General features: G+C 59.6%; 109 protein-coding genes and 10 pseudogenes (1 of these 119 cut by a window edge). 63 read left to right on the top strand and 56 right to left on the bottom strand.

What is annotated here, in order from left to right; genetic code table 11:
* The first annotated feature begins 184 nt into the window (after positions 1-184).
* Positions 185-442 (top strand): hypothetical protein, encoded by a 258-nt coding sequence (locus ACJJVH_RS19080; RefSeq protein WP_412065760.1) that lies wholly within the window; start codon positions 185-187, stop codon positions 440-442.
* 143 nt (positions 443-585) lie between these two features.
* Complete coding sequence (locus tag ACJJVH_RS19075; protein WP_412065759.1) at positions 586-1,014, top strand: hypothetical protein; 429 nt, start codon at positions 586-588, stop codon at positions 1,012-1,014.
* Between the two features lie 662 nt (positions 1,015-1,676).
* Here the strand turns inward: ACJJVH_RS19075 and ACJJVH_RS19070 are convergent.
* The 6 genes from ACJJVH_RS19070 to ACJJVH_RS19045 form a co-directional block, all read right to left on the bottom strand.
* The gene (locus ACJJVH_RS19070; RefSeq protein WP_412065758.1) at positions 1,677-2,981 is read right to left on the bottom strand and encodes an MFS transporter; all 1,305 of its coding nucleotides are present in this window, start codon (positions 2,979-2,981) and stop codon (positions 1,677-1,679) included.
* Between the two features lie 51 nt (positions 2,982-3,032).
* Complete coding sequence (locus ACJJVH_RS19065) at positions 3,033-4,082, bottom strand: tRNA-dihydrouridine synthase (RefSeq protein ID WP_412065757.1); 1,050 nt, start codon at positions 4,080-4,082, stop codon at positions 3,033-3,035.
* Positions 4,083-4,088: 6 nt separating this feature from the next.
* The gene (locus ACJJVH_RS19060; RefSeq protein WP_412065756.1) at positions 4,089-5,000 is read right to left on the bottom strand and encodes a hypothetical protein; all 912 of its coding nucleotides are present in this window, start codon (positions 4,998-5,000) and stop codon (positions 4,089-4,091) included.
* A gap of 12 nt (positions 5,001-5,012) precedes the next feature.
* Complete coding sequence (locus tag ACJJVH_RS19055) at positions 5,013-5,765, bottom strand: HpcH/HpaI aldolase family protein (RefSeq protein ID WP_412065755.1); 753 nt, start codon at positions 5,763-5,765, stop codon at positions 5,013-5,015.
* Positions 5,762-7,084, bottom strand: coding sequence for an MFS transporter (locus ACJJVH_RS19050; protein WP_412065754.1), 1,323 nt, complete (start codon positions 7,082-7,084; stop codon positions 5,762-5,764). The genes ACJJVH_RS19055 and ACJJVH_RS19050 overlap by 4 nt, the downstream gene beginning before the upstream one ends.
* A 97-nt stretch (positions 7,085-7,181) precedes the next feature.
* Positions 7,182-8,099 (bottom strand): DUF6282 family protein, encoded by a 918-nt coding sequence (locus tag ACJJVH_RS19045; protein WP_412065753.1) that lies wholly within the window; start codon positions 8,097-8,099, stop codon positions 7,182-7,184.
* A 220-nt stretch (positions 8,100-8,319) separates the two neighbouring features.
* Between ACJJVH_RS19045 and ACJJVH_RS19040 the strand changes: the two genes are divergently transcribed.
* Positions 8,320-9,099, top strand: a complete 780-nt coding sequence (locus tag ACJJVH_RS19040) for an IclR family transcriptional regulator (RefSeq protein ID WP_412065752.1) — start codon at positions 8,320-8,322, stop codon at positions 9,097-9,099.
* A 918-nt stretch (positions 9,100-10,017) separates the two neighbouring features.
* The gene (locus tag ACJJVH_RS19035; RefSeq protein ID WP_412065751.1) at positions 10,018-11,304 is read left to right on the top strand and encodes an acid phosphatase; all 1,287 of its coding nucleotides are present in this window, start codon (positions 10,018-10,020) and stop codon (positions 11,302-11,304) included.
* A 367-nt stretch (positions 11,305-11,671) separates the two neighbouring features.
* Here the strand turns inward: ACJJVH_RS19035 and ACJJVH_RS19030 are convergent.
* The 14 genes and pseudogenes from ACJJVH_RS19030 to ACJJVH_RS18965 form a co-directional block, all read right to left on the bottom strand.
* Positions 11,672-11,788, bottom strand: a pseudogene (locus ACJJVH_RS19030) (IS3 family transposase); the annotation flags it as partial.
* Complete coding sequence (locus ACJJVH_RS19025) at positions 11,779-12,585, bottom strand: urease accessory protein UreD (protein ID WP_412065750.1); 807 nt, start codon at positions 12,583-12,585, stop codon at positions 11,779-11,781. The pseudogene ACJJVH_RS19030 and the gene ACJJVH_RS19025, both read right to left, overlap by 10 nt.
* 35 nt (positions 12,586-12,620) lie before the next feature.
* Positions 12,621-13,262 (bottom strand): urease accessory protein UreG, encoded by a 642-nt coding sequence (gene ureG / locus ACJJVH_RS19020; RefSeq protein WP_412065749.1) that lies wholly within the window; start codon positions 13,260-13,262, stop codon positions 12,621-12,623.
* Positions 13,259-14,965 carry an urease subunit alpha gene (gene ureC / locus ACJJVH_RS19015; protein ID WP_412065748.1) on the bottom strand — a complete coding sequence of 569 codons (1,707 nt, stop codon included), beginning with the start codon at positions 14,963-14,965 and terminating at the stop codon, positions 13,259-13,261. The genes ureG and ureC overlap by 4 nt, the downstream gene beginning before the upstream one ends.
* A gap of 3 nt (positions 14,966-14,968) precedes the next feature.
* Positions 14,969-15,667 carry an urease subunit beta gene (gene ureB / locus ACJJVH_RS19010; protein ID WP_412065747.1) on the bottom strand — a complete coding sequence of 233 codons (699 nt, stop codon included), beginning with the start codon at positions 15,665-15,667 and terminating at the stop codon, positions 14,969-14,971.
* Between the two features lie 16 nt (positions 15,668-15,683).
* Positions 15,684-16,361: an urease accessory protein UreF gene (locus ACJJVH_RS19005; RefSeq protein ID WP_412065746.1), complete on the bottom strand. Its 678-nt coding sequence runs from the start codon at positions 16,359-16,361 to the stop codon at positions 15,684-15,686.
* Positions 16,354-16,803: an urease accessory protein UreE gene (gene ureE, locus ACJJVH_RS19000; RefSeq protein WP_412065745.1), complete on the bottom strand. Its 450-nt coding sequence runs from the start codon at positions 16,801-16,803 to the stop codon at positions 16,354-16,356. The genes ACJJVH_RS19005 and ureE overlap by 8 nt, the downstream gene beginning before the upstream one ends.
* Positions 16,804-16,833: 30 nt before the next feature.
* Positions 16,834-18,522, bottom strand: coding sequence for an asparaginase domain-containing protein (locus ACJJVH_RS18995; protein WP_412065744.1), 1,689 nt, complete (start codon positions 18,520-18,522; stop codon positions 16,834-16,836).
* An 11-nt stretch (positions 18,523-18,533) separates the two neighbouring features.
* Entirely contained in the window at positions 18,534-19,475 is a 942-nt protein-coding gene (locus ACJJVH_RS18990; protein ID WP_412065743.1) for an acetamidase/formamidase family protein, read from the bottom strand.
* 269 nt (positions 19,476-19,744) lie between these two features.
* Positions 19,745-20,803, bottom strand: a complete 1,059-nt coding sequence (locus tag ACJJVH_RS18985; protein ID WP_412066232.1) for an ABC transporter ATP-binding protein — start codon at positions 20,801-20,803, stop codon at positions 19,745-19,747.
* A 1-nt stretch (position 20,804) separates the two neighbouring features.
* On the bottom strand, positions 20,805-21,938 hold the full coding sequence (locus tag ACJJVH_RS18980; RefSeq protein WP_412065742.1) for an ABC transporter ATP-binding protein: 1,134 nt from the start codon (positions 21,936-21,938) through the stop codon (positions 20,805-20,807).
* Between the two features lie 16 nt (positions 21,939-21,954).
* On the bottom strand, positions 21,955-22,857 hold the full coding sequence (locus ACJJVH_RS18975; RefSeq protein WP_412065741.1) for an ABC transporter permease: 903 nt from the start codon (positions 22,855-22,857) through the stop codon (positions 21,955-21,957).
* 12 nt (positions 22,858-22,869) lie between these two features.
* On the bottom strand, positions 22,870-23,826 hold the full coding sequence (locus ACJJVH_RS18970; RefSeq protein WP_412065740.1) for an ABC transporter permease: 957 nt from the start codon (positions 23,824-23,826) through the stop codon (positions 22,870-22,872).
* An 89-nt stretch (positions 23,827-23,915) separates the two neighbouring features.
* Positions 23,916-25,511, bottom strand: coding sequence for an ABC transporter substrate-binding protein (locus ACJJVH_RS18965; RefSeq protein ID WP_412065739.1), 1,596 nt, complete (start codon positions 25,509-25,511; stop codon positions 23,916-23,918).
* A 325-nt stretch (positions 25,512-25,836) separates the two neighbouring features.
* On the opposite strand from ACJJVH_RS18965, the gene ACJJVH_RS18960 reads away from it, so the two are divergent.
* The 4 genes from ACJJVH_RS18960 to ACJJVH_RS18945 are packed head-to-tail and all read left to right on the top strand — an operon-like array spanning position 25,837 to position 30,308.
* A complete protein-coding gene (locus tag ACJJVH_RS18960; protein WP_412065738.1) occupies positions 25,837-26,037 on the top strand; it encodes a hypothetical protein in 201 nt (66 codons plus the stop codon).
* 3 nt (positions 26,038-26,040) lie between these two features.
* Entirely contained in the window at positions 26,041-27,465 is a 1,425-nt protein-coding gene (locus ACJJVH_RS18955; protein WP_412065737.1) for an amidase, read from the top strand.
* Positions 27,466-27,480: 15 nt separating this feature from the next.
* Positions 27,481-28,881, top strand: a complete 1,401-nt coding sequence (locus ACJJVH_RS18950; protein ID WP_412065736.1) for an amidase — start codon at positions 27,481-27,483, stop codon at positions 28,879-28,881.
* A 23-nt stretch (positions 28,882-28,904) separates the two neighbouring features.
* Positions 28,905-30,308, top strand: a complete 1,404-nt coding sequence (locus ACJJVH_RS18945) for an amidase (protein WP_412065735.1) — start codon at positions 28,905-28,907, stop codon at positions 30,306-30,308.
* A 99-nt stretch (positions 30,309-30,407) separates the two neighbouring features.
* Here the strand turns inward: ACJJVH_RS18945 and ACJJVH_RS18940 are convergent, their stop codons facing one another.
* Positions 30,408-30,827 (bottom strand): MarR family winged helix-turn-helix transcriptional regulator, encoded by a 420-nt coding sequence (locus ACJJVH_RS18940; protein WP_412065734.1) that lies wholly within the window; start codon positions 30,825-30,827, stop codon positions 30,408-30,410.
* Positions 30,828-31,073: 246 nt separating this feature from the next.
* Positions 31,074-32,120 carry a substrate-binding domain-containing protein gene (locus ACJJVH_RS18935; RefSeq protein WP_412065733.1) on the bottom strand — a complete coding sequence of 349 codons (1,047 nt, stop codon included), beginning with the start codon at positions 32,118-32,120 and terminating at the stop codon, positions 31,074-31,076.
* Positions 32,121-32,218: 98 nt separating this feature from the next.
* Here ACJJVH_RS18935 and ACJJVH_RS18930 point away from each other — a divergent pair, with 98 nt between their 5' ends.
* Together ACJJVH_RS18930 and ACJJVH_RS18925 are read left to right on the top strand one after the other, a co-directional pair.
* Positions 32,219-33,079 carry a cysteine hydrolase family protein gene (locus ACJJVH_RS18930; protein ID WP_412065732.1) on the top strand — a complete coding sequence of 287 codons (861 nt, stop codon included), beginning with the start codon at positions 32,219-32,221 and terminating at the stop codon, positions 33,077-33,079.
* 77 nt (positions 33,080-33,156) lie between these two features.
* A complete protein-coding gene (locus ACJJVH_RS18925; protein ID WP_412065731.1) occupies positions 33,157-34,731 on the top strand; it encodes an amidase in 1,575 nt (524 codons plus the stop codon).
* A 1,267-nt stretch (positions 34,732-35,998) separates the two neighbouring features.
* Here ACJJVH_RS18925 and ACJJVH_RS18920 read toward each other — a convergent pair.
* Both ACJJVH_RS18920 and ACJJVH_RS18915 read right to left on the bottom strand, forming a co-directional pair.
* Positions 35,999-36,472 carry a hypothetical protein gene (locus tag ACJJVH_RS18920; RefSeq protein WP_412065730.1) on the bottom strand — a complete coding sequence of 158 codons (474 nt, stop codon included), beginning with the start codon at positions 36,470-36,472 and terminating at the stop codon, positions 35,999-36,001.
* Positions 36,473-36,525: 53 nt separating this feature from the next.
* Positions 36,526-38,682 (bottom strand): EAL domain-containing protein, encoded by a 2,157-nt coding sequence (locus tag ACJJVH_RS18915; protein WP_412065729.1) that lies wholly within the window; start codon positions 38,680-38,682, stop codon positions 36,526-36,528.
* A gap of 574 nt (positions 38,683-39,256) precedes the next feature.
* Here ACJJVH_RS18915 and ACJJVH_RS18910 point away from each other — a divergent pair.
* Both ACJJVH_RS18910 and ACJJVH_RS18905 read left to right on the top strand, forming a co-directional pair.
* Positions 39,257-40,003 carry a YoaK family protein gene (locus ACJJVH_RS18910; RefSeq protein WP_412065728.1) on the top strand — a complete coding sequence of 249 codons (747 nt, stop codon included), beginning with the start codon at positions 39,257-39,259 and terminating at the stop codon, positions 40,001-40,003.
* A 1,330-nt stretch (positions 40,004-41,333) separates the two neighbouring features.
* A pseudogene (locus ACJJVH_RS18905) lies at positions 41,334-41,468 on the top strand (ArsR/SmtB family transcription factor); the annotation flags it as partial.
* A gap of 228 nt (positions 41,469-41,696) precedes the next feature.
* On the opposite strand, the gene ACJJVH_RS18900 reads toward ACJJVH_RS18905, so the two are convergent.
* Both ACJJVH_RS18900 and ACJJVH_RS18895 read right to left on the bottom strand, forming a co-directional pair.
* Positions 41,697-42,842, bottom strand: a complete 1,146-nt coding sequence (locus ACJJVH_RS18900; protein ID WP_412065727.1) for a GGDEF domain-containing protein — start codon at positions 42,840-42,842, stop codon at positions 41,697-41,699.
* A 100-nt stretch (positions 42,843-42,942) separates the two neighbouring features.
* Positions 42,943-44,730, bottom strand: coding sequence for a methyl-accepting chemotaxis protein (locus ACJJVH_RS18895; protein ID WP_412065726.1), 1,788 nt, complete (start codon positions 44,728-44,730; stop codon positions 42,943-42,945).
* Positions 44,731-44,877: 147 nt separating this feature from the next.
* Here ACJJVH_RS18895 and ACJJVH_RS18890 point away from each other — a divergent pair, with 147 nt between their 5' ends.
* The gene (locus ACJJVH_RS18890) at positions 44,878-45,189 is read left to right on the top strand and encodes a hypothetical protein (protein WP_412065725.1); all 312 of its coding nucleotides are present in this window, start codon (positions 44,878-44,880) and stop codon (positions 45,187-45,189) included.
* On the opposite strand, the gene ACJJVH_RS18885 is transcribed toward ACJJVH_RS18890, so the two are convergent.
* Complete coding sequence (locus ACJJVH_RS18885; protein WP_412065724.1) at positions 45,142-45,759, bottom strand: BA14K family protein; 618 nt, start codon at positions 45,757-45,759, stop codon at positions 45,142-45,144. The two genes, ACJJVH_RS18890 and ACJJVH_RS18885, sit on opposite strands and share 48 nt — an antisense overlap.
* A gap of 229 nt (positions 45,760-45,988) precedes the next feature.
* On the opposite strand from ACJJVH_RS18885, the pseudogene ACJJVH_RS18880 reads away from it, so the two are divergent.
* The 5 genes and pseudogenes from ACJJVH_RS18880 to ACJJVH_RS18860 all read left to right on the top strand — a co-directional run.
* Positions 45,989-46,147: pseudogene (locus ACJJVH_RS18880) on the top strand (ABC transporter ATP-binding protein); the annotation flags it as partial.
* Positions 46,072-46,909 (top strand): annotated as a pseudogene (locus ACJJVH_RS18875) (ABC transporter permease). The pseudogenes ACJJVH_RS18880 and ACJJVH_RS18875, both read left to right, overlap by 76 nt.
* A 56-nt stretch (positions 46,910-46,965) precedes the next feature.
* Positions 46,966-47,349 (top strand): hydroxyacid dehydrogenase, encoded by a 384-nt coding sequence (locus tag ACJJVH_RS18870; RefSeq protein ID WP_412066231.1) that lies wholly within the window; start codon positions 46,966-46,968, stop codon positions 47,347-47,349.
* A gap of 152 nt (positions 47,350-47,501) precedes the next feature.
* Positions 47,502-47,837, top strand: a complete 336-nt coding sequence (locus ACJJVH_RS18865; RefSeq protein ID WP_412065723.1) for an NAD(P)-dependent oxidoreductase — start codon at positions 47,502-47,504, stop codon at positions 47,835-47,837.
* Between the two features lie 96 nt (positions 47,838-47,933).
* Positions 47,934-48,861 (top strand): annotated as a pseudogene (locus ACJJVH_RS18860) (LLM class flavin-dependent oxidoreductase).
* A 174-nt stretch (positions 48,862-49,035) separates the two neighbouring features.
* Here the strand turns inward: ACJJVH_RS18860 and ACJJVH_RS18855 are convergent.
* The gene (locus ACJJVH_RS18855) at positions 49,036-49,938 is read right to left on the bottom strand and encodes a GNAT family N-acetyltransferase (RefSeq protein ID WP_412065722.1); all 903 of its coding nucleotides are present in this window, start codon (positions 49,936-49,938) and stop codon (positions 49,036-49,038) included.
* A gap of 256 nt (positions 49,939-50,194) precedes the next feature.
* On the opposite strand from ACJJVH_RS18855, the gene argE reads away from it, so the two are divergent.
* From argE to ACJJVH_RS18825, 6 genes are all read left to right on the top strand, one after another.
* Positions 50,195-51,325 carry an acetylornithine deacetylase gene (gene argE / locus ACJJVH_RS18850; protein WP_412066230.1) on the top strand — a complete coding sequence of 377 codons (1,131 nt, stop codon included), beginning with the start codon at positions 50,195-50,197 and terminating at the stop codon, positions 51,323-51,325.
* A gap of 22 nt (positions 51,326-51,347) precedes the next feature.
* A complete protein-coding gene (locus tag ACJJVH_RS18845; protein WP_412065721.1) occupies positions 51,348-52,271 on the top strand; it encodes a 2-hydroxyacid dehydrogenase in 924 nt (307 codons plus the stop codon).
* A gap of 25 nt (positions 52,272-52,296) precedes the next feature.
* Complete coding sequence (locus tag ACJJVH_RS18840; protein WP_412065720.1) at positions 52,297-52,659, top strand: cupin domain-containing protein; 363 nt, start codon at positions 52,297-52,299, stop codon at positions 52,657-52,659.
* 133 nt (positions 52,660-52,792) lie between these two features.
* On the top strand, positions 52,793-54,256 hold the full coding sequence (locus ACJJVH_RS18835; RefSeq protein ID WP_412065719.1) for an aldehyde dehydrogenase family protein: 1,464 nt from the start codon (positions 52,793-52,795) through the stop codon (positions 54,254-54,256).
* A gap of 13 nt (positions 54,257-54,269) precedes the next feature.
* The gene (locus tag ACJJVH_RS18830; protein WP_412065718.1) at positions 54,270-55,310 is read left to right on the top strand and encodes a tartrate dehydrogenase; all 1,041 of its coding nucleotides are present in this window, start codon (positions 54,270-54,272) and stop codon (positions 55,308-55,310) included.
* Positions 55,311-55,327: 17 nt separating this feature from the next.
* Entirely contained in the window at positions 55,328-56,785 is a 1,458-nt protein-coding gene (locus ACJJVH_RS18825) for an NAD-dependent succinate-semialdehyde dehydrogenase (RefSeq protein ID WP_412065717.1), read from the top strand.
* A gap of 86 nt (positions 56,786-56,871) precedes the next feature.
* On the opposite strand, the gene ACJJVH_RS18820 is transcribed toward ACJJVH_RS18825, so the two are convergent.
* Positions 56,872-58,146, bottom strand: a complete 1,275-nt coding sequence (locus tag ACJJVH_RS18820; RefSeq protein ID WP_412065716.1) for an NAD(P)/FAD-dependent oxidoreductase — start codon at positions 58,144-58,146, stop codon at positions 56,872-56,874.
* A gap of 17 nt (positions 58,147-58,163) precedes the next feature.
* The gene (locus tag ACJJVH_RS18815) at positions 58,164-58,832 is read right to left on the bottom strand and encodes a haloacid dehalogenase type II (protein WP_412065715.1); all 669 of its coding nucleotides are present in this window, start codon (positions 58,830-58,832) and stop codon (positions 58,164-58,166) included.
* A gap of 325 nt (positions 58,833-59,157) precedes the next feature.
* On the opposite strand from ACJJVH_RS18815, the gene ACJJVH_RS18810 reads away from it, so the two are divergent.
* The 7 genes from ACJJVH_RS18810 (at position 59,158) to ACJJVH_RS18780 (ending at position 67,584) form a co-directional block, all read left to right on the top strand.
* Positions 59,158-59,994, top strand: a complete 837-nt coding sequence (locus ACJJVH_RS18810) for a GNAT family N-acetyltransferase (protein ID WP_412065714.1) — start codon at positions 59,158-59,160, stop codon at positions 59,992-59,994.
* A 13-nt stretch (positions 59,995-60,007) separates the two neighbouring features.
* Positions 60,008-61,384, top strand: coding sequence for an aspartate aminotransferase family protein (locus tag ACJJVH_RS18805; RefSeq protein ID WP_412065713.1), 1,377 nt, complete (start codon positions 60,008-60,010; stop codon positions 61,382-61,384).
* Between the two features lie 239 nt (positions 61,385-61,623).
* The gene (locus tag ACJJVH_RS18800) at positions 61,624-62,337 is read left to right on the top strand and encodes an HAD-IA family hydrolase (RefSeq protein ID WP_412065712.1); all 714 of its coding nucleotides are present in this window, start codon (positions 61,624-61,626) and stop codon (positions 62,335-62,337) included.
* An 80-nt stretch (positions 62,338-62,417) separates the two neighbouring features.
* The gene (locus ACJJVH_RS18795; protein WP_412065711.1) at positions 62,418-64,028 is read left to right on the top strand and encodes an ABC transporter substrate-binding protein; all 1,611 of its coding nucleotides are present in this window, start codon (positions 62,418-62,420) and stop codon (positions 64,026-64,028) included.
* A gap of 99 nt (positions 64,029-64,127) precedes the next feature.
* Positions 64,128-65,078: an ABC transporter permease gene (locus tag ACJJVH_RS18790; protein ID WP_412065710.1), complete on the top strand. Its 951-nt coding sequence runs from the start codon at positions 64,128-64,130 to the stop codon at positions 65,076-65,078.
* Complete coding sequence (locus ACJJVH_RS18785; RefSeq protein ID WP_412066229.1) at positions 65,075-65,926, top strand: ABC transporter permease; 852 nt, start codon at positions 65,075-65,077, stop codon at positions 65,924-65,926. Before ACJJVH_RS18790 ends, ACJJVH_RS18785 begins: the two co-directional genes overlap by 4 nt.
* Positions 65,927-65,928: 2 nt before the next feature.
* Positions 65,929-67,584: an ABC transporter ATP-binding protein gene (locus ACJJVH_RS18780; RefSeq protein WP_412065709.1), complete on the top strand. Its 1,656-nt coding sequence runs from the start codon at positions 65,929-65,931 to the stop codon at positions 67,582-67,584.
* Positions 67,585-67,629: 45 nt separating this feature from the next.
* Here the strand turns inward: ACJJVH_RS18780 and ACJJVH_RS18775 are convergent, their stop codons facing one another.
* Entirely contained in the window at positions 67,630-68,106 is a 477-nt protein-coding gene (locus tag ACJJVH_RS18775) for an Lrp/AsnC family transcriptional regulator (RefSeq protein WP_105372329.1), read from the bottom strand.
* Positions 68,107-68,367: 261 nt separating this feature from the next.
* Between ACJJVH_RS18775 and ACJJVH_RS18770 the strand changes: the two genes are divergently transcribed.
* On the top strand, positions 68,368-69,696 hold the full coding sequence (locus ACJJVH_RS18770) for an NAD(P)/FAD-dependent oxidoreductase (protein ID WP_412065708.1): 1,329 nt from the start codon (positions 68,368-68,370) through the stop codon (positions 69,694-69,696).
* 59 nt (positions 69,697-69,755) lie between these two features.
* A complete protein-coding gene (locus ACJJVH_RS18765) occupies positions 69,756-70,661 on the top strand; it encodes a LysR family transcriptional regulator (protein WP_412065707.1) in 906 nt (301 codons plus the stop codon).
* 9 nt (positions 70,662-70,670) lie between these two features.
* Here ACJJVH_RS18765 and ACJJVH_RS18760 read toward each other — a convergent pair whose 3' ends face one another.
* The 4 genes from ACJJVH_RS18760 to ACJJVH_RS18745 are packed head-to-tail and all read right to left on the bottom strand — an operon-like array spanning position 70,671 to position 76,434.
* On the bottom strand, positions 70,671-72,038 hold the full coding sequence (locus ACJJVH_RS18760) for an FAD-dependent oxidoreductase (RefSeq protein ID WP_412065706.1): 1,368 nt from the start codon (positions 72,036-72,038) through the stop codon (positions 70,671-70,673).
* On the bottom strand, positions 72,035-72,358 hold the full coding sequence (locus ACJJVH_RS18755; protein ID WP_412065705.1) for a (2Fe-2S)-binding protein: 324 nt from the start codon (positions 72,356-72,358) through the stop codon (positions 72,035-72,037). The genes ACJJVH_RS18760 and ACJJVH_RS18755 overlap by 4 nt, the downstream gene beginning before the upstream one ends.
* Positions 72,355-74,343, bottom strand: coding sequence for a hydantoinase B/oxoprolinase family protein (locus ACJJVH_RS18750; RefSeq protein ID WP_412065704.1), 1,989 nt, complete (start codon positions 74,341-74,343; stop codon positions 72,355-72,357). The genes ACJJVH_RS18755 and ACJJVH_RS18750 overlap by 4 nt, the downstream gene beginning before the upstream one ends.
* Before the next feature lie 6 nt (positions 74,344-74,349).
* On the bottom strand, positions 74,350-76,434 hold the full coding sequence (locus ACJJVH_RS18745) for a hydantoinase/oxoprolinase family protein (protein WP_412065703.1): 2,085 nt from the start codon (positions 76,432-76,434) through the stop codon (positions 74,350-74,352).
* Between the two features lie 214 nt (positions 76,435-76,648).
* On the opposite strand from ACJJVH_RS18745, the gene ACJJVH_RS18740 reads away from it, so the two are divergent.
* From ACJJVH_RS18740 to ACJJVH_RS18725, 4 genes and pseudogenes are all read left to right on the top strand, one after another.
* On the top strand, positions 76,649-77,761 hold the full coding sequence (locus ACJJVH_RS18740) for an NAD(P)/FAD-dependent oxidoreductase (RefSeq protein WP_412065702.1): 1,113 nt from the start codon (positions 76,649-76,651) through the stop codon (positions 77,759-77,761).
* A gap of 212 nt (positions 77,762-77,973) precedes the next feature.
* Positions 77,974-78,117: a hypothetical protein gene (locus tag ACJJVH_RS18735; RefSeq protein ID WP_412066251.1), complete on the top strand. Its 144-nt coding sequence runs from the start codon at positions 77,974-77,976 to the stop codon at positions 78,115-78,117.
* A pseudogene (locus ACJJVH_RS18730) lies at positions 78,110-78,469 on the top strand (ATP-dependent DNA ligase); the annotation flags it as partial. The gene ACJJVH_RS18735 and the pseudogene ACJJVH_RS18730, both read left to right, overlap by 8 nt.
* 2 nt (positions 78,470-78,471) lie before the next feature.
* Positions 78,472-78,873: a DUF4112 domain-containing protein gene (locus tag ACJJVH_RS18725; RefSeq protein WP_412065701.1), complete on the top strand. Its 402-nt coding sequence runs from the start codon at positions 78,472-78,474 to the stop codon at positions 78,871-78,873.
* A gap of 15 nt (positions 78,874-78,888) precedes the next feature.
* Here the strand turns inward: ACJJVH_RS18725 and ACJJVH_RS18720 are convergent, their stop codons facing one another.
* The 3 genes and pseudogenes from ACJJVH_RS18720 to ACJJVH_RS18710 form a co-directional block, all read right to left on the bottom strand.
* On the bottom strand, positions 78,889-79,167 hold the full coding sequence (locus tag ACJJVH_RS18720; RefSeq protein WP_412065700.1) for a hypothetical protein: 279 nt from the start codon (positions 79,165-79,167) through the stop codon (positions 78,889-78,891).
* A gap of 7 nt (positions 79,168-79,174) precedes the next feature.
* Positions 79,175-79,474 (bottom strand): DUF982 domain-containing protein, encoded by a 300-nt coding sequence (locus ACJJVH_RS18715; RefSeq protein WP_412065699.1) that lies wholly within the window; start codon positions 79,472-79,474, stop codon positions 79,175-79,177.
* Positions 79,475-79,544: 70 nt separating this feature from the next.
* Positions 79,545-80,017: pseudogene (locus ACJJVH_RS18710) on the bottom strand (Hsp20 family protein).
* A gap of 23 nt (positions 80,018-80,040) precedes the next feature.
* Here ACJJVH_RS18710 and ACJJVH_RS18705 point away from each other — a divergent pair.
* On the top strand, positions 80,041-80,262 hold the full coding sequence (locus ACJJVH_RS18705) for a hypothetical protein (RefSeq protein WP_412065698.1): 222 nt from the start codon (positions 80,041-80,043) through the stop codon (positions 80,260-80,262).
* 2 nt (positions 80,263-80,264) lie between these two features.
* Positions 80,265-80,468, top strand: a complete 204-nt coding sequence (locus tag ACJJVH_RS18700) for a hypothetical protein (RefSeq protein WP_412065697.1) — start codon at positions 80,265-80,267, stop codon at positions 80,466-80,468.
* A 13-nt stretch (positions 80,469-80,481) separates the two neighbouring features.
* Here ACJJVH_RS18700 and ACJJVH_RS18695 read toward each other — a convergent pair.
* A pseudogene (locus ACJJVH_RS18695) lies at positions 80,482-80,934 on the bottom strand (ATP-dependent DNA ligase); the annotation flags it as partial.
* 100 nt (positions 80,935-81,034) lie between these two features.
* Between ACJJVH_RS18695 and ACJJVH_RS18690 the strand changes: the two are divergent.
* From ACJJVH_RS18690 to ACJJVH_RS18645, 10 genes are all read left to right on the top strand, one after another.
* On the top strand, positions 81,035-81,868 hold the full coding sequence (locus ACJJVH_RS18690) for an IS110 family transposase (RefSeq protein ID WP_412065696.1): 834 nt from the start codon (positions 81,035-81,037) through the stop codon (positions 81,866-81,868).
* 370 nt (positions 81,869-82,238) lie between these two features.
* The gene (locus ACJJVH_RS18685; RefSeq protein WP_112804196.1) at positions 82,239-82,493 is read left to right on the top strand and encodes a CopG family transcriptional regulator; all 255 of its coding nucleotides are present in this window, start codon (positions 82,239-82,241) and stop codon (positions 82,491-82,493) included.
* Positions 82,494-82,495: 2 nt separating this feature from the next.
* Positions 82,496-82,867, top strand: a complete 372-nt coding sequence (locus tag ACJJVH_RS18680) for a type II toxin-antitoxin system RelE/ParE family toxin (RefSeq protein WP_112804197.1) — start codon at positions 82,496-82,498, stop codon at positions 82,865-82,867.
* A 121-nt stretch (positions 82,868-82,988) separates the two neighbouring features.
* Entirely contained in the window at positions 82,989-83,132 is a 144-nt protein-coding gene (locus ACJJVH_RS18675) for a hypothetical protein (protein ID WP_412065695.1), read from the top strand.
* Between the two features lie 55 nt (positions 83,133-83,187).
* Positions 83,188-84,063 carry an IS110 family transposase gene (locus ACJJVH_RS18670; protein WP_412065694.1) on the top strand — a complete coding sequence of 292 codons (876 nt, stop codon included), beginning with the start codon at positions 83,188-83,190 and terminating at the stop codon, positions 84,061-84,063.
* 502 nt (positions 84,064-84,565) lie between these two features.
* Positions 84,566-85,273 (top strand): GntR family transcriptional regulator, encoded by a 708-nt coding sequence (locus tag ACJJVH_RS18665; RefSeq protein ID WP_412065693.1) that lies wholly within the window; start codon positions 84,566-84,568, stop codon positions 85,271-85,273.
* 10 nt (positions 85,274-85,283) lie between these two features.
* Complete coding sequence (locus ACJJVH_RS18660) at positions 85,284-86,069, top strand: transporter substrate-binding domain-containing protein (RefSeq protein ID WP_412065692.1); 786 nt, start codon at positions 85,284-85,286, stop codon at positions 86,067-86,069.
* An 80-nt stretch (positions 86,070-86,149) separates the two neighbouring features.
* Complete coding sequence (locus ACJJVH_RS18655) at positions 86,150-86,821, top strand: amino acid ABC transporter permease (RefSeq protein WP_412065691.1); 672 nt, start codon at positions 86,150-86,152, stop codon at positions 86,819-86,821.
* A complete protein-coding gene (locus ACJJVH_RS18650; RefSeq protein ID WP_412065690.1) occupies positions 86,818-87,477 on the top strand; it encodes an amino acid ABC transporter permease in 660 nt (219 codons plus the stop codon). Before ACJJVH_RS18655 ends, ACJJVH_RS18650 begins: the two co-directional genes overlap by 4 nt.
* Positions 87,455-88,180 carry an amino acid ABC transporter ATP-binding protein gene (locus ACJJVH_RS18645; protein WP_412065689.1) on the top strand — a complete coding sequence of 242 codons (726 nt, stop codon included), beginning with the start codon at positions 87,455-87,457 and terminating at the stop codon, positions 88,178-88,180. Before ACJJVH_RS18650 ends, ACJJVH_RS18645 begins: the two co-directional genes overlap by 23 nt.
* A gap of 103 nt (positions 88,181-88,283) precedes the next feature.
* On the opposite strand, the pseudogene ACJJVH_RS18640 reads toward ACJJVH_RS18645, so the two are convergent.
* Positions 88,284-88,841: pseudogene (locus ACJJVH_RS18640) on the bottom strand (integrase); the annotation flags it as partial.
* Between the two features lie 19 nt (positions 88,842-88,860).
* A pseudogene (locus ACJJVH_RS18635) lies at positions 88,861-89,106 on the bottom strand (IS110 family transposase); the annotation flags it as partial.
* A gap of 460 nt (positions 89,107-89,566) precedes the next feature.
* On the opposite strand from ACJJVH_RS18635, the gene ACJJVH_RS18630 reads away from it, so the two are divergent.
* Positions 89,567-90,037, top strand: a complete 471-nt coding sequence (locus tag ACJJVH_RS18630; RefSeq protein WP_412065688.1) for a ferritin-like domain-containing protein — start codon at positions 89,567-89,569, stop codon at positions 90,035-90,037.
* A 60-nt stretch (positions 90,038-90,097) separates the two neighbouring features.
* Here ACJJVH_RS18630 and ACJJVH_RS18625 read toward each other — a convergent pair whose 3' ends face one another.
* Complete coding sequence (locus ACJJVH_RS18625) at positions 90,098-90,433, bottom strand: neutral zinc metallopeptidase (RefSeq protein WP_412065687.1); 336 nt, start codon at positions 90,431-90,433, stop codon at positions 90,098-90,100.
* A 222-nt stretch (positions 90,434-90,655) separates the two neighbouring features.
* Between ACJJVH_RS18625 and ACJJVH_RS18620 the strand changes: the two genes are divergently transcribed.
* The 6 genes from ACJJVH_RS18620 (at position 90,656) to ACJJVH_RS18595 (ending at position 93,982) form a co-directional block, all read left to right on the top strand.
* Complete coding sequence (locus ACJJVH_RS18620; RefSeq protein WP_412065686.1) at positions 90,656-91,033, top strand: response regulator; 378 nt, start codon at positions 90,656-90,658, stop codon at positions 91,031-91,033.
* Between the two features lie 178 nt (positions 91,034-91,211).
* Positions 91,212-91,511, top strand: a complete 300-nt coding sequence (locus ACJJVH_RS18615) for a hypothetical protein (RefSeq protein ID WP_412065685.1) — start codon at positions 91,212-91,214, stop codon at positions 91,509-91,511.
* A 334-nt stretch (positions 91,512-91,845) separates the two neighbouring features.
* Positions 91,846-92,304 carry a hypothetical protein gene (locus ACJJVH_RS18610; RefSeq protein WP_412065684.1) on the top strand — a complete coding sequence of 153 codons (459 nt, stop codon included), beginning with the start codon at positions 91,846-91,848 and terminating at the stop codon, positions 92,302-92,304.
* 8 nt (positions 92,305-92,312) lie between these two features.
* Complete coding sequence (locus tag ACJJVH_RS18605; protein WP_412065683.1) at positions 92,313-92,636, top strand: integration host factor subunit beta; 324 nt, start codon at positions 92,313-92,315, stop codon at positions 92,634-92,636.
* A gap of 49 nt (positions 92,637-92,685) precedes the next feature.
* Positions 92,686-92,970, top strand: coding sequence for a cold shock domain-containing protein (locus ACJJVH_RS18600; RefSeq protein ID WP_412065682.1), 285 nt, complete (start codon positions 92,686-92,688; stop codon positions 92,968-92,970).
* A complete protein-coding gene (locus tag ACJJVH_RS18595) occupies positions 92,927-93,982 on the top strand; it encodes an ABC transporter ATP-binding protein (protein ID WP_412065681.1) in 1,056 nt (351 codons plus the stop codon). Before ACJJVH_RS18600 ends, ACJJVH_RS18595 begins: the two co-directional genes overlap by 44 nt.
* 194 nt (positions 93,983-94,176) lie before the next feature.
* On the opposite strand, the gene speB is transcribed toward ACJJVH_RS18595, so the two are convergent.
* The 9 genes from speB to ACJJVH_RS18550 all read right to left on the bottom strand — a co-directional run bounded on the left by speB (position 94,177) and on the right by ACJJVH_RS18550 (position 102,940).
* A complete protein-coding gene (speB, locus tag ACJJVH_RS18590) occupies positions 94,177-95,223 on the bottom strand; it encodes an agmatinase (protein WP_412065680.1) in 1,047 nt (348 codons plus the stop codon).
* A gap of 20 nt (positions 95,224-95,243) precedes the next feature.
* Entirely contained in the window at positions 95,244-96,020 is a 777-nt protein-coding gene (locus tag ACJJVH_RS18585) for an enoyl-CoA hydratase/isomerase family protein (RefSeq protein ID WP_412065679.1), read from the bottom strand.
* 21 nt (positions 96,021-96,041) lie between these two features.
* Positions 96,042-96,818: an enoyl-CoA hydratase/isomerase family protein gene (locus tag ACJJVH_RS18580; RefSeq protein WP_412065678.1), complete on the bottom strand. Its 777-nt coding sequence runs from the start codon at positions 96,816-96,818 to the stop codon at positions 96,042-96,044.
* A gap of 5 nt (positions 96,819-96,823) precedes the next feature.
* Positions 96,824-97,726, bottom strand: a complete 903-nt coding sequence (locus ACJJVH_RS18575; RefSeq protein WP_412065677.1) for a dihydrodipicolinate synthase family protein — start codon at positions 97,724-97,726, stop codon at positions 96,824-96,826.
* Between the two features lie 84 nt (positions 97,727-97,810).
* Positions 97,811-98,998, bottom strand: coding sequence for a CaiB/BaiF CoA transferase family protein (locus ACJJVH_RS18570; RefSeq protein WP_412065676.1), 1,188 nt, complete (start codon positions 98,996-98,998; stop codon positions 97,811-97,813).
* Positions 98,999-99,054: 56 nt separating this feature from the next.
* Positions 99,055-100,125 (bottom strand): extracellular solute-binding protein, encoded by a 1,071-nt coding sequence (locus tag ACJJVH_RS18565; RefSeq protein WP_412065675.1) that lies wholly within the window; start codon positions 100,123-100,125, stop codon positions 99,055-99,057.
* A gap of 42 nt (positions 100,126-100,167) precedes the next feature.
* Complete coding sequence (locus ACJJVH_RS18560) at positions 100,168-101,274, bottom strand: ABC transporter ATP-binding protein (protein ID WP_412065674.1); 1,107 nt, start codon at positions 101,272-101,274, stop codon at positions 100,168-100,170.
* Positions 101,271-102,107, bottom strand: a complete 837-nt coding sequence (locus ACJJVH_RS18555) for an ABC transporter permease (RefSeq protein ID WP_412065673.1) — start codon at positions 102,105-102,107, stop codon at positions 101,271-101,273. Before ACJJVH_RS18555 ends, ACJJVH_RS18560 begins: the two co-directional genes overlap by 4 nt.
* Entirely contained in the window at positions 102,104-102,940 is an 837-nt protein-coding gene (locus ACJJVH_RS18550; protein WP_412065672.1) for an ABC transporter permease, read from the bottom strand. The genes ACJJVH_RS18555 and ACJJVH_RS18550 overlap by 4 nt, the downstream gene beginning before the upstream one ends.
* Before the next feature lie 179 nt (positions 102,941-103,119).
* Here ACJJVH_RS18550 and ACJJVH_RS18545 point away from each other — a divergent pair, with 179 nt between their 5' ends.
* Complete coding sequence (locus ACJJVH_RS18545; RefSeq protein ID WP_412065671.1) at positions 103,120-103,911, top strand: IclR family transcriptional regulator; 792 nt, start codon at positions 103,120-103,122, stop codon at positions 103,909-103,911.
* An 83-nt stretch (positions 103,912-103,994) separates the two neighbouring features.
* Here ACJJVH_RS18545 and ACJJVH_RS18540 read toward each other — a convergent pair whose 3' ends face one another.
* From ACJJVH_RS18540 to ACJJVH_RS18520, 5 genes are read right to left on the bottom strand one after another with little or no spacing between them, the layout of a single operon-like run.
* Positions 103,995-104,318 carry a 2Fe-2S iron-sulfur cluster-binding protein gene (locus ACJJVH_RS18540; protein WP_412065670.1) on the bottom strand — a complete coding sequence of 108 codons (324 nt, stop codon included), beginning with the start codon at positions 104,316-104,318 and terminating at the stop codon, positions 103,995-103,997.
* A complete protein-coding gene (locus tag ACJJVH_RS18535) occupies positions 104,315-105,703 on the bottom strand; it encodes a M20/M25/M40 family metallo-hydrolase (protein WP_412065669.1) in 1,389 nt (462 codons plus the stop codon). Before ACJJVH_RS18535 ends, ACJJVH_RS18540 begins: the two co-directional genes overlap by 4 nt.
* Entirely contained in the window at positions 105,700-106,635 is a 936-nt protein-coding gene (locus ACJJVH_RS18530) for a dihydrodipicolinate synthase family protein (RefSeq protein WP_412065668.1), read from the bottom strand. The genes ACJJVH_RS18535 and ACJJVH_RS18530 overlap by 4 nt, the downstream gene beginning before the upstream one ends.
* 10 nt (positions 106,636-106,645) lie before the next feature.
* Positions 106,646-108,115, bottom strand: coding sequence for a dihydropyrimidinase (gene hydA, locus ACJJVH_RS18525; protein ID WP_412065667.1), 1,470 nt, complete (start codon positions 108,113-108,115; stop codon positions 106,646-106,648).
* A 39-nt stretch (positions 108,116-108,154) separates the two neighbouring features.
* Positions 108,155-108,859 (bottom strand): GntR family transcriptional regulator, encoded by a 705-nt coding sequence (locus ACJJVH_RS18520; protein ID WP_412065666.1) that lies wholly within the window; start codon positions 108,857-108,859, stop codon positions 108,155-108,157.
* A gap of 190 nt (positions 108,860-109,049) precedes the next feature.
* Here ACJJVH_RS18520 and ACJJVH_RS18515 point away from each other — a divergent pair, with 190 nt between their 5' ends.
* The 6 genes in view from ACJJVH_RS18515 to ACJJVH_RS18490 are tightly spaced (at most 18 nt apart) and all read left to right on the top strand, a layout consistent with a single transcriptional unit that may run on beyond the window.
* Complete coding sequence (locus ACJJVH_RS18515; protein WP_412065665.1) at positions 109,050-110,714, top strand: ABC transporter substrate-binding protein; 1,665 nt, start codon at positions 109,050-109,052, stop codon at positions 110,712-110,714.
* Positions 110,715-110,732: 18 nt separating this feature from the next.
* On the top strand, positions 110,733-111,557 hold the full coding sequence (locus ACJJVH_RS18510) for a hypothetical protein (RefSeq protein ID WP_412065664.1): 825 nt from the start codon (positions 110,733-110,735) through the stop codon (positions 111,555-111,557).
* Positions 111,554-112,465, top strand: coding sequence for a hypothetical protein (locus ACJJVH_RS18505; protein WP_412065663.1), 912 nt, complete (start codon positions 111,554-111,556; stop codon positions 112,463-112,465). The genes ACJJVH_RS18510 and ACJJVH_RS18505 overlap by 4 nt, the downstream gene beginning before the upstream one ends.
* A 3-nt stretch (positions 112,466-112,468) precedes the next feature.
* Positions 112,469-113,470: an ABC transporter permease gene (locus ACJJVH_RS18500; protein WP_412065662.1), complete on the top strand. Its 1,002-nt coding sequence runs from the start codon at positions 112,469-112,471 to the stop codon at positions 113,468-113,470.
* On the top strand, positions 113,470-114,360 hold the full coding sequence (locus tag ACJJVH_RS18495; RefSeq protein WP_412065661.1) for an ABC transporter permease: 891 nt from the start codon (positions 113,470-113,472) through the stop codon (positions 114,358-114,360). The genes ACJJVH_RS18500 and ACJJVH_RS18495 overlap by 1 nt, the downstream gene beginning before the upstream one ends.
* 4 nt (positions 114,361-114,364) lie before the next feature.
* A protein-coding gene (locus ACJJVH_RS18490) for an ABC transporter ATP-binding protein (protein ID WP_412065660.1) crosses the window boundary here: on the top strand, positions 114,365-114,543 show its 5' end (the start). It continues 493 nt past the right edge of the window; only the first 179 of its 672 coding nucleotides appear in the window; the start codon lies at positions 114,365-114,367; the stop codon falls past the right edge of the window.

Genomic DNA, 114,543 nt, shown 5'->3' with positions numbered 1-114,543 from the left:
CAGTATTCTGGTCAACGCCGAAACAAGATCGTTGGAACATGATGGCCACCCCACCTATTGAGATTTCAAAGCTCCGTGAAATAGGCTGGTCGCTTTGGGATCCCATCGGTCTACTGCCTGTCGGGAAAAATTGGCGCGATGACGCCTGTCGAGCGTTCATCGACGAATATGATCAATACTCATAGTGGCCGCCGGCCTGTTGCGTAATGGAAGCGCTGAGGCCGAGGATGCCCACCTGTTGGAGATGAACTTTCCTGCAAAGGATTCAGGCATCATGCGCATCCATGCTTGGAATATGACCAACCAGTTGGACCCAAATGGCTACTTCATTCTCGACCAGCATGCGATCGTAACGCTTTTATTCGAGGGCGTAAGCGCGATCGAATGCGTGGATTACGACATGATACCCGGCATTATCCTTGATTTGACATCAGCAAAATAGACGATCGCTTTGTCATCGAGTGGGGCGCGGGCTACGGCGCGACGGGTTCCGTCACGACCAAAATGGTGAGGATCGCGCTTACACCGGGGAAGCCAGAGTAATCATGGCCGGAAGGCCAAAGGCGATGGAGGTCTTCTCTTTTTATGCACAGCCTCATCCTCAGATACAAAGCAGAAGACGATTGGCACGGCGAGCTTTCCGCGATAATTGCCTGCGGTGATTTCACGGGTCGTGGCGCGGCGTGGTTCAACATCTCGGATTTGATGGCGTTCGCCCGATCAATCGAAGCCTATCCGATTGACACCGGTAGCGCACCCGACCTCGTCGGCGGGACGTGGAAGGATAAGGGAACGCTGGACCGAGCGACGGTTCACATCCGGATAGAGCCGATCGGCCACCGCGGACTGCTGAGAGTGACTGTCGAAGTCGCAACCAACGACAATTCGCCAGATTTCAGTGGAGACCTCCGCGTCGAGCTTTCCGTCACATACAGGGACCTGGCAAATTTCCAATCGTCGCTCGCCCAGCATCTCAGCGGCCGCTCGGCAGAGGCAACGCTGGAGCGGTCGTGAAGTAGCTTCCGGGTTTGTCGCGCTTGAATAGCTAGGCCATGCAGCCGACTGGTGGAAGATTGCGTCGCCGGCGCAATCGCACATGAATTCGCACTGTCACCCAATCTACCCCTTTTACAATAGCAAGCCAAATTCTCCGATTTTCACTCTATTAACCATGAAACCGATGTCTCGGTCTTCCTGGATCAGTGGATTCTCCCGGAAATCCGGGCTTTTGGCCAGTTTTCATCCAGGCTCGGTGATCTCGTTTGCCTGATCGAGTGGAATAACGCCCATCGAACCGGCCGGCCCGCTGCCCTCCCCTCCTGCTTCCCTGCGTCGGAATCTGCTGTCGCTTTGTCCTTAATTTCGAGATTTTTCGCGTTGCGCATCAACAGACGCCACTTTTTGTCCTTAAATGCGAGACGCCGATTAGCTTCGTTCGATGGTATTTGATATTGAGGCGGGGCGTCGGTTCTCAATCTGGCAACCGATCCGGTTCCCTATCCATAGCAGCCAACCGCCCACCCCTGTGAGCCCTGTCTCAACTTTAGAGGCAAAATCTCGAATTTAAGGGCTAAATATTAGATTTAGGGACAAAGAAAGGCCTTTAATTTTGTTGAGGCTCTCATCTCGCCTTTAAGAGCAAAACAACACCGGTGTACGCAAGGCCTAGCCGCGCATCATCGGGTCGCCGTTTGCGGTCTGTTCGTCATCCCGCCCACACTCATCACGAAGGCAAGCACACCGATGGCTGCCAGGGCGGCGGCCGGCACCAGCATGGCGGAGACGGGACTTCCCGCCACGCCCGCGACCCACGGCATCAGGTTTTGCGCGAAGAAGCCGCCGAGATTACCAATGGTGCTGATCGCCGCGATCGCCAAGGCGACGTGCTTGCCCGAGAAGAACAGCGACGGCAGGAACCACAGGCAGGGGAACAGCAGCGATATGCATGGCGTGCCGATCGACATGGCGACCATGCGCATCCAGTTCTGCGGCAGCGTCGTGCTCAGATAGAAGCAGACGAGGCCGAGGCAGGAAATCGCGACCATGGCGAACAGGACCGTCCTTTCCTTGCGCAGGTGGCGCGGGATGATGACCAGTGCGGCAACGCCGACGACCCAGGGGATCGCACTCAGGAGACCGTTCTGCGTTCCTGACACGCCGAAGCCGCGTACGACCGTCGGCAACCAGTAGATGACGCCGTAGAGCGAGGTGAGGATCAGCATGTAGACGAGCGAGAGGAGCAGCACCCGTCCGTCCCAGATGACGGAGAGCGGGTTGCCGTGCTGTCCGGCGGGCTCCTCGGCGCCGAGGCGCTTTTTGAGCCAGTCGCATTCGCCGGCATCGAGGAACCTTGCCTTGGCCGGACCGTCGGGAAGCGACAAAAGCGCGAAGGGGAACAGCGCCAGTGCCGGTAGGCCGGTCATTATGAACACCCATTGCCAGCCCGCAAGGCCCAGCGTCCCGTCGAGATCGAGGAGAAAGCCGCTCACGAGCGAGCCGAACAGATTGCCGAAGGCGCTGCCGAGCGTCAGGAAACCCAGAACCTTGGCGCGATGGTTCTTCGGAAACCACAGCGTGAAATAGTAGATGATGCCGGGATAGGCGCCGGCCTCCGCGCAGCCGACGAGAAAGCGGAGAGCGGCGAACAGACTGCCCGATGTCACCCAGGCGGTAGCGATCGTGAGAATTCCCCAGGTCAGGAGGATGCGGGCAAGCCATAGGCGTGCGCCGAAGCGATTGACCGCATAGGCACTCGGAACCTCGAGCACCAGATAGCCTATGAAGAAGAGTGACGATGCCATGCCGTATAATTGCTCGGTCATCTGCAAAGCAGAGACCATCTGCAACTTCGCAAAGCCCACATTGGCGCGGTCGATGATGGCGATCAGATAGATCAGCACCGCCAGCGGCACGACGCGCCAAACGATCTTTTGAAACAGTTTTTCCTCGTCGATCGTCTCATGTCCTGTCGCAAGCGACATCGTCTTCCTCCTCCCGTGTTTCATGTCTGCGCGACAGGCTTCCGCCGTCGTCTATCGTGGAATGTGGTTGCGCCAGTTGTCCTGCCGGACCTCCATCTGCGCGAAAGACTTGCGCGTATCTGCAGCCCTGCCGACGATATCGCCGGCGTTTTCGCCGCGCCGGGCGAGATAGGCATCCAGCTCGTTGACGGCTTGGCGCAGAAGCTCGAATCCGCGCAGCATGACCTGCGACGACATCTCCACGGCTGCGGCGCCAGCCAGCATCATGCGCGCCACATCCAGGCCGGATTGCGCGCCATTGGTGCCGATCAGGGGGCGGCCGAGGCCGAGCTTGCTTCGGGTGAGTGCCAGCCACTGGCAGGTGAGCGGCAGATGCCAAATGCCGCCGACGCCGAGCGTCGTCCCCAGCAACGGTTCCTGCGTCTCCAGATCGGGAATCAACCCGAGCAAACGACCAGCCATCACCACAGCGTCTCCGCCGGCACCGAAAGCAGCCTCGGCAAGATCGGGCACGCGCTCGCTCTGCCCGGTGATCTTGACCCAGACCGGCAGGGAAATAGCAGCGCGCACCGCCGAGACAATCTCTGCGATCCGCTCTGGCTTCAACTCGGTGGAGACGGCTCCCTTTGCCGCCTGGCTGGCATAGGGGGTACCGATATTGAGTTCCAGCACGCGAAGCCCGGCTTGCTCGACCTGCCGCGCCATCGAAACCGCATGATTGAGCTCCGACAGAATGATGCTGGCCACTACGATGCAATCATCGTTGCGCGCCTCGCGGTCGAGAGTCGCCGTCTGTTCGAGCCAGGCATCGAAGGGCTGCGGCGTCAGGCCGGAGCGGCAGGCGACGACCGCCGATCGCGGCGCCGACGCATCCCAGGCAATGCGGTTCCAGTTCTCGTCCAGCACGGCATATTCTGCCTGCTGCAGCTGTTGACGTGCCGTTTGCGATTCATTGGTGGACTTGACCACGACCGCACCGGCACCGGCGCGGATCGCGCGCCGCACGCCTTCGGCATCGATCAGATGCTCCGCCGAGCCCGCAATCACCGGATTCTTCAGCCTGACGGGGCCGATATGCGTTTCAAGATGCGGTTTGCTCATGCCCGATCAACCCTCGGCTTTCGGCCTGGGATAGTCATCCGCATTGAGGACCCAGCCCGGCTTGAGGGAGAAATCCATCCGCGGCGGGCAGAAGACGTCGACCAGTTCGTTGGCGCCATTGCTGCTGGCGCGCGTCGTGTGAATGACGGGTGGCGGGATCACGAAGGCCGAGGGCGAGGCCACATCGACCGCCTTGTCGGCCTGCCAGTCCTGCATGTCCGTGGTCCACGGCCAGCGCAGATAATGCGTGAAGGTGCCGGCGAGCGCGAGCGAGCATTGTTCGAAGTCGTCATGATGATGCGGCGACATATTGGAGGGATCGCGCGGCCCGACATGCGTCGGCAGGGCGTTGACCATGAAGGTGGTACAGCGGAAGATGCGACCGAAGCGACCTGGTTCGTCCGGCACGTCAAGCGGATAGTGACGAACCTTCCATCCATCGACGGGTTCCGGCCAGGCCTTGAAGGGCGGAATATGGGTGCGCGGCGCGTCATAGGCGTCGGCGTTCCGGGACGCGGCGGCGAGATCCTTGGAGCGCACGGTGAAGAGGCGAACCGGTTTGCCGCCCTTCGGCAGGACGATGCGGCTATCACCCGGAGGGATGAAGGCGATAGATCCGCCCGGCACCCGGGTCTTCTCACCGTTCCACTCCACCACCACGTCGTCTGCTTTGCCGGAGAGGTAGAGAACGTATTCGTCCACCTGTCCCTTGCGCTCAAGACCTGCTCCCGGTGAAACTTCGGAATAGGCGACGACGAAATTGCAACCCCGCAGATACCAGTGCTTGCCGTCCGGCCCGCCTTGTTGCGGCTCGCTCTGGTAGAACAGGCCTGCCTGCTCGTTGGCGACGAGACCCGTCGCAGTCGGCTTTGAGGTGGCCGCGAACAGGTCCGCGCGGGGGTCCTTGCCCTGATACATACTGATATCCTCTTAGTGTTTGGCTGCGGTGATCATAGAGGCGGCCGATTTGCGCAGGAGCGCCTGATCCGAACCGCAAACGAAGACGGTGACCCCGCGCCGATGCCATGGTGGCACCTGTGCGGCATCGCCGACGAACAGGCCGACGGCAATCCCGGCCTTCTTTCCGGCGGCGATCACCTGTTCGATCGCGGCGTCGAGTTCAGCCGAGGGAAAGCCGACACCCATCGACTGAGACAGGTCGGCCGGTCCGATGAAGAGAAGATCGATATCCGGCTCCGCGGCGATCTCGTCCAGATGGTCGAGCGCGGAGCGATCCTCGATCTGCGCAATGACGACGTTGTGCACGTCGGAAAGGCTGCGATAGTCGGATAGGCCAAAGCCGCCGTAATCCCCTGCACGCGGTGATGGCGACAGGCCACGCTTGCCGCGCGAAAACCGCACCGCATCGCAGACGGACGCCGCATGCGCCCTGTCCATCACATGCGGAACCATGACGCCGGTCAGGCCAAGATCGAGCAGCGGCGCGATCCAGTCGGTCGACTGACCCCAGCGCCGCGAAATAAGCGGCAAGCCTGCCGCCTTGCCGGCCAGCGCCAGCATGTCCATCTCGGCAATGCCGATCGGAGCATGTTCCTGGTCAACGACGGCGAAATCCAGGCCGGCAAGGCCGAGGATTTCGACGGCATGCGGCGACGGTGACTTGATGAAAGTTCCGACCAGCAGTTCGCCGGCGCCTATGCGTGCTCTGAGGTTGGACGTCATGCCTCTTTCTCCTGTATGGCAGATGCCCGCCTGGCCTTGTTGACGCCTTGCGGTTCGGGCGCGACCATGTCGGCATCGACGTCGCTGAGGTCCCGGCCGTTGGTTTCCGGTAGAAGCGCCACGGCGATCACGACAAAGACGTAGGCCAGCATCGCGCAGGCGGCCATGGCTTCGCGCTGTTGGAGGAAGTTCGCGGTCGTCAGCATTCCGACGATGGCCGGGCAGAAAGCGCCGGCGGCGCGACCGAAATTATAGGCGAAGGCCTGTCCGCTGCCGCGGATGACGCTCGGAAACAGCTCGGTGAAGTAAGGCCCGAGCGCCGAATAGATTCCCAGCAGTGAAAATCCGAGCAAGAAGATCAGGAGGAGTGACACCAAGCCGAGCGATGGCGCATAGATGAAGGCCGGGATCATGATCCAGTTGAGGACTGTGAACAGGAAGAAGTTCCTGCGCCGACCGATCGTGTCGCACAAATGGGCAGCACAGATGTAGCCGACGAAAGAGCCGCAGGTCAGCACAAAGATGTAGTATCCGACCGATACCGCGGAGAGTTGGTAATGCGACTTGAGGAATGTCGGCAGCCATATCAGGATCGAGAAGCCTCCGCCCTGGATGCCGAGCGCCAGAAGCGAACATAGGATGGTGGTCGCCAGATAGCGGCGATTGAAGATCGCCAGCGGGCTAATCCTTTCGCCGCGCGTCTCAAGCGACTTCTTCATCGTCAGGAAAACTTCCGGCTCCCCAACGTCCCGCAGCGTCCAGAAGACCCCAAAAGCAGGTAGCGCACCGATCCAGAACATCCACCGCCAGGCGTTTTCCGGCGCCATGACGGCAAACAATACGGACGAGAGGAGCGCGGCAAAGCCGTAGCCCACGGCATAGGCGCTCTGGACATTGCCGACGGCTTTGCCGCGATAGGCGGGCCGGATGATTTCGCCCATCAGCACCGCGCCGGCAGCCCATTCGCCGCCGAAACCGATGCCCGAGAGAACTCGCGCAATCAGCAGTTGTTCATATGAATTGGCAAAGCCGCTCGCGATGGTGAAAACCGTGAACCAGGCGATGGCGATCTTCATCACCACGACGCGGCCAATCCGGTCGCACAGAATGCCGGCGACCCAGCCGCCTACCGATGACGACAGAAGCGCGGACGTGCCGAGCCATCCGGCCTCGCTGTTGGATATGGCCCACACTCCGACGAGCGTGGGAATGAGAAAGCTGAAGAGCTGCGTGTCGAGCGCGTCCGTAGCCCAGCCCAGGAAACAGGCCTGAAACGTCTTGCGTTCGCCGGCATCGAGCTCACGATACCACTGGAACATTTTTTTCTCCCAAAGCGTCTGCGGCGCCTGTCGCGACGCTCGTGACAAATGTGCGATCCGCCGTCCCAAGTCCCCGGCGCGATCACACGTGGTTTCATCAGCCGGCCAGGCCCAGCACATTTGCTGCGTTGGTGGCGACCATCCGATGGATTTCGGGAGCGCTGTAACCAAGCTCAAGGCAAGTGATCACGGCCCTCTGGAAGCCTTCGAGCGGGCTGAACGTGCCGACCTGCCCGAGATCCGAGCAGAGGATCGTGCGCTCAGTGCCGACCGCATCGATATGCGCCTTGAAGTCTTCCCGCGTCCGCGTCTGGAACTTCGATCCGTCGAGGAAGAAGGCGAGCGAATGTTCTACATAGGCGCCCATGTCGGCAATTTCGCGCGCGTCGTCGAGCGATGCGCCGACGATGTCTTCCGGGTGTGTTAGGATCAGGCGCTCGATGCCACGCCTGCGCGCTTCGGCAAACACCACCTTGGTCTCGGAAACGTGGATGTGGCCGCTCGCGAGCGCCATGCCGGTCGAGGCGATCACATCGAGAATATCGAGAAGCTCGCTGCGCAGCTTTCCGTTGGCGTCGAACAACGGCACGGCCGTGGCATGGCGCATCTTCTGGGTCGCGGCCGGATGCTGCCAGTCCGAGGTCTTTTCCCAGGTCAGATGGTTTTCCGCCGCGAGCGTCGGCAGCCAGACGATTTTGCCGCCCAACGCCGCCGTGTGCTCGACGGCATAAGGGTTCAGTCCGCCGACGACGTTATTGAGCACGATGCTGGAATAGACCTTGGTGGTCAATTCAGGATGATGCTTGCGGATCATCTCCGTCGCAACGACGCCGGAGTAGTCGTGGTCCTTGGTGACCGCGGCGACGAAGCCGGCTTCCGACAATTGCTGCGCAAGTTCAAGATGATTAATCGCGCGCGGCGCGATGGACGGTCCACTGTGCACATGTGGATCGACACCACCTCGCAAGATCTGGCTGACCTGCTGCGTCCGTTCCCCGGTCGACAACGCATCCATCGTATTTCCTCCTCATCTTGACCTATGTCGGTTCCGGGAGCGGAACCACACAGCCAGCTTTGTTCGTCATTTTCTTTTGTTCCGTTGACAGGAACATTGTTCTGATTATTTGATGATGTTGATGCCGCTGTCAAGCTGTGGCTCGATATTATGTCGAATGGCCTGCGCGGCGGACACGGTGTAGAACGTGAGCGTCGACACAAGAGGACGAGGAAGATGAATGACTCAAGACGACGATAAGGATGCAGCCGGCCTGCAATCCGTGACGCTGACCATGCAGGTTCTGGAGGAAATCGCCCGCACGCCGCGCGGTGTCGGGGTGACCAGCCTCGCCAAGGCGCTCGATACTGGCAAGAGCCGGATCCATCGCCATCTGCAGACGCTCGTGCAACAAGGTTACGTTGTCCGTCACGACGAGTCCGAACGTTACGAGATCGGCCACAGGCTCGTATCGTTCAGCCAGTCGATCTTCGACAATGCCGGGCTTGTCCGCGCTGCCTACGATCCGCTGCTGGAATTGCGCGATACGCTCGGTCATTCCGCCGTCGCGTCACAGATCACCCCGGAGGGGATGCTGGTCGTCTCGACAGTTCCCGGGCGTTCACCGATCGAGATCGGTGTGCGTGTCGGTTCGCTCCTGTCATTCCATGGTTCCGCTCAGGGGAAAGTCGCGACGGCTTTCTCGACGCCGGAGTTTCAGTCGCGGGTATTGCGAAGTCGCCTCGAACCTGCGACATCATTGACCATCGTCACGCCGAGTCTCCTGCAGCAGGAATTCGAGACGATCAGACAATGTGGCTGGGCCGTCGCGCCGAACCAAACGGCGATGGGGTTGAACACCCTTGCCAGTGCGATCTTCGATGCCTCCGGCATGATCTGCGGCGCAGCCGGTATCGTCGACATGATCCAGTTCATCGGCGAGGAGCCCTCGCCCGACCAAATCAGGTATACGGTTCACGCCGCCCGGCGGATCTCGGAGCGCCTGGGCTTCCGCGGCTGAGATGTGTTGCCGGGGGATATGCCACGCCTCAGTAGAAATATGGATGATCGTGGTGATGGCCGTGATCGTCGTCCTGCTCCTCTACCGGAGGTTCACGGTCGGGCTCCGGATAGCGGCGGAACACGTCCGATTCGTTGAAAGCCAACCACCTCTGGGATTTCAGATAGGCGGCGATCGTCGGGCGCCGCCTGACTCGGTCCCGCAATTCGGCCAACAGAATTTGCTGTTCGTTTGACCATTTCCAACTACACCAAGATAACAGCATCTCTCTATGATCACGGGCAGCTATTCTTGAGCCCAAAATTCTGACAATGATTAATCAAAAGCGATGCGTTGCCTGCAGCCACGGCTACTATTTTTGCTTATCAATTGGTTTGCGTGGTTAGTCATTGTGCGCGGTCGCGATGCGGGACTTGATGGGGTTTGAACTCATGACCGCCTCATAAAAATGGCTTACAAAACAATAGGGCTGGTCTCTCCCCACGAGATCGACGGCATGCGATGAACAGACCCACGGGTGGTATAGCTCGCTCTACAAATGCTTGTGCCAGAATGGGCAGCCTTTCGCCGGCGCTCATGCGATTTAAGATAAATTAGTTTCATGATGGAGGATTTGATTGCGGCGGCAAGATTAATCAGCGCACGGCCGGCTCTTGCCGCGACTTGCCAATGGAACGGTCACGCGACGCGCCCCTCCCCATGGCGAAGCGTTGCTTCCAGTTGTGCATCGAAGGCGGGAGAGATGAGGCCAAGCGCTCGGTCAGGGAAAAGAAGCTGAGCAGGTGTTGCGCATAATCGCGCGGCCACAGCGTTCCCTGTCGTTCTGAAATCAAACTATCAAAATCGTTTCTTACAATGGGATGCATTCATACCGCCGCATGACGTCGTGATGGATTATTCAAATCGATGGAGCCTCTTATGCAACCCGGTAAGATTTTGACCGCCGTTCTGTTCGTGACTTTTCTCTCCACGCCCCACGCCTTCGCTTTCGAGGCACTCGCACCCGCCCAAGCCGCGGCTATCGCCGACACGGTGACGACGGCTAACCCCGATGCCAATTACAAGACGTTGCTGGAGAACCGTCGTGAAGGGCTGGTGAGCAGCATCAAGAGCGACAGCGGCGGCAAGATCGATCAGGACGCGATCGACAAATCGAAGCAGACTGTTCCGCTCGCCGACAATGACTGGCTGAAGGCTTCGGGCTATGATTTCGCCGTCAAGGACAATCAGGATGCCGGCATCAAGGTGCTGTCGCCCTTCCTAACCCTACCGCGGTGGGAGCTTGAGCGCAGCCAGATGACGGTGACCGAGATCAATCACCTCGCCTCGACCGAGCAGCAGCAGCACGCGATCGTCGACGCCCAGTCGATCGCCTATCTCTATTTCATCCCCGAGGCGCTCGGCCCGAAGCTCGGCCCGGCCTTCCTCAAGGCCTATGAGGCCGGCGAAATCGGCAAGGCTGCGGCGCTGATCAAGGCGAGCGAGATCAGCACCGGCGCTGCCAAGGCCTATTTCAACTATCCGCGCCCGTTCCTGATCGACAATAGCACCATCCAGCCGGTACCGGATAATTCCGTCTCGGGCGACGGCACTCCCTATGCGGCGTCAGGCGGCGCCTTCCCGAGCGGTCACACCAACACCGGCTATACCGACGGGCTGCTGCTCGCCGAAATGCTGCCTGAGCGCTTCACTGCACTGATCGATCGTTCGGCCGGCTACGGCTATTCGCGCGTCGTGCTCGGCGTTCACTATCCGCTGGACGTGATCGGTAGCCGAATGATCGTGGAACGCAACGTCGCACATTTCCTCAGTGACCCGGCCTACAAGAAGCTGTTCGACGAAGCCCGGGAACAGCTGCGCACGGCGCTGGAGAAGGAATGCGGCGCCTCGATCGCTGAATGCGCCGAGCCGGCCGATGCCGCCTCCGATCCGTGGGCCGCTCCGGCACTGCGTGATTTCTACGATTTCACCATGACCTATGCTCTGCCGCGGAGCGGCGAAAAGGACATCGAGATGGTGGTGCCAGAAGGGGCCGAAATTCTTCTGGCGACCTTGTTCCCTGAGAAATCGGCGGCGGAACGCCAGGAGATCCTCAAGCGCACGGCCCTCGATTCCGGCTATCCGCTTGACTCCAGGGACCGGCACTTCGGCTTCTGGCAGCGCATCAATCTGCACGAGGCGGCATTGGCTGCGCAGACGAACTGACGCCCTTCGCTTGCTTCCACCGCGCCTAGCGGCGGAAGTCTGTGGCATGAAACATGATGAGGTCCGCCTTGCGGCCGGGCTCATTGGTGAAAGTCCGGTCTCCACTTAGCTAGACCCGTTCCCTAGATCACCATATCGGCCGGTGGCCCTTGGGAACGCCGCAAGGAAAGATCTGACAGAAGACCGCATTCGACCACACGTCAAAGAAGGTCAAAAACTTCTTGTCAAACGGGCGGCAATCACAGAAGTGCCAAATGACAAGAAGCATGACCCCGCGAAGACATCAGACATTCCGGGTGAAGAAGCTTGAAAGTGCTTGACCAGAACACGCCGAATAGAGAAATCCATGCTAATGCTGGGAGCCTTAGTCGGAGCGGAACAGCACTTGCTCCTTGGGCTTTCGTCTCCATACGACCATAAGCAGCGCCTGCAGAACGACGTCCGTAGCGTGTCGATTCTGCATTGCCCAGTCGATCACATGACGCCTTCTCGCCAGAAAGCAGGCGGCGCGCCGAAGATCATACGGCGAAATGCGAACTTGGCCATTTCCGACCCTAAGCGCAGCGAGCGTAAATCGCATGCCGCGAACCGCACGCCGATCCCGGCATTACCGGGCAGCACGCTGGCGGCAGCGTATAGGCCCGAGACACCGGTCAACTGCGCCGAAAGGTCCAACACGATCTGCCCAAGCGTCGCCGATGGTAAAGATGCGATCGCTAGCATCGTACCAAAGGCCTTGTAGCGCGAGGGTTGCAAACGGCCCAGCCCGCTTATGTGCATCCGGTCGATCAAGACCGGCTCGTCCTCTTGCAGATACAGGGTCGTTGTCGCTTCAAGGGTGCGGAAAAGCCGGCCGCGCCGGTCCGGGTCGTGCGAGGTGAAGGCGTCGGCGATGATCACCACTCCGCCCGGCTCGCAATCGATATCGACGCGCTGAATGAGTGCTGCGCCCGGAAATAGAATTCGTGGCTCCGGAAGATATTCGAGATAGGCGCCACGGGCGATAATGATGTTTACCGTTTCATGCGCGGTCAGGCCGCCGTCGGCTCGATGCACGGAGGTCGCGCCCTGCGTCGTCACATGCGCCGCCGCACCCTCCTCGAGGCGGAGATGCTGCCTCAGATGGTCCTCGCCGTGGAAGGCACCGCTGCTGCTCTGAGCGATGACCGTCAGCATGTGGGTGGGAACGGGATCGAGACGAAACGTTCGCGTTATGACGAACGGCCAAGTGAAGATCCGCCGGTCGAGAACCGTGCGGTCCCCTCGCCTGACGAAGCCCAAGTCAAATTGCACGGGGGGAACCGGATATACAGTGCTCACGATCGAAACAGCACCTCATGCTCGATCACGTCGACCACCGCGTCGATGCCTTCGCCGCACCGGCAATTCGTCATCAAAACCGTGCGATTGTCGCGGACGGCGAGAGCCTCCTCGTACATACGCCCGATATCGACGCCGACATGCGGCGCAAGGTCCGTCTTGTTGACGATCAGGACATCCGAGCGGATAACGCCCGGGCCACGTTTTCGCGGAATGTCGTCACCGCCGCCGACGTCGATGACAAACATCCAGAAATCCGTCAGGTCGCGCGAAAAGGTAGAGGCGAGATTGTCGCCGCCGCTTTCGAGCAGGATCAGTTCGAGGCCGGGAAAGCGACGCTCCAGCTCGTCCGCCGCCTCTATGTTCAGCGTCGGGTCCTCTCGGATGACCGTATGCGGACAGGCGCCGGCCTCGACCGCGGAGACCCGCGCCGGGTCGATTAGACCGGAGCGACGGATACGTTCGGCGTCTTCAGCGGTGACGAGATCGTTGGTGATGACGGCGATATCGATGCCCCGTGCCATCAGCGCGGGAATGAGCCTTTCGACAAGCGCCGTCTTGCCGGAGCCGACCGGGCCGCCAATTCCGACCCGAGCCGCGGAAGCGCGAGCCGTTGTTACCTGCCGAGCCTCGTTCATCGCAGCATATACCTCCTTGCCAGCGGCACCTTGGTCGCAGGTGGACACATCAGAAGCTTGCCATCGGCGCGCACTTCGAAGGTCTGGGGATCGACTTCGACGAAGGGCATGGATGCGTTGCGCACCATGTCGGTCTTGCGTAGCTTGCGAACATTTTTGATCGGAACGGATTGTTTGACCAGACCGAGTTTGCGGCCAACATCGGCATCGACTGCAAGCTTGGAAATGAAATTGACGCCGAGGTGCTGGGGAGCTGATCCCAGGGCGCCCCACATGCGTTTCTGGATCATCGGTTCGGCGACGCCGAGGCTACCATTGCCGTCGCCCATGGCCGCCCAGACGATGAAGCCGCTCTTGATCACCATATAGGGCTTTATGCCGAAGGAGGCACGCGGCCAAATCACGAGGTCGGCCATCTTGCCAACCTCGATCGAACCGACATGATCATCGATGCCGACGGCGATGGCCGGATTGATGGTCAGCTTAGCGATATAGCGCTTGATGCGCTCATTGTCGGCGGCAGTCATTGTTTCCTCCGGCAGACGGCCGGTCCGCTCCTTCATGACGCTCGCAAGCTGCCAGCAGTTGGCGACATTTTCCGCCAGCCGGCCCATCCCTTGCGTATCCGTACCGAAGATCGAAATGGCGCCCATATCATGCAGAAAATCTTCCGCTGCCATCGACTGGGCGCGAACGCGCGCCTCGCCGAACACGACGTCTTCCGGTGTGTTGTAGTTGAGCTGATGCGCGATCATCGTCATCGGCACGCCCTCCTCCATCCCGTAGGAAGTGAAAGGATTGGTCGGATTAGTCGAAGAGGGAATCACGTTGTCGTAGGAGACGACCTTCAGCAGATCCGGGGCATGTCCGCCTCCGGCGCCCTCGACGTGATACATATGGATGGTACGGCCTGCGACTGCGGCCATCGTATCCTCGCAGAAGCCGAATTCATTGATAGAATCAGTGTGCAGATGGACGGCGAAGTCGTTTCGATCGGCCGCAACCAGGCTCTGATCGATGACGGCGGGTGCGGCGCCGAAATCCTCGTGGATCTTGACCGACATGCCGCCAGCCGCAACGGATTCCTCGACGGCCTCCGGACTCGATGCGCCGCGACCGAACAGGGCATAATTCAGCGGCGAGAATTCCGCCGCCTGCAGGAAGCGACCGAAAGTAGTCGTGCTGCCGCTGCCGACATCGAACAGCGGGCCGGGACCGTTGCCGATCATCGTCGTCGTGCCGCCGGCAAGCGCATGATCTGACTGTTCGGGCGAGCCGAGATGGGCGTGGGATTCGATCGCGCCGGCGGTAACGATGAAAGCCGCGCCCGACACTGGCGACGTCGTCTGGCCGACGACCATATCGGGATGGACGTTTGGCATGACGTCGGGGTTGCCTGCCTTGCCGATGCCGACAATGCGGCCGTCGCGAATGCCGATATCGGCCTTGATGATCCCGGCCATGGCATCGATGATGGTGGCATTCTTGATCACGATATCGAGGATCTTGTCGGATGACGTGCGGTAGCCGTTAATGCCCTCGCCATCCCGCAGGTTCTTGCCTGCGCCGATCAGCAGTTCATGCCCATAGGTGGTGAAGTCGTGCTCGATTTCCGCAAACAGGCAAGTATCGCCCAGCCGGACGAGATCGCCCTTGGTCGGACCGTATAGATCGGTATAGGCACGCCGGCTGATCACGGACATGGCTCAGGCTCCCATATAGCCGCGTGTGCGGGCAAGCTCGAGTGCTTTTTCCTTCGCGCCTGATTCGTCGAGCGGCCCGTTCACCAGCCCCCCCGCGCCCCGGATGACCCGGTCACCCTCTATCGGCACGAGCCGCACGGTTTTCCCGACGCCCGGCTCGAAGCGGATGCCCGTTCCCGCCGGCCGGTCGATCTTCATACCGTAGGCAGCCGCCCGGTCGAAATCCAGCGCGCGATTGACCTCAAAAAAATGCGTGTGACTACGCACTTGAACGTCGCGATCGCCGGTGTTGACGACATCGATCGATGTCGTCAACAGTGCCGTAAACATCTCGATGTCGTCGGCGGGCGAAATAATCTGGCCGGGGATAACGTCATCCAGCAGCGGCTGCGCGCCCGGAGAGATGGGCTCGAATAGCGCCATGACCTTCGTGCCCTCGGCAAAGAGGCACTCGATATAGAGCATCGTTACCATCTCGGCAACGCCGGGCTCGACATCGTCGGTGGTCAGGAGCTGGCCGGCAAGATTGCGAATCTCCGCATAGGGCAACCCTCGCCTGGCAGCGAGCATCACCTCGTCGGTCAGGAGCGCCACCGCTTCGGGGTGGCTAAGCCTGATGCCCCGAGCGCGGTTGCGGCGAGCCATCTCGGCAGCGGTGAAGATCGTCAGGCGATCCATTTCGGTCGGGGAGAGGTTCATCATTGCGGCTATCCCTGCATCAGGTGGAAAACATGCGGACATGCCGCGACGGCCCGCGGCACACGGCGATGTCGATTAACGGCGTAAAGCTCGACGGCTGCGCTTTGTCGGGCAAGTCCGAAGCAATCAGCTCCGCCAGTGTCCCGCGCGCCGACGCCATGCTCCGCTGCGCTTCGACATGTCCGATGACCCCAAGCCTGACGCCCGCGCTGACGAGACCCGTGACAAGCGTCCAGCCGGACAGCAGTTGCGATTCTTCCAGCCCCAGACCGCCATCCCGATAGACGAGAGCCTGCGCGACCGGCAAATGACCGAGACGTTGGTCGCCGGCCATGATCGCACGGTAACCCGACGACAAAGGCCCTCCCAATCGTGATGAAACACTCAACAGAGCGCGTCCCGCCCGGTGCGACCCAACGCGCATTTCGGCCGACACGGTTGCGGCTTCGATGTAACGGTCGATGGCGGCGACCGCGGCAAGATTGGACGCCTTACAGGCTCGGACGAGCAGAGGCCGATCCATCGTGTTCCAGCGAAAGGTGAGATGATCGAAGACGAGGTCGTCGAGCCCCGCCTGGCCGGAAAGCAGGCCGTCCTGCGCCAACCCCTCTATCCCCCAAGAGAAGGCAAAACCGCCGGCGGGATAGGCGCTGTCGCCATATTGGAGAAGCGCCAGCGTTGTCGCCGCATCAAACATTGGCCGCTTCCGTCAGGTCTCCGGCATCAAGCAGGGGCTTGATGCGCTGGCGATAGCTCTGCAACGGCCCGTCGAGCAGAATGAGAAGGCAATCGTCCTCGAAGCGTACCCGCCAATGAAGGTTGCCGGCATTCCAGCCGAGTTTCAGAGCCACCGCCGCGTTTGCGGGACGCAGCCGCCACACCGCCTGTTCGCCGAAACGGACGACGATGGCCCGTTCCGGGTCAAGGCAGAGAATGGCGCCATCGAAGAGTTCCTCATCGCGATCGAGACTGACGGCGCAATCTGTGCCGCGATCCGTCGACAGGCGGAAACGCTTGCGGCCGGCTTCCGAGGACGGCACGAACAGGAGCTCTATATCGCCATGATGCTCCAGATCATGAAGCGCCGCGCGATAGGCGGGGTCTCTTTCCTTGCCGATGATACCATGAAGCCGCAACATGCGTTCCTCCGTCCTTGATCCGTTGCCGCGTCAGTGCGTGTTGAATACGGCCTGGTAAGCAGCCAGCGTCGTCTTGTGAGCCGCAACCTCGTCAACAGTCGGTTTTGCGGGGTCCCTTGCCGCAGGCAGGCTGCCGAATTTCATCAGACATGCCATCAGCAGCATGCGCGCCTTGGTGGAAGTCAGGTTCATGCCGGCGATGGTAGTGGATTCCGGATCGGCAAAGCCTTCCGGATAGCCGCGCCCGACGCGCACCACCGGCAGACCGGAAAAGCTCGCCTGCCGCAGCATCGCCATCCGCAGCTCGGAGGTCGGAGCGCCATAGGGAACGAGCCCCTCGACGACGAGGCCAGCCAACCTTCCGCTTGTCAGTTTGTATTTGATAAGAAAATCGAGATCGGCCTCGGCCGCCGGATCGTCGCCGAACATCTCGGCCGCATAACCGCCATCCTTGACGATCGAAACCGAGGGGATGGCGTCGGCCAGCAGCTTGCCGGCACCGTCCTTGATCGCAATGTCCAGAGCGTCGATGCCGTCGGGACCAAGCTTGGAAACCTTGACCGTGGCTGGCAGCCGCGTGATGTTCACATCGGACTTGGCCGTGTGCTTATAGGCCGGCACATACATCATATAGGGCATTCCGGCATGGGTGATCTGACCCATGATGCCGCCATGACCGCCGGTCGCGATATAGCCGCCCGGCCGGGCATCGACCTTGGCGACTTCCCGCGCTGCGAAGAATTGCTGTTCCTGAAGGACGATCGTACCGACACGATTGTTGCCCTCGCTGTCGGCCCAGATGCGCGATTCGATGTAGGTCACCGAATCCACGATATTGGCCGGCCCATCATTGCTGACCTGCCCTTGCGGTCGCTGCGCCGCATTGCAGGCGATCGGCAGATTGGTATCGATCAACAGATTGAACCAGTAGGCCGTCTCCTCTATCTGCGGACTGCCCTGCGTCCAGATGGCCCCGTCATATTGACCTGACGACAGGATCGCCTGGATGTCGTTGGTGATCTTCGCCAGCATCGGCCGCGGCGGCGCTTTCGCCAGATTGTAGGGCTTGTACGCGAAGAAATCCCACCCAAGTCTTTCTGGCGGAACGTCGCCCTCGCCCGTATCCGAGCGGTCGGCCGAGGCAAGACCTCTCCTGAAACCTCCGGGCGGCGCAACGCGATAAAAATCCACCTCGGCGCGCCCGCCGATTATGTTGACCTTGCCGTCGACACCGATCGACAGACGGTCGATTTCTTCGAAGCTTCGGGAGCCGTCCGGAAAAAAGCCCTGCCGGGTGAGCGGGCTGCCGGGCGAGGTCGCCTCCTCCTCCCAGGGCAGGCCATCTTTCTGCATCCCCATATATGGTAAGGGATAAAGACCGTCCTCCGGCGTCAGTTCGATCTCGTAGACCGGTTTGTCGCCGGCACTCTTGCGCTCGCGGCTGAAATTGCCGTCTGCATCCATGTAGCCATCCGGCTCGGCGTAAAGCTCTGCGGCATCGGCCTCCAGCGGATGCGCCGAAAACTGCTCGACATAGACCTTGACCGGAGCCGCAAGCCGCTGCGCCCGCAAAGCGTCGAATTTCGATGCATCACCGTCACTGCCGACGAGCGGCGCCAGACCTTTGCGCAGCCGGGCCTTGCTGGAGGTGACGAGCGGCGGCGTGTTCTGGATCGTCGCCGTCGGTCCCGCCAGGTGCGCAATGCGGATCTTGCCCATAAAAAACGTCCTTACGCCTTATGAAAATTCTTCTTTTCCATCATCATATGTACGCCCTTGGATCCGTTGACGGTCTGGGTGATGTGCAGATCGCCCGCCAGACTGCAAAGCATGTAGGCATCCGGATCCGACAAGCCGGCCTTCTCGCCCAGCAGGGCGATCATGTCGCGCAACGCCTCAATGGCGCACTGGTCGAGATCGGGGTCCATTCCCATGGTGATGTGATGGGTGGGCGTCTCCGCCCGCGGATAGGTGAAGCTCAGATCGTCACGCACGATGAATTCGAAGGTGCCGCGCAATGCGGTCTCTATCGCGGTCACGCAGACCTCGCCGTCCCCCTGGCATCCGTGGCCATCACCACAGGAAAACAATCCGCCTTCGACGAAGACCGGCAGATAAAGCGTGGTGCCAGCGACCAGTTCCTTGTTGTCGAGATTGCCGCCGGTCGCCTGCGGCGCAACAGAGCTTATCCGCCCCCAGCCCTTCGGCGGGGCTACGCCCATGACGCCGAAGAATGGCGCAAGCTCCAGTTCCAGGCCCCACGGCATCGTGCCGACATTGCGCTCCTTGTCGAGCGGGATGTTGACGATGCGGGGCTCCTGATAGTCGTGGGGCAAGGTCCCGAGCAGCGGCATGATCAGGTTGAAGCCCCAATCCTGCAGCAACAACACTTCATGAATGCGCACTTCGAGCACATTGCCCGGCTTAGCACCCTCCACATAGACCGGGCCTGTCAGGATGTGCGGCCCCTCCTGCTTCACGCCGGCATGAATGCCTACGAGTTCGGGTGGTATGAAGAATTTCGCGGGATCGGGTAGAACATTGGGCGTTCCCGTCACCGTGTCGATGGTAACGATATCACCGTTCGCAACCTTCAGAACCGGTTGTCGTATCGCGTCGAAATAGCCCCAGTGGCAGTTTTCGACGCTGGGTTTGAGATGATGTCGACGCAATGCCCGTCTCCCATTTACCTTGCAGATGAACCCAGAATGCGCCGCTCTCCATTCGCTCGCAGCTTATGCATCGCGACAAAATAGTCAATATATCAAATAATGAAAATGAAAATATTTATATGGACAATAATATATCTAAGACCGACAATCCTTTGTTTTACCAAGGATATTTTCGCAGTAGGCTGAGGCACCTGCTGCCGAAATAGGAATAAGCCTTCCCAGAACGCGCAGCGGTCATGATGTTGTGCCGAACCGCCGTTCGCCGACGATCAAGCGAGCGGAGCATCATGCTTCACGTCGGAAACAAGCTGGCCGCCAGGCGCACTGACCTTGATGCAGCGAACCATGTGTCCGCCCGCGTCTGACACCGCCGCCGGCACCGCTACCATGCATTCCGGCGTCGCATGGGAACAACGAGGAGCGAAACTGCAGCCGTCCGGCAGCATACGCAGGTCGGGCGGTGTACCCGGAATGGCCTCGAGCCGCTTACCCCGCACCTGATCCTTGATCGTCGAGGTCAGCATCGCCTTGGTGTAGGGATGCTGGGGGGCCAGCAATATGTCGCGAGCTTCTCCGTATTCGATGATACGGCCGGCATACATCACCGCCACCTTGTCAGCGATCTGCGCGGCGACGCCGAGATCGTGGGTGACGAAGATCATCGACATGCCCATCTCCTGCTGCAGCCGGCGAAGCAGCACCAGCACCTGAATCTGCACCGAAGCATCGAGCGCCGTCGTCGGCTCGTCGGCCAGAAGCAGGCTCGGGCGACACGACAAGGCCACCGCGATCATGGCGCGCTGCCGCAAGCCGCCCGACAATTCATGCGGAAACGCCTTCAGCCGTCGTTCCGGCGAAGGGACGCGAACCAGCTCGAGTAATTCGAGCGCGCGGGCCCACGCCGCCTGTCGATCGATCTTTTCGTGGCGCATGACCGTTTCGGCGATCTGATCACCGATCGTGTAAAGCGGGTCCAGCGCGGTCATCGGTTCCTGGAAGATCATCGAGATGGTCGCGCCGCGCAGTTCCGACATCGTCCGTTCGCTGACATTGGCGATGTTATGCTCGCCGACCTTCATGACACCTTCGATCACGGTGCGTTTCTTCGGATGCAGCCGCAGCAGGGAGCGCATCATCACCGACTTGCCGGAACCGGATTCACCAATAATGCAGAGCACCTGGCCGCGTTCGAGATCGAACGAAACGCCATTGACCGCCCTGACCGTCGCCTCGCGGCTGACGAAACGCACCCGCAGATCATCGATGTGGACGAAGGCGTCAGCGGCTGCGGGATGCGGTTCAACCGATGCCAGATCGAGCGGTTTCATTTCACTCATGTCCTATCTCCTTCTGCGAACCGGCCCAGGCATTTGTGGCCGTTGCGGGAGCCCGCGTATGCCCGGAACCGGCCTGGTCCATGTGGCAGGCCGCCAGATGCTGATCCGGCGTTGCCCTGACCGCATCGCCGAGCGCCGGCGCCTTCGACATGCAGATATCCTCGACATAGGGGCAGCGGGTGTGAAAGCGACAGCCGGAAGGTGGATTGACGGGGTTGGGCGGATCGCCGGCCAAGGGCGCGCTGTCCACCCGCTCTGCCGGGTCCATGCTTAGCCGGCATTCCAGCAGGGCGCGGGTATAGGGATGTTTCGGATCGTCATAGACCTTGCCGACCGGCCCGATCTCGACCACCTGGCCGAGATACATCACCAGCACCCGGTCGGAGATGTATCGCACCACATGCAGATCATGGGAGATGAAGATATAGGTGAGGTTCAACTGTTCCTTGAGGTCGGCCAGCAGATTCAACACCTGGGCCTCGACCGATTTGTCGAGCGCCGACACCGCCTCATCGAGGATCAGTAGGCGGGGATCGAGCGCCAGCGCGCGGGCTATGTTGACCCGCTGTTTCTGGCCGCCCGAGAGCTCGTGCGGATAGCGCTGGCCGAAGAGCTGCGGTCTCAGCCCTACCTTTTCCAGTAAGAACCGAGCCTGCTGCTTGGCATCCTTGACGGAAGCCCCCTGAACCTTGGGACCGTAGGCGATCGACTGTTCGATCGGCAGGCGCGGGTTGAGAGAGGAGTAACTGTCCTGAAACACCATCTGCATCGAACGTCGCAGACCCTCAAGCGGCACGCCGCGCTGCTCCCCGACAGGATCACCGTCGAGGATCAGGCGTCCGTCGTCCTTGCTGACAAGGTACATGAGCACGCGCGCCAGGGTGGATTTACCGCAGCCTGACTCTCCTACAATGCCCAGCGTTTCGCGTTTCAACACATAGAAGGAGATATCGTCAACGGCCTTGACTTCGGCCACCTTGCGATTGAGCAGGCCGGCGCGGATCGGAAAGTATTTGCGGACGTTCTCCACGATCAGCATCGGCTGCGCCGGGCCGCCGCGGTCGCGCGGATCGACGCTCGGCGGTGCTGGCTCCTGGATTACGGCTTCGGAGTTGAAATCGGTCATAGGCATATCCCCACGGTCACGATTTGACATCCATGGCCTGACGCAGGCCATCGCTGACGAGATTGAACACGATTGAGGTGATCAGGATGGCGACGCCCGGCAGGGCGCTGACCAATGGCTGCACATAGATCGACTGGCGCAGCGTCGAGAGCATCAGGCCCCAATCGGCTGTCGGCGGAGAAACGCCCAATCCGAGAAACGACAGCCCGGAAGCCAGGATGATCGACACCGAGACCAGCGTCGATGCATAGACCAGCACGGGCGACATCACGTTGACCAGAACGTGGGTGAACAGGATCGAGACCGTGGAAGCGCCGCTGGCGCGAGCGGCATCGACAAAATCCATGCTGCGGACTTGGCTGGTCGCCGTCTCGGCCACGCGACAAAGCGGCGGCAGCAGAACGACCGTCAGCGTCAGCAATTGATTGGTGACGCCACCTCCGAGGCTGCCGGAAATCGCGACCGCCAGCAGGACCGACGGAAACGCGAAGAACACGTCCATCGTGCGCATGATCACCATATTGACCTTGCCGCCGTAATAGCCCGCCACGATACCCAGCAGGCCGCCGATGACGGTCGCCAGCCCAACAGGCAGGATACCCATGATAAGCGATACTCGGCCGCCGTAAAGCAGGCGGCTCAGCATATCGCGCCCCTGCTCGTCCGTACCCAGCATGAAATTGCGATAGCCGATCGGCTTCAGGCGAAAGGCCATGCTCGATTTCAGCGGGTCCATCGGCGCCAGCCATGGAGCGAAAATCGCGGAAAGAACAATGAGAATGATCACCGCGAGGCAAAATAGAGTGACATAGTCGTAACGCAAGCGTTGCCAGACGCTGGCCCAATAGCCACGGACACGCACGACGGGCGCGGCCTTGTCCTTGGAGAACTGAATGGAAGTGGCGGGAATATCCGACATCGGCGGTCTCCGTCAGTTGCGCTTGATGCGGGGATCGATCATCGATTGAGCGAGATCGACGACCAGATTGATGAGCACGAAAGCGGTAGCGAGAACCAGGATCGTTCCCTGCAGCAGCGGGATGTCGCGGCTAAGAATCGCCTTGTTCAGCAAAAAGCCGGTGCCCGGCCAAGTGAACACCGTTTCGACAAGCACCGATCCGCCGATCAGATAGCCGAACTGCAGGCCGAGCATAGCTATTGCCTGCGGCATGATATTGCGGATCGCATGCGTCATGATGCGGGTCCGGCTGAGACCCTTGGCCTTGAGCGTCTGAATGAAATCCTGATTGAGGATTTCGGCGAGCGACGAACGCGTCGTTCGGGTCATGATCCCGAGCGGCGGCAAGGCGAGCGCAATGATCGGCATGACCGCGAACTGAAAATCGTGCCAACTGAAATAATTGAAGCCTTGCGAACCGCCCGATCCCATGCCAGTTGCGGGAAGCCAGAAAAGATCGACGGCGAACACGATCACCAGAACGACGCCCAGCCAGAAAGGCGGCACGCTGATGCCGAAAACCGCGACCGCGATAATGGCCTTGTCGATGATGCTGCCGGCCTTGTAGGCGGCGATGGCGCCCATGATCGTCGACAGGACGAAGGCCAGCACGACGGAGATCAACGCGATGACGATCGTGTTGCCGAAGGCCCGGACGACCTCGCTCGCAACGGGGGCATTATCTGAGATCGACATGCCGAGATTACCGACCAATACCTTGCCGAGCCAGATCACATACTGAATGGGCAAGGGCTCATCAAGACCGTAAGCAGCGCGGAGCCTGTCGGCATCGGCTTGCGAAGCCGTGGGAGACAGCAGGTTCTGGATGGGATCGCCGGGAGCTATATGCACCAGCGCAAAACAGATGACCGTTACGCCGAACAGGATCGGCACCGTCAGGATGAGGCGCCGAAGCGCGTACAGCCACATCGTATCCCTCCATAATCATTCTGGCACTCTATTGCGATTGGGCTTAAGAGTGATGCGGGCGCCGGGCGCCCGCATCCATCGTTTACCGATCAGGGCGCAACCACAATCGGCGTCAGATCCTGGAACCAGCTTTGCGCCTGGACGAAGCCCGAAAGTTTCGGAGACAGGGCGCGGGGGTTGAGATCGTGCACGATGTAAAGCTCCGACGCATCGGCAACGACCAGCTCGTTTATCTTTGTTAACAAGGCGTTACGCTTGGCTGGATCGAATTCGCCGAGTGCCTCGGCCCCCAGCTTGTCCACGTCAGGGTTCGAATAGGAGCCCCAGTTGCAGCAGGACGGCGGAGCGTATTGCGTCATCCATTTTTTCAGAATGCCCTGGACCGGATCAATCGGAGCCATGGAGAAGTTAATGGCGTTATAGGGCGAATTCTTGCCGCCGACGAGGAATACGCCGATGAGTGCATTCCAGTCCATCGGCACTAGATCGACTTGGAAGCCAACCGCTTCCAACTGTTCTTTGACCAGTTCGTTCATCGGCAAAGGCTGCATCTGGCCGGAGCCGGAGGTCGAAATACCAACCTTAATGACGCAGGGCGAGCAGCCCGCCTCCCTCAGCAGTTCCTTGGCCTTGTCGGGATCGTAATCATATTTGGTTGGATTGCCGTACCACGGCTGCGTGGTGATCAGCGTCTCATAAGCTGCTACTGCGACGCCGTCGAGCATGTCCACCATGTCCTGCCGATTCATCGCATAATTGGCGGCCTGGCGGACGCGCTTGTCGTTGAACGGCGGCGTGTCGACACGGAGCATGTAGTCCCAATTATGCGGATAAGGCACGGTAATGATCTGCATTCCGGCGGATTTCAGGCGCGGAATGGTGTCGGGAGACGGTGCCTCCACGAAATCGACCTGACCGGAAAGCAGAGCTGCGGCACGCGTCGAAGCCTCGGGCATTGGCAGGAGCACGAGACGATCGTGCTTCGGCACGCGCTTGGGGTCCCAATAGTCGGCGTTCTTGACCAGTTCCAGGCGCTCGTGCGGAACCACACGGTCGAATTTATAGGGGCCAGTGCCGGCGGGCGCCGCCGCGAACTTATTGTAGTCGTAACCGTCGGCTTTGACCGCGCAATCGGAGATCATGTAATACATCGCCATCTCATAGGGAAACAGCGAGCTCGGCGTCTTCGTCGTGATGGCGATGGTGTAGTCGTCGACCTTGGCGACATTATCGATATTGACGACATAGGTGCCCATCTGGCCGACCTGGCGGGCGTTGAACTGCGGCGCTTTCGGGTCCATCACTCGGGCAAAATTCCAGATGGCGGAATCGGCGTTCCAGGCGCAGCCATCATGATATTTGACGCCCTGGCGGAGATGGAAGACCCAGCGCTTGTTGTTCGCCGGATCGATCTCCCAGCTCGTCGCCAGGCCCGGCACGATATCGGCCGCCTTGTCAGAGCGGGACAGGTCCCATAGCGCAAGCGTGTCGTAAAGCGTATAGCCTGCGAAACGATACCCTTCGTAGCCCTGGTCTGGTGCGCCGGTCCAATCCGGAATATCGGCAGCCGTCATCGCGACGCGAAGGACCGACTCCGCTGCGGAACTCTGTGCGGCAGATCCCGCCACGCTGAAAACGGCCACTACGGCGGCCGCGACCATCCCTCGCATTCCGAATAATCTCATGGTGCTTTTCTCCTGTAGGCGGGTACGCCAACGAACTGGACGCATTCGACATTGCAAGGGCCGTGCCAAGCACCACTATCAGAGTAGGAAGGAAATAAAATTCATCATTAAAATATTCAAATGAAAAGCTTTTAAGATTTCCGATTGCCGTGATGCTTCGCGCTTTTCTTCGATAAATTGTTGATTTTCAATTATTTGATTATGCGTTTACTGAGGTCGCGGCGCGTAAAAAAAGTGCAATATGCCTAATATTTGTACTTCAATATTATCAATTGCAATTATCAAAATTTCAATTATTTTGCCGACATTCAGGAGGATCCGTCCCATGCCGCAACCCCCGACATCCCTCGACACCGCAGAGATCGAAGCGCGCTTCCGCCATGCCGGAATCGTGCCGCCCGCCGACCGTGCCCAAGGCACCTATGAGAGCGCCGACCAGCTGCTGGCCTCGCTGCACTGGCTGCGCCCACCGCGCACGGCGGCGGCCGAACCGTCAAACACATTCAGTCTGGTCGAGAAGGATTGAAGCATGAACACCTCTGGCCTACTTCATGAGCTTTCCATCGCAGCGGCGGGCGCAGCCTTGCGCGCAGGCGAGATCAGTTCGCGCCAGCTTACCGAGAGCGCGCTTGAACGGATCTCGGCGATCGATCCTGTCGTCTCGGCCTTCGTGCTGATCACGGCAGAGCGAGCGCTCGCCGATGCGGACAGGGCCGACGTGGCCTTTGCCGCCTGCCTGGACAATGGTCCGATGCAGGGCATTCCCTACGCCCTGAAGGATATTTATGACACGGCCGGCATCCGGACCACCGGACATTCCAATCTCCTGCGCAACAACGTACCCTCCGCCGACAGCGCCGTGCAGGAAAAGCTTGCGGCAGGCGGCGGCGTTCTGCTGGGCAAGCTCGGCACCTTCGAATTCGCAATCGGAGGGCCAAGCTTCGACCTGCCGTTTCCACCGGCCCGCAATCCCTGGAACACGGAGCATTTCACCGGCGGCTCGTCGTCCGGTTCGGCCGCCGCCGTCGCCTCAGGGATGCTCCGCATGGCGATGGGCTCGGACACAGGCGGATCGATCCGCGGGCCGGCCGCCTATTGCGGCATCGTCGGACTGAAGCCGACCTATGGCAGAGTGTCGCGCCGGGGCGTCTTCCCCCTCGCCTATTCGCTCGATCATTGCGGTCCGCTCGCCTGGTCGATCGAGGATGCGGCTCTTACCATGCAGGTCATCGCGGGCTACGATCCGCTCGATCCGGCTTCGGCCAAGCTTCCCGTGCCGGACTTCTCGGCAAGGCTTGGTCGGGATCTTTCCGGTCTTAGGATCGGCTACACACGTAAATTCTTTACCGACAACCCGTTTCTGACGACCGAGGCGACGGCCGCGCTCGATGCGGCCGCCGAGCGGATGACGGCGCTCGGAGCGACGGTCGATGAAGTCGACATGCCTCCCTTCGAGCAATTCGACGCCTGCTGCCGGGTGATTATGTTCTCGGAAGCCTACGCCATCCATGAGACCGACTTGAAAGTGCGGCCTCGTGCCTATGGGCGCTATGGATACCAGCGCTTGGTCTCGGGCGCAGTGCTGTCGGCCGCGGATTACGTTCAGGCACAGCGCCTGCGGCGGGAACTGACCGCCTTCGTCAACGATACCCTGCTTGGCAGCCACGACGCGCTGCTCGCCCCGGGCGCGCTTAGCACGGCCGCACCTTTTTCGGATTTCGGTCCCGACGCCAGCCGTTGGGGCGGCATGTTGACCGGGCCGTTCAACGTCACCGGCAATCCGGCTTTGGCGCTCCCCATCGGCTTCGGCGCCAACGGCCTGCCGCTCGGCGCGCAGATCGTCGGCAGGCCATTCGACGAGCCGACTGTGCTGCAGATCGGAGCAGCTTACGAGGCCGCCGCCGGCACCATCGAAATCCGCCCCGCCATGCCGCAAACGGCAAAGGCGGCATAAAGAGAGGTGTTCCGCTTGTCCCTGAACGAAAATCTTCACTATGCCTCGCTGCTCGAGATCTCGGCGCTGATCGCCTCGCGCGAATTGTCACCGGTCGATGTCACCCGATATATGCTCGACCGTATCGCGGCACTGGATACGGTGCTGCATTCCTACCTTTCCGTCACCGCCGAAAGCGCCCTGAAAGAAGCGGAAACGGCAGCTACTGAAATCCAGGCTGGCCGCTATCGTGGCCCCCTCCACGGCGTGCCGATCGCCATCAAGGACCTGTTCCACACCAGAGGCGTCACCTCCACCTTCGGGACGCTGGCATACAAGGATTTTGTCGCGCAGGAAGACGCGACGATCGTGCGGCGGCTGCGCCGGAGCGGCGCGATCATTCTGGGGCGCCTGCATCTGCACGAAGGCGCCTTTGGCGAGCATCATCCCTCTCTGGACCGCTGCCTCAATCCATGGAACAGCGATTACTGGCCGGGCGGGTCCTCGTCCGGTTCGGGCGCGGCAACCGCCGCGGGTCTCTGCTATGCCAGTCTTGGAACCGATACCGGCGGCTCGATCCGCTTCCCATCGGCGGCAAACGGCGTCACCGGACTGAAGCCGACCTGGGGACGAACCAGCCGCTATGGCGTCTTTCCGCTCGCGCCGTCGCTGGATACGATCGGCCCAATGGCTCGCAATGCCGCCGATGCCGCAGCCATGTTCGGCGCCTTTGCCGGGCCGGACCCGCGCGACCCCACGAGCCTGCCCAGCCTCGCTCCCGACTATCTCCGGGCACTCGACGGCATCATCGGGGCACGGGGAATCCGCATCGGTGTCGATGAAGAATACCTCCATGCCGGCGTCGACGGTGAAACCATCGCTGCAATCGGCAAGGCCATCGAGATATTCCGAGAACTAGACGCCGTCATCGTCCCGGTCAAGGTGCCGAAACGGTCCGAGGCGACCTCGGCGCAGATCACCATCACCGACGTCGAAACCGCGCAGTTTCACAAGAGCGTCTACGAGGCCGACAAGTCGAAGTTCGGTCCGCAACTCGCGGCCGCCATCGAACGCGGCCTCGCCTACGATCCAAGAACGATCTCCGACGCCTATATCTACCGGGATCGCTTCAAGGGCGAACTCGGGAGAATGTTTACCGTCATCAACGCCCTAGTCTCGCCGGTCTATCCGGCGGTGGGGATACCCTATGGCCGTATGGACGAATTCCTGTCCGACTTGCAAAAGCTGCTCGGCTACACCTCGCCCTACAATGTTTCCGGCAATCCCAGCATCACCCTGCCCTGCGGCATGGCCGCCGTCGGCATACCGCTCGGCATGCAGCTCATCGGCCCGCATCTGTCCGAAGCATCGCTTCTGAAAACAGCACACGCCTATCAGCAGGCGACCGACTGGCACACCCGCCGCCCAAATCTCTGACCTCGAACCGCGGAGCCGCCACCATGTCCCTTGACGATATCCATTACCAGCCGCTGACCGCCGTTGCGGAGCATCTCCGCAAGCGGCACATCTCGCCGGTGGAACTGACGGAAGCGATCCTGTCGCGCATCCGCAAGCTCGACCCCGGCCTCAAGGCCTATACGACCGTGACGGCCGATCTGGCGATGCAGCAGGCAAGGGCGGCCGAAGCCGAAATCGCCAAGGGAATCTATCGCAGCCCGATGCATGGCGTGCCGATCGCAGTGAAGGATCTGTGCTTCACCAAGGGGATCACCACGACGGGCGGCATGACGATGTATGCCGACTTCAAGCCCGATCACGATGCCACCGTCGTTACGAAACTCGCGGATGCCGGGGCAGTCTTGCTCGGTAAACTGCACATGACCGAGGGCGCGACGCTTGAGCATCACCCCGATATGCCCGAGCCGGTCAATCCCTGGAAAAACGATCTTTGGACCGGTGTGTCCTCCTCTGGATCGGGCGTTTCGACCGCTGCAGGTCTGGCCTATGCGACGATCGGCTCGGATACCGGAGGCTCGATCCGCTTCCCGTCCGCCTGCAATGGCTTGACTGGCGTCAAGCCGACCTGGGGTCGCATCAGTCGCTACGGCATTTTCGACCTTGCCGCCACCTTCGACCATCTCGGGCCGATGGCGCGCTCGGCCGCGGACGCCGCAGCAATGCTGCAGGCGCTTGCGGGTTGGGACCCGAAGGACACGACCTCGTTGCTATTGCCGGTTCCGAATTACCTCGACGAGTTGGACGGCATCTATGGTGCTCGTGGCGTACGGATCGGCATCGACTGGGATTATGTCGCTGATGACGCCGACCCGGTCACCATCGGCTTCATCAAGGATGCGATCGGCGAACTGGCGGCGATCGGCGCCGTGACAAGCGAAGTCAAATTTCCCTCTACCGACGCGTTGCTGAAATATGCCATGTCAATGACGATGGCGGAAATGGCGGCGCACCACGAAAAGACCTATCCCTCGCAAAAAGAAAAATATGGACGCTGGATCACCGAGGGCATGGAAGCCGGCCGCAACGCCAATCCAGTCGATATCGGCAAGGGCATCATCGAGCGTTACAAATTCCGCGGCGCCGTGGTCAGCATGTTCAGCGACATCGATATCTTCGTCATGCCAGTCTTCCGACTGGGCACGCCGACCTGGACCGAAGTGCGCGCTGCCGTCGGCAAGGATTTCAACATCATCGGCAAATTCACCTCGCCTTTCAACGCCACGGGCATTCCCACCGTGACGCTGCCTTGCGGCTTTACCGCCGACGGTCGCCCGGTCGCCCTGCAACTGGCGGGAATCCATGGTTCGGAAGCCATGCTGCTGAGGGTGGCTCACGCTTACCAGCAGGCGACCGATTGGCACACCCGGCGTCCGCCTGGCTTGTGAACTTCACGGACAAGCCGTTCAGACAGATCATGGAAATGCCAGAGGTCCGCTATCACCTGATAGCGGACCTCTGGCCGAACCGTTTCAAACCGGCTTCATTTACTGAATGAGCTCACGCAGCAGGTTGCGTAACTCGGCAGCGCCTTCCGAGTCGAGCAATTCGACGAGCCGCTGTTCCTGAGCCGTGGAGATCCCGCGCAGACGCTTGAACAGCGCCTTACCGGCCGGGGCAGTCAAAATGAGCACTCGCCTGCGATCATGCGGATCGGGAGATCGGTAAACCAGGCCTTCAGCCACCATCCGGTCGACGATCTTCGTCAGAGTCGCCGGTTCGACGAGAGATTGCTCGGCAATCTCTCCCATCGCGCAGGGTTCGCCTGCATCGAGCACTTCGAGAATCCTGAACTGGTCGATTGGGACACCGCCCGGGCGCAGCCTCTCTTCCAATTCGCTCTCGAGCTGACGGTTCACGCTCGCGATCATATAGGCGAGCTGATCCTTCATATGCTTCGCGGTCATGCTCCCTCCCATTATCGGTTTTTCATTAGTTTCAATTTCTATAAATTCCGATCGCTGATCATATCCGCCATGATCGTCTCATCGATATGGTCGACCGACATCAATGGAATCAACACCGCCGACTGGCGTTCTGGATACCAGAGAGACTTTCTTTTGACAATATTTCAATTTCAACAAAATTGGAATGTTGATCGCGCGCATCACCCGATCGGGTAGGGTCGCGAGAAGATGGAATCCGGCGGGACGCTAAGGCGTCAGCGCGGCGACGACCTGTAACGTGACGCCATCAGCCCGCCCCATGTAGACAGAAGGCCATTGACCGACGGGCTTGCCCCCAAGCCAATGCCGCGCCTTCGGTCGCGACATTGGCTGATGCAGATGGTTGGCGAGAATGCGGCTGTCGCGCGTCCGCAGATTTCCGGCAAGACCGGCAAGAACATGCAGCCCCTCATAGAACCCGACGCTTGCCGCCGAGACAGGCGGCGCGAACTCGCCGAATGCGCTGTGATAGAGCTCCAGAAAATGATCGTTCGAGCGCGAATGATGGTCGGCGAAATAGCTCGCCGCCGTAAAGAGGTTGTTCGAAGCGTCGGAGCCGATGCCGCAGATGATGGTTTCGTCCACGATCAACCCGAAACGCAGCATCTTTTCGTCGAGGCCGGCGGCGGCGAATGCCCGGTTGAATTCGACCGCACTCAGGCCAACCAAGGCCTGAATGACCACCTGCGCGCCACTCTGGGCAATCTGCCGGAGCAGATCCGTATAATCTTCCATTTTGGTCGGCACAATCGCCTGGCCGACTAGATGGGTGCCTTGTGCGCGCATCAGCCGCTGGGTGGTCGCAAGCGCCATATGCGGCCAGATATAATTGTTGCCGACAAAGAAATAGCGCTCCGCATGTTTTTCGCTCCGCAGCCATTGCAGGGCCGGTGCCATCAGCTCCTGATCCGTGCTTCCAATGGCGACCGTTGAAGGACCGCAGGCGATCCCTTCATATTGCGGGGTATAGATATAAGGCACGGTGCTCGCCACGCGCTCGCTGACGGCATCGCGGATATTGCTGGGATGACCACCGACGATCGCATCTACGCCGTCGATCTCGACAAGCGTATCGACCGCATTCAAGGCCTCGTTCACCGAGAAACCGCAATCCCCGAAGACGATCTCGATCTCCTCGCCCAGAATGCCGCCGGCGGCATTGATCTCCGCTGCGCCCACCACCGCAGCCGCGTCCATCGCCGGCGCCCATATGCCCGCGACGCCGCTTCGAGGATGCAACAAGCCGATCTTCATGCGTTCACCCTTTCCATGAGCCGGTGCCGGCGAGGCGCGAAGTTTCGCCCGTTACAACATTTGAAAGAGAAAGCATTTCCCCAATAGGACAGGACACCATGCAACGCGGCAGCCCCGATGTCAAACGATTGATGCATATTTCAGCGAAAATTAAGAGCGCACAAATATTGGGCAAATTGAGGCCAAAACAAAGACTTGTAATTTCGATATTTTCATATTTGATTATCATATCTCGTAGGAAGGAGTTTGCCATGCATACCGTTTCCATTCCGCAGCATGTCGTCGAGCGCGGTCGCAAGCAGCGCGGCGGCAAGGAGCATATTTTCGATGTGCTCGACATGAGCAAGGTTGCCCATGTGATCGTCGATCTCCAGAAAGGATTCGTCGGCGAAGGCGCTCCGGTCGAGGTTCCGCTGACACGTGAGATCTTCGAAAACGTCAACGCCATCTCTCAGGCCGTGCGCGACGGCGGCGGCCTTAATGTCTTCCTGCGGTACACTTACGATCCGCACGAGCAGCTACCGTGGAACGTCTGGTTTGAAAACTACATGGACGAAAGGCAATTTGCTCTGATGAAAGAAGCCTTCGCCCGCGGCGCGGACGACTGGCAACTGTCGAGCGAGCTCGATGTCGCCGCCGGAGATCTGATCGTCGACAAGACGCGGTTCTCCGCGCTCATTCCAGGCACCTGCGATCTGGATCAGCAGCTCAAGGCCCGCGGGATCGACACGCTGATCATCACGGGAACGCTGACGAATTGCTGCTGCGAGAGCACGGCGCGAGATGCGCTGCAAATGGGTTACAATGTGATTTTCCTGACGGACGCCAACGCCACATTGAGCGACGAAGAACATAACGCGACATTGATCAGTATGGCCGCGATTTTCGCCGATGTGGTAGATACCTGCCATCTGCTCGCCTTGATAGACAAGTCCGTCAAGATGAAAGCCGCAGCGTAGAATTCCGCTGGCCTGGCCGACGGATACTGGGCCGCCCCAATTCTCCATTCCCGCCATGCATTTTGGAGCAGCATCGCATGAACGCCTTGGCCGAAACCGCCCTGGACCCCGAAATTGACTTGATGGAACTGACAATTGCAGATGTCCGGCAGGCTTTCGATCGAGGCAGCTATACATCCGAAGCGCTGACGAAGGCGTACTTGAAGCGCATCGAGCGTTACGAGCCTTATTATAACGCCTTCACCTTCATGAACCCGGCAGCGCTTGCGGACGCGAAAGCGGCCGACGAGCGGCGCGGCGCCGGCAAGGCGCTTGGCCCCCTCGATGGAATTGCGGTCGTCGTCAAGGAGGCCATGGATTTTGCCGGCTTGCCCTCGACGGGAGGCTGGGCGCCGCTTTCCAGCGCGGCCGGCGGCTTCGACCTCATACCGGAGCGCGACGCGCCTGTCGTCGCCAGGCTGAAGGCTGCCGGAGCAGTCATCCTCGGCAAGACGAATATTCCCGCCTTCAGCCATGACGACACCCGCGCCAATACGAGCTGGGACGGACCGACCTTCAACGCGGTCGATCGCACCATCGCTCCGGGCGCCAGCTCGAGTGGCACGGCGGCGGCCGTCTCCGGAAATTTTGCCCTTCTCGGACTCGCGGAGGAGACCGGCGGCTCAATCCAGAACCCAGCAGCGGCACAGAGCCTCGTCAGCGTCAAGCCGACCTTCGCGCTCGTGCCCAATAGCGGCGTCACGCCGCTTGCCGGATCGACGCGCGATGTCGTCGGGCCTCATGCCCGCACGGTCACCGACGCGGCGCTGCTTCTCAATGTCATCGCCGGCTATACGGCGGAGGACGCCAAGACGGTCGCAGCCATCGGCAACGTTCCGGAAGCGGGCTATGCGAGCAAGCTTAGCTTGACGGCCCTGAAGGGGGCGCGCATCGGCCTCTATGGCGAGGGTTGGCGCGATGATGCGCTATCGCCCGAGGCCCGGACGCTTTATCTGGCAGCTGTCGACGACATCAGGGCGCGCGGTGCGATCACCGTCGACGACCCTTTCCGGTGCAGCGACTTCGCAAGCCTCGCCGACAGGACCGAACGCTTCGACGCACGGGGTATGGAATCCCTGGCTTACGATTTCGACAACTATCTGCGTCGCATGGGACCGTCTGCCGCCGCGAATTCCCTGCAAGAGCTGCAGAAGATGTTGAAGGTCGATCCGTTTGTCGATGACGACCTCCTCGGCAAGCACGTAAAACTGATGCCCGTTCTCAGGAGATCGCTGGAAAATCCTTCAATCGTTCCCGATCTCAGCGAATTTCTCGCCGTACGCCAACGCTATCTGAAGACATTCGATGCGGTGATGACGCAATACGATCTCGACGTGCTCGCTTTCCCGCAATCCTCGGCCGAACTGCCCGGCATATTCGAAGAGAAGGAATATCCGTCCACCACCGTCTCGGAGATCAATATAGCTGGCCTGCCGGCAGTCACTGTTCCCGCCGGACAATATAAAAACGGCGCTCCCTTCAGCCTGATATTGATCGGCCGTATGTGGTCAGAAGCCGATCTGCTGGCCTACGCCTATGATTACGAACAGGCTACCCACCACAGGATCGTGCCACAACTGGAGGAGAGCGTTTACGAGAGAGCTGAAGACTAACCAGCGGACGCCTGCCGTCGAGCCCCGGTATGAACGCGAGGTCCAGATCCTCGTCTGGCGCGATCGGAATTGTCCGATTCCCTGAGTTTATCCCTGTTGCAAGGCGGGACACTCCGCGCCCATCGTTGGTCTCAGTCTACTCACCCGATTCAGTTGACATTTAAAACAATATTGCGTGGGGATGAGGCAGACCTGATCTCAAATTCCTCTTTGATCCTCTCTGCAGGGCGGGCGGGCACCGGTCCAGGCTTGAGGCGTTCACTATGGAATTGCTCCGTGGGGAGTATTGGCGCTGCTGGACCGGCTTGGGATAAAAACGAAGCGGTGCGTAATTGCGGAGACTATGGCTCTGGCTGCCGAGGTAAAGTGTCATTGCAGCGCTCAGCGGCTCCGACGCTGGCTCTCCCATAAACGCCACACACGAACAGCTGCGCTCGCAATGATACGGCTCGGGATTACGCAATCCACCCCCAAATACGGCTGCGGTCTCAGCTAGCATTTCCATGACTGAATCGAATGGTTTTGCAAATCGCTCGCGTTCTGCTCCAGGCTACCAATACTGAGGAGCATGATATCTGGCCCTTCAGAACAAAAGCCGTAGTAATGGCTAAAGCAGAGCCCCTTGCTGCCCTGCAGTGATCGTGAAACTGCCCAAGCGCTGAAAACCGTGCAATTGCTTGCCGTCGAACTGACAAACCCGACCTGCTGCTTTCACTGACACGGCCATGCCCCACTTCGAGGAGAGAAACACGATCCGCGTCGGCAACGACGTGCTAACCGCACCACAGATGTCCTGTGTATCGGTGGCCGTGCCGCGATTCTGAATGGGCGGTACCTATCCACCCGACCGTGTCTAAATTCTGGCCGAGTGTCGTGACAGAAGACCGCACTCGATTACACCTTCAGAGAGATTAAAACTTCTTGCATTACGGGCGGCAAGCACAGAAGTGCTAGACGTTATAAACCGCTAAGCTCAATGACATCAGCGTAACTAGCGTGATGTCTGCTAACAACGAATGTGATATCCTAGCCGCCGTTTGAAGAGTGATACTCATCAATCAACTGCTTATAGCGAACAAAATCGAAACCTTAAGCTTCCGCATTCGTTCTGGCGTTTCAAGATAAGTGGGCACCACGGAATGGTAAGCGTCGTCAATCAGCGGGCCGTCATAGACGATGTCTCCCGATAGCAGAATGCCGGACTTTCTCTCGAACAGGGCGATCCCACCGGGCGGATGGATGATCTCGAACGCACGGTCACCCGGATCTATGGCGTCGCCCTGACCGAGAAGGTGCTGCGCCGGCGCAGCTTCGATCCTGTATCGGTCGCGTAGCGACCGGCAAGCGTCCATTCGTTGCGCGGATCGGCGAGAATCGGCGCCTTGATGCAGTGAACGCACCGCTGCGGGAATTCATGACGGCACCCGATATAATCGAAATGCGCATGGCTGGCCACGCATATCAGCGGCCGTTCTATGACTAGCGCGACATGCCGTTTCAGGCTGACATTACCGAGCCGCCGTTTCTCGCTTCTGCGCCTGAAACCGGCGGATCGAAAGACCAGCAGTCCAAAGGTCAGCAGACCTCCGAGCAACAATGACTCGTCGAGTTCGATCGTTTCCTCGACTGGCATCACCTGGCCCTCGGAACGAAAGATATCGACCTCGAAGGCGACATAGATCATCATCAGCATGACCACGAGAAGAACCGCCAGATCCTGCAGACTGACGCGATGTCTCACAATGAAGCTCCAAAGGCGAGACACTGGACGCGAATCTGCAGGAACATGACCGATCATTGCAATCCTTTGGCTGTTTGTAGGATCTTCATCCGGAACTCGTCGGCGGGCATCGGCTTTCCGAAAAAGTAACCTTGCGCCCGTTTGCATCCCAGACATTTCAAGATATCTGCTTGCGCTTCTGTTTCCATGCCCTCGGCGATCACCTCCAGCTTCAGACTTTCCCCGAGCGCCAACACGGCGCCGACGATGGCTGCATCATCCGGATCATCCTCGATATCGCGAACGAACTCGCGATCGATTTTCAGCCGCGTCAGGGGATACTTCTTGAGCAGGCTAAGGGACGCAAAGCCCGTCCCGTAGTCGTCGAAGGCAATGCCGATGCCGGTACTGCGGATCGCTCGCAGTGGTGCGACGACATCATCCTCAAGACTTAAGACCGTGGTTTCCGTTATCTCGAGCTCCAGCAGATGCGGAGGCAAACCACTCTCTGACAGCGCTTTAGAAATATCATTTTCGAGACTCCCATCACGTAGTTGAGCGGCAAAGAGATTGACACCCACCTGGAGCTCGATGCCCTTTTCAACGAGATCTGCAGCGAAACTGCAGGCAGATCGGATGATCCAGCGCCCGACATCGACTGCTATGTTGCTGAGTTCCAGCACCGGCAGGAATGCGGCAGGCGGCAACAGGCCGCGCTCCGGATGGCGCCACCTCAGGAGTGCCTCGGCCCCGACGATCGCCCTGGTGTGGAGATCGACCTGGGGCTGGAAGAACAGCTCGAATTCCCCTGCGGCAAAGGCACGATGCAGGTCTTCAGCGATACGACGTTGTTCGTCGGCTTTGCGGCCCATTTCGGGTCTGAAGAGTTCGAAGACGCCGCCGCCTCTCGACTTCGCCTCATGCAATGCCAGCAATGCCGCCTTCAAAACGGCATTGGCGTCATCGAAGCCTTGATCCTCGGAGCATTGCACAGCGCCGATGCTGGCCCCAACGTGTGCCACAAGGCCGGAGACGAGGAAAGGCTGTGCAAAACACCGAAGAACGGCGATGGCCATCGAATTGAAGTCGCCGGCTCTGGCAAGGATTCCGAACTCGTCACCGCCTAGCCGGGCGACCAGCACCTGTCTGCCGGCGGCTTTGCCGATCCGCTCGGCTGTCTGCTTGAGCACCCGGTCGCCCGCCGCCATCCCCATCGTGCCATTGATTTCGCCTAGCTTGTCCAAGCCGATTTTCAGAATGAAGAAGGGTGAGCCTGCTCGCAGCGCCTCATCGATCTCCTCCAGAAATCGCGAGCGATTAGGAAGATCGGTCAAACGATCAAACGACGTCAGATATCGCAGATGTTCCTGCATCAGGTGTCGCTGCGAGACATCGCGGAGGATCAGCCCGTGATGGGCCCGTCCGTCTTCCTCCCACCGCGCCACCGAAAGCTCGATCGGCAGCTTCATGCCGTCATTTTTTAGCGCTAGAAGTTCGACAGGCTGTTGATGGCTTGAACGTGCCCCCTCACCCGGTTCGAGCAGTTTCAGGAATGAGGAAAGAGATTCCACAGGGATCAATCGCTCGACCGGCTGGCCGGTGACCTCGCGGCGGGTATAGCCGAACATGGCGGCTGCGGCCGGATTCCAAAACGTGATCCGGCGCTGTGCATCGATGCCGACTAGCCCGTCAAGTGTCGCCGCAGCAAAGCTGAAGGCAGCTTTCTTTAAATCATTGAACCGACGCCGCTCAAGGTGATCCATCGTCACCTGGGCCAGTCGCTTGAGGTTCTGGATCTGCTCTAGCGACAAGGGCGCCCTGGGTTTGCTGTCGATGATGCAGATGGAACCGATGTTGTGACCGTCGCTGGTGGTTAGAGGCGCCCCAGCATAGAAACGGATGGATGGAGCCGCCGTCACTAAAGGGTTATTGCGAAAGCGATCATCGTTCATGGCATCGGGAATGACCATGACATCGTTCTTCACGATCGTATGGGCGCAGAAGGACGCATCGCGCGAGGTCTCTGAGGCTTCGAAACCGATGCGTGCCTTGAACGTTTGGCGATCCTTCTCGACGAAGGAGATGAGTGCCGTCGGTACGTCGAAGATTTCGGCGGCCAGTTTGGCGACGTGATCGAATTCCGGCTCCGGCGGCGTACCGACAACGCCATACTCGTTCAACGCGGCCAGACGTTCATGCTCGTTGGCGGGTATAGGATGATATCTACTCATGCAAAAAATCCATCAAAAGCCGCAATCATTACCACCGCTTCTCTATTCTTCTATATCACTCGATACTAATTTAAGCTCCCGAAATCGTTAAAAGTAATGACACTCAAGGTAAATGAAACCTCGTCAATAGGGTTCCGCAATGGCATAAGGCATAGGCTAATCTCGTTGAACGAGAGTTGGTTCTGTGCTGCCGACAGTCGATGCGTCGCAGACAGGCCCTCTATGCTGACCTCTGGATTGCGGCTAAAACATTTATATGATCGGCGATCAGTATGCTCCAGGCTTGCGAGCATACTGATTCCGGTTCCTGAAGAAATGACCGAACGAAAGGCCGTTATCTTCGGCCGAAACGGAGAATATCCATGGCTGAAGAACACGAACAGCTAATTGACGCCGCTCTCGCTCTTGACGGCACGATACATCAGAAGACCAGCACTCCCTCTCCCGCCGGTAACGTGCCGGAGGATGCGACAGATGTGCCAACTGAGAGAAATTATGGCGCGGAGCGGTTCGCCGCAAACGCAAACAGGGCTGATCGAGCGCCGGGCGAGAATTTGGGACGAGAGGGGTTGAATTGCTGATTACACAAGGCGCCGCCCGAAACGAGCGCATCAATCTCAACCTGGCATGCTCACTTGCCGGTATCGCCGGCGCGCTCAACGCCTCAGCCTTCTATGCGGTGGGTTTCTTCTCCGCCAATATGACCGGCAATGTCTCGACCCTCTCCGACCATATCGCAACGATGGAATGGTTGCCGGCCCTTTTTTACCTGGCGATCGTGCTTGTCTTTATTCTCGGCGCCGCCCTGTCCTCGATCATGATCAATGCCGGCAGACGGCGAGGCACCCCCGGGATCTATGCTTACAGCATTCTGACCGAAGCATTGCTCCTACTGCCACTTGCTGGAGTAGATCTCCTCCTGGCGGCCAGCGCCTGGCGTGTAACGATCCTTGTGCTGGGACTTGCCTTCCTGATGGGATTGCAGAACGCAACGGTGACGCGGATCTCGGACGCAAGGGTCCGGACAACCCATGTATCCGGTATGGCCACCGACATCGGCATCGAACTTGGCATCGCGTTGGACATTTTGCGCGGCAAGGATGACGGCGCCCATTCGATCGATAACCGAGCGAAACTGCGCCTGCATCTGCTGACAATCGGTTCCTTTCTTATCGGCGGTGTGATCGGCGTGCTGCTTTATCAGGCGATCGCTGGGTATCTGCTCATCGTTGCGTCGGCTCTTCTACTGGCAATTGCTCTCAGAGGCCTTCATCGAACCCGCGCTCTCGCGAAGACAACCGCCACTCGAAGGCTGCAGTAGCCAAAGTGGGAGCTATCGCCTCCGGCCCCCGCAACATTCCCGCGCCGAGCGTCGAATTCAATCCGCACGGATAATCAGTTTCTTGCTGCCATGGGTGCCATCGAATAAGCAATGCCTCTGGCAACCTAGTGAAGCCATCGATGAACTCCTCGCCGCAAATGATCTTGCCGCTTGTCACCAAAGGCGTCAGATCGATCCCCCGAATGACGAACCGAAGGTCCGAGTCCATTTTGATCCTCGCTGATGCCCGAAATTTTGCGATCTCAACCAGCATCTGGAAGAGAAGGTCAGAGCGCATGCCGAGCTAAAGGACATTGAGGCGCGATTGCTATATGCCTGCGGCCAAAAGGCCGCAAAGCTCATTCCGGGCTATTACGACCTTCCGCACCTGATTTACGATGCGGAAATCCGTTGCCGGATCCACTCGGCTGAGTAAGCCTTTTCCCTTTGGCGAGCCACGCCCAGCGAAGAATGGGGGAGATTTTAACCAATAAACCTCGTTAGAAATATACATCAGAAATAATATTATTAAAATAAGAGAATTCAATCAGACTAGGCAATTGAAATGCAGAGATATCATCACTTGACGGAAGGTATTTTCCGGCCGGAAGAACTGAACGTATTGCAAATGATCTTTAACGAAATCATCAAGCAGCCATAGTTCGATTTGAACGAATTCAGCCTCGAGGCTTTCGCAGGCCAGGTAATCCAACTTTACCGAAGCGGATCGACTGATTTTGATCAATTAAAGGACTTTAGCGTCCTAACGGCACGCGCCCATTTCAGCCGAGACGATATACATGAAAGGCAGAAAGCAGCAGAGCTGCTTCATAAAGCTCAGCGGCGATCATTATCCACCGACGATTAGATAATCACAAATCGGGACCGTCGACAGAAAGCCGCCATCTCCCGTTCGAATCCCTCAATTGCAGCAACGGCCCAAGGCTCAAGCGGGAAGGCATCGTCCTTGTCAGGAAGTTTGAAGGTAAAGGGCGCACGCAATAGTTGACGAAGAAACTTCACTTTGGGGTCCCCGAAAAGAGACCTGGCTTATCGTCCTCGTGATGTCCGCCGCGCTAGGTCTCTGCCGCATAAGGCGATGCGGCATGCAGCCCTTAGTATCCGCTAAATGAACGCAAGATGAACCGGCTTCGCCTTGCTACTTTTGTAACACAGTTCATCAGATCTAATTGCCCTGCGATATCTTATCCAAGTGCGAGAAATACAAAATTTGCGCGCCACTCTTCTAGAGGCCACCCTTCCCCAAGATGGCGGGTTTCTCCTTCTGACTGCGCACTAACGCCCGCGCCGAGCGTCAAACACCGGGGGCGATGAGATGTCCGTCGGCGAGCTTGCCGGGCATGTCGGTCTGAGCCAGTCTGCCCTCTCCCAGCGCCTTGGACAATTGCGCCAGGCGCAGGTGGTTTCGACTCGTCGCGACGCCCAAAACGTCTATTATTCGACAAGGCGTGCGGGCTTTTCTCGCCGGCTTCGCTTCAGCGGCTGCCGACTTCCCCTTCGTCAGGCGACACTGCTTGTAATACGTTGGAGACACGCCGTCGGCGACTCCGTCCTTGCCAAATTGGCAGATGTCATTCGAGGCGAAGTTCGAAAGAGGTGGCGTCATCCCATGATGACTTGAAGATCCCGGAATTCGTGGCCTAGTCTGTCGGGCAACCGAGGGCTTCGGTTTTTAGGCTGCGATCGTCTCCTGATGCAATTCCGTTCGGTTTCGTCCTGCCGCTTTGGAGCGGTACAATGCGCCGTCCGCATTGTGCAGCAAGCGGTCGAGGTCGATCGGTGGCGATTGCCGCGCGACGCCGATGCTCAGCGTCGGCGATATCGACAAGCCGCCTTGTGCGGCGACCTCTTCGAGAAACCCGTGGCGTAACGCTTCAGCGCGATGGATCGCATCAGCCTCAGAGATGTCTCGCAGCAGCACAACGAATTCGTCGCCGCCGAGGCGCGCAACCACGTCGCCACTTTCGACAACGCTTCGGATAGAAGCGACCAGGCGGACAAGAAGAGAGTCGCCTGCGGCGTGGCCGTGCCTGTCGTTGACAGCCTTGAAGTGATCCATGTCGATGAGCAGCGCGGTCACCGAGGCATTTTTCAGTCTGATAAAAGCGAGGGCAAGGCCGGTCCGGTTGAGCGCTCCTGTTAGCGGATCGGTATTGGCACGGGTGTTGATCTCGTGATGGGCCTGCTCGGCCGCCATCCACGTCATGACCATCGTTCTAAGAACGACGAAGAGCACCGCGAACATCGCCAGCAGCGTATGCGCTGCGCTGTTGTCGAACAGTGCGGCGTCACCGATCTCCCCGCCAGCAGCAAACAAGGCGCGGCTCGCGAAAATAACGGCGCTAAATGAATAAAGGCCGGTGAGGATCCAGGCGGAGCGTAATCCTCCGTTCCGCGCGAGATTGATACTCTCACGGACGATAAGAAGATCAACAATGCAACAGATCAATGAACCGAAGACGATCCGCGCTGACGTATCAAGGGGACCGTCAAGCCCTGTAAAAACGACGGAGCCGAGAAAGATGACAAATATGAGCCAGCGCGGATGCAACGGTCGGCCGGCAAACACACGCACGGCCGCAAGCATGCAGACGTAACCCACCCAGGTGATGATATTGCCAAGCTCGATCGAGACAAGCGCCGACGCATGATCTCGCAGCGCGATCATGAACGTGCCAGCCCCAATGAGGAGATTGGATATTCCCCACCAGAGCGGCCAGCGGCCGAACCTGCCGATGAAAAACACGCCCAGCTGAAGAACGCCAAGCAGTGCCACCGTCAGCGAGGTGACTACATATATCGTCCTGAGATCGAGCATCGCCGCCGCATGCACTCCGCTGCGTTTGCCGTCTTCTAAACAAAAGAGGTGAGAAAGCGCTTAGGAGAAACGTTAAATTGCGACGCAGTTATTCACTCGATCAGAACTCCTCCCAATCGGATGCCTTGATTGCTAGTGCCGCGCTCGTGCCACCACTTCGCACTGCTGCTGTCCGGACCCGGACAGGTGCGGGCTGAGCGACGGAGCTTTTTGGCACAGGCGCGGATGATGGCCTTGCCTTGTGAGCATCATCAAACTTGAACTGCTCGAGCAGTTCGAACAGCGCGGCGGCTTCTCGGGCCAGACTGTGGCTGGCCGCTGTCTGTTCCTCGACCATGGCCGCATTCTGCTGCGTTCCCTGATCGACCGTGTTGACCGCCTGGTTGATCTCGCCAAGCGCGGTCGACTGTTCGCGTGAGGCTTCGACGATAGCGACGACATTCGAGTTGATGTCGTTGACCTGCGTGGCGATCTCCTGCAGTGCTAAGCCGGCTTTCGTGACCAACGATACGCCGTTCTGGACATAGCCCCCCGATGCGGTGATCAGGGTCTTGATCTCTTTGGCGGCGGTAGCCGAGCGCTGCGCCAGCTCTCGTACTTCCTGGGCGACAACAGCAAAACCCTTGCCGGCATCCCCTGCCCGTGCCGCTTCGACGCCGGCATTCAGCGCCAGAAGGTTGGTCTGGAAGGCGATCTCATCAATGACACCAATGATGTTGGAGATCTCGCGTGAGGAATTCTCGATCTGGTCCATGGCGCCGATCGCATCGCGAACGACCTGACCGGAATGCTCGGCATGCTGACGGGTGCGACCGACCAGTTGCCCCGCCTCTTCGGCGCGACTGCTGGAATCCTTGACTGTGGTTGTGATCTCCTCGAGTGCAGCGGCCGTTTCTTCGATCGAGGCCGCCTGCTGCTCGGTTCGCTTCGCTAGTTCGTCGGCAGCCGAGCGGATCTCGCTCGACCCGGATGCGATCGCCCGGGCATTGCCGGCCACCGTCGCCATCGCATGTTTCAGCTTGTCGGAGGCCGAATTGAAGTCGACGCGGAGCCGTTCGAGGGCCGGAATGAAGGGCTTTTCTATGCTCTGGGACAGGTCACCATCGGCAAACCTGGTGAGGCAGCCTGCAAGCTGCTCGACATTCTCCACCCGGCCGGTGACGTCGGTTGCAAACTTCACGACCTTGAACACCTTGCCGTTCATGTCGAAAATCGGGTTGTAGGACGCCTGGATATGGACCTTTCGGCCGCCCTTGCCGATGCGCATGAATTCGTCGGCCACCAGTTCGCCCGCTCCGAGCTTTCTCCAGAACTCCCGGTAATCCGGCGAATGCACATAGGAGGCCTCGCAGAACATCGAGTGGTGTTTGCCCTGGATTTCCGGGAGCGAATAGCCGATAGCCGAAAGGAAGTTCTCGTTTGCCGTCAGCACCTCGCCGGCGGGCGTGAACTCGATGATCGCCTGCGCTCGTGACAGCGCCTCGATCTTGCCGGCGTCCTCGGCCGTCTTCAGTTTCTGACCGGTGATATCGGTCGCGATCTTGATGACCTTGACCGGCTTGCCGCGGCGGATGACGGGATTGTAAGACGCCTCGATCCAGACTTCCTTGCCGCCTTTTCCGATGCGCTTGTACTGCTGCTGGTCGAACTGACCGGCGGCGAGCTTCGCCCAGAAAGCCTTGTACTGCGGCGACTTCACGTAATCGGGTTCGACAAACATGCTATGATGTTTGCCGACGATCTCAGACAGCTCGTAGCCAAGCGCCCGGCAGAAGTTTTCGTTGGCGTTCAGAATTTTGCCAGACAGATCGAATTCGATCATCGCCTGGGATTTGGACAGCGCGGCAAGCACCGCGACAGCATTGGCACCGCGATCAAGAATATTCATGTCATCGTTCCCCGATGAATACAGTGTGGTCATGCCGAGCCACACTCCCAATATTGGCATAAGCACATTAATCATGATTTAATGATAATTTTAACGTTTATCAGGTCAGATTCAGCGGGAGATGGAACGCCTTCAGAGAGCCCGCGCATGCCAAGATCAGATCTCGACGAACGCGGCCGCATCGCCAATCCGCGCTTGCGCGAATTCAATCGCTACATCAAGCACGGTATGGCCGGGATTATCCATCTGGTGATCGAAAAAGCGCCTGGAGACACGCAGTCCGTCCAGTTCTCACTCACGCCCGAGCAATGCTGTGAGATCGCCGAGAACCTTCTGATCTGCGCCCAGGTGATCGAATACGAACGGCCGCCCCTCCGCAATAGCGTTTCCTGCGGCCAAAACAATATCCCCTCACATGGAAGCCTGCACGCTGTTTGCCTCTGGCCCGGCAAACGGTGACGTACATTGCCGCCGTGCGCCACTGAACGCCCGGTAGGAGTTGTCGCCTGGCTGATAGGAGGCGTGTTGGCTTGAGCACCACCGCACATGGGCCGCATTCTGGCTTTGCGGGGTCTGCTGAGGAGCTGTCGTCTGCGCGACCGTTTCGAAGGACGAAGTCTGAGGCGACCGACACGCCTGGCGGGGACCGCCGCCGAAGGGTTGATAAGTATTATCTTCGACCCGATAGGAGCTATACCTCTCCCGGCACCAGGAAACATGCGCCTGCGCTGCGTCAACCAACTGTGACTGGGTCTCGTTGACGGCGACGAATGACCCCGTCTCAACCTTTGCATGCTCATTCGTTTGAGATGGCATGTTGCTTCCCGCGACCAGCAATGTGGGCAACCGTTGGTAGGCCTGATGATCACGGTCGATTCTTATTGGCGTATTGGTCCACAGCGGTGAATCCAGATTGGTAAACTCATGCCTGCTCTGTGAGGCGCCAAGCGCCGAGACGATCTGGCAGGCGCCCATCATCAATGGCAAGCAACATGCGGCCAGAAACAAACCTGTGAGAATAGACTTCATGTCGTGGATCCCGTTTCGCGATGCAGAAATGCGCTGCACCGATTTGGGTTCCCGGCTCATGATCCCAGCTGGACGAACATGGTGAATACAAGGCTCGCGACGGAGTATGCGGCACGAACCCAAGCAACTCGCCCTGCAAGAATGTAAACGGATAAATTTTCGACTTCTCGTCGCTTGTGCGAAATTTTAATCCTAATCCGCCAGCGCGAACAAAACACTACCAGGTTAGCCGCGTCTCCTGCTGATGGACGAACCCTTCGCCGCGCTCGAGGCCCTGGCCCGGCGCAAGATGCAGGAAGAGCTGCTAACACTGTGGGAAGACGTGCGGTTTACCCTGCTGTTCGCCACCCATTCCATCGAGCGGCGCGTGTCGGCGCCACAGCGCCTCTGGCAACTGCCTGGCTGCGAAAATGCTTGATCCTGGTCTTTCTCGCTGCCCGATGGGAGATTGTCGCGCGACTTCAGGAAAATGACCTTCTCCTGCCGTCGTTCACACAGACACTTCAAGCGTTCTGCGAGGATTTTGCCAACGGGGTCTTGCCTGGCCGGACAGCGAACTCCATCGATATTCTGGCGAAAGGATACATTGCAGGGGTCATTCAGGCATTCGTGCTGACATCGCTTGCCGTATCCAGCCAGTTCGGCCGCGATTTCTTGTCCACGTTGACGTCCAGCTCAATCCTTTACCGCCGATCGCGCTCCGACCGCTCGGACTGCTGTGGTTTGGGCTCGGCCAGGGAAGCCTGATCTTCGTGCTGATCCATTCGGTACTCTGGCCGCTCGCGCTCAACATGTATACGGGGTTCACCAGCGTGCCGGAGACCCTACGCATGACAGGCCGCAATTATGGCGTGCGCGGGTTGCGCTACGTCTTCCTTATTCTTGTGCCGGCAGCCCTGCCGTCGATCATCGCCGGTCTTAAGATCGGCTGGGCCTTCGCGTGGCGGACATTGATTGCCGCAGAACTTGTCTTCGGCGCATCTTCTGGCCGTGGCGGGCTCGGCTGGTATATTTTTCAGAACCGCAACGAACTCTACACCGACCGGGTGTTCGCGGGCCTTATGACGGTCATCCTCGGCCTTCTCGTCGAGAATGTCCTGTTTCGGCAGCTGGAGCGCACACGATCCTGAAGTGGGGAATGACGCGCTAGAATGGCTGACGGACGATGACAATCCAGAAAAATATGTGGTCGGCATAACTGACCATATGATCGGAAGGCCGGACCTTGAGGCCAAAGTGCTCGGGAACGACGTCGAAATCGATTTCTTCGCAACAACAGATGAGGATCTGTTTGACGCCGATCGCCTCGCGAGACTGGACGCTCTGATGGTTTGGGGCGCGCGGCTCACCTCACAAAGCATATCCCGCCTGCGGCGCTGCCGGGGCGTTGTGCGCTATGACGTCCGCTATGAAAAGATCGACCTGGCGGCATTGGCAAACGCAGGCATTCCCTTCGCCAACAATCCCGATTACGGCACCGAGGAAGTTGCCGACCACGCGATCGCCATGATCCTCTCGCTCCATGGCGCCTTTGGGAACACGGTGCGCGCGCCCGCGATTATAAGTCCGGCTGGCAGATCTATAGCCTGAAGCCACTTCCCCGTTCGAACCGGACAACGGTCGGCATCATCGACGTTGGCCGGAGTGCACGGCGGTCGTCAATCGGCTGAAGCCGTTCGGCTTCCGCATCCTCATGATCCCGGTCAGCCGTCGGCCATGAAAAAGCTGTCGGTTACGAGCGCGTGGAACACCTTGCCGATATTCTCGGCCAGTCAGACGTCGACACACTTCATTGTCCGGTAACGACCGACACCGGCGGCCTCGCTTGCCTGAAACCCAGAGCCATCCTCGTCAACACCGCTCGCGGAGAGCTCCTTGAAGCTACATTGCGCAGCGGCCGTCTTGCGGCGGCGGCAATCGACACGCTCGCTCAGGAACCGCCCGGCCAGCATTCTCTGCTGTCGGCATGGCGAAGCCGTGAGGACTGGCTTGCCGGCCGGCTTATCATCACTCCCCATTTGCATTCTATTCCGATCATGCGGCGGTCGAAATGCGTACCAATGCAGCAAGGACGGTAAGGGTCCTTCTCGATGAAGGCCGGCTGCAAAATCGTGCGGCTGCCTGATAATGCGCGACTTTCGACAACCCAATCTGCACCAACCAAAAGTGACGTCATGACCAATCGCTCCGAATTTCTGTGGTACATTCCAAACGACGTCAAGGCGGGCCACAGGGGTGATGCAGCCGCCGATAATCACAACAGTCTGGATACGTTGACTGCCCAAGCCAAGGCACTCGAGGATCACGGCTGGAAAGGGGCGCTGATCGGAACCGGCTGGGGCCGCCTGGACACGTTTACGATCGCAGCAGCGCTTGCCGCCCGCACGAACACGTTCGAGCCATTGATTGCTGTGCGCCCCGGCTATTAGCGCCCGGCGAATTTCGCGTCCGCCGCCGCGACACTTGATCACCTGACCGGCGGTCGCGTTCGGGTCAACGTTGTCTCCGGTCAGGATGATCTTGTTGCTTATGGGGACAACGAAGGCGATCAGTCGCAGCGCTACGCCCGAACGAAGGAGTTCATGCGACTGATCCGCAGGCTATGGACCGAAGAGAATGTGACATTCGCCGGTGATCATTTCCACGTGACGGGCTCCACAGTGGCGCCCCGGCTCCAAGTACAGAGAGATCGCTGCCATCCGAAGATTTACTTCGGCGGCGCGTCGCAAGCCGCCTAACGAGTGTCCGCGACCGAGGCCGACGTCCAGCTGTTCTGGGGCTGATGCCGAAGCGCGGGTCGCGGCGATGGCTGAGGGAAGGAGTGGCAGTTGGAGCGACCATAAGGCAGGTGCGGTCGGTCAGCAGCGGTTGCTTGACCTCAACAAGCGCGACGATGTGCTTGACGACAATCTTTATACCGCTCCTGGCAAGTTTGGGGGCGGTGGTGCTGGCACCACGTGGCACGGCGGATCAGCTGACGATGTGGCTCGATCGCTTCGCAAGTATGAAGATCTCGGCATTAAGCACTTTATCTTGTCGGACACTCCGTATCTGCAGGAGATCAAGCGTCAGGGCGACCGGCTGCTACCACTCCTGCGATAGTGGCCAGAGCCATGCAGCAGGTCCGGAAACACGCCCGCCTGCCATTGCCTGCGGCTACAACCGCACCCCAGTGCGTGCGTCTACGGGGTATCATCGAGGGGTCGTGGTGAAGATAAGCAAGAAACTGCCTTAAATCCCGCATGTTGAACGGACGACAAGATGTGGCGCGCCATGTTAGCCCAGAGAATGCGAGGCAAGACTATAGACAATCGGGCCGCCGTCTCGTCCCGTGCCGTAAACGGCGTCTTCCCTCATCACCATGGTCGTTACTGTATTGTGGACACCGAGGCCGCATTGCTGGACGAAGGATGCAAAGGCACCGCTGTCGAAATGCGTGTCGATCCGCAGGAAACCGCCGACATGGGCGGCGATGTGAGGGTGGGTGACTTGGATCGCATCCGCATCGCAGGTGGCAACGACCGGGCCGACCACATGCCCGCGTCCGAAACGGCGGCGCATCGAATAGGCGCGCAGCCTGTCCCTTTCGTAAATACCATAGGTGATGGAACTGTCGAACAGCCGTAGAAGATGCTGGCGGCGAGCCGCACCGAAAGCGGGCGCATCGAGCGCGATGATCGCCTCCAGATCGCTGCGATCGAGCCGCCTCAGAGTAAGCCCGGCTTCTATGGGCGCAATCGGCGCCGGCGCAAGTGCGGTTCCCTGGCACTGATAGACCGTGCCCTTCTGAATGAAGCCGAGCGAGACATAAAGCCGCCGCGCTTCGCGCGTCGAATTCAGCCGAACACAGTCGTGACCGCAATCGGTCATGATCCGTTGCATCAGCCATTTGGCGGCTCCATTGGCCTGCAGCCTGGGTGACGTCACCAGCATGCCGAAAGTGGCAAAGCCTTCGCCATGGGGAAACCACATGGCGGAGGCGCCGACCCGGCCGATCTCGTCCAGCGCGACATAGCCCTTGCCGATATCAAGAAGATGCTGCCAGTCGGCAGCCCGGTGCGGCCAGCCGACGGAAATCGACAGGGCCTGCAACTGCGCCATCTCGACATTCGCAACATCGGCGAAGCGCATCTCGAAATTATCGACATTCAATGCCTGAGGCAGATTGCTATCCATCATTCACCCAGCCGAGACGGCACACCCTGTTCCGGATCGTACGTCCGGATATCCCGACAGTCATCCTAACCACCATTCGGCGAAACATTTCACTGCTGAAGCACGATGCAGCACAAGATTTGACCGTATCCCTTCCGCTTTCGGCAGCCATTTCATTTGCATCACTCTAACCTTGATCCTTGAGATTGGTGCACCTGCTCTGCGCAAGCCCCGGTTCGCGGAGGCAAGTTCATAGCATCTGGAGGCAGAAACGATGGCGATGCGCGTCCTGGAGATTCTGGAAAAGCTGGTCGGCTTTCCGTCCGTCGTCGGCACGCCGAATGGCGAGATCGTCGAATGGATCGCCGATTATCTTAAATCCCTCGGTATACGCGCGCATGTCCTGCCCGGTCCGGAAGGCGACAGGGCAAATCTATTGGCGACGATCGGCCCGGATGACCGGCCAGGTTATATCCTCTCCGGCCACATGGATGTCGTGCCTGCCGCCGAGGCCGGCTGGAACAGCGATCCTTTTCGCACGCGGATCGAGGATGACAGGATCTACGGCCGCGGCACGAGCGACATGAAGGGGTTTATGGCGGCCGTTCTTGCTGCAGTGCCGGCAATGATCTCCAGGCCGCTTTCCCGTCCCATCCATCTCGCCTTTTCCTATGACGAGGAAGCCGGTTGCCGCGGCGTGCCGCACCTGCTGGTCCGCCTGCCCGATCTCTGCAGGTCTCCCCTTGGCGCCATCATCGGCGAGCCGAGCGGAATGCGGGCGATCCTGGCGCATAAGGGCAAGGCCGCCGCCAGATTGACACTCAAAGGCCGTTCCGGCCACTCCTCGCGGCCAGATCTCGGCCTCAATGCCATCCATGCCATGACCGAAGTGCAGCAGGCCGCCATTGCCGCAGCCGAAGCGCTGGCACAAGGCCCGTTCGAGGCGGAATTCGAGCCACCCTATTCGTCGCTTTCGATCGGCAGGATCAGCGGCGGCCAGGCCGTCAACATCATTCCAGAGCTTTGCAGCATCGAACTGGAGGCACGTGCCATCTCTTCCGCCGTCCCTGAAACCCTGCTCCAGCCGATGCACGCCGCCGCCGAAAAGCTGGCGGCCAAGGGGTTTGGCGTCGATTGGGAGAACCTGAGCAGCTATCCGGCTCTGCTTCTGCCTCCCACCTCGCCGCTCGCCGGCCTCCTGCGGGATCTGACGGGATATGCGCCGCTCGCCGCCGTCAGCTATGGAACCGAGGCCGGCCTTTACCAGCAGGCTGGCATGGATGCGATCATCTGCGGGCCCGGCGACATTGCGCGGGCGCACAAGCCGAATGAATTTATTAAGACCGGCGAACTCGCCGCCTGCCAGGCAATGATCGAAGCCCTCGGCGACAGGTGCCGAGCAGAAACATGACGGCCAAGAACCGGAGCACAGAATGACTTTCCTCTTCAACTCGGACGCCGCCCGCGGCCAGGTCTTTCGCGACATCTTCGCCCGCGAACTGCCGGACCTGCCGTTTTCCATGGATGCCGCTTCGGTCGATCCGGACGCCGTCCGCTATATCATCACCTGGACGGTGCCATCCGATCTGGAGCGCTACCGCAATCTGGAAGCGATCTTTTCGATTGGCGCCGGCGTCGACCAGTTTCAGACGGCCCAGATTCCCGATCATATACGGATCGTCAGGATGATCGAGGACGGCATTATCCGCATGATGCAGGAATATGTCACGCTCGGCGTATTGGCTCTGCACCGTAACTGGCCCGTCTATATCCAGCAGCAGAAGACAGAGCATTGGCAGTCCCTGCCGCCCATGCAGGCGAGTGACCGCCGGATCGGCATATTGGGGCTCGGCAGCCTCGCCCAGGCATCCTTCGACCGGTTGAAACCTTTCGGCTTTCCGCTTGCCGGATGGAGCCGCTCGACCCGCGATATCGACGGGGTCCGCTGTTTCAGCGGCCCATCGGGCCTGACAGCGATGCTGGCTGAAACCGATATCCTGATTTGCCTTCTTCCCCTCACTGGCGAGACGCGCAGCTTTCTCAATGCGAGGCTTCTCCGCCAGCTGCCGAAGGGTGCAGGCCTGGTTCAGGTCGGCCGCGGACCACAGCTGGACTATCAGGCGCTTCTGGATGCACTCGACAGCAGGCATCTGTCCGGCGCCGTTATCGACGTGACGGACCCGCAGCCTCTGCCGCCCGGTCATCCGCTCTGGCGGCATGAGCGAATCATCATCACGCCCTATACCGCCAGCGTCACCCAACCCCAGACCGCAGCCCGTGCCGTCGCGGACAATATCAAGCGGCTGCGCGCTGGGCTCGATCCGATCGGCCTCGTCGATCGCCGACGCGGTTATTGAACACCCAACCCTAAAAGGAACAGTAATGTCGCTTCTCAAGACCATCGAACACGACCCGTCCTTCGCACCGCGGGAAGACAAGCCGACAGCCGAACGGCTGATCTCCGGCAGCCCGGAATTCAAGACCTGGGCACAGGACGCCTCCCATGACGAACTCGTCCGCACCGGCGTCTGGGAGGCAACACCCGGCCTCACCCATTCGATCAAGGGAACAATCTTCGAATTCTGCCACATCATTTCGGGTGTCGTCGAAATCACGCCGAAGGATGGTGAGCCGGTGATCTACAAGGCGGGCGACAGCTTCGTCATGAAGCCGGGCTTCGTCGGCACCTGGAAAACGATCGAAACGGTGCGCAAGATCTACCTCGTCGTGACGCCCGAGGCATGATCCGGCATCTTGCCAAACAATACGCCGTATGGCGCGGCGAAAACGGATTTTTCAGCCGCGCCAATTCCCTCTACCGGATCACGCAGATCTGCCGATACGGTAGCATTCCCGTCAGATGACCGGAGATGAACCGATGAGCCTTAGTTTCGATCCCGACAGCCTGGCACTTCCTATAGGACATTTTATCGGAGGCAAATTCGAGGCCGCCGAGGGCAGCATTCCGATGCATCGCCCCTCCGATGGCAAGGCCTATGCCGATTGTCCAATCGCCGATCCCGATCTGGTCGATCAGGCCGTGCAGACGGCCAAGAATGCCCTGAAGGTCAGCAATTGGGGCGGCATTCGTCCGCGCGAGCGGCTGAAGGCGCTGCATCGCTGGGCGGATCTGATCGAACGGAACGCCGTCGAACTCGCAAAGCTTGAAGCCGTCTCCTCGACACGGCCTGTTGGCCATCTGGTCGATGGCGATATCGGCATTTCGGCCGAACAGATCCGTTTCTTCGCCGAATTCGCCGATAAGGAAGGCAGCGATCTCGTGCCGACCGATGACGGCAATCTCGGCATGATCATGACCGAGCCTTATGGCGTCGTCGGTGCCATCACGCCGTGGAATTTCCCGATCAATATGGCCGCCTGGAAGCTCGGCCCGGCGCTTGCGGCAGGCAATGCCGTCGTGCTGAAGCCGTCCGAGATGACACCGTTTTCGACCCTTCGGCTGGCGGAGCTTGCCGTCGAGGCCGGCATTCCGGCCGGGCTGATCAATATCGTGCTCGGCGACGGCATGGTGACCGGCAATGCGATCACCGGCCATCCGGATATCGCCAAGGTCAGCTTCACCGGCTCCACCCGCGCCGGCTCGGCGATCATGGAAAATATCGCCCGCACCGGAATCAAGCCGATGACGTTGGAACTTGGCGGCAAGAGCCCGCAGCTCGTTTTCGCCGATGCGGATATCGACAAGGCGGCTGCCGCGGTGACCGCGAGCATCACCAGCAATGCCGGCCAGGCCTGTGTCGCCGGATCGCGCCTGATCGTCGAGAAAAGCGTCGCCCCCCAATTGATCGAGGCGATCCTCAAGAAAATGGCCGGTATCGTTCCGAGACCGACCTGGGATGCCGCGAGCCAGTATTCGCCGATCATCTCCGAGAGGCAGCGCCAGCGGATCGACGACATTATCGGCGCCTCGGTTTCCGCCGGCGCCGAATGCTTGACGGGCGGGCGCCCCATGGACATGCCGGGATATTTCTATTCACCGACGCTGATCGCCGGCATCGACCAGAACTCTCCCGCCGTCATCGAAGAGATCTTCGGGCCGGTCCTGACGCTGCAGACTTTCGAGGACGAAGACGAGGGAATGAGCCTCGCCGACCATCCGAGCTACGGGCTCGCCGCCGGCCTCTTCACCAGCGACCTGTCGCGCGCCATTCGCCTGACGCGAAGGCTGCAGGCCGGTACGATCTGGGTCAACCGTTACGGCCGCTCGCGCGACCACATCCTGCCAACCGGCGGCTACAAACAATCCGGCATCGGCAAGGATCTCGGCCGGGAAGCGTTTCAGGCCAATCGCAAGAGCAAAAGCGTCCTGATCAGTCTTTGAGGATTTTGAAAACATGACAATACACAGGATTGCTCTCATCCCCGGCGACGGGATCGGCAAAGACATGGTTTCCGCGGCATGGTCCGTGCTGCAGAAGGCCGCCGGCACGCATGGCTTCAGCCTCGAAGGCACGAATTTCCCGTGGTCCTGCGCCTTCTACAAGGAAACCGGCGCGATGATGCCGGCGGACGGGATCGAGACCCTGCGCAGCTTCGACGCCATACTGCTGGGCGCGGTCGGCTGGCCGGCAGACGTGGCGGATTCGATCTCGCTGCACGGTCTGCTCCTGCCGATCCGCAAGAGTTTTGTCCAATATGCGAATATCCGCCCGCACCGGCTGCTTGCCGGCGTCGAGGGACCGCTGAAGACGACCGCTTTCGATATTCTCTGCATCCGCGAAAACACCGAGGGCGAATATTCCGGTACCGGCGGCCGTATCCACCAGGGCACGGCGGACGAAGTGGCCGTCGAAACCTCCATCTTCACCCGCAAGGGCGTCGAGCGCATCCTGCGCTTCGCTTTCGAACAGGCCCGCGCACGGCGCAAGAAGCTCGCTTCGGTCACCAAGTCGAATGCGCAAAAATATTCGATGGTGTTCTGGGATGACGTGACGAAACAGCTTTCGGCCGAATATCCGGATGTCGAGGTCACCAGCTATCACATCGACGCCATGGCGGCGCGCATGGTCATGGCGCCGGAAACGCTAGACGTGGTCGTGGCCTCTAACCTGTTCGGCGACATTTTGACCGATCTCGGCGCGGCGATCCAGGGCGGCCTCGGTTTTGCGGCTTCCGCCAATATCAACCCGGAGCGCAATGCGCCCTCCATGTTCGAACCCGTGCATGGTTCGGCACCGGATATTGCCCATCTCGGCATTGCCAATCCGATCGCCACTGTCTGGTCGGGCGCCATGATGCTCGATCATCTCGGCGAAAAGGGCGCCGCTGCCGCCGTCATGAAGGCGATCGAGGCCGTCACCGCAAGCGGCATCGGCACGGTCCCCGGCAAGGACAAGACGGATGCCATTACCGCAGCTCTGCTCGCTGCACTCTGAATTCGAGGACCGCACACATGCAGAATTTGAAGCTCCCCTCCCTGTTTCGCCAGCAAGGCCTGATCGGCGGCAGCTGGGTTGCCGCCGGCTCCGGCAAGACGGTCGACGTCCTTGATCCGGCCAGCCAGGCGGTGATCGGCACCGTTCCCGACATGGGCGGTGACGAGACACGCGCGGCGATCGAAGCGGCCAACAAGGCCTATCCGGCATGGAAAAAGAAGACACATGCCGAACGCGCCGCGCTGCTCGAAACTTGGTACGGCCTGATGCATGCGCATCTGGAAGAACTCGCGCTAATCCTGACCACCGAACAGGGCAAGCCGCTGGACGAGGCGCGCGGCGAAATCCGTTACGGCGCCTCCTTCGTCAAATGGTTCGCCGAAGAGGCGCGCCGTATCGGCGGCTCGACCATCCCATCGCCGACGCCCGACCGCCGCATCGTCGTTCTGAAGGAACCGGTCGGTGTCTGCGGCATCATCACGCCCTGGAACTTTCCGAATGCGATGATCACCCGAAAAATCGCCCCGGCGCTCGCAGCGGGCTGCACTGTCGTGGTCAAGCCCTCGGAATTCACGCCCTATTCGGCACTGGCACTTGGCGTGCTGGCCGAAATGGCCGGCATTCCGGCCGGTGTCGTCAATATCGTCACCGGCATGCCGAAGGAAATCGGCAACGAGATCATGGCCAATACGACGGTCCGAAAGATCTCGTTCACAGGTTCGACTCCGGTCGGCTCGCTGTTGATGCGCGGAGCTGCCGACAGCATCAAGCGGCTGTCGCTGGAACTTGGCGGCAATGCGCCCTTCATCGTTTTCGACGATGCCGATCTCGATCTGGCGATCGAAGGCGCGATCATCTCTAAATTCCGCAATGGCGGCCAGACCTGCGTCTGCGCCAACCGCATTCTCGTGCAGGCCGGCATCTATGATCGCTTTGCCGAAAAGCTAACGGCGCGGGTCGATGCCATGAAGGTCGGCCCCGGCACGGAGGCCGGTGTTTCGATCGGCCCGATGATCAACGATGCGGCGATCGCCAAGATCAACCGCCATGTTGAGGATGCCATCGCCAAGGGTGCCAAGGTCGTCACTGCGAAACCGACCCTGCCGGCCGGTAGCCAGTATACGGCCCCGGTCGTGCTCACCGGCGCCACGACCGAGATGCAGCTTGCCAGCGAAGAGACGTTCGGCCCCGTCGCCCCCCTCTTCCGCTTCGAGACCGAGGAAGAGGCGATCGCGATTGCCAATGGCACGCCGTTCGGCCTCGCCGCCTATTTTTATACGGAAAGCCTGAAACGCGCCTGGCGCGTCGGCGAGGCCCTGGAATTCGGCATGGTCGGGTTGAACACCGGCCTGATCTCGACCGAGGTCGCGCCCTTCGGCGGCGTCAAACAATCCGGCCTTGGCCGCGAAGGCTCGCAGCTTGGCACAGACGAATATCTGGAAGTGAAGACGTTTCATATGGGCGGGCTTAACTGAGCCTGCCTCCACCGAGACGAACAAAAAGCCGGGGCTGCAATCACAGCCCCGGCTTTTTCGTTTTCAGATGATAACGACCGTTCCCGTTACCGAACCTTGTCGAGCATCTTGTAGTAAAGCCCGACCAGCGGCAGGAACCAAGGCTTGCCGAAATGGCCCGGCACCGCCGGCCATTCGAGCCCCTTTACGGGATTACGGTCCGGACGGCCGAGGATCGCGTCGGCGATCGTCATGCCGAGATGGGTCGAGAGCTGCGCCCCGTGGCCGGAATAACCCATTGCGTACCAGAGCCCGTCATGGAAACCAGCGCGCGGATAGCGGTCCTTGGTGATATCGACCAGACCGCCCCAGCAATAATCGATCTCGACATGCGAAAGCTGCGGAAAGATCCGCGTCAGGCTTTCACGCAGGATGGCGCCGCTCTTGGCATCCGAACCCTGATCCGACGTGGCCGAAAAGCGTGCCCGGCCACCGAAGATCAGCCGGTTGTCCGGCGACAGGCGCCAGTAGTTGCCGATATTCATGCTGTTGACGCAGGTACGGTTGCCCGGCATCGTCGCGGCGACCTCCTGGTCCGTCAGCGGCCGCGTGGTGATGATGAAACTGCCGACGGCCATGATCCGGCGGCGGAAATAGCCGAAATTCGGCGTCGTATAGGCGCCGCTTGCCATCAACACATTGTCGGCGGTGACCGAACCCCTGGCCGTCTTCAGCAGATGCCGCCCGCCGGATTTCGAGATGTCGATGACGGTCGCCTTTTCGACGACGATTGCACCACGCCGCTTGGCCGCCTCGGCGAGGCCGACGACGTAACGCCCCATATGCATCATCGCGCTTTTCCTCGACAGCATGGCGCCGTGGAAGGGCGAACCGATCTCGTCTTTCAGATCTTCCGGCGACAGAAGCGCCGTATCCGGATCGACCTCCGCATGCACCGCCTCGAAATTCTTCGCCAGGCTTTCGAAATGCGGCGGCTTGGAAGCGAGCTTCAGCTTGCCGGCGCGGCGGAAATTGCAGTCTATGCCTTCTTCGGCAATGACCGCTTCCAGCGTATCGATCGAGGCGTCCAGCGCATGATAGAGCGCGATTGCCCGCTCCTTGCCGAGTTCCTGCTTCGCCGACAGGTAGCTGTGGGCGAGACCGTTGTTGAGATGTCCGCCATTGCGGCCGGAGGCGCCAAACCCGACCGTCTCCGCTTCCAGCACGATGACCTTGGCACCGGCCATGGCCAGCTGCCGTGCCGCGCCGAGCCCTGTAAAACCGCCGCCAACCACCGCGACGTCATAGTGACCTTCGATCGGCCCTTCGACGGCGCCCGCAAAGGAGGGCGCCGTATCATGCCAGTAGGAGACGTATTTCATCGGCTTGCGCCTTTCCGTTAGAGACCGACGACGCCGGCAATACCGGAAATATCGGCGATTTCCGTATAGCCATAATAGGAATTGGCCGGTTCATGGCCACGGTTGACCCAGACCTTGTTCTTGATGCCGAGATCATGCGCCGACATCAGGTCGTAACGGAAGGACGACGAGCAATGCAGAATGTCTTCCGGGCCGCAGCCGAGCATGTCGAACATATATTCGAAGGCCTGGAAGCGCGGCTTATAGGCATTGGCTTGCTCGGCCGTGTAAACGGCGTGGAAAGGCGCGCCGAGCTTGGCGACATTGGACGGGATCTGGTCGTTCATCGCATTGGAAAGAATGACGAGCGGGATTTCCCTGGCGACCTTGGCAAGACCGGCCGGAACGTCGGCATGCGGACCCCAGGTCGGCACGCGCTCATAGACCATTTTCGCGTCTTCATCCTTGAAGGAGACGCCGTTCGCCTTGCAGCTGCGCTCCAACGAATTGTAAACGACATCCGCATAAGGCTTCCAGTCGCCCATAATCTCGTCCAGCCGGTAGGCGGCAAAATTCTTGATGAACTTCTGCATGGCCGGCTCTTCGAGACGATCACCGTAAAGATCGCGGGCAGCTTCGGCCATCTGGAAGTTGATGAGCGTGCCGTGGCAGTCGAAGGTGATGTATTTCGGGCGGAATGTCGTCATGCGCTTCGTCCTTGCGTGATGGCCCAACGAGCCTTTCGGGTGATGACACGATCATAAGGCCGCTTCCGGCATCATCGCCGACTGATTTGCCGGAATCCGAAGCAGAAAGTTTCGTATCACGGCGCCGGTTTGGCATTTGCTTGCAGATCCGGCTGTCCGGAACGGCTTTCGGAAGGGTTTGTCCGGTCCCTTTTCGCGGCCCACGGCATAAGATGCGGTCCCGCCCCGCTGCTTTGGCGAAAGATACCGCCGCCGATACTGCCTTCGGATGATCGTCCGGTCCCTTCACCTCGAAACTTGAGGCGGAAAAGGGAGAGCATTGTCCATGCAAGTCGAGAACATTGAAACCAGAGCCTTCGGAGGCGAGCACCTGGAGGGCGCAGTCCACCTTTCGCGCGAAGCCGGCTGGCCGCATCGTCTGGAAGACTGGCAGGTCGTGCTTGGTGTCAGCCAAGGCGTCGTCGCATTGGACGAGACCGGAAAGGTCGTCGGCACGACATTGATGACCCCCTATGGCGATGACTGCGCCACGATCAATATGGTGATCGTCGATGCCGGCTTGCGCGGCCGCGGTGTCGGCCGGCGGCTGATGGATGAGGCGCTTGACCTTGGCGGCGCACGGCCCTTCCGGCTCATCGCAACCGCCGACGGCCTACCGCTTTACGAAAAGCTCGGTTTTCGCGAGACCGGCCGCGTCTTCCAGCATCAGGGCATGGTCGGCGAGGTCACGGCTCCGGCGCATGTAGAGGCTGCAACCGCAGCCGATCTGGCTGACATAACGGCAATCGACCGGGATGCCTTTGGTGCCGACCGTTCTTCGCTGATTGCCAAACTCGCCGAGATCGGAAAATTCGCCGTTATCCGCCGCGATGACAGGATTACCGGCTTTGCCTGCATCCGCGCTTTCGGACGGGGCGAGGTTGTCGGGCCTGTCGCAGCGACCACGATCGAAGACGCCAAGGCGCTTGTCGCATATTTCATGAGCAGCAGGACCGGCGCTTTCCTCAGGGTCGATACCGGCAATGCCGCGCTCGCCACCTGGCTTTCGGAATATTCGCTTGCCCATGTCGGCGGCGGCGTCGCCATGGCGCGCCCAGCGCCGACACGCGCCCTCACCTCGACCTTCACCACTTTCGCACTGGCCAACCAGGCCCTCGGCTGATCCGGAGAAAATCATGCTCAGCAATTCGCTCATCGAACTCGATCGTGCCCATCTGGTCCATCCCGTCGCGTCCTATCGCGGCCATGAACAGCAGGGCGTGCGTGTTCTCTCGTCGGCCAAGGGTGCCACCGTCACCGATGCACAGGGTCGCCAGCTGATTGACGGTTTTGCCGGCCTCTGGTGCGTCAACGCGGGTTATGGCCACGATTCCATCGTCGAGGCCGCAGCCCGCCAGATGCGCGATCTTCCCTATGCGACCGCCTATTTCGGCCTCGGCTCCGAATCCGCCATCCGGCTTGCGGCAGAACTTGCCGAACGCGCGCCGGGCGATCTCGACCATGTCTATTTCACGCTTGGCGGTTCGGACGCCGTCGACAGCACGATCCGCTTCATTCGCTATTACTGGTTTGCCAAAGGCCAGCCGCAGCGCGACCAGTTCATCTCTGTCGAACAGGGGTATCACGGTTCTTCGACAGTCGGCGCCGGCCTCACAGCGCTGCCGAATTTCCATGCCGGCTTCGGCATTCCCTTCGACTGGCAGCACAAAATTCCGTCGCCCTACCCCTATCGCAACCCGGTCGGCCAGGATCCGCAGGCCATCATCAACGCATCGCTTGCCGCGCTGAAGGAAAAGATCGAGACGGTGGGTACCGATCGTATCGCGGCCTTCTATATGGAGCCGATTCAGGGCTCCGGCGGCGTCATCGTTCCGCCCAAGGGCTGGATGAAGGCGATCCGCAATCTCTGCAAGGAATACGGGGTCCTGTTCGTCGCCGACGAAGTCATCACCGGTTTCGGCCGCACCGGACCGCTGTTCGCCTGCTCCGAGGACGAGATCGTTCCCGATTTCATGACGGCCGCAAAAGGCCTGACCTCGGGTTACGTGCCGATGGGCGCAGTCTTCATGGCCGACCATGTCTATCAGGTCATCGCCGATGGTGCCGGCGCTTCGGCGGTCGGGCACGGCTATACCTATTCGGCCCATCCGGTCAGCGCAGCCGTCGGCCTCGAAGTTTTGAAACTCTACGAAGGCGGCCTGTTGGAAAATGGCATCAAGGCCGGCGCACGGCTGATGGCGGGTCTTGAAGCCCTGAAGGACCATCCGCTGGTCGGCGATATCAGAGGGCGCGGCATGCTGGCGGCCATCGAGTTAGTGACCGACAAGGCCGCCAAGACGCCGCTTCCGGCCGAAGCTGTCCCGGCTCGCCGGGTCTTCGGCCGCGCTTGGGAAAACGGGCTGATCATTCGTGCCTTCGCCAATGGCGCCATCGGTTATGCCCCGCCGCTCTGCTGCACGGAAGCCGAGATCGATGCAATCGTCGAGCGCACCCGGAAGACGCTGGATCAGACCCTTGAAGATCCGGATGTCCGCAAGGCGGTGAAGGCCTGACAGCCCGCATCGGTACTGACGGTCGAAATACCGTCAGCAGCCCGATTTCGGAATTTTGTGCCGGGCCGCATGGTCGATTCGGCGAAAACCGTTCTGCCGAACTGGCAGTATCCTAGTTAACAAAAGCTTGAAGTCCCGAAAATTCGGGTTTTTCGCAAAAACATCCAAGGTCGGGAACAGCATATTCTTTCGCGAGCGGCCTTCGAGACCGCCCCGCGACACCAACTGGGGATATGGAATTGACGAAATCTCTACCGGAATTCAAGTACATGAGCTTCGACGTGGTCGGCACGCTGATCGATTTCGAAGGTGGCCTGACGACCTGCCTGCAGGGTATTGCGGCCGAAGCGAATGTGACGATCGACAGCGAGGAGGCCCTTTCTCTCTACCGCGCCGCTCGCTACTCGGAAAATGCCGACCCCTTTCCCGACGATCTGGTCCGTGTCTATCTGGCCATTGCGCCGAGACTCGGACTGCCGGCAGAAGAGGCCTATGGCATACGCCTGCGGGATTCGGCAAAAACCTGGAAGGCTTTCCCGGATAGCGCCGCGGCCATGGCCGAGCTTGCGAAAAACTACCGCCTGATCGCCGTGACGAATGCCCGCCGCTGGGCTTTCGACTATTTTTCGGAAGCGCTCGGCAATCCTTTCTATGCCGCCTTCACCGCCGACGACACCGGCACGGAAAAGCCGGATCCGGCCTTCTTCCACAAGGTGTTCGGCTTCGTCTCAAAGGACGGCGGCAGCAAGCAGGACATCCTGCACGTTGCGCAGAGTCAGCATCACGATATCGGCGTTTCCCATGACCTCGGCATGACGAATTGCTGGATCGAGCGCCGCCATGCGCAAAAGGGTTACGGCGGCACGATTGAGCCGGCCGAGTTCACCAAGCCCGATTACCACTTCACCTCGATGGCCGGACTGGCCGAAGCCGTGAGGAATGCCCGCGCCTGACCGACGGAAACTACGGATATCAACGATTGGGCTGAACCACGAAGATGGGTTGCCCACTAACCAGCAAAAAGGGGAATGACATGAACGACAAGATCATCAACTGGACCGCGTCGGACGACACCATGATCGAAAATGCCATTCGCCGGGGTGCGACCCGTCGCGAACTGCTGACGATGATGTTGGCAGGTGGCGTCGCTGCGACTGCGGGCGGCATCATTCTTGGCCGCGCCACCGATGCCGTAGCGGCAACACCGCAATCCGGCGGTCATATGAAGGCGGCCGGCTGGTCTTCCTCCACCGCCGACACGCTCGACCCGGCAAAGGCCTCCCTGTCGACAGACTATGTTCGCTGCTGCTCGCTCTATAACCGCCTGACTTTTTTGGACAAGGCAGGCCTCACCCAGATGGAACTTGCCGAAAGTATCGAAAGCAAGGACGCGAAGACCTGGACGGTCAAGCTGCGCAAGGGCGTAACCTTCCATGACGGCAAGGAGCTCACAGCCGACGACGTCGTCTTCTCGCTTAAGCGCCATCTCGATCCAGCCGTCGGCTCGAAAGTCGCCAAGATCGCCGCCCAAATGACCGGCTTCAAAGCTATAGACAAATCGACGGTCGAGATTGCACTGGCCGACCCGAATGCCGACCTGCCAACCATTCTTTCTCTGCACCATTTCATGATCGTTGCCAGCGGCACGACGGACTTTTCCAAGGGTAATGGCACCGGCGCCTTTGTCCTCCAAACTTTTGACCCCGGCAATCGCTCGGTTGTCGTGAAGAACAAGAACTACTGGAAGTCCGGGCAGCCCTATCTCGATTCTTTCGAATTCTTTGCCATCAGCGACGATAATGCCCGCGTCAACGCACTGCTTTCGGGCGACATTCACTACGCGGCATCGATCAACCCGCGCGCGATGAAGTTGATTGATGGTCAGTCTGGCTTTACGCTGTCGAAAACGACCAGCGGCAATTATACCAACCTCAACATGCGTCTCGATATGGCGCCCGGCAACAAGAAAGACTTCGTCGATGGGATGAAGTTGCTGATCAATCGCGAACAAATCGTCAAATCGGCTTTGCGCGGCCTCGGCGAAGTTGCGAACGATCAGCCTGTATCTCCGGCAAGCATTTACCATAACAACGATCTGAAGCCGAAAAGCTTCGATCCGGACAAAGCGAAGTTCCACTTCCAAAAGGCAGGATTGCTTGGGCAATCCATTCCGGTGATCGCCTCCGACGCGGCAACCTCATCGATTGACATGGCGATGATTATCCAAGCCGCCGGAGCCGACATCGGTATGAAACTCGACGTGCAGCGCGTTCCTTCCGATGGCTATTGGGACAATTACTGGCTGAAGGCCCCGATCCATTTCGGCAACATCAATCCGCGCCCGACGCCCGATATCCTCTTTTCGCTTCTCTACGCCTCAAATGCACCGTGGAACGAGAGTCAGTACAAGTCGGAAAAATTTGACAAGATGATGATCGATGCTCGCGGCCTGCTCGATCAGGACAAGCGCAAGCAGATATACAATGAGATGCAGGTGATGATCGCAGAAGAAGCGGGAACCATCATCCCCGCCTATATTTCAAACGTGGACGCGCTTTCGAGCAAAGTGAACGGATTGGAAGCCAATCCTCTCGGTGGCATGATGGGTTATGCGATGGCGGAATATCTCTGGCTACAGGCTTGAGCCCAGCTGGACATCCTTCCTCGGGGCGGCTCGCGCCGCTCCGGGATACCTCCATCCAGCAACGCCACCCATTCATAGAACGTCGAAGGAGCAATTTGGTTGAAATTCCAGGTTTCCTTTTTAGTCATCAATCGACTCTTCATTGCGGCCATCTCCTTGCTGATCGTGTCGTTCGCCGTCTTCTTCGCGACTAGCATGCTACCAGGGGATACTGCCTCGATCCTCCTTGGCCAAGCGGCCACACCGGAGGCGGTTGCAGGATTGCGCAAGGCCATGCATCTCGACCAGCCGGCAATCCTGCGGTTCCTCGGATGGCTTTTTGGATTGGTTAGGGGCGACCTCGGCGTCTCCTATGCGAATAATATGCCGGTCGCGCAGTTGATCGGCGGCCGCCTGTTGGCGACGCTAGAGCTTGCCGCCATAACCACTCTTGTCTCCGTACCGCTGGCATTGCTGCTCGGCATTACCTCCGCCATGCTTCGCGGCTCCTATTACGATAGGATCGTCACCATTATTTCCATTGGTGTCATATCTGTCCCAGAATTCATGGTTGCAACGCTCGCCGTGCTGTTGTTCGCTGTCTATCTGCGCTGGCTGCCCGCATTGTCCTCCATTACTGAAGCCCATACCATTTTCGATCTTCTAAAAATCTATGCCATGCCGGTCATAACACTGACTTTCGTCATATCGGCGCAAATGATCCGCATGACCCGCGCGGCGCTGATTGAAACGTTGAAGACACCCTATGTCGAGATGGCCCTTCTTAAGGGCGCGTCACGCAGCCGCATGGTGTTCAGGCACGCATTACCCAATGCTCTCGGGCCTATCGTCAATGCCATTGCACTTTCGCTCTCTTATCTTATCGGCGGCGTCATCATCGTCGAGACCATCTTCAACTATCCGGGCATCGCCAAGCTGATGGTGGACGCGGTCGCCACTCGCGATCTGCCGCTCATCCAAAGTTGCGCGATGATTTTCTGTCTTGGCTACCTCTTGCTGATCACCGTCGCCGACATCATTGCAATCCTGTCGAACCCGAGGCTCCGATGACAACGCGAAGCTTGGCTCCCCGAGCCACGTCAATTTTCGGTTACAATGTCAGCCTCATTGGAATTCTGGCCTTTTCCATTATCCTTGGCTGGACGATCATCGCCCTGTTTGCCCCCTATATCATTCCCTATTCCGTCGGTGATATCGTCGATACGGACTATTTCGGCCCGGTCAGCCCACAATTGTGGCTAGGCTCGGACTACCTTGGCCGAGATATGCTTTCGCGTGTCCTCATGGGCGCCCGATATACGGTCGGTATTTCTTTGGCCGCGGTCGCTCTTTGCTGCTTTTGCGGCGTAACACTCGGCATGATTGCTGCCGTCATTGGAGGATGGTTCGACACAATCCTCAGCCGATTTCTCGATGCTCTGAATTCCATTCCAGGCAAGCTGTTCGGTCTGGTCGTCGTAGCTGCCATCGGGTCATCCATTCCCGTGTTGATCATGACACTTGCCGTCATCTATACCCCAGGTGCCTATCGCTTTGCCCGTGCACTCGCAGTCAATATCAATACCATGGACTTCATCACCGTCGCACGCACCCGGGGCGAGAGGATCAGCTATATTATCGGCTCGGAGATTTTGCCGAACATCATTCGCCCCGTTCTGGCGGATTTCGGCCTGCGGTTCGTCTTTGTGGTCCTCTTGTTGTCCGGTCTTTCTTTTCTCGGCTTAGGCCTGCAGCCTCCCTATGCCGACTGGGGCGCCCTCGTCCGCGAAAATATCGGAGGGCTGCCCTTTGCTGCACCGGCGGTGATCGTTCCCTCCTTCGCCATTGCCAGCCTCACCATCAGTGTCAATCTGCTGATCGACAATTTGCCCCGCCGGATCAAAGACAGGAGCACATGAGAATGGCCCAGCTCGTGGAAGTCAGAAACCTGTATGTGGAGGCAAAAACAGACTCCGGTCGTGTCGTCGAGATCATCAAGGATGTTAGTTTCAATATCGCTCAAGGCGAGATTGTCGCGCTTATCGGCGAGAGTGGTTCAGGAAAGACGACCATAGCTCTGACGCTTATGGGCTATGCGCGAGAGGGATGCAGCATCTCTGGCGGCCAGGTTAAGGTTGATGGACGAGACATGGCTGCCGTCTCCGAACGAGAGCGTTCAGACGTTCGCGGCAACACGGTCGCCTATATCCCGCAAAGCGCGGCCTCAGCCTTCGACCCCGCCATGAAAATCATAGAGCAAGTGATCGAGGTCACCCGCATCCATCACCTGATGTCGCCCGTCGAAGCCAGGGAGAAGGCCGTCTCGCTGTTCAAGGCGCTGTCGCTGCCCGATCCGGACAGTATTGGCAACCGATATCCACACCAGGTTTCCGGCGGCCAGCTGCAGCGGCTTGCCGCCGCCATGGCGCTGATCTCGAATCCGAAACTCGTGATCTTCGACGAGCCGACGACGGCGCTCGACGTGACGACCCAGATCGAAGTGCTGCGCGCCTTCAAAGCCGTAATGAAAAAGAGTGGCATTGCCGGCGTCTACGTCTCCCACGATCTCGCGGTCGTCGCCCAGATCGCCGACCGCATCGTCGTCCTGCGCGAAGGCGAGGTGCAAGAAGTCGGCGCCACGACTGAGCTTCTGGCTAGCGCCAAACATCCCTATACCCGCGAACTCCTGTCAGCCTTCAAGCCGAAGCCGCGCGGCGAGAGCGTGGCCGCGGCGCTGGAAAGCCGGCCACTTCTGCAGGTGAACGGTCTGATCGCCGGTTACGGCCCTGTTCAAGCAGACGGCTTGCCGCTCGTCAAGGCGGTGCAGGAAGCAAGCCTCGTGCTGGAACGCGGCCGTAACCTCGGCATCATTGGTGAATCCGGCTGCGGAAAATCCACGCTCGCGCGCGCTATCGCCGGCATCCTGCCGGCCTCTGCCGGCAATCTAACCTTGGACGGGCACGAACTTGCCCGCTCTGCACGCCAGAGAAGCCGCGAACAGCTGCGCGAGCTGCAGATCGTTTTCCAACATGCGGACACTTCGCTCAATCCGGCCAAGTCGATCGAGGAAATTCTTGAGCGGCCGCTGAAATTCTATCACGGCATGAAGGTCAAGGCGCGCGACGCGCGGGTCGACGAGCTGCTGGACATGGTGCGCCTGCCGAAGGCGCTGCGCAGCCGCACGCCCGCCGAACTTTCGGGCGGCCAGAAACAGCGCGTCAATTTTGCCCGCGCACTTGCGGCTGAGCCGAAACTGATCGTCTGCGACGAAATCACCTCGGCACTCGATACCGTCGTGGCCGCCGCCGTCATCGATCTCCTGAAAGAGATGCAGCGCGAGCTTGCGCTCTCCTACATCTTCATCAGCCACGATCTGTCGGTCGTGGAAGCGATCTGTGACGAGATCGTGGTGATGTATAACGGCCGCAAGGTCGAGGAAATCACGCCGGCCATCTCGAACGTACCGCAGCATCCCTATTCGAAACTGCTGTTCTCGTCCGTACCGAAGCTCGATCCCAGCTGGCTCGACCGGCTGGAACGGGACCCGGAACTGGTAAAAACCTATGTGCAGGGCTGAGGCGGCATACGCCGTCTCACTTTAGCGGCGGTAGTGTGTTGTCCGTCAGACCAAGAACAGGCTGGTCAACGGCATATGCGCCTTGACGATCGGCGATTTCAAAACGACGAAACTGAAATATTTGTCGATGCCGATATCCATATCGGTCAGCCGTTCCATGATCGTCTGGTATTCGCCGATGCCGGCCGTGACGAATTTCAGCATGTAGTCGTACCCGCCCGAAACCAGGTGGCATTCGATCACCTGATCGACCCGTTCGACGGCTGCGAGAAACCGGGCAAAATCGATCTGCCGGTGGTTCTTCAGCGTCACCTCGGTGAAAACCGTCAGCGTCTGGCCAAGCTTGCCGATATTGATCTGCGCCGAATATCCTTCGATATATCCTTCCTGCTGCAGCTTCTTGACGCGCATCAGACAGGGGCTCGGGGATAGATTGACCAGTTCGGCCAGCTCGACGTTGGTGATGCGGCCGTTTTTCTGCAACTCGTAGAGAATCTTGATGTCGATACGATCGAGCTTCATCTGCTGGCACCTTCCAAAACACCCGGCCCAAGACACTCGGCGACTTGCAGCATTTTATGCCGCAAATTTTCAGGATTGACTCTAACACTCTGGCTTCTCTTGTCTATTTCATTCTGCGCAGAGGTCCTCGGCACAATAAGCTGGATACATGGCCATTGTCGGAATCTTGTGCTGCCCGGCCGGCATGTGCGGTCACCACGGCGCCGACCGCGCCCTTATGCTGATATATAGATCCGGTTGCGCCCCAGGAGATTGAACATCATGCCAGCACCGCTCACGCTCGTGGAAACCGATGGCGGATTGCCGCGCTCTACCGATGCGGTCGTGATCGGTGCCGGTATCGTCGGCGTGTTCGCGGCCTATTATCTGGCCAAACGGGGCCTGAAAGTGGTACTAATCGAAAAGGGTCGGGTCGGTGCCGAACAATCGAGCCGCAACTGGGGCTGGTGCCGTCAGCAGAACCGGGACGCGCGCGAGCTGCCGATGGCGACGAAAAGCCTCGATCTCTGGGATCGTTTTCGGGCCGAAAGCAGCGAGGATACGGGCTTTCGGCGCTGCGGTCTGCTTTACCTGAGCGACAGCGAGGAAGAACTGGACGGCTGGGCGCGCTGGCGCGATTTCGCCCGCACGGTCGGCGTCACCACCCATATGCTCGACAGTGCCGAGGCAAGTGCCCGCGGCAAGGCGACCGGCCGAACCTGGAAGGGCGGCGTCTTCTCGCCAACGGATGGCAGTGCGGACCCGGCCAATGCGGCGCCGGCCGTTGCGCGCGCGATCGTCAAGCTCGGCGGCGCGGTGATCCAGAACTGCGCGGCACGCGGCATCGAGATGGAAGGCGGCAGGCTTTCAGCGGTCGTCACCGAACACGGCACGATCAAAACCAGGATTGCGGTCCTCTCCGGCGGCGCCTGGGCCTCGTCCTTCTGCCGCCAGCTCGGCATCCGTTTCCCGCAGGCCTCGATCCGCTCCTCCATTCTCTCCGTCGGCCCCGGCGAAGGCGAGCTGCCGGACGCGCTTCACACCGCCCGTGTTTCGGTGACCCGCCGCGGCGATGGCGGCCATACGCTGGCGATCAGCGGCCGCGGCCGGGTGGACCTGACGCCCCAGAACATCCGTTTTGCCTGCCAGTTCCTGCCGATGTTCATGCGCCGCTGGCGCAGCCTCTCGCCGGGCGGTCTCGAAGGGTTCCACTGCGGTCACGAAACGCTCGCCCGCTGGCGGCTGGACCGGCCGACACCGATGGAACAGATGCGCATCCTCGATCCGGCCGTCGACGAGGGAACGATCAGGCTGGTGCACCAGCGCGCCGTCGAACTTCTGCCAGCAATCGGCACACGCCAGATCACCGCCCGTTGGGCCGGCTACATCGATTCCACGCCCGATGGCGTGCCAGCGATCGGCGAAGTGGCAAATGTGCCCGGCTTCATTCTCGCGGCCGGTTTCAGCGGCCATGGTTTCGGCATTGGGCCGGGCGCCGGTCACCTGATCGCCGATATCGTCACGTCTGCGGCCGAACCGATCGTCGATCCCGCGCCCTATCATCCGAAACGCTTCGAAAGCTCCTCCTGGGGCAAGGTCGCCGACTTCTGAAACGCAGTTCCGCGCGGTAGAGTGCCGGGGAGATCGCGACAGAGGCCAAGGGAATAGAAATGCAGGCACGCCAGCTCGAGATTTTTTGCATGCTGATGCGCACCGGAACGGTGACGGGTGCAGCGGCCATGCTCAACATATCGCAGCCGGCGCTGAGCCAAATACTGCTGCATGCCGAGGACCAGCTCGGCTTCAAGCTGTTCAACCGGGTGCGCGGCAAGCTGGTGCCGACCCGCGAGGCGGACGAGCTTTATCCGGAATGCGAACGGATATTTTCCGAACTGAGCGCCCTTCGCCGCCGCACGACCGACATGCGTTTCGGCCGAACCGGGCTGATCCGGGTCGCCGCCTCCGCACCGCCGGCCATGTCTATCGTGCCGAAGGCCCTGTTTGCATTCCGCGCCTCGCATCCCGATATCGTCGTGCGCTCGCTGATCGCGCCGCTCGTCAATGTCGTCGACATGATCCGAGACGGCGATGCGCCGCTCGGCATCGTCATGAACAATGCGGCCCGGCCGGGGATCGATGTCGAGACGCTCGGACATGCGGAACTCGTCTGCATCATTCCCGAGAACCACCGCCTTGCCGAACTGGAGCGGATCGGCTTTGCCGACCTGCAGAACGAAATGCTGATCTCCTATCGCGCAGGCACCCTGCCCGGCCGCCTGTTGGTAATTGCCGCCGCCGCCGAAAAGCACATCTTTAATCCGGCGATCGAGATCGACATTTCCATCACCGCGCTGCCCTTCGTGCGCGACGGTTTCGGCGTCGCCGTCGTCGATGGGCTCCTGCCCTGGGAACAGTTTCCGGGCCTCGTGCGGCGACCGTTGCAGCAAAGAATTTCCGTGCCGATCGCGCTTCTGACAAGCCGCGACCGGCCGCTGACGGGGAGCCATCTCGCCATGCGCGACAATCTTCGCGAGGCCTGCGCAGCGGTCCTGAAGGAGATCGAGACGGAGGCCTAGGCCTTCAGATCATGCGTCGCGCACCCAGGCGTCGATCGGCAAGGGTTTGACGGGCGCCTGTTCGCGCAGCCGTCCGGCATCACAGACCTCGATGCCGGCCTTGTCGGCGATCAGTTCAGCGCTGGCAATCTGGCAGAAACGCCCCTGGCAACGCCCCATGCCGACGCGCGCCAGCGATTTGACCCGGTTCGCCTCCGCCCCGCCATAAGAAACGCTCTCGCGCAACTGCCCCGCCGTCACGCCTTCGCAGCGACAGACGACGGTCTCGTCGGGAACGGTGCGCACAATATCGCGCGGCCAGGGAAAGGCCCGCGCCATGCCACGGGAAAAACGCTCGAGGCGATCGAGCCGGCGCAGGTCCGACGCCGCATCCGGTGCGGGCAGGCCCATATCGGCAAGGCAGGCGCTAGCGGCAAGACGGCCGGCCACTTCGGCTCCGTCGGCTCCGAGAATCCGCAAGCCGTCACCGGCGAGGTAAAGCCTTGTCGCCGCCCTGCCCATCCGGTCGGTGCACGGCAGCCATTGCGACCAGCTCTGATCATAGTCGAATATGCAACCAGCCAGACCCGCCAGCTGCGTTTCCGCCCGCAAATGCCAGCCGAGCCCGACCATATCGCATGCCGTGACCTGCGCCCTGCCCCGCGCGTCCTGCCAATGCATGGCGACGGGGCCAAGCTCATCGCTTGCGATACGATCGAGTTTTACGCCGGCATGATAAAGCCGCCCGAGCTTTGCCCGCATCAAGAGGCCGCGCAGAACAAGGCCAGGCCTAACCAGCATGCCCGGCAGGCCGGCCATCTGATCACGCAGCGAGGATGTATCGAGAATGGCGGTAATATCCGCGCCGGCCTTCAGCAATTGCGTTGCCACCAGCGTCAGCAGCGGGCCGGAACCGGCAAGAACGATCTTTTCGCCCAGCGCGACACCCTGTGCCTTCAGCGCAATCTGTGTCGCCCCGAGACTGTAGACGCCGGGCGCCTGCCAGCCGGGGATCGGCGCCAGACGGTCCATCGCCCCGGTCGCCAGGATAAGTCGATCATAGGTGAAATCCTTGCGACCGTCAGGCGTCAGCGCCTGCAGCAGAGTGCCGGCGGTCGCCAGAACGGCGCTTTGCGGGTAGTAGTCGATCTTTCCGGCAGCAATCATCCGGTCGAATACCGCATGCAACGCCACCGCCTTGTGGGCCTCGGATCCGTAAAGCTGTTTTGGCGATCGCGTAAAACCCTGCGGCGGGCGCCGGTAGATCTGACCACCGCCTTTCAGGCCTTCGTCGATGACGACAGGCTTGAGACCGGCCTTGACCAACAGCTCGGCGGCACGGATGCCGGCAGGGCCGGCGCCAACGATCACGACTTTTTCTACGCCGGGAGGTCTCATTGCCATCCCACCGGCGGAGCGGTTCGCAATTGCATGCCCTCGGCAATCAGGGTCGAACACGCACGCAGCCGGCCGCCATCTTCATACCAGAGCCAGCAATCCTGGCAGGCGCCCATCAGACAGAAGCCTGCCCGCTTTTCCGGACCGAATTCCGATTGCCTGACGGCAGGCACCGAGACCAGCACCGCGGTCAAAACAGTATCGCCTGCTAATGCGTGGCAATCGATGCCATCCAGCCTGAACCAGACCTGCGGCCTGTCCTTTTCCGCAAGGCGCACAATTCGCCCTGCTTGCCGGGCAGGCTGCGGGCTGGATGTCATTCGGAGGCTTCCTTGCGTGCCAGCGAAGGTTCCGGCATTTCCTTAAAACGCTCGCGAACATCGGCGAAGGCTGCGGCCACGCCTTCAGCTCCGATACGGCCCTTCATGCGGCGAAAGATTTCCGTCTTGGTAAAGAAGCGCCAATGGATGGGAAGACCGGCGAGAAGTTCGGTCAGCAGGTCATAGGCTGCCGGCGTCCATTGTGTCTCGTAACCATCCCGCTCCGGGCCGTAATGGAAATGCGCTTTCGGCAGGGCGCGGGCGGCCCTGACCTTTTCCGTTTCCGCCTCATCCACGACACCGTCACGGATGACGACACCATAGTCGCGCTCGGCAGCCTCTGCCGAGACGTAACCGCGGGCGACATCCTCCTCCACACGCCAGATCTCGCGCTCGATCGGGTTGCCACGGCCACCGCCGCCGGCCGAACGGATTTCCAGCACATCGCCGGGCTGCAGGATCGCCGTATCGATATTGCCGAGCCGCTTGAAATCGTCGCGGCCGGGGTTCAGCACCATGTCCGACAGGCCAGCGGCCCGGCCGCCAAGCGTGCCCCAGGGGCGGAAGAAACTGCGGTCGCGATTACGGGCGGTGATGCGGCTGCCGGGCGAAAAGACGCGAAAAGCCATTTCGGTGGCAAGCCCGCCGCGCCAGCGGCCGGCACCACCACTGTCCTTGGCGAGGCCGTATTTGACGAATTCGATCGGCACTTCCGTTTCGGTGATCTCGATCGGCGTGTTCTTGAGATAGGCCGCATCGGCGCCCGAACCATTCGTGCCGTCGCGATAAGGCATGCCGCCACCGCCGCCGACAACGGGATTGACCGCCGCGATAATGGTGCGGCCATTACGTTCGTCGGTCGTCATAACGTTGATGATGCAGTTATTGCCCGCGGGTGCTGCCGGCAGCTTTTCCGGCACAGCCTGATTGAAGGCACCGAAGATGACCGAGCGCAGTCGTGCGCAGGTGAGCGACCGCATGCCAACGGCAGCCGGCGCGATCGGGTTCAGCACGCTGCCTTTCGGCGTGATGCAGGTGAAGGGCCGGGTCAGGCCGGTATTCAACAGGATTTTCGGGTTCAGCGTGTAAAGGACATAATAAACGCCGACCAGAAGCATGGTGTGGCGCGGATCGCCGCCCGAGGGCACGTTGAGCGAAGAACCGAGCTGCGGATCCGAGCCGGTAAAATCGAGCAAAGCCTCGTCGCCGCGGATGGTCAGCGTCAGTTTCAGCCGGCAGGGATTGGCCTCGACGGAATCCTCGTCGGCATAATCGACGAATTCCCAAGTTCCGTCCGGCATGGAGCACAAGAGGTCGCGCGCCTGTGCTTCTGCGTGATCGAGCAGCACTTCGGTGCCTTCGAGAAACGCCTTCTTGCCGAATTTTTCGACCATGGCGAGGATCTTTCGCTCGCCGGTATTGAGCGCGCCGACCAGCGCCTTCATGTCGCCGATATTGAGATCGGGCTTGCGGACATTGGTCGTCATGATCTTCAGGATCTGCTCGTCAAAAACACCTTCGTTGACCAGCTTCATCGGCGGGAAACGAATGCCTTCCTGATGGATCTCCGTCAGCGCCCGAGACAGCGAGGCGGGCACGGCACCACCCATGTCGGTATTGTGGATATGGCCGCCCGTCCAGGCGATGATCTCGCCCTCGTAAAACACCGGCTTCCACAAATGCGTATCCGGCGCATGGGTGGCGACGAAGCAGGAATAGGGGTCGTTGGTGAAGGCGACGTCGCCCGGCTTGTAATCGTCGATCATCTCGATCGCGCGGGTATAGGTGAGGCCCGGATACCAGGTGGCGCCAAGCCCCATCGGCACGCCAAAGGTCTCGCCCTTCCGGTTGACCAGCATTACGGTAAAATCCTCCGTCTCCTTGACGAAAGCGGAATGGGCGGTGCGCTGCAGCGTATAGGCCATGTTTTCGGCAGCAGCGCGGGTGTGATTGGCGAACACCTGAAGGTTCAAGGGATCGAACATGGGCTGTTACTCCGAAAAGGCGAGATGCAGGTTCAGGTGGCTGTCGACTTCGACAAACGCGCCGCCGGGAATGGCAAAGGTCGTGTCTTCTTGGGCGACGACGGCCGGGCCGGCAAACCGGTTGCCGGGGCGAAGGCGCTCACGCGGATAGAGGCCGATCCACTCGAATTCCATGCCGGTAAAGACCGGGATCTCGCGCTCCGGTTCGACGCTCCCGCCACCCTCACGGGCGTCGGCCGGCAATTCCAGCGCCGGGCCGGCACCGATCGCTGAGAGGCGCAGGTTGACGATCTCGATCGCCCCGTCCAGATCGTGGAAATCGTAGAGCCTTGCATGCATGGCGTGGAAGGCTTCCTCGATCGCGCCGAGTTTTCCGTCGCCGATCCAGGCCGCCTGTATCGGCACTTCGATTTCAAAGCTCTGGCCGAGGTAACGCATGTCGGCGGAGACGTTCAGCGTTGCCGCGCCCGCATGTCCCTGTTTGGAAAGCCAGTTGCGGCTCTCGGTGGCAAGTTCGTCCAGTGCGGCGCGCAATTGCGGCACAGCCTCGTCGCAGAAGTGGGTGAAGACGGTACGGATGAAATCGCCGCGCAGATCGGCGACCAGACCGCCCAGCGCAGAGACGACGCCCGGCCGCGGCGGACCGATGACCTTTGCCATCTTGAATTCGCGGGCGAGAAAGGCGCCGAGCATCGGGCCGCCACCGCCAAACGGCATCAGCGTGAATTCGCGCAGATCGACGCCGGCACGCGAGGCGAGTTTTTCGACCTCGACGAACATTTCCGAAATGGCGATGTCGAGAATGGCCTGGGCCGCCTCTTCCGCCGTGCGGCCGATCTTGTCGGCAAGCCTGGTGACGGCAGCGCGGGCGAGCGCCACATCGATCTGCATCTGTCCATAGGCCATCTGGCTATGTCCGAGCCAGCCGCAGACGGCCATGGCGTCGGTGACGGTGGCATATGTTCCGCCACGGCCGTAACAGGCCGGTCCGGGCGTGGAGCCCGCCGATTCCGGCCCGACCCGCAGCACGCCCTGCGCATCGACGCTGGCAATCGAACCGCCGCCAATGCCGATCGAGCTCACCGAGACCGAGGGAATATGCAGCGGGAATTCGCCGATCAGTTCACCCGTGCCGAATTGCGGCTCGCCATCGATGATCAGCGCGAAATCGGCCGAAGTGCCGCCGATATCGAGGGTGAGAATATGTTTCTCTCCGGCCCGGCGGGCGAGCCAAGCAGCGCCGATGACGCCCGACGCGGTGCCCGAGAGCAGCATCTGCACGCAGGAGCGCTTGCCTTCATCGGCATTCATAACGCCGCCATTCGACTTGGTCAGCAGCGCCGGCGCGATGATGCCGCGAGACAAAAGCTTTTCTTCGAGCGCCGTCAGGTAACCGGAGACACGCGGATGGACATAACCATTGAGGATGGCGGTTGTCGTGCGCTCGTATTCGCGGATGACGGGCCAGACCTCGCAGGAGGTGAAAACGAAGAGATCGGGCGCGATCCGGGCGATCTCCTGCTTGACCGCCGCCTCATGGGCATCATTGCGCCAGGAATGCAGGAAGGAGATGATGATGCCGGCAGCACCGTTCGCCTTCGCCTTTTCGACCGCGGTTGCGACGACAGTCAGATCCGGTGCCAGGGCTTCGCTGCCATCGGCCCTCAGACGCGCCGGAATACCAAAAATCATGTCGCGGACAATAAGCTGGTCCGGCCGCGCGCAGAACAGCGAATAGACATCCGGCATTCTCAGACGCGCCAGCTCGATCATGTCCTCGAAACCCGCATTCGTCATCAGCGCCAGCGAGACACCGCGACGCTGGATGACTGTGTTGATGCCGACCGTCGTGCCATGCACGAAGCGGCTGACGGCGGAGGGTTGCAGCCCTTCGCGTTCGGCCAGAAGCGTCAGGCCGGTCATCAGCTCGGCGCCCGGATCATCAGGCGTCGTCAGAACCTTGAGCGAAGCGACACGACCCGAACGGGTTTCGAGCGCGCAGAAATCGATAAAAGTGCCGCCGATATCGACGCCGATCTTCCAGTCCTGCTGATCCTGGCCGGTTTTGCCACGCGAGGCCGCATTGTCCATATGTTAAAGTCCCTTCCTGCTCTGTGTCATGAAGTTGACATGGAAGCAGAAACCCGGTCCAAGAGCGAAACGACTGGATCCCATAAGTGGCGCTTATGCTTCGTTTATAGCGGTCCATAGGTGGGACTTATGGGCGGTCGAAATCCTCGACTTTGACACTCATGGCGCGGACCTGAATGTTAGGCCTCATGACAGATATCACGGAGGCAGCCCAATGGATGTGATCGTGCTGGGTGGCGGCCTGATGGGAAGCGCCTCGGCCTATTTTCTTGCCCGGCGCGGCATGAAGGTAACGCTGATCGAACGGAACCGCGTCGGCAGTGGCGCAACCGTTGCCTCTTTCGGCAATATCCGCCGCAGCGGCCGTTATCTGCCACAGCTTCCGCTCGCCCGGCGCTCTTTGGACATCTGGAACAAGGCTCATGAAATGCTGGGGCGGGATGTGGAATTCCGCGCGACCGGCCATGTCCGGCTGGTATTCACCGAAAAGGGACTGGAGGAAATGCGGACATTTTCCGCCGCCGCCCGGCCCTGGGGGCTCCACCTTGAAGAACTAACGCGAAAGGAGCTGCATGCCCGTTTTCCCCACCTCGGGCCAGACGCAATCGGCGCATCCTTTTCGCCGCAGGATGGCAGCGGTAATCCGCGGCTGATCGCACCGGCCTTTGCCGATGCGGCCAGCCGCAACGGCGCCAAGATAATCGAAGAGGTGGAAGTCAAGGCGATCCGCAAGAGCGCCTACGGTTTCGAGGTGGAAACCTCCGCAGGCATTCACACCGCCGCCAACCTGCTGAATACCGCCGGCGCCTGGGGCGCGCCGATCTCGGCGCAGTTCGGCGAACCTGTACCGATCCACGCCAGAGGTCCACAAATGGGCGTAACGGAACCACTGCCGCATCGCATTCTGCCCGTCGTCGGCGTCTGGGCGCATGATCATGGCGGCGGTTACCTGCGCCAGGTCGAGCGCGGCAATATCATCTTCGGCGGCGGGGCGGAACGAACCGAGGTTGCGCTCGATACCGGCCATGCCAAGGCGGACCCTGCTCGCCTTCCCGGCCAGTTGCGTTCTCTCCTGCCTATCCTGCCGACGCTGGCCAATGTCTCCGTCATCCGCACCTGGTCCGGTTGCGAAGGGTATATCGAGGACGGACTGCCGGTCATGAGCGCTTCGGCAACGACGTCAGGCCTTTTCCACGCCTTTGGTTTTTGCGGCCATGGGTTCCAGCTTGGCCCCGGTGTCGGCGACGTTATGGCCGAGTTGATCGCCACTGGAGCCACAGCTGTGCCAATCGATGATTTCACAGTCGAACGCTTCTCTCGGCCGTGAGTCTTTCCGTAATGCCAGAAAATACCGTCATCCTGCTCGGCCCGCGGCATCAGATTCTTGCCAATCCGTCTGCCTGACCGCCAATGCCAAAATTCGCAGCAGCCAAGCGGATGGCAATCGGCTGACTGACAAGACTTTGCGGCATGCGCGAAGGCTCGATCCTGGCTGAATGAGGTTGGTCAAAGTGGCGACAGCCTTTGCCGCTTGCTCCCGTGCCAACTTTTGCCGTCAGCGAGGCTTGCGCCAAAGGTTTTGCCGAAGCAAACCGCCCCTCAGCTCGCGCCCAGGCGCTTGCACAGGTCCGCGTTTTCGGCGCGCAGCTTCTCGGCAAGCTGCTTGCACAGCGTCTGGACTGAGGCCAAAGGATTTGCCCACGATGACTGTCTGCAGATGGCGCGTGACAATCCAGATCTTTATCTGATCAAGATGGCAAAGAGCCAGCGCAACGGCCTTATTTTCCTGGACTACCTGCGCAATGACCGGATGGCGACGGCCGTGGCGCCTCTGTCGCTGCGCGCCCGACTTGGGGCGACCGTATCGATGCTACTCACCTGGAGCCAGATGAAGACGAACCTTGATCCGAAGCGCTTCACAATTCGCACCGTGCCGGCCCTGCTTGCCAAGACAAACGCCTGGCAGGACTATTGCGACGGCCAGCGATCGCTCGAACAGGTGATCAAGCGGCTGGGCAAAATGATGAAAGCGGCTGCATGGCGTTCAACCGAACCTGTAACCAGCCCAGCGACATTGACCGTATCATCCGCCTTCGCCGCATGCGTGGGCTGGCGCGCCTCATGGACACGGCGTTACGCATTCCCGGAACACGCTTTTCGTTCGGAGCAGATTCAATCATCGGCTTGGTCCCGGGCGTCGGCGACTTCGCCGGCGCGGCCATCAGCCTCTACATCGTCAATGAAGCGCGAAAAATGGGCGTGCCGAACGACAAGCTATTGAAGATGCTTGCCAATATTGGCTTCGATGCCGTGGCAGGCAGCATGCCGCTGGTCGGCGACCTGTTCGACGTCTATTTCAAGTCGAACCGCCGCAATCTCGAGCTCGTGCTGGATCATTTTGGGCTCAATCATGCGGACCTCGATCGTTCGCGGTCCTGACGTTTCTACGGCCGATCAGGCACCGTAACGCCGATCCAGTTCCTTGAGCCCAGACTGAACCTCATCGATAGAGACCGGCTCAGGCGTTCCCGGGAGCAGTCGCAGCGCCGGCTGCGATTCAACGGCGTAGAAGTCGGACGCCCAGGCAGCGAGGATCGTGCGCTTGTCATCGACGGACAACGCTCGGGCTTTGAGGACATCGCGTGGCCGTTCAAGTTGAACCCCCTGAAGCAAAACCGAGGGGCCAATCGCCATCGCATCGCTGGCAGTCTGCTGCACCATATCGTGTAACATCGCAACCTCACCGAACGTGTGGATCTTTGTCTCGGCTACGCCGCGATGCGACGATCATGTCGGTATCAGGCGCCAGCAGATCATTCCTATCGGCGAAGGCGGCAAACAGGCCGCGTGCGGTTTCGGCTTCGATCTCGCCACGCATCGCCGCACCGCATGCCTTCAGCGCAATAGAATGCGCGGTGTCCCTGAGCGATGCCGGCCATTCACAAAGGTGCCGATAGGCGTCCGTGACGCTGCGGACCTTTGCCGGGAAGCCGAAGCCGACGAGGATGCACACGGGTTCTCTAAACATATCGGGTTTCATGACACTCTCCTTTCAGCCCCGAATGTCGACGGGCGCCGTCACCACGGCGCCCTTTTCTCCTCAGTTCTGATCAAGCAGCCTTCTGCGCTTCGATTTGCGCTGTCGCCGCCGGCCGCTCCAGGTTCGATGCCTGGATGTCGATCTTCCTCGGCTTAAGGGCCTCCGGGATCTCACGGATGAGATCGATCGAGAGGAGACCGTTCTTCAGATCAGCACCGTTCACCCTGACATGGTCGGCGAGTTCGAACCGATGCTCGAACGGCCGGCCGGCGATACCGCGATGCAGGTAGCCTTCGGAAGGGGCTTCCTGCTTCTTGCCGGTGACGGTCAGAAGGTTGGACTGGAAGGTGATGTCGAGATCATCCTGCGCGAAGCCCGCTACGGCGATCGAGATCCGGTAGCTGTCATCGCCGGTCTTGACGATGTCATAGGGCGGCCAGTCGCTGATCGAGCGGGCGCGCTGGGCGTTTTCGAGAAGATTGAAAACCCGGTCGAAGCCGACGGTCGAACGGAAAGCGGTGCATAGTCGTAAGATGTTGCCATAGCCATATCCTCCTTGAAGCAACATGGGTATGGAAGCGCCGAAAGCGACGCTCCCAGCAAGGCCAGCCCTGGTTTCAGCGGCTGACGGCAAACGATTTGGTTTTTCGGATTTTTGGATTCAAGAGGTTCGCAGAAAAATCTGTCAGATTCTTTCTCTTCAGTTTTATGTTATGCTGCGCCGCAGCGGAACAACTGTCGGCTCCGCAAATTCTGGCATTCATAATCCCTCCCATGCGAAGAGGTGACGATGATTTCCACTGAACCGGCTTACGTCATCAGGCAAGAAGACAACGGGACGTTCAGTGTTGTCGATAGCAAAACCGGCCGCGTCGCGGTTATTGGTGGCTGCGTCCTCGGCAAGCTCGATGCGGCCATGGCAGCTGGCCTTGCTGAGGACCTGAACGGGCCGAAAACATATAACGAGAAAGCGGGATCGTCGGAGCACCCCTGAAGGGGATGCCAGATCAGGACTCGTTGGCCAATTCCAAAACCGCGGCATTGTCCTGGATCTCACGCAAGCCCTTGTAGGAGGCGTGCCGAAGATTGCCATCGTCGGTCCAGCTGCGAAACTCGATCTCGGCGATCAGCGTCGGCTGCGCGAAGACGTAGTTCTTGCCCTTGAGCGGTACGGCCGGCGTCCTGGTCTTCAGCTTGTCGAGCGTATTCTTCAGATAGGTCGCATCCTTCTCCTTGAAGCCGGTCCCGACGGCGCCAACATAGACCCAGTCGTGACCGCGGCGGGCAGCGAGCAGCAGGCTGCCGATCCCGCCACGGGCAGCGGCCGACGGCTCGTATCCGACGATCATGAAGCTTTCGCTCTGCACGCATTTGATCTTCAACCAGTCGCCGGTTCGGCCGGAGCGATAGGGACTGTCACAGTGCTTTGCGATGATCCCTTCCAGGCCAAGTGAGCGGGCGTTTGTTGATTTCCACTGATGGGTTGGATGCCCCTCCCACCGGCATCGCCATGTGCCAAGATGGTGATGCGTAAAGTCACCAACAAAGGAGGAGGCATTTATGGAGGAAGTTAGTATCGTCGGCGTCGACCTTGCAAAGCAGGTTTTTCAAGTACACGGCGCGACTTCCGATGGCCGGGTTTTGTTTCGTAAGAAACTTTCGCGGTCGCAATTTCCGAGATTTATGGCCGGACTTCGGCCGTGTGTTGTTGCGATGGAGGCGTGTGGCACGGCGCATTATTGGGGCCGAGAGTTTGCAAGCATGGGGCATGACGTTCGGCTCATTCCCCCAGTCTACGTGAAGGCCTTTGTCAAAAGGCAAAAGAATGATGGTGCTGACGCCGAGGCTGTAGCGGAGGCTGCAATGCGACCGACGATGCGGACCGTCGCTGTAAAGACGTCTGAGCAGCAAGCTCGTGCAATGTTATTCCGGACCCGCGATCTTCTCGTCGGTCAGAGAACGCAAATGGTGAACGCCCTACGAGGCCATCTGGCAGAGCACGGTATCATCGTGGGCAAAGGGTTAGGCAACGCGGAGCGACTCGCGACGCTCATCGCGTCGGACGATCTACCTGAGTTGGTACGGACCATGGGACGTCTCTATCTCAGTCAGATCACTCAGTTGCACGAAGAGATTGATCAGATCGATCGTCGTATCGCGGCGGAGGCGAAACAAAGCGATATCGGCCCCGCCGCTACAATCTCTCAGCCATCTCATATCACCATGCAAGGGATGACGCATTCTGCCTGTGGGCTGACTACACGGCGGAAATGGTGGCTTGAAATGCCGCCGCCTCGTCAACACGAGACAAAAGACAAACAACTTGGCAATGCCAGCCCGAAGCCTGGCTCGAATCGATCGACTTTCGCGACCGCCGCGCCGGGCTGGCGGTGATCGCCGCGCAGTTCGACGGATGGGCGTCGAGGCTGCAGGGAAACTTGCACGTCCGGTTCGGAGAGGGGGATGAAGAAACCTGCGCCGGAAACGGGGCAAGGCGCTTCATCCCTACTCTACCGGCGACCCGACCGGCATGAGTGACCAGGCCGGCGCAGCCGGCCGGAACGCTACGGCGCGCCACCAACTGCGCCGGGTCGGCGTACGGCGGCTCCGGGATGTGATGAAATTGGCCGGTGTACGGATACCGGCGGCCCTCCGTACGACGATGAACCCTCTCACCGCCTGCCATGCCCAATGTCAAATATTGACATTGGGCCTTCGATCCATGAGAATTCGGGGCAATTGAACCAACCAGGAGGGCGCGGCCATGACCAGCAGTCTGCATGTGAGTTTGCCCGATGAAATGCGCGCCTTCGTCGATAGGCGCGCGAACGGGAAGAACCAGTACACGACGCCGAGCGAATATGTGCGCGCGCTGATCCGCGAGGACATGGCGCGCGAAGAGGACCGGCTCTATGCGGTTCGCTCCCTGCTGCGGGCCGAGCAGGAATTCCGGCGCGGGGACATACTTCCCCTCTCCGCGCTGGATGAAATCGACGCGGAACTCGATAAAGAACTGTGAAAGTGACTCCTCGCATCCTGATCCTGCCGACAGCGATGGAGAACTACCGTCTGGCGGTGCGGGAAACGGCACGGAAATGGTCGCCGCAACAGGCAAAAGCCTATGGCCGCCGACTCCGGCAAGGCTTCGAGGAGATTCCCGAGGTCTATGCGCGCGTCCGCAACAGGAAAGACGAGCGCGTCGGTTCGTCGCTGTTCCGGCTCCACAAGATCGAGCACCATTACGCCGCCTATATCGTCGTGGACGAGACAACCTTCGTTATTGCCGCCGTCCTGCACGAGCGGATGGACATACCTGCGCAGTTGCTCACGGTCGAGCGATTGACCGATCGGGAATATGAAGCACTCATGGGCCGTCCTCGCCCGAAACCCTGAATGTCAATCGGCGCACTCCAACAGAGGGGTCAATATTCCACACGATGACGTAATTGCTGCCGTCCTGTCCCGGCTTCGTCTGTGGTGGCAAACTGGTCCCAGTCACAAGGAGGACATCGCGATGAAACAGTATGTCGGATTGGACGTCTCAAAGAAGGAGACTTCCGTTTGTGTCGTTGACAAGAACGGCCGACTGATCTTTGAAGGCCGGGCGAAGTCGGATCCCGGAGCCCTTGGCGGCGCTGTTGGCGAAGAAGGCTCCTGATGCGGAACGAGTTGGCTTCGAGACCGGTGCTATGTAGAGCTGGCTCTGGCATGAATTGAAGCGGATCGGCGTGCCGGTGGTCTGCATCGACGCGCGATACGCCCACGCTGTGTTGTCGGTCCGGATGAATAAAAGCGATGAGAACGACGCGCGTGGCTTGGCCGAGCTGGTTCGCATCGGATGGTATCGCGAGGTTGCGGTGAAGAGCGAGGCCAGTCAACAGGTTCGGTCACTGCTGGTTGCGCGGTCCCGGCTCGTAACGATGCGACGTGATATCGAAAATCAGATCCAATCGATGTTGAAAGAATGCGGGTTGCTCTTCTCTCGCGCCATCGCAGGACAATTCCAGCGATGTGTCACAGAATTGACCGGGGACGGCCACGCGCTCTGGCCGGTCTTGCTACCGCTGCTTTCTGTGCACGGGCATGTTTGTCGAGAACTTGCGGGTTTGGACCGCCAGGTCCGACAGATGGCTCGAGCAGACGACACGACCAAGCGGCTTATGACCGTGCCGGGCATCGGCGTGGTGACGGCACTGACCTTCCGCCATACCATCGACGACCCGACGCGCTTTCGAAGTGCAACATCCGTGGAAGCCTATCTAGGCCTGACGCCACGCCGCAAGCAATCGGGTGAAACGGACACTGTCGGCCAAGTGTCGCGATGGGGAGATCGCCTGCTGCGAACTTATCTCTTCGAGGCCGCCAGCGTGCTGCTCCATAGGACAAAGCGGTGGTGCGCGTTAAAGGCCTGGGGACTGCGGTTGGCGCGGCAATCAACACTTGCACAGATCGCTGAGGATATTTTCAACTACAGGAGACCGAACGACTTTGAGTTCTGCAATGTCGGCAGTGATCGTTTTTCTAAGCATCATAAACCTCTCCACAGAGAAATGCCTGCGTTTGAGGTGCGGCACAATGGCTGTAATTGATGCATGGCGACAGACTGATTTTAGTCTCTTTTGGACGAGAGAGCCACAGCTCTCTGAACTCGAAATTCGTGAGGACTTAATAAAGGTAGATGGACAAGTCTTAAGGTGCCATTTCGCCCATACGAAACTGCCTCGCATTAGGGAGTCCGGAGAAAACGTCTGTCGCGGGCCGCGCAGGAGTGGCAATTGCGTAGAAGCCAGGAGCATCAAAGCTGACTGAAAATCAACTCTTCTCTGGCTAAGAAAGTTTGTACTCAAATCGATACAGCCCGAACCAAAAAATTCTCTATCAGGGCGCGCCGTGACGAATCCGGTCTTCTTAACTATCGCCTCCTATAAACTTATGGGCGTTCAAGGCTCAACACCGCATTCAATGATTATATTTTGACCATAGTGCGCAACGGCATGACGAATTCGGGTTCACCATCGGCCGTTCATCAAATCACGTTACTGTTTTTATTGATAATTTCAGTTTGGCATGCAAGCTGCTTTCCAGCTTTGTATGCAAGACAGCAGTACACAAGAGAACGCTCAGAATACAATCGAGGCCTCAATCGTCTCCGGTATCCTGTCGGCGCGGATCCGTCCCGGCACGCGGCTGGGGGAGAGCCAACTCGCCACGCTTTTCGACGTTTCGCGCACCCGCATTCGTGAAGCGATGATGAGACTGGAAACGCGGGGCATCGTCACGGTATTTCCGCGACGAGGCTGGTTCGTCGTCGAACCCTCCGCCGAAGAAGCCATGAAGGTCTATGCGGCGCGGCGAGTTCTCGAGTTCGGGCTTTTGCGCAATATGGGTCGTCTGTCGGAAGCCGGCCGCAAGATCCTGACCGACCATCTGGCTCAGGAAAAGCTGGCCATGGCCGATGGCGACCGCCAGCGGCTGACGGTCCTCATGGGCGATTTTCACATCCGCATCGCCGAAATCGCCGGCAACGAGATCGTCGTCGAGACGCTGCGCGACCTGACGGCCCGCACGATCCTGATCTCTATGCTCTATCAATCCGATTTCCATGCCGCCCAGTCGCACGAAGGTCATTGCCGCATCTTCGCGGCGATGCAGGCCGGCGATTTCATCACTGCCGCTGAATACGCCATCCAGCACCTTGACGAGGTGGAAACCGGCCTCGATCTCACGCGCCGCCCCGATCCGTTGGCGGATCTGCGCACTTCGCTTTCCATTCCTTCCCTATCACTGAAAAATCCATAAGGAGAACAGAGTGCTGACGAGACGTTTCCTCATAGCCGCAGCTACGCTGGCCGCCAGCATTGGCTTCGCGGTCCCATCCTTTGCGGACGCGCTTTCCGACATCATCGGGCGCGGCACGATCCGCATCGCCGTCCCGCAGGATTTCCCGCCGTTCGGCAGCGTTGGCGCCGACATGGCACCTCAGGGCTATGACATCGACATGGCGAACTTGATCGGTGAAAAGCTCGGCGTTAAGGTCGAGCTTGTTCCGGTCACCAGCGCCAACCGCATTCCCTACCTCCAGACCAACAAAGTCGATCTGGTTATCTCCAGCCTTGGTAAGAACCCGGATCGCGAGAAGGTGATCGACTTCACCACGGCTTATGCGCCCTTCTTCAACGGCGTATTCGCTCCCGCCGACACCGCCATCGCCAAGGTCGAGGACCTGTCGGGCAAGACGATCGGCGTCACGCGCGGCGCCGTAGAGGATCTGGAACTGACTAAGGTCGCCCCGGCGGATGCTACCATCAAGCGTTACGAGGACAATAACGGCACGATTTCCGCCTTCCTTTCCGGTCAGGTCGAAGCCATCGCCACGGGCAACGTGGTTGCCGCCGCCATTCTCGAGCGCAATCCACCCAAGCGGCCGGAGATGAAGTTCCTCATCACGAATTCGCCTTGCTATATCGGTCTCAACAAGAACGAACCGGCGCTTCTTGAGAAGGTTGACGGTGTCATCGCCGCCGCCAAGGCCGACGGCACGCTCAACGCCATCGCTCAGAAGTGGCTGAAGACCGCCCTGCCGGCGGACCTCTGATCCTTTAAGCCGCGTTTCGCCGCACGGGAACGATATCGGGCGGCGAAACACAAGACCGGTCAAAAAGGGGAGACTTCGCGGTGAACTATCATTTCGAATTCGGGTGGCTGCTCGAGTATTATCCGCAGATACTGAAGGGGGTTCTCATTACCCTCGAACTGATTGCTGTCGGCGGTGTTTTGGGTATCGCCCTCGGGATTGTCTGCGCCTGGGCGCGCGCGCTCGGTCCGGCTTGGCTGAATCCCGTTGTGGCGACTTATGTCGAACTGATCCGCAACACGCCGTTCCTCATCCAGCTTTTCTTCATCTTCTTCGGCCTGCCGTCTATCGGCCTGCAACTGTCGGAGCTGACGGCGGCGAACATCGCCACGATCGTCAATCTCGGGGCCTATGGCTGTGAGATCATACGCGCCGGCATCCAGGCAACGCCGAAAGGTCAGTTCGAGGCGGGTGCAAGCCTTGCGATGACGCGCTTCGAGACCTTCCGCCATGTGGTCCTCGTACCTTCGCTTCAGCGCATATGGCCGGCGCTCTCCTCGCAGGTCGTCATCGTCATGCTCGGCTCGTCGGTCGTTTCCCAGATCGCCGCCGAAGACCTCACCTTTGCCGCCAACTTCATCCAGTCGCGGACCTTCCGCGCGTTCGAGGCCTACATGGTTTCGACTGCCATCTATCTTGCGCTCGCCATCGCGTTACGCCAGATCCTTGTGATGATCGGCGGCGCCATCTTCCCGAGGAGGGGCGTCCGATGATCGAGTTCACAACCTGGGACATCGTCAGAAACCTCCTGCTTGCCGCACGCTGGACGGTGGTCCTTTCCCTCATCTCTTTTGCGGGCGGCGCGATCGTCGGCCTCGCCCTGCTGTTCATGCGCATCTCGAAGAAGAAGGCGTTCAGGACATTCGTGAAATATTATGTGGAGCTGTTTCAAGGCACGCCGCTGCTCATGCAGCTTTTCATGGCCTTCTTCGGGCTTGGCCTGTTCGGCATCGACGTGCCGGCCTGGCTGGCCGCCGGCTTGACGCTGATCCTTTGGACGGGCGCGTTCCTCGCCGAAATCTGGCGAGGCTGCGTGGAATCGGTCGCGAAGGGACAGTGGGAAGCTTCCGCCAGCCTCGGCATGGGGCGTCTCCAGCAGATGCGCCACATCATTCTGCCACAAGCCCTGCGTGTCGCCGTGCCGCCCACGGTCGGCTTCATCGTGCAGATCATCAAGGGTACGGCGGTGACCTCGATCATCGGTTTCGTGGAGCTGTCAAAGGCCGGAACGGTCGTCACGAATGCGACGTTCCAGCCCTTCACTGTCTACGGCATCGTCGCTCTTATCTATTTCGCGCTTTGCTGGCCCCTATCCAAGAGCAGCCAGATTCTCGAAAGGAAGCTCAATGTCGCTCATAGAAATCACTGACGTCCGCAAAAGCTATGGCGAGAACGAGGTGCTGAAGGGCGTCAACCTCGATGTGGAGCCGGGCGAAGTGATCGCCATCATCGGTAAGAGCGGTTCCGGCAAATCGACGCTGCTTCGCTGCATCAATGGGCTGGAGAGCATTTCCTCCGGCTCCATCTCTGTAGCCGGAGCACAGTTGCTGGATGACGACCTGCATCTCAAGGCGTTGCGACTGAAAGTCGGCATGATCTTCCAGCAGTTCAATCTTTTTCCGCACCTGACGGTCGGCGGCAATGTGATGGTGTCGCAGACCGTGGTGAAGAAGACGGCGAAAGCCGAAGCGGAGGCGATGGCCCGCAGGATGCTCGATCGTGTCGGTCTCGCACACAAGTTCGGCGCCTATCCGGACGAACTGTCCGGCGGCCAGCAGCAGCGCGTCGCCATCGCCCGTGCGCTGGCCATGCAGCCGATCGCGCTGCTCTGCGACGAGATCACCTCGGCGCTCGACCCCGAACTCGTAGCCGAGGTTCTGGCGGTCGTCCGGGAGCTGGCGGCGGAGGGTATGACCCTGCTCATGGTGACGCATGAAATGAAGTTCGCGCGTGACGTCTGCTCACGCGTCGTATTCATGCATCAGGGCAAGGTGCACGAGATCGGTCCGCCGGAAGCGGTCTTCGCCAATCCGCAGACGCCGGAACTAAGGCAGTTCCTTGGCGTTCATTGAAAAATCACCGAAATCTTTCACTGTGACAGGTCAATCCTTACCATCTCTGCCGGGAATGGAAATTGTGGCGGGGATAGTACATGCTTTCACATATCTCTTGCTTGGCGCACCAACCTGCTTCCTTTACCAGCCGTGCCACTTCCTTGTCGTTCAGGCGTTCCGACCCAATGGCCTTTCCCTGTCCGGTGACGCGGCGGAACAGGGGGCGTGCGCGAATTTGGCGAACCTAATCCATGTCTCGACCGCGCCCACGGGGCAGGTGACGTCGGAGGAGCCACGGCAAATCTCGATCTTGTGCCAGCCGGTCTTGCCGTGCAGGAAGACGAGCAGGCCATTGTCGAGGATCTCAACCCAGCCGCCGCCATTATCGTTCTGGTCGCGGCCGCAATCGAGTCCGACGATTTCCGAGCGGCGCAGGCCGCCGGCGAAGCCAATCAGCAGCATGACGCGGTCGCGTAACCCGCGCGTTGTGCGGGGTCGAGTGTCTCCAACATCGCAATCAAATGCTCGGACAGCACGGCCGCCTTCTGCCGGGGAATGGCCGCATTGGTGTTGCGAATGCCGGCGAGCACGGTGGCGATGGCGCGATCCTTGCGGTCGAGCGGCATGCTTCGTTGCGCATAGTTCGAGCTGATGCCGAGAGCCGGCGCTCGATGGTGGCACGGATTTGACTTGCCGCCGCGCACATCCTCCGCCTCAGGCGTTGGGACCCGAACGATTGCACAGACGCGCGGCTCACCACGCTTGTAAGCCAGTAATGCTCGAACCAATGCTTCGCCATCTATTTTATCACTCTTCGCACGGCGCCGACGTCTTGAGGTGGCAACCGAGGCGAGATCGACAACATTGCTTTCGACCCCCTCCGCCTGCAACACCCGATGAATCCAAAATCCGTCCAGGCCGGACACCGCATCGTTCTCCGTGATGGTCTGACCAACGACTTTGAGTTCGTCTCTGCTTGTGTCAGGCTTCAGGCTCAACGCGTGCGCCTTGAGATGTACGACCTTGCCGCGAACCAGACTGTCCCCTTCACCGGTGTCGGGCGAAATTGTAAAGCGTGATATCAGTAAGATCCATAGAAGCCGGCCGCACAAGCGATTTGAGTATCGGCGGCCAGGGTTGACGGCGATTGAATAGGAAGCGCGTTTGCGCTCACATCTACAAGGAGCATCCGCTTCAAAGCGCATGTGCTTCTCCCTAAGCGCTTACAAAGGGCCGGAGCAGCGTCTTGATTGATATCCTAGGCCGGTACGCCTCCTCTAGCCGCGACAATCATGTTCACTGAGAGGACCCAACAGAAACTTCGTGACTTCGCCGTTTGCCGCCTCAACCGGAACGATGATACCTTTCGTGCGTTTTCTAGCGCCACCAACGGAGGATATATCTATGGAAACGCTAGCAGAACTATTCGAACATACGCTGAAAGACGTCTACTATGCCGAAAACGCCATCGCCAAGGCGCTGCCGAAAGTTTCGAAGACGGTTAAGAACGCCGAACTGAAGAAGGCGGTCGACCATCATCTCGAGGAAACCAAGGGCCAGATCAAAGCGCTGGAAAAGGTCTTCAAGACGATAGGCGTCAAGCCCGAGGGCGTCAAATGCGACGCGACCGACGGTCTGTTGAAGGAAGCCGAAGGCTTGATGGAAGAAGGCAAGGGCGTCGCTCTCGATGCCGGCATGCTGGCGGCATGTCAAGCGGTTGAGCATTATGAAATCGCCCGATACGGTTCGCTTAGGGAATGGGCGAAGGTGCTCGGCAACGAGGAAGCGCATGTGGCTCTAAGTGAGATCCTCGATCAGGAAAAGGCCGCTAACAACAAGCTCACCAACCTGGCGGTTACCTCGATCAACAAATGATCTTCCCTCGGTCAGCCCTTCTATCTGCAGGGCTGACCATCGATCTCCGATCGAGAGCGTTCACATATCTCCGGAAAACGTGTCGCACGCCTTGGCTGCACCGGCGTCGAAGCCGCGCCGGAACCGGCAGACACGCTGCGCCGAAGCGCCGTAATTGAAGCCTTCCGGAATGACGTCACCCTGGCGACGCTTCTGAAACGTGTCATTGTCCTGCCTTTTCCACGAGGCGGGCGATCTTAGCCGCGTTGTCGTCTTGCTGCCATAGGAAATGACGACACCGGCGCCTTCTAGGGCGAATGCAATTGTTATCGCCCGGCAAAATGCCAGATGCGGTACCGGTGATGAGGGCGACCTTGCCATCAAGGCCATCACTACCGCAGTATGTTTCTTGCCCATTGTCGCGGGCGAGGCGACACCGCGTCCTGTCGTTCCTGGCGCAGTCTCCGGTCATCGATCTTTCCTTCGACTGACAAACCTGAACGTATCAGCAAAGTTCCTTCCGCAGCGACGCTGCGGCTAACTCCCACCGATACTTCGCATTTTATTAACATTGTAGGCATCTAATTTTCGACTATCGCCGATCTTATTCGGTGCTTGGGCGTTTGACTGTCGAAAGGGATGGTGAATCAAATGTCTGGTGAAACGGTTCTCGTTGTCGAAGATGAAATCCTGATCCGCTTCGATATTGTCGACGCTCTCACGGACGCCGGCTTCATAGTGCTGGAGGCGGGCAACGTCGCGGAGGCCGTGGCGATCCTTGGCGCAACTCCTGATATTAGGGCGGTGTTCACCGATGTGGACATGCCGGGCGCTGAGAATGGTCTCGACCTCGCGCAGAAAGTTCACGCCAGTCGGCCGCCTGTCGCGGTGTTGGTGACATCGGGCCATCGCCGCGTGACTGAAGCAGATCTTCCCGAAGATGGCCGCTTCCTTCCGAAGCCGTATCGGCCTTCGCAAGTCATTGCCAATCTGAACGAGATGGTGCGGGCGGCCTAGCGAGAGTGATTCATTAGACCTTATTTTTCAGCCCGTTGAACACAACCCGGTTCTCGACATTGTGAGGAAATGTCCGAGAGCCAAATAGCATGCTCACTCGTCATCGATGATCAAGCTCTCATTTTCATGGATACCATTGATATCCTTGCAGGAAGCGGGGTTTTGACCCCTCCAGGCAATGGGTATCGCCGATCCCATCGATCAGCTTCTCTTCCATCTCATCAGCACGCTCTGCGAGCAGACCTCAATCATAGTCGATAACGCCGCCGGCCTGTTAGGCGCGGTTGAGAGGAGCGTAAAAAATATCGAGGTCGACGGTAAAATCGAGGGGCTGCTAAGTTTCAGGTTATCTCCAGGAGTACGTATACACGGCGTGGATGATCAGGCGGCGCTTCTCTTCCAGGAAGGCCAGCCGGGCCTGTTCCGCAGCGCAGATCACGAGGTCAGCGGGTTGCGGCTGGTGACGGATGAGACGTAAATCGCGCTCGGCCTGACGGATGATGCCGACGACCTCGGGACGCTGAACATCACCAACATCCGCTCCGTCGGCCGTGTGCATCTGGAGGCGGGCCGGGCGAAGCGGGGAAATGTAGAGCGTTCTGATGCCAGAATGGCCGCTCATCGTCCGGCAGGCTTCGGGGTGGAGGTTGTGCTTGGTGGCCTCACGGTCCTCAACTCGTCCAAAGATAAGTCCAGCCGCCGGACCCTCGAGCGCATGACCTTTCGGGAGGCAGCAAGGAGCACCATCTGCGCGGGAGCGATGTGTTCGTCTTCGGCAGCGCCTTGATTCCGCTGGACGCCGATATGGGTCGGTGCCGGCACCGACCCAGGAGGGCGGCTGGATTGAATTGAAGTACCTTACGATGGGTGAGATTCATTCAGACGGCGGCATTCCCAAGGGTATCGGCAACCTTATCACCGGAGGGGTCTTCGCCGGCTCGGGAGTGGATCCCAGTCAGGTCATCAGCGACGGACCTGTTACCACCTATGGACCGAACGAGATGGTCCTCGACAATTGGGGGGAAATCGCATCGTGGACCGCAAAGGTGCCGGTCGTATCACATAGGAGCAGCGGCATCGGGTTCGTGAATTTCGGCGACATCGGAACCGTAAACATTGACGCACCGATTGAAACGCACGGGCTGGGCGCGCGTGGTTTCAACCTCTACGACGGGACGCTGAAAAGGCCCGCTTCCAGAGCATCACCACCCATGGAGACGGGGTTATTGGCGTGCAGCTCTCGAAGCCACATCAAGTTCTTCACGCCATAGATCGGGACATGATCAAATCCGGACTTGTCGAAATCCTCGCGCTTCACAGACCCTTTTTGCATCTGAAGGATGCGGAAAGGATCGTCGACGCCATCCTGGAAGAAATGACCGAAGCGCTGATGCGCGGTGACAGGATTGAACTGAGAGGATTCGGCACGTTCAGTATCCGCCATCGCCAGCCGAAATCAGGCAGAAACCCCAGGACGAACACGTCGATTTTCATCGAAGAAAAGTGGATTCCATTTTTCAAGGCTGGAAGAGAAATGCAGCAGCGCCTGAACGCGGCCAGCAACCTCAATCCCCACGAAATTGTTCCTGCTTCAGCAGACTAGCCACAATATAGCTCGCGGTCCAACCAGGAAAACCAACGTGGGAAGCACTATGGCGAGAGGAAAGGTCAAATGGTTTGACGCGAACAAGAAGTACGGATTTCTAGAGCCCGACGATGGTGGCCCGGATGTCTTCGTGCACCTCAGTGAAGTCATGAAGGCGAAGCTGCCTCATCTGACGCCGGGCGCGCCCATTGCCTATACTCTTGAGATTGACGATGGCAAAAGGTCGGCAAGAGATCTATCGCCAGTTGCTGCCAACGCTGATCCAAAACCTCCCAAGGAAAGGAAGAATGAGCAGCCTTACGCTGTCCGACGTGCGCAAGCGCTTCGGTGAACTGGAAACGATCCATGGCGTTTCGATCGATATTGCCGACGGCGAGTTCGTGACGCTGATCGGTCCTTCAGGATGCGGCAAGTCGACCCTGCTGCGCATGATGGCAGGCCTTGAATCCGTCAGTGGCAGTGCGATTTCCATCGACGGGAAAGTCCTCAATCACGTACCGCCCGAGGATCGGGACATCGCCATGGTCTTCCAGAGCTATGCCCTCTATCCACATATGACGGTAGCGGAGAATATGGGCTTTTCATTGAAGCTTCGCGGCGTCCCGAAGGCCGACATCGATGCAGCAGTCGGGAAGGCGGCAGATTTCCTCAACCTGCGTTCGCTGCTCGAACGGCATCCCCGGGCATTGTCAGGCGGACAGCGCCAGCGTGTAGCGATGGGACGAGCCATTGTTCGCCAACCGGCCGTCTTCCTGTTCGACGAACCGCTGTCAAGCCTCGATGCCAAACTTTGCGTTCAGATGCGCCAGGAAATCAAGGATCTCCACCAGCGTCTCGGCACGACATTCGTCTACGTCACGCATGACCAGGTCGAGGCCATGACCATGGCCGACAAGATCGTCGTCTTGAAGGATGGAAAGACCGAGCAAGTCGGCCGCCCGCCCGACCTCTACGAGCGTCCCGCCAATCGCTTCGTTGCCGGCTTCATCGGCTCGCCGTCGATGAATTTCCTCGAATGCGTTATCGAGAGGGGCGCATTGACGACCAAGGAAGGAACGTCTCTCGGCGCTTTCAAAGGTGCGGGCAATGGCCGCGAAGAAGTGGTGCAGGGCATCAGGCCAGAAAACATCAAGCTTCATCCCGAAGGATTTCCCGCGCGTATCACCATGGTCGAGCCGACGGGATCGGAGACCATTCTATCGCTCGACATTGCGGGACAGCGTGTGGTGGCCAACCTGCGGGACCGTTTTAATCCGCAGGTCGGTGATGATATCAGACTAGCGGTAGATATGGATGCCTCCCACATCTTTGACGACGGAGGTAATAGGCGGCAACCTACTTAGCGGCCTGTAATCAAGGTCCTAGACTGTGTTGTATAGAGAGAAAATCGAGATTAGGCATATTACAATGCAATAGGCTTTTAACTGCAGCACGGACGCCCGTTTTCGGATATACCGAACCTGCATGACATGTTTATCATGCCGATGACGCAACAGGCTGCAGAGGTCTTGAATGGATCAGATCTGTCGCCATCTATTCAGACAGACCGTGACGGAGTGAAGACCATCAAACTGAGAATTTCGAATAACACCTGAGCGCCGGCATGAGCGGTATTGGTGGTTGAATCGTACTGAGGAGCAACCTCAACAACATCCCCGCCGGCGATGTTGAGCCCCTTCAATCCACGGATTACTTCGAGGACCTCGCGCGAGGTGAGGCCGCCGATCTCAGGCGTTCCTGTACCGGGTGCAAAGCTTGGGTCAAGGCTGTCGATATCGAAAGACAAATAGGTTGGATCATTGCCGACGATTGCCTTCGCTTTATCGATGATGGCTGGGATGCCGAGGACGCTGACCTCTTCCGCGTGAATCACCGTCATCCCGGATTCATAGGAGAACTCCCAGAGATACTCGGCAGATCCGCGGATGCCGATCTGGATTGTACGTGTCGGGTCGAGAACGCCATCAAGCACAGCGTTGCGGAAGGGACCTCCATGATGGAATTTGGTCTGATCGAAAGCGCCTCCGGTATCGCAATGGGCATCGATGTGGATCATGCCCACGGGTCGCTTTTTACCAACGGCCTTCAATATGGGATGGGTAATGGAATGGTCACCGCCGACAGCAAGAGGCAGGACGTCGGCCTCGACAATCTGATTAAACCGTTTCTCGATGTCTTCGTGGCTCATCTCCAGCCGGTATCGGCTGCGGAACGGAACGTCGCCGATGTCTGCCACGCGTAGATCGAAGACAGGGGCAGTCTCAAGGACGTGATTATAAGGGCCGATACGCTCGATCGCTCGCAGCGCTCTCGGCCCAAACCTTGACCCAGGTCGGTTGGTCACACCGAGATCCATTGGCACACCAACAATAGCAACCTGGAGATTGCCAAAATCCGGTACCTCCGCGTCCACCGGCATATAGGGTGCCGAGAGAAACGTCGGCAGGCCTGAATAAGGCGCCAGCCTCGTGCCGGACTTCGAGAAGATCTTGTCCGCGACCTTGCGGAAGCGATCGTCGAACAACTCACCGCCATGACTGTCACCGTATTTCGCTCGCAGTGCGTTAAGCTTGTCCTGATCCATATCGTTACCCTTCTTGAAATTCAGCGACCGGTGAAGACTGGCTTGCGCTTCTCGACAAACGCCCGCGCAGCCTCGGCATAGTCGTCTGTCGTGTCCATAAACATGTTGAGGTCGGTCTCGATGCGGATGCCTTCCTCCAGCGGCACTTTCTCGCCACGCACAATCGCCTCCTTGGAATATTGTACGCCGAGCGGAGCGTTGGCCGAGATCATCCTTGCGATCTTGTAGACTTCTTCCATGAGCGCGTCCGTAGACACGACCTTGTTGACAAGTCCGACGCGTAATGCCTCACTCGCGTCCAGCCGCTCTCCGGTGAAAATCATCCACATTGCCTGACTACGGCCGATCAGCCGCGGTGTTCGCTGTGTTCCGCCCGCCCCTGGGAACGTCCCGAGACCCGTCTCTGGAAAACCGAACCTCGCATCCTCAGCTGCAATACGCATGTCGCAGCATAGGGCCAGTTCCAGACCTCCGCCTAAAGTGTAGCCATGAACGGCAGCGATTGTGGGCATCGGCAGCTTTTCGATGCGGTCGAAGATGTTGCGTGAATAGTGCCTCGCCCGAGCCTCGACCGTTGTTGCGACCGGCTTGAATTCCTTGATATCGGCGCCGGCACAGAAAGCCCGCTCGCCTCGCCCGGCCAGGATGAACGCGCGCGGACGCGCCTTCTCGACTTCGGCAAGAGCGTCGTTGACTTCGCCCACGAGCTGCGCACTCAGGGCATTCAGCGCATGCGGGCGGTTGAGCCACAACTCGGCAATTTCGTTCTCGATGTTCAGTTCAATGCACTCAGGCATCGGCTTGTCCCTTCATTTCGTTCACGCGCCCATGAAGCGCGGCTTTCGCTTTTCGACAAAGGCCCGAGCGGCCTCCGCATAGTCGTCCGTCGTATCCATGAACATGTTGAGATCAGTCTCGACCTTCAGAGCCTCCGCCAGCGGCATCCGCTCGCCTCGCGCGATGGATTCCCTCGCGTAGGCGATGCCGAGTGGTGCATTTTCAGAAATGCGCAGGGCCCAGCGGCGCGCCTCATCGATCAAGGCTTGCCGCGGTACGACTGACGTCACCAGCCCCATGCGCAGTGCTTCGGCCGCGTCGATCCGCTCTCCGGTGAAGATCAGCCGCATCGCCTCGCTGCGGCCAATGAGCTGAGGCAGTCGAACCGTGACGCCCATTCCTGGAAAGGTGCCCAGCGCGGTCTCCGGTAGGGCAAAGAGGGCATCATCCGATGCGATGCGCATATCGCATGGGAGCGCCAGCGCCATGCCGCCGCCGAAAGTGTAGCCATGCACCGCCGCGATTGTCGGCATCGACAGTGACTGGATCGCCGAGCAAACATCGCGTCGGTAATGGTGGGCCCTTGCATCGACGGTGGTCGCGATTGGCCGAAACTCCTTGATATCTGCGCCGGCGCAGAAGGCACGCTCGCCGCAACCTGCAAGAATGAGCGCACGGGCGTTGGATCGTGTGACATCCGCGACGGCCTCGTTCAACTCGTCCATCAACTGGCGGCTGAGTGCGTTGAGGACTTTCGGGCGGTTGAGCCAGATTTCCGCAATGCCGCCGTCGTAGATCAGCTCGACACACTCAGCCATCGCCGTCACATCTTCAGCAGACTAGCGAACTCAAGCGCGCTGCAGAGCGCCGCACGCTCTTCGTCCTTGATTGCCAGAAGAGGCGGACGAACAGTGGCGCGCTCCAGAACACCGAGAAGAACCAACGTCTCCTTCATGCGCGTATGCATGTCGATGAATGGCGCCTTGTAGAAGCATTTGGTGAGGGGTCGGAGCTTTTCATGGACCTCACGAGCGGCGAAGAGGTCGCCTTTTTCGACTGCCCCCCACATCTGTCCGAGTTCGGCCGCGATGACGCTTCCACTCCCGGACAAAATTCCCTCGCCGCCGACGGCAAGCGACGATAGAAGCGAAGAGTTGTTCGAGGTCAGTACAGGCACCGGCGGATTGGCTTCGCGGCAGATCTCGATATTGAGCTGGTATGGCACCATGCCCGCACTGCCTTCCTTGATGCCGACGACATAAGGCAATGCCACCAGCTTGCGCAGAGTATCTGGCGTATAGCCGAGCCCGCCGCCCGGGCTGAATTGGAAAAGCACCAATGGGATTTCCGCCTGCTCCGCTATCGTCTGATGCCACAACAGGGGCATTTCGTGGCTGGCGCAGGCGCCATCAGCAAAAATCGGTGGTGGGAAAACGGTGACCGCATCCGCGCCGGCTTGCTTGGCATCCTTGGCATGCGCGACGGCCTCGGTTAGCGAGTCCGTATAGAGACCGGCCAGCACCGGAACACGCCCCTTGACCTGCTCCGTGATGACGCGTGTAACTTCGGCACGCTCTTCACGCGTTAGTGCTGCGACTTCACCGGCATGACCGACACCAAACAGCGCTCCGACACTTTTTACCTTGAGGCAACGATCAACGAGACGGCGCAAGGACGTGTAGTCAATCGAGAGATCATCGAAAAAGGGAGTGAGCAGGGCCGGCACAACGCCGCCGAGTTTTACGCTTCTCATGGTTTTTCCTACCTAGTTGAAAATGCTTTGGTTGCCGCCCGGCGGCGGCCATTTTGATCAGACGACTTTGTCCGCCTTCAGGGCCGCGATGCGTGCTTCATCGAAACCTAGTTCGCGGAGAACCTCATCCGTGTGCTGGCCCACTTCCGGTGCTGCACGGCGCGGATGCCGCTCCAATGGTGCTTCCGACATGGTGATGGGGCTTCGGATGTTATGAAGCGTGCCGAGCCGCGGATGCTGCATCTCGAACATCATCCTGTTGTGTTCCATCTGCGGATCGACGAGAAGCTCCTCATACGTCTTCACCGGTCCGCACCAGATCCCCTTGGCAAGCAGATGGTCCAGCCATTCTTCGGCGGTGCGTGTCATCATGACCGGTTTGACGATGGCATGAAGTTCCTCCCTCCGACTGTAGGCTTCCTCCTTGGTGAATTCGGCGATCGAAGGCTCGTTGAGCGCGTCAGCCAATTGGGCGGTCGAAACGTCGGATATCACGATGCAACCTTCCTTTGTCTCGAACACGCCGTAGGGCGCGCTAGCGCCGGGGCTTGCCAGACCGCACTCGCTGCGAACCTTTTTGATACCATTGGCGCAATCAAAGACATTTTCCGTCTGTAGATGGACGGCCGCATCCATTAGACTGGTATTGATCAGCTGCCCTTTACCGGTCTTTGTCCGGTGGAACAGCGCTGCCGAGATGGCAAAGGCATTAAGGGCCGCCGAATGCAGATCGATGACGGATGCGCCCGTCGGGGTCGGCAGATCGCTTCTCTTGCCAGTCGCGCTGGCAAGCCCGGTCAGTCCTTGAAGTATCAGATCCTGCCCTGGTCTCGACAAATAGGGTCCGGATGGACCGAAGCCGGAGGCCGATAGATAGACGATGCCCGGATTGATCTTCGAAAGCGCCTGATACGCAAGGCCAAGTCTATCCATGACGCCCGGCCGGAAATTCTCGACAACGACATCAGCCGTCGCGACAAGCGCATTGACGATATCCTTGCCTTGCGGCGCCTTCAGATCCAACGTCAGGCTGCGCTGGTTCCGGTGCAGCATATGGAACAGCAGGCTTTCCCCATTCCGCAGCCGATAGGTGCGTTCCAGCGATCCAGTACCGGGGCGCTCGATCTTGATGATGTCTGCGCCTAGGTCACCCAGTAACTGCACGCTGGCCGGTCCCTGCGCCAATTGGGCAAAGCTGATGACCTTCACGCCAGAGAAAGGGAGGCTCGGTTCTGCCTCTGTCATATCTTCCACTCCTCAATGGGAGCCGACCGCCATCGATCGGTCCCTGTCTGCATATGCTAGTTTCCGGAAAACCACTTTTCGTAGGCGGCATTGATCGACTGGCCGTCCTTGCGCAGGTAAGGCCAGTCGTAAGTGAGCGGCTTCACCTCGGGGTGGCCGGCGAGTGTCCAGTCCTTGTACTTCGGATCGACCTTATCGATCGCCAGGGTGTTGGCGGGGCCCTGAGCCACCTGAGCGCTGAGTTTCGCGTTGTTGTTTTTATCGAGGATATAGGCGATGAGCTGCATCGCTTCCTTCGGATGCTTGCTGCCCTTTACGACCGCCATGGATGCCGCCAGCACGATACTCGAATCCCAGGCGAAGCCGAGATTGGCGCCGTCTTCGTTGGCGGCAACGATCGAGCCAGCATCGCAATGGCCGGCCATGACGACTTCCTTGTCGCGTAGGAGCTGCGGGCATTGCGGCCCTTGGGCAAACAAAACCAAATTGCCGGAATCGCGTAGCTTGTTGAGCGCTTCAAACGCTTTGTCGAGTTTATAGGGCACGAGCTGATCGCGCGGAACACCCGCTCCCGTCATTGCGCCCATCAGCACCGTACCTGCTGCCGTCGGGCGTGCAAGCACGCCTCGCTTTCCAGGGAATTTCTGAAGATCGAAGAAATCCTGCCAGGTTTTGGGCGGGTTATCACCGAACTTCGCCTTGTCGTAGGCAAAACCGTTCACCAGCGTGCGCGTGACGATCGTGTAGGTGCTGCGGTTTGAGTCCTGCATAATCTCGTTGCAGGGGACGACTGTGCAGTCGATCTTCTCGAAATAATTCTCAGGGTCTGTCGCGTAGAGATCGCCTTCGTAGAGATCCCAGATGACGTCGCCAGTTTCTCTCATCGCCTTAAGCTTTGCCCACTGCACACCGGTCTGATAGATGACCTCGATATTGGGGTGGGCCTTCATGAACGGTTCTAGCCAGAGCTTCTTCACGGCTTCGCCACTTGCGCCGCCATAACCGACCCAGACGAGGGTAATTTTGTCCTGCGCCATAGCAGGCAGCGCGAGCGTCGCGGTGAGCACCGCTCCGGCCGTGACGGCGGCAATGAGAGATCTGGATATGCGTGCAATCACTAATTTCATTGTTATTCCCCTTTGCTTTGAGTGCTTGTTGCGGTCGGTGCCTTAGCTGCCGTATGAAACCGCGACGGGTAGGTCGCTTTTGCGCAGATCCAGGCTGACGGGATCTCCCGGTCGCCAGGCCTCCGTCGAGTTGCAGCGGCATTCAAGTTCGTGGCCGTCGCCCAGATCGATCATCACGCGCATCTGGCCACCCAGGAATATCGCCTCGCTCACCCGCCCATCGGCCAGATGGATGCAGCCATTGGCAAGTGTTGCGTCCGGTTTTCGCAGCGTCGCCGTCTCGGCCCGAAAAACGGCCGCCACGGACCCGGCAATCGGTCTGTCCGCCGCGATGTTGACGGGAATGACCCATGCCCGATCGCCGACGATGGCCCAGTCCGATCCCTGCCGCTCCAGCCGGCCGCCAAGCAACCGGCCCGCGCCAACGAACGTCGCCGAAAAAGCGGATCTTGGGGTGCGGTATAGCTCGGCCGGCGTGCCTGCCTGTTCGATGCGCCCATTGTTGAACAGAATGACCTGGTCGCTCATGGAGAGCGCCTCCTCCTGATCGTGCGTGACATAGAGAACCGTGCAGCCGAGTTCGCGGGTGATGCGAACGATCTCCCTCTGCAGATGACTGCGCAGGCCGGCATCAAGCGCACTGAGCGGCTCGTCCATCAACAGCACCTTAGGGCTGAAGACGAAGGCTCTGGCGAGCGCGACGCGTTGCTGCTGACCGCCAGACAACTCCGATGGATACCGACCGGCGATGTTCGACAAGCGCACGAGGTCGAGAGCCTCGCCGACGCGCCTGCGGCGCTCCGCCGCGGCTATCTTTCGGAGCTTGAGCGGATACTCAATATTCTTCTCGACGGTCATATGCGGGAACAACGCGTAGCTCTGAAAGACGAAGCCGAGGTCCCGCCTTTCCGCCGAAAGCCGGGTAACGTCGCGCCCGGCGATCTCGACTATGCCCTGATCGGCATCGACAAGACCGCTAACGATGTTGAGCGTTGTCGTCTTCCCGGAACCGGACGGGCCCAGAAAGGTGCAGAAGCTGCCCGGCCCTACGTCAAGCGTGATGTCGTCGACGGCGGTGAATGAGCCGTAATGCTTGCTGACATTGCATACGGCAATCGGTGCACCGGATGGATGGTTGGCTACGGTCATGAGGATGCTCCCGAGCGCAATAGGACATTGGCGGCTTGGCCCGTAGGCACCCGGCGACGTCGAGTTACGACGACCAGAGCGCCCATGAAAAGGATCGCGATGCTGACCGTCGAAAGGAGAACGGCCGCCGTTGCTGAGATTGGGTTGAGAACGTTTTGCATCTCGCCCCAGAGCTTGAGAGGAAAAGGTTGGACACGGGCTGTGCCAAGCATCAAGGCACCGACGACGTCGTCCCAGGAGTGAAGAAACGCCAGAACCGCACCGCCAATGATGCCGACCGAGATAAGCGGCAACGTAATGGTGACCAGCGCCTTGCCAAAGCTTGCGCCCATGGTTCGTGCCGCCGCTTCCAGTCGCGGATCGAGGCTGCGGCTAGCCGAGACCACGGTAATAACGACATACGAAACCCCGACGGTGGTATGAGCCACCACGAGCGGTATCATCGAGTCGAGAACCTTCAGCATCGCGAAGACGAAGTAGAAGCCGACTGCGAGACTGATTGCAGGAAGGATCAACGGGGTTGCCACCAGCGCCTGAATCGAAACGTGCTGGCCGATCGCTCCCCGTGCCAGACCGAGACCGAGAGGCACGCCGAGTAGCAGTGAGAGCAGAACCGTCACAAATCCGATCATCAGGCTGGTCGTGATCGATTGCGTCCACACAGGATCGGACAGCAACGCCGATAACCATCGTGTCGAATAGGCGGGTGGTGGAAAGGTCATGCTGTTGGCATCGGAGAACCCGAGCATCGCCACCACGACGAGTGGTGCCCATAAGAAGACGTTGACCACGATCAGCAGGACCCATCCGGAGGGGCCGAGGCGGACAGTCATGATGACCTCCGATCGCTCATAGAGCGGTTGCACAGGTTAATGAGGAGAAGACCCAGCAGCGTGATCAGAACCAGCGTTGTCGACATCGCAGACGCGGCACCGAAATTCCCGTACTCAGATTGCGTCATGATCGATGCGCTAATCATCTGCCGCGACGGATTGCCAAGCAGAGCCGGCGTGGCGTAAAAGCTCAGTCCGAGAATGAAGATGAGCCCGCAACCGGTGAGAATACCGGCGCGCGTGGCGGGGACGAAGATCTGCCAAAATGCCCGGATCCGGCTGGCACCAAGGCTGCGTGCAGCAGAGACCGTCGCAAGGTCGACACGCTGCATCGAAGCATAAAGCACGAGGATCATATGCGGCAAAAGCACGTGGCTTGTCCCGATGATCGCACCGAGGTCGTTGCGCATCAGCTTCAGCGGCTGGTCGATGATGCCGGCGGAGATCAGCAACTTGTTGATGACGCCATTGGTCTGCAGCAACTCGATCCAGGCGAAGGCACGCGCCACCGAGCTGGTCGCGAACTGCACTGCGAGAAACAGCATGAGATAGATCTTGAGTGCCTTCGGTCCGACGCGCATTGCGTATGCATAGGCGTATCCGCCGATCAGAGTGACAATCACGACGATCGCAGATGCCTGGAACGTGTTGAGCAAAATGACGAGCGAGCGCCATTCGATGAGTCGTGCGTAGTTTTCGGGCCCAGGATCGGTCAGGCTGCGGTTGATCGTAAACAAGAGGGCAGCACCGAACCCAGCGACGATGAATAGAATTCCTGGCAAGGCGCCCCATGACCACGGGTCGCTCCAGCGCCTTCGCGCCGTATGCACCATAACTGTACCCCTGGAGTTTGCTTTAGCAACTTTTCCGTTTTTCGGAATTGTAATTCCGTTAAATGGAAGATAGACAGGTGTTGTGATGGCTGTCAAGGCGATTATTTGAAGACCGCGTAACGACCGCGTAGAAGGACACTTCGGGGCGGCGAAAATGGTGCATCTGGAATGGGGGACGTATGGAAAAGCAGAGTGACACAACCGAAGGGTCGGCCCCGTTGACGCGAGCCGCTCAGATCGTGGATATTGTCGCCGCGAACAGGGGCGGATTGACTTTAAAAAAGATCAGTGAAGCCGTCGGGCTTGCGCCGTCGACGACCCATCGGATGGTCAACAGTCTCGTTGCTGTCGGATACCTGGCATCACGAGAAGAAGAAAAGACTTATGACCTCGGTCAGCGATTGATTCGCGTCATGCATATGGCATTCGGATCACGGAACATCCAGACGCTGTCCGACCCGGTTCTCACACGCTTACTTCGACAGTTCGGCCAGGTTTCGTATGTCAATCAGCTCGTGGGCAGCAAGGTTCGACTGGTCGCCTTCGCGACACCCGAACGGATGGATCGGACGCTCGTCGTACCGGGCGAAGCCTCGCCGATCCACGCGACCGCATCGGGCAAAGCTATTTTCGCGTTTCAGGATCCCGCAATTGTCGATCGGGAGCTTTCCTTGCCGCTGCAAAAGTATCTTCCGAACACGATTGTCGATCCCGCGGCAATCCGAGAGGAACTGGCGAAGGTGCGAAACAACGGCTACGCCATAACCAAATCGGAGTTCGATCTCGGCGTGACTGCAATCGCGGTTCCGATTGAGATCCCCAACGCTGGCGTGGTATTTTCTATCGGAATGACTGGTTTCGAGAACCAGCTGTTTTCAAATGCCACGCTTGAGCAATACGTGCACGCACTCACAGGGGCTGCAGAGGAATTGAAGCCGGCGCTGTCCTTTGTCGGTCATGCAGAGTCGTAGGATTCTGAGCTGTCAGATACTGCTGCTGTCGCACACGTTTTCCATGAGGATTGAACCAACTCGCAAACGTGGCAGGCGGGAAGCTAATTCTGCCGCTCAGGAACGTGCACGATCAGTCCGTCTAAGTCCTTGCTGACTTTCAATTGACACGTCAGCCGGCTACGAGAGGCATCCGGTTCCCAGGCGAATTCGATCATATCCTGCTCGATCCTATCGGGAGCAGGGAGCTTGCCGACCCAGTCTCCATCGACATAAACGTGGCAGGTAGAACAGGCGCAAGCACCACCACAGTCGGCGACGATGCCGGGGATATCGTTGTCGCGCGCGCCTTCCATTACCGAACGCCCAACCTCTACATCGATATCGCGGCGACTTCCATCGGCCAGAACGTAAATGATCAAGGTCATGGGCGGGGTCCTTTCTGGTCAGTGTGAACTGGCTCGCCGAGAGTGGCGAATAGTGACGCCGAGATCCGGATGCCGTTCATGAAACAGTCGATGGTGATGTTCTCGTTCGGCGCGTGGTTGGCTTCATCCGCATTGGCAAAAGGTAGTAGGAAGGTCGGCAGGCCGAGAATGGTGGAAAACACGTGGGTCGGCAACGTCGCGCCGAGACTTGTCTGTATCAACGGCTCGCTGCCATATACTGCCCTGACGGCTTCTATCAGATGGACGGCATAGGGGGAGTCGATTGGCGTCTTGGCTGGCGGCGTCCCCTGCTTCGGTCGGAATTCTACATCGGGCCCAAATGACTGGACATGATCAGCCACGCAACGCATCACGTGTTCGGGCGTCTGCTCCGCTACGAGCCTGATATCGCATTTGGCAAAGGCCGTTGCCGGAATGACAGCCTTGGTGCCTTCGCCCTCATAGCCGCCATGCAGTCCGTTGATGGTGAGTGTCGGATGAAACATTAGCCTGTCGTAATAAGGCCGATTCTCTGGCCGATCGATTGCACGGAAGCCGAGCGTTGCCTGAACCGACTCGAGATCGACCGGCAGGGCATCGGTGGCAGCACGCTCGCGACTGGTTGGCGCAACGACTTCGTCCTGCAAACCGGCGATAGTAATGAGCCCATCCGCATTCCTCATTGTGCCGAGCAGATGGACGAGCGACCAAATGGCGTTTGGCATTACGCCGCCAAAATTGCCAGAATGCGCATCTCGGCTGCCCGTTCGAGCATACAGTTCGAAGGAGACGAAGCCGCGATTGCCGAAACAGATGACGGGCTTGCCGCTCTCGTGCAGATGCCCGTCAGAAATCACCACGAAATCGGCCGTCAGCCTGTCGCGATTGTCGCGCACGAAACTGGCAAGGCTCGGACTTCCGACCTCCTCCTCGCCTTCCAGCATCACGATGACGTTGCACGGAAAACTGCCATGGACGGTGAGCCACGCTTCAAGCGCCAGTATATGGGCGAAGTGCTGGGCCTTGTTGTCGCCGACACCGCGCGCGTAAATGCGACCATCACGGATAGTCGGCTCGAAGGGCGGACTCAGCCAGGCGTCGTAAGGCTCCGGCGGCTGCACGTCGTAATGGCCGTAGACGAGGACGGTAGGCTTGCCGGGAATGAGGTCATGCCAAGCAAGGATGCAGGGAAAGCCGCCGGTCGGCAAGAGCTCGGCCTGCATGCCGAGTTTTTCCGAGATGATGCCGCAGGCAAGCCTCGCCGCCTCGTCCATGCCGATGCGCTGCGCGCTGATGCTCGGCTGCCGGACATAGTCGAGCAAGCGGGCGACATAGCTCTCGACCTGGGTATCGACATAGGTAAGGACCGCCTCAAGGTCGCTCATCGCACAAATCCGAGATCGGCACGCGGATCGCGGCGCGCGATCCGCTTCAGCAGTAGCTCGACCTCAGCCTTGCCGGCAGGGCTGAGCGCCGGACCGGGACGGCGCTGGGCTCCGCTGGCAAGCACACCGCGCCGATGCAGCACGTATTTGCGGGCGGCAAGCCCGAGTCCCGGTTGCTGCTCGTAGCGCACCAGCGGCAGATGCACGTCGAAGATATCCATCGCCGCCTCGAGCTCACCTTGTCGCGAAAGCTTGACGACATCGACCAGCATTTCGGGGAAAGCATAGCCCGTCATTGCACCATCCGCGCCGCGAGCCATTTCCAGGTCCAGGAAAGCGCCGCCATTTCCGCACAGGATCGAGATCGGTCGTAACGAACCGTCGGCCTGCCAAGCGCGCAGTTGGGTGATCTTGTCGAGGCCCGGCCAATCTTCATGCTTGAGCATCACGCAGGCGGGATTGTCGTTGACGATGCGCCGGATGACGGCCGGCGACATCATCACGGACTGGGCCAGTGGAAAATCCTGGATGACGAAGCGAATGCCGCGGCCGATCGCATCCGAGACATTGGCGTAGTAGTCGACGATCTGGTCGTCTGTCCTGAGGCTCGCTGACGGCGCCAACATGACGCCGGCCGCACCGAGCGTCATCGCCTCTTGTGCCAGTCGCTGCATCGGCGCAAAGCCCGGCGCCGAGACACCAACCACGACGGGCACGCTGCTGTGCGCCATGAAGCGGCGGACAACCTCGGTTGCTTCCGCGGCATCGAGCTTCTGGGCCTCGCCCATCATGCCGAGAACGGTGAGGCCGCAGGCGCCGGCCTCAGCGTAGAAATCACAGAGCCTGCCAATCCCGTCGAAATCGATCCGACCGTCGTCATGGAAGGGAGTGACCGAGATGGCATACACGCCCTTGGTTTGGTTTATCGTCATGACGCGTCCTTCAGAACAATTCGGCGCCAAAATTGCGAGCGCTGTCCATTTCGAGCGGCAACTTTCCGGTCGGGATGGCCGCCTCGCCAGCGGCTCTCGCCAGAAACTGTCCCGAACCGGCCACCGCATGCAACTTGCCATCAGCCACGATTACCTCGCCGCGGCGAATTACCGTTTCCGGCCAGCCCTTGACCGTACGGCCGGCGAACGGGGTGAACCGCGAGAGATCGCGCACTGCCGCGTCGCTTAAGGTCACCGTCTTCTCCGGATCCCAGATCGCAATGTCGGCATCACCTCCGATAGCGATGCTGCCCTTTCTCGGCGCGAGCCCGTAGATCCTGGCCGGCTCGCTCGCCGTCCAGCGCACGAAGTCCTGCACGGAAAACCGGCCGCTCGATACCATCGCGTCGAACATCAGCGGCAGACGCGCCTCGATGCCGGGAACCCCGCTGACCACCTGTTTAAAATTCGGTATCGCGGCATAGCGGAGCTTACCGGTCTCGTCGAAGGCATAGGGCGAGTGATCTGATGAGATGATCTGCAGATCGCCGAGCGACAGCGCCTGCCATAAGGCATCCGCATCCCCCGTCTCGCGCGCCGGCGGCGAGAACATGAACTTGGTCGCCTCGTTCCCGGGTCGATCGAGATCCTGGCGCGTGAGGAACAGATATTGCGGGCAAGTCTCGGCGAATACCTTCTGGCCACGGCCGCGCGCCTCGCGGATGACGGCACAACCTTCCGCCGTCGAGACGTGGTAGACCATAACAGGCTGGTTGACGAGTTCGGCCAACGTCAAAAAGCGGTAAATCGCCTCGCGTTCGGCCAGCCGCGCATGGGCAAGGGCATGGTAGCGCCCATGCTCGTAGCCGCGCTTGAGAAGCCGGTTGGTCATCCAGGTGATCATTCCATGGTTCTCGGCATGTGCCATAACGAAAGCGGCGTTCTCGCGGGCCCTCATCAGGATCTCAAGAATGCGCTCGTCGTCAACCTTCACCCTATCATAGGTCATAAAGATCTTCAGCGACGAATGGCCTGCCTTGACCAGATCCGGCAGTTCGTCGGTCAGCACAGCCTCGGTCGGATCGCCGAGGATCATGTGAAAGGCATAGTCGATGACCGCACCGGACTTCGCCACCCTATGATAGTCCTCGACCACTCGGGCAAGACTCTGCCCGGTGTTTTGGGCAGCGAAGCTTATGACGCTGGTGGTGCCGCCGAAGGCTGCCGCCGTTGTGGCCGACAGGAAAGTGTCGGAATTTATGAAGCCGCCCGACGACATCTGTTCGATATGCGTATGACTGTCGACGCCACCTGGCAGTACCAACCTTCTGCCCGCATCAATCGTCCTGCGCCCCTCAGGTAGATCGGAGCCGAGAGCAACAATGCGGCCGTTCAGCACCCCAACATCGGCTTTGAAACAATCACTGGCCGTTGCGACTGTACCGCCGCGGATCACCAAATCGAACACATCACTCATCAAATGCTTCCTTCAAAAAACTGTGAGGGAAAATCCTGCATCCTAGCCGGCGACGATCGGAATGCGCCCGGGATCGCACATAATAGCCTCAATGACACGGTGGTTGGTTTCCTGCGTTTCCTGAAGGCAGATCGCCACAGCTCGATCGACGTCACGGCGACGCAACGCATCGATAAGCTCAAGATGAGTCTCTTCTAGATGCCCGACCGGCCACGATACGATTCCGAGATTGAAAAGACGTTCGGACTCATCGAGTATCCGCGCCAACATAGAAACAATTCGGTGGTTCCCAGTTAACCGGGCAACTCCGAGATGGAAAGCCCTGTTCAGTCCGATCAGCTCGGCGGCCTCAGTCGGCGTCGGCCTCGGCAGGCGCGCGATCACCTCCAGTGAACCGATCGCTTGGTCCGACGCGTCCGCAATCAACATCCGCACGACACCGGATTCAAGAAGAAACCGGGCGTCTCCGAGTGACTTGAAATCGCTGAGACTGATCGGCGTCACCTGATAGCTGCGGCCATTGGCCGGTGATACGAGACCCTCCTGCCGCAGACGCGACAAGGCATCGCGAACGGGCGTTGGACTGACCGAATATTCACGCGCCAGCGCGACCTCGGACACCGACGTGCCGGGCGCAAGCTCGCAAGAAATGATTCGACGGCGCAACTCCCCGTAAATCTGCGCCCATCGCGCCTGCGGCACCTCTGTCTCGATTTCCATGCCGACCTTTTGCATTTCGACCTTCATCTGGCCTCCAACCATTCATACCTCCCGCATTGCAGCATTTTCCGAAATAACCGATCACTACAGCGTTGACATAAAACCGCTGTAGTGATTACCATACTGGCCACGATAGTCCAGTAGGGAGTGATACCAAGCGGCATTTTCGAAAAAAATTAGTTGTTTACGGGCACTCAGTCATAACAAGGGGAACGGCATGCCTGCCAAACATACGCTTCTGACATCTTCGATTTTCGTTGCGGCCGCGCTGTTCGGTACCTCCGCTTCCGCACAGTCAAAACCGTCGACAAGCTGCGCGACAACCGGCGGCACCATGGTCGTCGCCATGCCGGCCGACATCCTGCGAAGCGACCCAACACTCGCCTCGGACACGCAGATCTGGTATATCGCTGGTAATGTGCTGCAAGGCCTGATGGGACCGAAACCCGGTCAAGTCGCCGAGCTCGAGCCGGTGCTGGCCAAGTCGCTTCCCGATATCAGCGCCGACGGCACGGTCTACAAGTTTCAGCTGCGCGAGGGCGTGACGTTCCACGACGGTACGCCGTTCAACGCCGCCGCCGTCAAGTATAATTTCGACCGCTGGACATCGCTTCCCAAAGAGCTGCAGCCCTATGCCCCTTATACGGCGGCGACGATCGGGTTCGGCGCAAACAGCATCATTAGCGCGGTCAAGGTCACCGGCGACTATTCCGTCGAAATCGATTTGAAGAAGCCGAACTCTTCATTCCTCGACTATCTGGCACTGGCCGGCTTCTCGATCGCCAGCCCGACGGCCCTGAAGGCGGGCGGCGCGGATAATACGGTAACCGACATCAGCAAAATCCCGTTTGCGCAGGGCGGTCCGACCGCACTTGTCGGAACCGGCCCGTTCAAATTCAAGGAATGGGCAAAGGGCGATCATTTGACAATCACGCGCAATGACAAATACTGGGACAAGGCCGGCATTCCCTGCCTCGATCAGGTCGTGTTCCGGCCGATTTCGAACCCGGCAACGGTCCTGAACGGCCTACAGGCCGGCGATATCGACGTCGCTTTTCAGGTTGGCCCGGGCGATGTGCCGATCATCAAGGCCAATCCGAAGCTCCAGATCGTCGAGCGCGGTGACAGCTGCAACATGTTCCAGCTGGCACTCAATAACGAGGTCTTCCCGTTCAACGACCCGAGGGTTCGCCGGGCGATCGCCTACGCCATCGACAAGGACGGGCTGATCGACGGCTTCTATGGCGGCTATGCCGACGCAGCAGACGGTTTTCTGCCGCCGGCCTTCCAATATGCCAAGCTGCTCGGCCTGCCGAAATACGACCCGGAAAAGGCCAAGAAGCTGCTCGCCGAGACGGGATATACGCCCGATCAGCTAAAGATCCAATTCTGGTATCCATCGAATGTCGTCCGCCCCTACATGCCGGATGCCAGTGGCGAATTCCAGGCGATTGCAGCAAATCTGGAAGCCGTCGGCTTTAAGGTGGAGCCCAAGTCCGACATCTGGTCGCCGAACTATCTCGACGCCTATGTGACCGGCAGATATCCGATGTATCTGATGGGCACGATCTGCCAGTGGGCGAGCGCCGACAACTTCCTGCTGGTGAACTATTTCGGCTATGTGGATGGCAAGCCGCGCAAGCAGTGGAACTACAAGAACGACGCTCTGCAGGCGAAGATGGAGCAGGCGCTCGCCGCGCCGAACACCCAGGACGCAACCAAGTTCTGGGGCGAAGCGCAGGACATGCTCGGCAAGGATCTACCGATCATCCCGCTCGTCAATGCCAAGCCTCCAGCCGCCGCACAGACCCGCGTCAGGGGTTTCGTCAGTTCCGGCAATCTCCGGGAGCAGATGAACACCGTCTGGCTCGCCAAAAACTGAACCGAATAGGATTTCGACATGATTGCTCCGATTGAAATCGTTCCCGGCCGGATTTATCGGCTGGGGGGATCGGTGAAGCTGAACAACAACGTATCGTGGGTGCCTGCCCATGTGCGCGGATACCAGCCTCAGAACTGTTATCTCGTGGTTGAAAGCGATCGCGCCACCCTGATCGACACCGGCATTGCCGCTCACAAGCACATCATCACCGAGCAGTTGCTCCAGGTGCTTCCGAAAGGTATTCCGCTAACGGTCTTCCTGACGCGCTCCGAATATGACTGCATCGGCTCGCTGGCGGAAATCCAGAAGCATGTGCGGGTCGAGCGTCTGCTGGCCGGCGGATCGGTGAACCCGTTCGACGCCTTCGACGCCGTCATCGAGCTTGAGGGAACCTGGGACAACCGCATCCAGCTCGGGCGCAACCCGGTCGGCGGTGCGTCGACGCTGGAAACATCCGACCAGCTCGAGACGATTACACCGGCGCTGCGGCTTCTCGTTACCTTCTGGGTCTATGACAAGGTCTCGAAGACCTTCTTCTCCTCGGATCTCTTCGGTCATACGGTCACGGCCAACGAGGACGACTCCGTCATCATCGACGCCGGTCAGGCCGATACGACCACGCCGACGGGCGTGCGCGAACATATGGAATCCAAGTTCCACTGGCTACCGTATTCCGTTCCCGACGGCGTCCCGGCGCGCGACCTCAGAAAGCTGTTCGCCGAACGCGAGATCGAAAATATCGCGCCGTCGCATGGATTGGTCCTGCGCGGCAAGGAAGTGGTCCAGCGCCACTTCGACCATGTCATCACCCTACTCGACAATCCCTGGGGGACTGCGGCATGAGCATCGAGGCTTCCGGCCGCCCGCGCGAGATCGCGCCGGGCATTCATCTTCTGGGCATATGCCATGTCTATCAGAATGACGTGCGTTTCCCGTTCGTCAACGGCAAGCCGATCCATCTGCATCTGTCGAACTACGTCATCAAGGGTACGGAGAAGACCGTCCTCATCGACACCGGCGAACCCGCCGGTTGGCAGATCGTCTCCGAGCAGCTCGACCAGATCCTCGGCGACCGCAAGCTCGACTACCTCTTCTCGACGCATCCCGAATTCCTGCATTCGGCCAATCTGGCGCGCATCATGCAGAAATATCCCGAATGCATGCTCGTGGGCGACGTGCGCGACTACGACATGTATTTTCCGGGGCTGACGAACAGGTTTGCGCCGATGCCGCTACGCAGCGTGCTGGATCTCGGCGGCGGCTACGAATTCGTCATCCTCGAAGCGTCGATCAAGGACCTGCCGAGCACCACCTGGGGCTACGAGAAGAAGAACAAGGTGCTATTCTCGGCCGATGCCTTCCAGTTCGCGCATGTCCATGCCAGCATACCGGGGCTCGACTGGACCGAGTTCCACACCGAGCAGGAATGTTCGATGACCACGGAAGAACTCCCCGGCGGCGGCGGCCAGGTCAAGGACAATGCCGCCTTCATCTTCCGCGCGGCGCTCTACTGGCTGCGCTATATCGATCCGCAACCGCTGTTCGATCGCGTCGAAGCCCTGTTCAAGGAATTTCCGCCGCGCATCATCTGCCCCGCGCATGGACATGTGATCATGAACCCGCACGATATCGTGCCGATCATCGAGGCCGAAATGGAATCCATCAGCGGCACCAGCGGAACCTCCAAGGACCGTCCGCTGACCGAGGCCGACACCAAGGCGGCGGCCGACCACGGCGCCCAGCAGGTCTAAGAGATGATCCGATACGTCACCAGGCGTATTCTCGTATCCATACCTGTGCTGCTCGGGGTGACATTCATCGCCTTCGTCTTCGTCCGGCTCCTGCCGGGCGATCCGGCGGCGGCGATCCTAGGGGATCGCGCGACGCCGGAACTGGTTGCCAGCCTGCGCGCCAGCCAGGGGCTGGATCGCCCCCTCTGGGTCCAGTATTTCGACTATCTCGGCAGGCTCGCGAGAGGCGATCTCGGCTCGAGCCTGATCACCAGCGCGCCGGTGCGCACCGAGTTCTTCAGCCGGTTTCCGGCGACGGTCGAAATGTCGGTATGCGCGCTTGCGATCGGTATCACGGCCGGCGTGTTTCTCGGACGGCGCGCCGCGCGCAGGCCGGGATCGGGTGTCGATACCGGCATGACGGCCCTTTCGCTGCTCGGCGTATCCGTTCCAATCTTCGTGCTCGGGCCGATCCTGCAATATGTCTTCGGCGCCTGGCTGCAATGGCTGCCGACATCGGGGCGGATCGATCCGCGCATCGGCATCACCGTCTATTCGAACTTCCTGCTGATCGACACGCTCTTCCAGGGGCGCATGGACGCCTTCCTCGACGCCCTCGCCCATCTTATCCTGCCGGCCATCACGCTCAGCATGATGCCCATGGCCATGGTGGCGCGCATGACACGGATCAGCGTGATGGAAACGTCACGGGAAGACTATGTCCGCACTGCCCGTTCGAAGGGCATCAGCCTGCGGCGCGTCGATCAGCGCCATATCATGCGCAATGCCTGGCTTCCGGTCAGCACCGTGATCGGCCTGCAGGTGGGGACGCTACTCTCCGGCACCGTTATCACCGAAACTGTATTCGGGTGGAACGGTGTCGGTTCGCTCGTCGTCAATGCCATCAACGATCGCGATTATTTCCTGATCCAGTCGTCCATCCTGGTGTTTGCCGTCATATACATCCTCGTCAACCTGATGGTCGACATCAGCTATGCCGTCCTTGATCCAAGGATTCGCTACTGATGGCCGCGGTGGACACCACACCTTCTGTCATCGCGTTGTCCCGTAAAGGGGAGTCGTTCTGGAAGACGGCGCGGCGCCGGCTGCTGCGCCACCGTGCCGCCATGCTAGGCCTTGCCGTTATCCTCATCTTCGTCGTCATGGCGATCACGGCACCATGGATCGCGCCCTGCGATCCGGCGAAGATGTCCATGCGGGCAGCCCTGCAATCGCCGAGCGCCGCACATCTCCTGGGGACCGACAAGCTTGGCCGCGATGTCTTCAGCCGTATCGTCTACGGATCCCGCTACAGCCTGTCCTCCGCCGCGCTCACCGTCGCCTGGGCTCTGCTGATCGGCGGCGCGTTTGGGGCCATTGCCGGCGCCGGCGGTCGCATCGTCGATTCCATTGTGATGCGCATCACCGATGTGCTGATGGCTTTTCCGAGCATCCTACTCGCCATCGGCGTCGTCTCCTGGCTGGGGAAGGGTGATTTCCAGCTGACCATCGCCGTTGGCCTGTCTCTGGCGCCGACCTTCACGCGGCTGTTGCGGGCAAGCCTCCTTTCGCTGCAGGCGGCAGATTTCGTGACGGCGCTGCGCGCCGCCGGCATTCCGAAATGGCGCATCCTCTTTATCCATACGCTGCCGAACGCACTGACGCCGATGATCGTCCAGGCGACGCTGGCACTCGGCACGACGATCATCACCGTCGCAGGCCTTGGCTTTCTCGGTCTCGGCCCGCAGGATCCGCGCATTCCCGAATGGGGCGGCATGATGATTGAGGGCGCCGCATTGCTGCAGTTCCCGCATCTCGTGCTCGGCCCGGGCATCTGTATCGTCGCGGTCGTGCTCGGCGTCAATCTCTTCGGCGACGGCTTGCGCGATGCCCTCGATCCGAAAGCGAAAAGGTGACGCCATGCCATTACTCAGCGTCAATGAGCTGACGGTCACCATCAAAAGCGAACGCGGCAAGGTGCATGCCGTCAACGCGATCAGCTTCGATCTGGACCAGAGCGAAGTAGTCGCCATTGTCGGGGAATCGGGCTGCGGCAAGTCCATGACCGCGCTGGCGCTCACCTGCCTTCTGCCCAAGCC

Source organism: Rhizobium sp. SYY.PMSO, from assembly GCF_046840415.1.
Classification (GTDB): Bacteria; Pseudomonadota; Alphaproteobacteria; order Rhizobiales; family Rhizobiaceae; genus Rhizobium.
This window is presented reverse-complemented; position numbering and strand designations above follow the sequence as displayed.

Coding starts and splice junctions, on each gene's coding strand:
- ACJJVH_RS18815 (WP_412065715.1), bottom strand. CDS start 58,832: ATGACGACATTCCGCCCGAAATACATCACCTTCGACTGCCACGGCACG.
- argE (WP_412066230.1), top strand. CDS start 50,195: ATGCGCGTCCTGGAGATTCTGGAAAAGCTGGTCGGCTTTCCGTCCGTC.
- ACJJVH_RS18555 (WP_412065673.1), bottom strand. CDS start 102,107: ATGACTGTCCGCCTCGGCCCCTCCGGATGGGTCCTGCTGATCGTGGTC.
- ACJJVH_RS18945 (WP_412065735.1), top strand. CDS start 28,905: ATGTCCCTTGACGATATCCATTACCAGCCGCTGACCGCCGTTGCGGAG.
- ACJJVH_RS18510 (WP_412065664.1), top strand. CDS start 110,733: ATGATTGCTCCGATTGAAATCGTTCCCGGCCGGATTTATCGGCTGGGG.
- ACJJVH_RS18925 (WP_412065731.1), top strand. CDS start 33,157: ATGAACGCCTTGGCCGAAACCGCCCTGGACCCCGAAATTGACTTGATG.
- ACJJVH_RS19065 (WP_412065757.1), bottom strand. CDS start 4,082: ATGAGCAAACCGCATCTTGAAACGCATATCGGCCCCGTCAGGCTGAAG.
- ACJJVH_RS18835 (WP_412065719.1), top strand. CDS start 52,793: ATGAGCCTTAGTTTCGATCCCGACAGCCTGGCACTTCCTATAGGACAT.
- ACJJVH_RS19055 (WP_412065755.1), bottom strand. CDS start 5,765: ATGACGTCCAACCTCAGAGCACGCATAGGCGCCGGCGAACTGCTGGTC.
- ACJJVH_RS18675 (WP_412065695.1), top strand. CDS start 82,989: ATGAAACAGTATGTCGGATTGGACGTCTCAAAGAAGGAGACTTCCGTT.
- ACJJVH_RS18560 (WP_412065674.1), bottom strand. CDS start 101,274: ATGACCGTAGCCAACCATCCATCCGGTGCACCGATTGCCGTATGCAAT.
- ACJJVH_RS19005 (WP_412065746.1), bottom strand. CDS start 16,361: ATGTTTGATGCGGCGACAACGCTGGCGCTTCTCCAATATGGCGACAGC.
- ACJJVH_RS18845 (WP_412065721.1), top strand. CDS start 51,348: ATGACTTTCCTCTTCAACTCGGACGCCGCCCGCGGCCAGGTCTTTCGC.
- ACJJVH_RS18965 (WP_412065739.1), bottom strand. CDS start 25,511: ATGAGATTATTCGGAATGCGAGGGATGGTCGCGGCCGCCGTAGTGGCC.
- ACJJVH_RS18810 (WP_412065714.1), top strand. CDS start 59,158: ATGCAAGTCGAGAACATTGAAACCAGAGCCTTCGGAGGCGAGCACCTG.
- ureC (WP_412065748.1), bottom strand. CDS start 14,965: ATGTCCGTGATCAGCCGGCGTGCCTATACCGATCTATACGGTCCGACC.
- ACJJVH_RS18600 (WP_412065682.1), top strand. CDS start 92,686: ATGGCGAGAGGAAAGGTCAAATGGTTTGACGCGAACAAGAAGTACGGA.
- ACJJVH_RS18705 (WP_412065698.1), top strand. CDS start 80,041: ATGGGTATGGAAGCGCCGAAAGCGACGCTCCCAGCAAGGCCAGCCCTG.
- ACJJVH_RS18825 (WP_412065717.1), top strand. CDS start 55,328: ATGCAGAATTTGAAGCTCCCCTCCCTGTTTCGCCAGCAAGGCCTGATC.
- ACJJVH_RS19050 (WP_412065754.1), bottom strand. CDS start 7,084: ATGTTCCAGTGGTATCGTGAGCTCGATGCCGGCGAACGCAAGACGTTT.
- ACJJVH_RS18770 (WP_412065708.1), top strand. CDS start 68,368: ATGCCAGCACCGCTCACGCTCGTGGAAACCGATGGCGGATTGCCGCGC.
- speB (WP_412065680.1), bottom strand. CDS start 95,223: ATGGATCAGGACAAGCTTAACGCACTGCGAGCGAAATACGGTGACAGT.
- ACJJVH_RS18935 (WP_412065733.1), bottom strand. CDS start 32,120: ATGAAGATCGGCTTGTTGCATCCTCGAAGCGGCGTCGCGGGCATATGG.
- ACJJVH_RS18630 (WP_412065688.1), top strand. CDS start 89,567: ATGGAAACGCTAGCAGAACTATTCGAACATACGCTGAAAGACGTCTAC.
- ACJJVH_RS18785 (WP_412066229.1), top strand. CDS start 65,075: ATGACAACGCGAAGCTTGGCTCCCCGAGCCACGTCAATTTTCGGTTAC.
- ACJJVH_RS18855 (WP_412065722.1), bottom strand. CDS start 49,938: ATGATGGATAGCAATCTGCCTCAGGCATTGAATGTCGATAATTTCGAG.
- ureG (WP_412065749.1), bottom strand. CDS start 13,262: ATGAACGAGGCTCGGCAGGTAACAACGGCTCGCGCTTCCGCGGCTCGG.
- ACJJVH_RS18830 (WP_412065718.1), top strand. CDS start 54,270: ATGACAATACACAGGATTGCTCTCATCCCCGGCGACGGGATCGGCAAA.
- ACJJVH_RS18805 (WP_412065713.1), top strand. CDS start 60,008: ATGCTCAGCAATTCGCTCATCGAACTCGATCGTGCCCATCTGGTCCAT.
- ACJJVH_RS18665 (WP_412065693.1), top strand. CDS start 84,566: ATGCAAGACAGCAGTACACAAGAGAACGCTCAGAATACAATCGAGGCC.
- ACJJVH_RS19075 (WP_412065759.1), top strand. CDS start 586: ATGCACAGCCTCATCCTCAGATACAAAGCAGAAGACGATTGGCACGGC.
- ACJJVH_RS18565 (WP_412065675.1), bottom strand. CDS start 100,125: ATGAAATTAGTGATTGCACGCATATCCAGATCTCTCATTGCCGCCGTC.
- ACJJVH_RS18870 (WP_412066231.1), top strand. CDS start 46,966: ATGATCGGAAGGCCGGACCTTGAGGCCAAAGTGCTCGGGAACGACGTC.
- ACJJVH_RS18545 (WP_412065671.1), top strand. CDS start 103,120: ATGGAAAAGCAGAGTGACACAACCGAAGGGTCGGCCCCGTTGACGCGA.
- ACJJVH_RS19045 (WP_412065753.1), bottom strand. CDS start 8,099: ATGGATGCGTTGTCGACCGGGGAACGGACGCAGCAGGTCAGCCAGATC.
- ACJJVH_RS18550 (WP_412065672.1), bottom strand. CDS start 102,940: ATGGTGCATACGGCGCGAAGGCGCTGGAGCGACCCGTGGTCATGGGGC.
- ACJJVH_RS18755 (WP_412065705.1), bottom strand. CDS start 72,358: ATGACATCCAGCCCGCAGCCTGCCCGGCAAGCAGGGCGAATTGTGCGC.
- ACJJVH_RS18530 (WP_412065668.1), bottom strand. CDS start 106,635: ATGACGATAAACCAAACCAAGGGCGTGTATGCCATCTCGGTCACTCCC.
- ACJJVH_RS18520 (WP_412065666.1), bottom strand. CDS start 108,859: ATGAAGGTCGAAATGCAAAAGGTCGGCATGGAAATCGAGACAGAGGTG.
- ACJJVH_RS18745 (WP_412065703.1), bottom strand. CDS start 76,434: ATGGACAATGCGGCCTCGCGTGGCAAAACCGGCCAGGATCAGCAGGAC.
- ureE (WP_412065745.1), bottom strand. CDS start 16,803: ATGTTGCGGCTTCATGGTATCATCGGCAAGGAAAGAGACCCCGCCTAT.
- ACJJVH_RS18840 (WP_412065720.1), top strand. CDS start 52,297: ATGTCGCTTCTCAAGACCATCGAACACGACCCGTCCTTCGCACCGCGG.
- ACJJVH_RS18795 (WP_412065711.1), top strand. CDS start 62,418: ATGAACGACAAGATCATCAACTGGACCGCGTCGGACGACACCATGATC.
- ACJJVH_RS18690 (WP_412065696.1), top strand. CDS start 81,035: ATGGAGGAAGTTAGTATCGTCGGCGTCGACCTTGCAAAGCAGGTTTTT.
- ACJJVH_RS18970 (WP_412065740.1), bottom strand. CDS start 23,826: ATGTGGCTGTACGCGCTTCGGCGCCTCATCCTGACGGTGCCGATCCTG.
- ACJJVH_RS18500 (WP_412065662.1), top strand. CDS start 112,469: ATGATCCGATACGTCACCAGGCGTATTCTCGTATCCATACCTGTGCTG.
- ACJJVH_RS18740 (WP_412065702.1), top strand. CDS start 76,649: ATGGATGTGATCGTGCTGGGTGGCGGCCTGATGGGAAGCGCCTCGGCC.
- ACJJVH_RS19035 (WP_412065751.1), top strand. CDS start 10,018: ATGCAACCCGGTAAGATTTTGACCGCCGTTCTGTTCGTGACTTTTCTC.
- ACJJVH_RS18580 (WP_412065678.1), bottom strand. CDS start 96,818: ATGGCTGAGTGTGTCGAGCTGATCTACGACGGCGGCATTGCGGAAATC.
- ACJJVH_RS18750 (WP_412065704.1), bottom strand. CDS start 74,343: ATGTTCGATCCCTTGAACCTTCAGGTGTTCGCCAATCACACCCGCGCT.
- ACJJVH_RS18915 (WP_412065729.1), bottom strand. CDS start 38,682: ATGAGTAGATATCATCCTATACCCGCCAACGAGCATGAACGTCTGGCC.
- ACJJVH_RS18615 (WP_412065685.1), top strand. CDS start 91,212: ATGGGTATCGCCGATCCCATCGATCAGCTTCTCTTCCATCTCATCAGC.
- ACJJVH_RS18620 (WP_412065686.1), top strand. CDS start 90,656: ATGGTGAATCAAATGTCTGGTGAAACGGTTCTCGTTGTCGAAGATGAA.
- ACJJVH_RS19060 (WP_412065756.1), bottom strand. CDS start 5,000: ATGTATCAGGGCAAGGACCCCCGCGCGGACCTGTTCGCGGCCACCTCA.
- ACJJVH_RS18725 (WP_412065701.1), top strand. CDS start 78,472: ATGGCGTTCAACCGAACCTGTAACCAGCCCAGCGACATTGACCGTATC.
- ACJJVH_RS18650 (WP_412065690.1), top strand. CDS start 86,818: ATGATCGAGTTCACAACCTGGGACATCGTCAGAAACCTCCTGCTTGCC.
- ACJJVH_RS19070 (WP_412065758.1), bottom strand. CDS start 2,981: ATGTCGCTTGCGACAGGACATGAGACGATCGACGAGGAAAAACTGTTT.
- ACJJVH_RS18895 (WP_412065726.1), bottom strand. CDS start 44,730: ATGAATATTCTTGATCGCGGTGCCAATGCTGTCGCGGTGCTTGCCGCG.
- ACJJVH_RS18595 (WP_412065681.1), top strand. CDS start 92,927: ATGAGCAGCCTTACGCTGTCCGACGTGCGCAAGCGCTTCGGTGAACTG.
- ACJJVH_RS18700 (WP_412065697.1), top strand. CDS start 80,265: ATGATTTCCACTGAACCGGCTTACGTCATCAGGCAAGAAGACAACGGG.
- ACJJVH_RS18585 (WP_412065679.1), bottom strand. CDS start 96,020: ATGCCTGAGTGCATTGAACTGAACATCGAGAACGAAATTGCCGAGTTG.
- ACJJVH_RS18570 (WP_412065676.1), bottom strand. CDS start 98,998: ATGACAGAGGCAGAACCGAGCCTCCCTTTCTCTGGCGTGAAGGTCATC.
- ACJJVH_RS18940 (WP_412065734.1), bottom strand. CDS start 30,827: ATGACCGCGAAGCATATGAAGGATCAGCTCGCCTATATGATCGCGAGC.
- ACJJVH_RS18760 (WP_412065706.1), bottom strand. CDS start 72,038: ATGAGACCTCCCGGCGTAGAAAAAGTCGTGATCGTTGGCGCCGGCCCT.
- ACJJVH_RS18685 (WP_112804196.1), top strand. CDS start 82,239: ATGACCAGCAGTCTGCATGTGAGTTTGCCCGATGAAATGCGCGCCTTC.
- ACJJVH_RS18780 (WP_412065709.1), top strand. CDS start 65,929: ATGGCCCAGCTCGTGGAAGTCAGAAACCTGTATGTGGAGGCAAAAACA.
- ACJJVH_RS18820 (WP_412065716.1), bottom strand. CDS start 58,146: ATGAAATACGTCTCCTACTGGCATGATACGGCGCCCTCCTTTGCGGGC.
- ACJJVH_RS18980 (WP_412065742.1), bottom strand. CDS start 21,938: ATGACCGATTTCAACTCCGAAGCCGTAATCCAGGAGCCAGCACCGCCG.
- ACJJVH_RS18765 (WP_412065707.1), top strand. CDS start 69,756: ATGCAGGCACGCCAGCTCGAGATTTTTTGCATGCTGATGCGCACCGGA.
- ACJJVH_RS19040 (WP_412065752.1), top strand. CDS start 8,320: ATGACTCAAGACGACGATAAGGATGCAGCCGGCCTGCAATCCGTGACG.
- ACJJVH_RS18900 (WP_412065727.1), bottom strand. CDS start 42,842: ATGCTCGATCTCAGGACGATATATGTAGTCACCTCGCTGACGGTGGCA.
- ACJJVH_RS18495 (WP_412065661.1), top strand. CDS start 113,470: ATGGCCGCGGTGGACACCACACCTTCTGTCATCGCGTTGTCCCGTAAA.
- ACJJVH_RS18540 (WP_412065670.1), bottom strand. CDS start 104,318: ATGACCTTGATCATTTACGTTCTGGCCGATGGAAGTCGCCGCGATATC.
- ACJJVH_RS18645 (WP_412065689.1), top strand. CDS start 87,455: ATGTCGCTCATAGAAATCACTGACGTCCGCAAAAGCTATGGCGAGAAC.
- ACJJVH_RS18890 (WP_412065725.1), top strand. CDS start 44,878: ATGCCAAGATCAGATCTCGACGAACGCGGCCGCATCGCCAATCCGCGC.
- ureB (WP_412065747.1), bottom strand. CDS start 15,667: ATGATGAACCTCTCCCCGACCGAAATGGATCGCCTGACGATCTTCACC.
- ACJJVH_RS18715 (WP_412065699.1), bottom strand. CDS start 79,474: ATGAAACCCGATATGTTTAGAGAACCCGTGTGCATCCTCGTCGGCTTC.
- ACJJVH_RS18535 (WP_412065669.1), bottom strand. CDS start 105,703: ATGAGCGACCTTGAGGCGGTCCTTACCTATGTCGATACCCAGGTCGAG.
- ACJJVH_RS18985 (WP_412066232.1), bottom strand. CDS start 20,803: ATGAAACCGCTCGATCTGGCATCGGTTGAACCGCATCCCGCAGCCGCT.
- ACJJVH_RS18505 (WP_412065663.1), top strand. CDS start 111,554: ATGAGCATCGAGGCTTCCGGCCGCCCGCGCGAGATCGCGCCGGGCATT.
- ACJJVH_RS18720 (WP_412065700.1), bottom strand. CDS start 79,167: ATGTTACACGATATGGTGCAGCAGACTGCCAGCGATGCGATGGCGATT.
- ACJJVH_RS18960 (WP_412065738.1), top strand. CDS start 25,837: ATGCCGCAACCCCCGACATCCCTCGACACCGCAGAGATCGAAGCGCGC.
- ACJJVH_RS18955 (WP_412065737.1), top strand. CDS start 26,041: ATGAACACCTCTGGCCTACTTCATGAGCTTTCCATCGCAGCGGCGGGC.
- ACJJVH_RS18885 (WP_412065724.1), bottom strand. CDS start 45,759: ATGAAGTCTATTCTCACAGGTTTGTTTCTGGCCGCATGTTGCTTGCCA.
- ACJJVH_RS18930 (WP_412065732.1), top strand. CDS start 32,219: ATGCAACGCGGCAGCCCCGATGTCAAACGATTGATGCATATTTCAGCG.
- ACJJVH_RS18515 (WP_412065665.1), top strand. CDS start 109,050: ATGCCTGCCAAACATACGCTTCTGACATCTTCGATTTTCGTTGCGGCC.
- ACJJVH_RS18775 (WP_105372329.1), bottom strand. CDS start 68,106: ATGAAGCTCGATCGTATCGACATCAAGATTCTCTACGAGTTGCAGAAA.
- ACJJVH_RS18605 (WP_412065683.1), top strand. CDS start 92,313: ATGATCAAATCCGGACTTGTCGAAATCCTCGCGCTTCACAGACCCTTT.
- ACJJVH_RS18995 (WP_412065744.1), bottom strand. CDS start 18,522: ATGGGCAAGATCCGCATTGCGCACCTGGCGGGACCGACGGCGACGATC.
- ACJJVH_RS18625 (WP_412065687.1), bottom strand. CDS start 90,433: ATGGGCAAGAAACATACTGCGGTAGTGATGGCCTTGATGGCAAGGTCG.
- ACJJVH_RS18975 (WP_412065741.1), bottom strand. CDS start 22,857: ATGTCGGATATTCCCGCCACTTCCATTCAGTTCTCCAAGGACAAGGCC.